98 protein-coding genes, 1 pseudogene and 1 riboswitch (1 of these 100 running past the window's edge) are annotated in these 115,343 nt (G+C 43.5%); of the genes and pseudogenes, 42 read left to right on the forward strand and 57 right to left on the reverse strand.

Features of this window, described 5'->3' with window-relative positions; genetic code table 11:
- Positions 1–163 precede the first annotated feature (163 nt).
- Positions 164–589, forward strand: a complete 426-nt coding sequence (locus D5I41_RS03410) for a LysR family transcriptional regulator (protein WP_268978200.1) — start codon at positions 164–166, stop codon at positions 587–589.
- A gap of 198 nt (positions 590–787) precedes the next feature.
- On the opposite strand, the gene D5I41_RS03415 is transcribed toward D5I41_RS03410, so the two are convergent.
- Complete coding sequence (locus tag D5I41_RS03415) at positions 788–1,213, reverse strand: bactofilin family protein (RefSeq protein WP_119008511.1); 426 nt, start codon at positions 1,211–1,213, stop codon at positions 788–790.
- Positions 1,214–1,679: 466 nt separating this feature from the next.
- Here D5I41_RS03415 and D5I41_RS03420 point away from each other — a divergent pair, with 466 nt between their 5' ends.
- Positions 1,680–1,928: a hypothetical protein gene (locus D5I41_RS03420; protein WP_119008512.1), complete on the forward strand. Its 249-nt coding sequence runs from the start codon at positions 1,680–1,682 to the stop codon at positions 1,926–1,928.
- A gap of 63 nt (positions 1,929–1,991) precedes the next feature.
- On the opposite strand, the gene D5I41_RS03425 is transcribed toward D5I41_RS03420, so the two are convergent.
- Positions 1,992–2,507, reverse strand: a complete 516-nt coding sequence (locus D5I41_RS03425; RefSeq protein WP_119008513.1) for a phosphoribosyltransferase — start codon at positions 2,505–2,507, stop codon at positions 1,992–1,994.
- 33 nt (positions 2,508–2,540) lie between these two features.
- Positions 2,541–2,726, reverse strand: a complete 186-nt coding sequence (locus D5I41_RS03430; RefSeq protein WP_119008514.1) for a hypothetical protein — start codon at positions 2,724–2,726, stop codon at positions 2,541–2,543.
- Positions 2,727–2,876: 150 nt separating this feature from the next.
- On the opposite strand from D5I41_RS03430, the gene D5I41_RS03435 reads away from it, so the two are divergent.
- A complete protein-coding gene (locus D5I41_RS03435) occupies positions 2,877–4,652 on the forward strand; it encodes an SgrR family transcriptional regulator (protein ID WP_119008515.1) in 1,776 nt (591 codons plus the stop codon).
- A 34-nt stretch (positions 4,653–4,686) separates the two neighbouring features.
- Here D5I41_RS03435 and D5I41_RS03440 read toward each other — a convergent pair whose 3' ends face one another.
- Positions 4,687–5,535, reverse strand: coding sequence for a hypothetical protein (locus D5I41_RS03440; protein ID WP_119008516.1), 849 nt, complete (start codon positions 5,533–5,535; stop codon positions 4,687–4,689).
- Between the two features lie 302 nt (positions 5,536–5,837).
- On the opposite strand from D5I41_RS03440, the gene D5I41_RS21180 reads away from it, so the two are divergent.
- Entirely contained in the window at positions 5,838–5,996 is a 159-nt protein-coding gene (locus D5I41_RS21180; protein WP_162892786.1) for a hypothetical protein, read from the forward strand.
- Between the two features lie 448 nt (positions 5,997–6,444).
- On the opposite strand, the gene D5I41_RS03445 is transcribed toward D5I41_RS21180, so the two are convergent.
- The 7 genes and pseudogenes from D5I41_RS03445 to D5I41_RS03475 form a co-directional block, all read right to left on the reverse strand.
- Complete coding sequence (locus D5I41_RS03445) at positions 6,445–7,431, reverse strand: HAD family hydrolase (RefSeq protein WP_119008517.1); 987 nt, start codon at positions 7,429–7,431, stop codon at positions 6,445–6,447.
- Positions 7,432–7,591: 160 nt separating this feature from the next.
- Complete coding sequence (locus D5I41_RS03450) at positions 7,592–8,605, reverse strand: hypothetical protein (protein ID WP_119008518.1); 1,014 nt, start codon at positions 8,603–8,605, stop codon at positions 7,592–7,594.
- 11 nt (positions 8,606–8,616) lie between these two features.
- On the reverse strand, positions 8,617–9,678 hold the full coding sequence (locus D5I41_RS03455) for an HlyD family secretion protein (RefSeq protein WP_119008519.1): 1,062 nt from the start codon (positions 9,676–9,678) through the stop codon (positions 8,617–8,619).
- Between the two features lie 150 nt (positions 9,679–9,828).
- On the reverse strand, positions 9,829–10,947 hold the full coding sequence (locus D5I41_RS03460) for an HlyD family secretion protein (RefSeq protein WP_119008520.1): 1,119 nt from the start codon (positions 10,945–10,947) through the stop codon (positions 9,829–9,831).
- Entirely contained in the window at positions 10,947–11,255 is a 309-nt protein-coding gene (locus D5I41_RS03465) for a DUF3302 domain-containing protein (RefSeq protein ID WP_119008521.1), read from the reverse strand. Before D5I41_RS03465 ends, D5I41_RS03460 begins: the two co-directional genes overlap by 1 nt.
- A gap of 117 nt (positions 11,256–11,372) precedes the next feature.
- Positions 11,373–12,275 (reverse strand): LysR family transcriptional regulator, encoded by a 903-nt coding sequence (locus tag D5I41_RS03470; protein WP_119008522.1) that lies wholly within the window; start codon positions 12,273–12,275, stop codon positions 11,373–11,375.
- 103 nt (positions 12,276–12,378) lie between these two features.
- Positions 12,379–13,029: pseudogene (locus tag D5I41_RS03475) on the reverse strand (HAD family hydrolase).
- 530 nt (positions 13,030–13,559) lie between these two features.
- Between D5I41_RS03475 and D5I41_RS03480 the strand changes: the two are divergent.
- From D5I41_RS03480 to D5I41_RS03495, 4 genes are all read left to right on the forward strand, one after another.
- Entirely contained in the window at positions 13,560–14,993 is a 1,434-nt protein-coding gene (locus tag D5I41_RS03480) for a hypothetical protein (protein ID WP_235868848.1), read from the forward strand.
- Positions 14,994–15,070: 77 nt separating this feature from the next.
- On the forward strand, positions 15,071–16,309 hold the full coding sequence (locus D5I41_RS03485) for a patatin-like phospholipase family protein (protein WP_119008523.1): 1,239 nt from the start codon (positions 15,071–15,073) through the stop codon (positions 16,307–16,309).
- 18 nt (positions 16,310–16,327) lie between these two features.
- Positions 16,328–16,732 (forward strand): glycine zipper family protein, encoded by a 405-nt coding sequence (locus tag D5I41_RS03490; protein ID WP_119008524.1) that lies wholly within the window; start codon positions 16,328–16,330, stop codon positions 16,730–16,732.
- Between the two features lie 320 nt (positions 16,733–17,052).
- A complete protein-coding gene (locus tag D5I41_RS03495; protein WP_162892787.1) occupies positions 17,053–18,015 on the forward strand; it encodes a DUF3187 family protein in 963 nt (320 codons plus the stop codon).
- A 479-nt stretch (positions 18,016–18,494) separates the two neighbouring features.
- Here the strand turns inward: D5I41_RS03495 and D5I41_RS03505 are convergent, their stop codons facing one another.
- The 5 genes from D5I41_RS03505 to D5I41_RS03530 form a co-directional block, all read right to left on the reverse strand.
- Positions 18,495–19,466 carry a M23 family metallopeptidase gene (locus D5I41_RS03505; protein ID WP_162892788.1) on the reverse strand — a complete coding sequence of 324 codons (972 nt, stop codon included), beginning with the start codon at positions 19,464–19,466 and terminating at the stop codon, positions 18,495–18,497.
- Positions 19,467–19,584: 118 nt separating this feature from the next.
- The gene (locus D5I41_RS03510) at positions 19,585–19,941 is read right to left on the reverse strand and encodes a YibL family ribosome-associated protein (RefSeq protein WP_119008527.1); all 357 of its coding nucleotides are present in this window, start codon (positions 19,939–19,941) and stop codon (positions 19,585–19,587) included.
- Between the two features lie 108 nt (positions 19,942–20,049).
- Positions 20,050–20,925 (reverse strand): NAD(P)-dependent oxidoreductase, encoded by an 876-nt coding sequence (locus D5I41_RS03515; RefSeq protein WP_119008528.1) that lies wholly within the window; start codon positions 20,923–20,925, stop codon positions 20,050–20,052.
- Positions 20,926–21,743: 818 nt separating this feature from the next.
- Complete coding sequence (locus tag D5I41_RS03525) at positions 21,744–22,724, reverse strand: porin (protein ID WP_119008530.1); 981 nt, start codon at positions 22,722–22,724, stop codon at positions 21,744–21,746.
- Between the two features lie 240 nt (positions 22,725–22,964).
- On the reverse strand, positions 22,965–24,542 hold the full coding sequence (locus D5I41_RS03530) for an arylsulfatase (RefSeq protein WP_119009226.1): 1,578 nt from the start codon (positions 24,540–24,542) through the stop codon (positions 22,965–22,967).
- 315 nt (positions 24,543–24,857) lie between these two features.
- On the opposite strand from D5I41_RS03530, the gene D5I41_RS03535 reads away from it, so the two are divergent.
- The 3 genes from D5I41_RS03535 to D5I41_RS03545 all read left to right on the forward strand — a co-directional run bounded on the left by D5I41_RS03535 (position 24,858) and on the right by D5I41_RS03545 (position 27,642).
- Positions 24,858–25,187 (forward strand): MFS transporter, encoded by a 330-nt coding sequence (locus D5I41_RS03535; RefSeq protein WP_119008531.1) that lies wholly within the window; start codon positions 24,858–24,860, stop codon positions 25,185–25,187.
- A complete protein-coding gene (locus D5I41_RS03540) occupies positions 25,181–26,404 on the forward strand; it encodes an HlyD family secretion protein (RefSeq protein ID WP_119008532.1) in 1,224 nt (407 codons plus the stop codon). Before D5I41_RS03535 ends, D5I41_RS03540 begins: the two co-directional genes overlap by 7 nt.
- Positions 26,405–26,484: 80 nt before the next feature.
- Positions 26,485–27,642 (forward strand): OmpP1/FadL family transporter, encoded by a 1,158-nt coding sequence (locus tag D5I41_RS03545; protein ID WP_119008533.1) that lies wholly within the window; start codon positions 26,485–26,487, stop codon positions 27,640–27,642.
- Between the two features lie 46 nt (positions 27,643–27,688).
- Here D5I41_RS03545 and D5I41_RS03550 read toward each other — a convergent pair whose 3' ends face one another.
- Positions 27,689–28,492: a hypothetical protein gene (locus tag D5I41_RS03550; protein ID WP_235868849.1), complete on the reverse strand. Its 804-nt coding sequence runs from the start codon at positions 28,490–28,492 to the stop codon at positions 27,689–27,691.
- Positions 28,493–28,617: 125 nt separating this feature from the next.
- On the opposite strand from D5I41_RS03550, the gene D5I41_RS03555 reads away from it, so the two are divergent.
- Entirely contained in the window at positions 28,618–29,580 is a 963-nt protein-coding gene (locus D5I41_RS03555) for a LysR family transcriptional regulator (protein WP_119008534.1), read from the forward strand.
- 277 nt (positions 29,581–29,857) lie between these two features.
- On the forward strand, positions 29,858–30,652 hold the full coding sequence (locus D5I41_RS03560; RefSeq protein WP_119008535.1) for a response regulator transcription factor: 795 nt from the start codon (positions 29,858–29,860) through the stop codon (positions 30,650–30,652).
- Between the two features lie 25 nt (positions 30,653–30,677).
- Here the strand turns inward: D5I41_RS03560 and D5I41_RS03565 are convergent, their stop codons facing one another.
- From D5I41_RS03565 to D5I41_RS03610, 10 genes are all read right to left on the reverse strand, one after another.
- Positions 30,678–31,376: a Crp/Fnr family transcriptional regulator gene (locus tag D5I41_RS03565; protein WP_371860096.1), complete on the reverse strand. Its 699-nt coding sequence runs from the start codon at positions 31,374–31,376 to the stop codon at positions 30,678–30,680.
- A gap of 87 nt (positions 31,377–31,463) precedes the next feature.
- A complete protein-coding gene (locus D5I41_RS03570; protein WP_119008536.1) occupies positions 31,464–32,702 on the reverse strand; it encodes a BatD family protein in 1,239 nt (412 codons plus the stop codon).
- On the reverse strand, positions 32,692–34,311 hold the full coding sequence (locus tag D5I41_RS03575; protein ID WP_119008537.1) for a VWA domain-containing protein: 1,620 nt from the start codon (positions 34,309–34,311) through the stop codon (positions 32,692–32,694). Before D5I41_RS03575 ends, D5I41_RS03570 begins: the two co-directional genes overlap by 11 nt.
- Positions 34,308–35,336, reverse strand: coding sequence for a VWA domain-containing protein (locus D5I41_RS03580; protein WP_119008538.1), 1,029 nt, complete (start codon positions 35,334–35,336; stop codon positions 34,308–34,310). The genes D5I41_RS03575 and D5I41_RS03580 overlap by 4 nt, the downstream gene beginning before the upstream one ends.
- Positions 35,333–35,809 carry a DUF4381 domain-containing protein gene (locus tag D5I41_RS03585; RefSeq protein WP_119008539.1) on the reverse strand — a complete coding sequence of 159 codons (477 nt, stop codon included), beginning with the start codon at positions 35,807–35,809 and terminating at the stop codon, positions 35,333–35,335. The genes D5I41_RS03580 and D5I41_RS03585 overlap by 4 nt, the downstream gene beginning before the upstream one ends.
- A gap of 2 nt (positions 35,810–35,811) precedes the next feature.
- Entirely contained in the window at positions 35,812–36,756 is a 945-nt protein-coding gene (locus D5I41_RS03590; protein ID WP_119008540.1) for a DUF58 domain-containing protein, read from the reverse strand.
- Between the two features lie 14 nt (positions 36,757–36,770).
- Positions 36,771–37,733, reverse strand: a complete 963-nt coding sequence (locus D5I41_RS03595) for an AAA family ATPase (RefSeq protein ID WP_119008541.1) — start codon at positions 37,731–37,733, stop codon at positions 36,771–36,773.
- 7 nt (positions 37,734–37,740) lie between these two features.
- Positions 37,741–38,676 (reverse strand): tetratricopeptide repeat protein, encoded by a 936-nt coding sequence (locus D5I41_RS03600; RefSeq protein ID WP_162892789.1) that lies wholly within the window; start codon positions 38,674–38,676, stop codon positions 37,741–37,743.
- Between the two features lie 55 nt (positions 38,677–38,731).
- Entirely contained in the window at positions 38,732–39,232 is a 501-nt protein-coding gene (locus D5I41_RS03605; RefSeq protein WP_119008543.1) for a hypothetical protein, read from the reverse strand.
- Positions 39,233–39,241: 9 nt separating this feature from the next.
- Positions 39,242–40,534 carry an anaerobic sulfatase maturase gene (locus D5I41_RS03610; protein ID WP_119008544.1) on the reverse strand — a complete coding sequence of 431 codons (1,293 nt, stop codon included), beginning with the start codon at positions 40,532–40,534 and terminating at the stop codon, positions 39,242–39,244.
- 429 nt (positions 40,535–40,963) lie between these two features.
- Here D5I41_RS03610 and D5I41_RS03615 point away from each other — a divergent pair, with 429 nt between their 5' ends.
- A complete protein-coding gene (locus D5I41_RS03615; protein ID WP_119008545.1) occupies positions 40,964–41,161 on the forward strand; it encodes a hypothetical protein in 198 nt (65 codons plus the stop codon).
- Between the two features lie 282 nt (positions 41,162–41,443).
- Here D5I41_RS03615 and D5I41_RS03625 read toward each other — a convergent pair whose 3' ends face one another.
- Positions 41,444–42,361 (reverse strand): alpha/beta fold hydrolase, encoded by a 918-nt coding sequence (locus tag D5I41_RS03625; RefSeq protein WP_119008546.1) that lies wholly within the window; start codon positions 42,359–42,361, stop codon positions 41,444–41,446.
- Between the two features lie 206 nt (positions 42,362–42,567).
- Positions 42,568–43,512 carry a glutathione S-transferase family protein gene (locus tag D5I41_RS03630; RefSeq protein WP_119008547.1) on the reverse strand — a complete coding sequence of 315 codons (945 nt, stop codon included), beginning with the start codon at positions 43,510–43,512 and terminating at the stop codon, positions 42,568–42,570.
- A gap of 228 nt (positions 43,513–43,740) precedes the next feature.
- On the opposite strand from D5I41_RS03630, the gene D5I41_RS03635 reads away from it, so the two are divergent.
- On the forward strand, positions 43,741–44,370 hold the full coding sequence (locus D5I41_RS03635; RefSeq protein ID WP_119008548.1) for a nitroreductase family protein: 630 nt from the start codon (positions 43,741–43,743) through the stop codon (positions 44,368–44,370).
- 193 nt (positions 44,371–44,563) lie between these two features.
- Here D5I41_RS03635 and D5I41_RS03640 read toward each other — a convergent pair whose 3' ends face one another.
- Entirely contained in the window at positions 44,564–45,733 is a 1,170-nt protein-coding gene (locus D5I41_RS03640; RefSeq protein ID WP_119008549.1) for an MFS transporter, read from the reverse strand.
- 290 nt (positions 45,734–46,023) lie between these two features.
- Between D5I41_RS03640 and D5I41_RS03645 the strand changes: the two genes are divergently transcribed.
- Positions 46,024–46,911 carry a LysR family transcriptional regulator gene (locus D5I41_RS03645; RefSeq protein WP_119008550.1) on the forward strand — a complete coding sequence of 296 codons (888 nt, stop codon included), beginning with the start codon at positions 46,024–46,026 and terminating at the stop codon, positions 46,909–46,911.
- Between the two features lie 14 nt (positions 46,912–46,925).
- Positions 46,926–47,828 carry a LysR family transcriptional regulator gene (locus D5I41_RS03650; protein ID WP_119008551.1) on the forward strand — a complete coding sequence of 301 codons (903 nt, stop codon included), beginning with the start codon at positions 46,926–46,928 and terminating at the stop codon, positions 47,826–47,828.
- A 215-nt stretch (positions 47,829–48,043) separates the two neighbouring features.
- Here the strand turns inward: D5I41_RS03650 and D5I41_RS03655 are convergent, their stop codons facing one another.
- A complete protein-coding gene (locus D5I41_RS03655) occupies positions 48,044–48,739 on the reverse strand; it encodes a pirin family protein (RefSeq protein ID WP_119008552.1) in 696 nt (231 codons plus the stop codon).
- A 60-nt stretch (positions 48,740–48,799) separates the two neighbouring features.
- Positions 48,800–49,717 (reverse strand): alpha/beta fold hydrolase, encoded by a 918-nt coding sequence (locus D5I41_RS03660; RefSeq protein WP_119008553.1) that lies wholly within the window; start codon positions 49,715–49,717, stop codon positions 48,800–48,802.
- A 508-nt stretch (positions 49,718–50,225) separates the two neighbouring features.
- Between D5I41_RS03660 and D5I41_RS03665 the strand changes: the two genes are divergently transcribed.
- Together D5I41_RS03665 and D5I41_RS03670 are read left to right on the forward strand one after the other, a co-directional pair.
- A complete protein-coding gene (locus D5I41_RS03665; protein ID WP_119008554.1) occupies positions 50,226–51,077 on the forward strand; it encodes a pirin family protein in 852 nt (283 codons plus the stop codon).
- Between the two features lie 66 nt (positions 51,078–51,143).
- Positions 51,144–53,447, forward strand: a complete 2,304-nt coding sequence (locus tag D5I41_RS03670) for a patatin-like phospholipase family protein (RefSeq protein WP_119008555.1) — start codon at positions 51,144–51,146, stop codon at positions 53,445–53,447.
- Between the two features lie 386 nt (positions 53,448–53,833).
- Here D5I41_RS03670 and D5I41_RS03680 read toward each other — a convergent pair whose 3' ends face one another.
- The 4 genes from D5I41_RS03680 to D5I41_RS03695 all read right to left on the reverse strand — a co-directional run bounded on the left by D5I41_RS03680 (position 53,834) and on the right by D5I41_RS03695 (position 56,635).
- A complete protein-coding gene (locus D5I41_RS03680) occupies positions 53,834–54,550 on the reverse strand; it encodes a YebC/PmpR family DNA-binding transcriptional regulator (protein WP_119008556.1) in 717 nt (238 codons plus the stop codon).
- Positions 54,551–54,622: 72 nt separating this feature from the next.
- Positions 54,623–54,832, reverse strand: coding sequence for a DUF3283 family protein (locus D5I41_RS03685; protein WP_119008557.1), 210 nt, complete (start codon positions 54,830–54,832; stop codon positions 54,623–54,625).
- A 97-nt stretch (positions 54,833–54,929) separates the two neighbouring features.
- The gene (locus D5I41_RS03690) at positions 54,930–56,219 is read right to left on the reverse strand and encodes an MgtC/SapB family protein (protein WP_119008558.1); all 1,290 of its coding nucleotides are present in this window, start codon (positions 56,217–56,219) and stop codon (positions 54,930–54,932) included.
- Positions 56,220–56,437: 218 nt separating this feature from the next.
- Complete coding sequence (locus D5I41_RS03695) at positions 56,438–56,635, reverse strand: PA3496 family putative envelope integrity protein (protein ID WP_017028433.1); 198 nt, start codon at positions 56,633–56,635, stop codon at positions 56,438–56,440.
- Between the two features lie 127 nt (positions 56,636–56,762).
- On the opposite strand from D5I41_RS03695, the gene D5I41_RS03700 reads away from it, so the two are divergent.
- Positions 56,763–57,392 (forward strand): hypothetical protein, encoded by a 630-nt coding sequence (locus D5I41_RS03700; RefSeq protein WP_235868850.1) that lies wholly within the window; start codon positions 56,763–56,765, stop codon positions 57,390–57,392.
- Positions 57,393–57,426: 34 nt separating this feature from the next.
- Here the strand turns inward: D5I41_RS03700 and D5I41_RS03705 are convergent, their stop codons facing one another.
- Positions 57,427–59,403 carry a replication initiator protein RctB domain-containing protein gene (locus tag D5I41_RS03705; protein ID WP_119008560.1) on the reverse strand — a complete coding sequence of 659 codons (1,977 nt, stop codon included), beginning with the start codon at positions 59,401–59,403 and terminating at the stop codon, positions 57,427–57,429.
- A 1,455-nt stretch (positions 59,404–60,858) separates the two neighbouring features.
- Between D5I41_RS03705 and D5I41_RS03710 the strand changes: the two genes are divergently transcribed.
- Both D5I41_RS03710 and D5I41_RS03715 read left to right on the forward strand, forming a co-directional pair.
- Positions 60,859–62,079: an AAA family ATPase gene (locus D5I41_RS03710; protein ID WP_119008561.1), complete on the forward strand. Its 1,221-nt coding sequence runs from the start codon at positions 60,859–60,861 to the stop codon at positions 62,077–62,079.
- A 4-nt stretch (positions 62,080–62,083) separates the two neighbouring features.
- The gene (locus tag D5I41_RS03715; protein ID WP_119008562.1) at positions 62,084–63,058 is read left to right on the forward strand and encodes a ParB/RepB/Spo0J family partition protein; all 975 of its coding nucleotides are present in this window, start codon (positions 62,084–62,086) and stop codon (positions 63,056–63,058) included.
- A gap of 71 nt (positions 63,059–63,129) precedes the next feature.
- On the opposite strand, the gene D5I41_RS03720 is transcribed toward D5I41_RS03715, so the two are convergent.
- Positions 63,130–64,407, reverse strand: coding sequence for a mechanosensitive ion channel family protein (locus D5I41_RS03720; protein ID WP_119008563.1), 1,278 nt, complete (start codon positions 64,405–64,407; stop codon positions 63,130–63,132).
- 361 nt (positions 64,408–64,768) lie between these two features.
- On the opposite strand from D5I41_RS03720, the gene D5I41_RS03725 reads away from it, so the two are divergent.
- Positions 64,769–66,805 carry a tRNA(Met) cytidine acetyltransferase TmcA gene (locus tag D5I41_RS03725; protein WP_119008564.1) on the forward strand — a complete coding sequence of 679 codons (2,037 nt, stop codon included), beginning with the start codon at positions 64,769–64,771 and terminating at the stop codon, positions 66,803–66,805.
- A gap of 191 nt (positions 66,806–66,996) precedes the next feature.
- Complete coding sequence (locus D5I41_RS03730) at positions 66,997–67,206, forward strand: hypothetical protein (protein WP_119008565.1); 210 nt, start codon at positions 66,997–66,999, stop codon at positions 67,204–67,206.
- Positions 67,207–67,258: 52 nt separating this feature from the next.
- On the opposite strand, the gene D5I41_RS03735 is transcribed toward D5I41_RS03730, so the two are convergent.
- Genes D5I41_RS03735 through D5I41_RS03750 form a run of 4 tightly spaced genes read right to left on the reverse strand, consistent with a single transcriptional unit; the run spans position 67,259 to position 73,341 of the window.
- Positions 67,259–69,376, reverse strand: a complete 2,118-nt coding sequence (locus tag D5I41_RS03735; RefSeq protein WP_119008566.1) for a type I secretion system permease/ATPase — start codon at positions 69,374–69,376, stop codon at positions 67,259–67,261.
- A complete protein-coding gene (locus tag D5I41_RS03740) occupies positions 69,373–71,271 on the reverse strand; it encodes a bifunctional diguanylate cyclase/phosphodiesterase (protein ID WP_119008567.1) in 1,899 nt (632 codons plus the stop codon). Before D5I41_RS03740 ends, D5I41_RS03735 begins: the two co-directional genes overlap by 4 nt.
- Before the next feature lie 4 nt (positions 71,272–71,275).
- A complete protein-coding gene (locus D5I41_RS03745; RefSeq protein WP_119008568.1) occupies positions 71,276–71,944 on the reverse strand; it encodes a transglutaminase-like cysteine peptidase in 669 nt (222 codons plus the stop codon).
- Between the two features lie 5 nt (positions 71,945–71,949).
- A complete protein-coding gene (locus D5I41_RS03750) occupies positions 71,950–73,341 on the reverse strand; it encodes an HlyD family type I secretion periplasmic adaptor subunit (RefSeq protein ID WP_119008569.1) in 1,392 nt (463 codons plus the stop codon).
- Positions 73,342–73,691: 350 nt separating this feature from the next.
- Here D5I41_RS03750 and pdxH point away from each other — a divergent pair, with 350 nt between their 5' ends.
- Both pdxH and D5I41_RS03760 read left to right on the forward strand, forming a co-directional pair.
- Positions 73,692–74,330 carry a pyridoxamine 5'-phosphate oxidase gene (gene pdxH, locus D5I41_RS03755; protein ID WP_119008570.1) on the forward strand — a complete coding sequence of 213 codons (639 nt, stop codon included), beginning with the start codon at positions 73,692–73,694 and terminating at the stop codon, positions 74,328–74,330.
- A gap of 50 nt (positions 74,331–74,380) precedes the next feature.
- Entirely contained in the window at positions 74,381–74,776 is a 396-nt protein-coding gene (locus tag D5I41_RS03760) for an ACT domain-containing protein (RefSeq protein ID WP_119008571.1), read from the forward strand.
- Positions 74,777–74,855: 79 nt separating this feature from the next.
- Here the strand turns inward: D5I41_RS03760 and D5I41_RS03765 are convergent, their stop codons facing one another.
- Complete coding sequence (locus D5I41_RS03765) at positions 74,856–76,721, reverse strand: TonB-dependent receptor domain-containing protein (protein WP_119008572.1); 1,866 nt, start codon at positions 76,719–76,721, stop codon at positions 74,856–74,858.
- Positions 76,722–76,760: 39 nt separating this feature from the next.
- Positions 76,761–76,982, reverse strand: a riboswitch (cobalamin riboswitch).
- A 179-nt stretch (positions 76,983–77,161) separates the two neighbouring features.
- On the opposite strand from D5I41_RS03765, the gene putA reads away from it, so the two are divergent.
- The 4 genes from putA to D5I41_RS03785 all read left to right on the forward strand — a co-directional run bounded on the left by putA (position 77,162) and on the right by D5I41_RS03785 (position 83,060).
- Positions 77,162–80,332: a bifunctional proline dehydrogenase/L-glutamate gamma-semialdehyde dehydrogenase PutA gene (gene putA, locus D5I41_RS03770; RefSeq protein WP_119008573.1), complete on the forward strand. Its 3,171-nt coding sequence runs from the start codon at positions 77,162–77,164 to the stop codon at positions 80,330–80,332.
- Between the two features lie 2 nt (positions 80,333–80,334).
- Positions 80,335–81,030 (forward strand): hypothetical protein, encoded by a 696-nt coding sequence (locus D5I41_RS03775; protein ID WP_119008574.1) that lies wholly within the window; start codon positions 80,335–80,337, stop codon positions 81,028–81,030.
- A gap of 121 nt (positions 81,031–81,151) precedes the next feature.
- Complete coding sequence (locus tag D5I41_RS03780; protein ID WP_119008575.1) at positions 81,152–82,246, forward strand: patatin-like phospholipase family protein; 1,095 nt, start codon at positions 81,152–81,154, stop codon at positions 82,244–82,246.
- 25 nt (positions 82,247–82,271) lie between these two features.
- Positions 82,272–83,060, forward strand: coding sequence for an ABC transporter permease (locus tag D5I41_RS03785; RefSeq protein WP_119008576.1), 789 nt, complete (start codon positions 82,272–82,274; stop codon positions 83,058–83,060).
- A gap of 32 nt (positions 83,061–83,092) precedes the next feature.
- On the opposite strand, the gene D5I41_RS03790 is transcribed toward D5I41_RS03785, so the two are convergent.
- Both D5I41_RS03790 and D5I41_RS03795 read right to left on the reverse strand, forming a co-directional pair.
- Positions 83,093–84,181: a mechanosensitive ion channel family protein gene (locus D5I41_RS03790; RefSeq protein ID WP_119008577.1), complete on the reverse strand. Its 1,089-nt coding sequence runs from the start codon at positions 84,179–84,181 to the stop codon at positions 83,093–83,095.
- Complete coding sequence (locus D5I41_RS03795) at positions 84,181–85,116, reverse strand: LysR family transcriptional regulator (RefSeq protein WP_119008578.1); 936 nt, start codon at positions 85,114–85,116, stop codon at positions 84,181–84,183. Before D5I41_RS03795 ends, D5I41_RS03790 begins: the two co-directional genes overlap by 1 nt.
- 127 nt (positions 85,117–85,243) lie before the next feature.
- Between D5I41_RS03795 and chrA the strand changes: the two genes are divergently transcribed.
- On the forward strand, positions 85,244–86,392 hold the full coding sequence (gene chrA, locus D5I41_RS03800; protein ID WP_119008579.1) for a chromate efflux transporter: 1,149 nt from the start codon (positions 85,244–85,246) through the stop codon (positions 86,390–86,392).
- A gap of 3 nt (positions 86,393–86,395) precedes the next feature.
- On the opposite strand, the gene D5I41_RS03805 is transcribed toward chrA, so the two are convergent.
- Together D5I41_RS03805 and D5I41_RS03810 are read right to left on the reverse strand one after the other, a co-directional pair.
- Positions 86,396–87,451: a helix-turn-helix domain-containing protein gene (locus tag D5I41_RS03805; protein WP_119008580.1), complete on the reverse strand. Its 1,056-nt coding sequence runs from the start codon at positions 87,449–87,451 to the stop codon at positions 86,396–86,398.
- A 209-nt stretch (positions 87,452–87,660) separates the two neighbouring features.
- Positions 87,661–88,518 (reverse strand): hypothetical protein, encoded by an 858-nt coding sequence (locus D5I41_RS03810; RefSeq protein WP_119008581.1) that lies wholly within the window; start codon positions 88,516–88,518, stop codon positions 87,661–87,663.
- Positions 88,519–88,719: 201 nt separating this feature from the next.
- Between D5I41_RS03810 and D5I41_RS03815 the strand changes: the two genes are divergently transcribed.
- On the forward strand, positions 88,720–89,580 hold the full coding sequence (locus tag D5I41_RS03815; protein WP_119008582.1) for an SMP-30/gluconolactonase/LRE family protein: 861 nt from the start codon (positions 88,720–88,722) through the stop codon (positions 89,578–89,580).
- 61 nt (positions 89,581–89,641) lie between these two features.
- On the opposite strand, the gene D5I41_RS03820 is transcribed toward D5I41_RS03815, so the two are convergent.
- Positions 89,642–90,088, reverse strand: coding sequence for a carboxymuconolactone decarboxylase family protein (locus D5I41_RS03820; protein ID WP_119008583.1), 447 nt, complete (start codon positions 90,086–90,088; stop codon positions 89,642–89,644).
- Positions 90,089–90,246: 158 nt separating this feature from the next.
- Here D5I41_RS03820 and D5I41_RS03825 point away from each other — a divergent pair, with 158 nt between their 5' ends.
- Positions 90,247–91,815 (forward strand): diguanylate cyclase domain-containing protein, encoded by a 1,569-nt coding sequence (locus D5I41_RS03825; RefSeq protein ID WP_119008584.1) that lies wholly within the window; start codon positions 90,247–90,249, stop codon positions 91,813–91,815.
- A gap of 5 nt (positions 91,816–91,820) precedes the next feature.
- On the opposite strand, the gene D5I41_RS03830 is transcribed toward D5I41_RS03825, so the two are convergent.
- Positions 91,821–93,035 carry a multidrug effflux MFS transporter gene (locus D5I41_RS03830; protein WP_371860095.1) on the reverse strand — a complete coding sequence of 405 codons (1,215 nt, stop codon included), beginning with the start codon at positions 93,033–93,035 and terminating at the stop codon, positions 91,821–91,823.
- A gap of 78 nt (positions 93,036–93,113) precedes the next feature.
- On the opposite strand from D5I41_RS03830, the gene D5I41_RS03835 reads away from it, so the two are divergent.
- Positions 93,114–94,004 carry a LysR family transcriptional regulator gene (locus tag D5I41_RS03835; protein WP_119008586.1) on the forward strand — a complete coding sequence of 297 codons (891 nt, stop codon included), beginning with the start codon at positions 93,114–93,116 and terminating at the stop codon, positions 94,002–94,004.
- 20 nt (positions 94,005–94,024) lie between these two features.
- Here the strand turns inward: D5I41_RS03835 and D5I41_RS03840 are convergent, their stop codons facing one another.
- Positions 94,025–95,116, reverse strand: coding sequence for an MBL fold metallo-hydrolase (locus D5I41_RS03840; protein ID WP_186811081.1), 1,092 nt, complete (start codon positions 95,114–95,116; stop codon positions 94,025–94,027).
- 122 nt (positions 95,117–95,238) lie between these two features.
- On the opposite strand from D5I41_RS03840, the gene D5I41_RS03845 reads away from it, so the two are divergent.
- Both D5I41_RS03845 and aroG read left to right on the forward strand, forming a co-directional pair.
- A complete protein-coding gene (locus tag D5I41_RS03845; RefSeq protein ID WP_119008587.1) occupies positions 95,239–95,847 on the forward strand; it encodes a TetR/AcrR family transcriptional regulator in 609 nt (202 codons plus the stop codon).
- Between the two features lie 239 nt (positions 95,848–96,086).
- Positions 96,087–97,139: a 3-deoxy-7-phosphoheptulonate synthase AroG gene (gene aroG, locus D5I41_RS03850; protein ID WP_119008588.1), complete on the forward strand. Its 1,053-nt coding sequence runs from the start codon at positions 96,087–96,089 to the stop codon at positions 97,137–97,139.
- Positions 97,140–97,219: 80 nt separating this feature from the next.
- Here the strand turns inward: aroG and D5I41_RS03855 are convergent, their stop codons facing one another.
- From D5I41_RS03855 to astA, 3 genes are all read right to left on the reverse strand, one after another.
- Positions 97,220–97,411, reverse strand: coding sequence for a hypothetical protein (locus D5I41_RS03855; protein WP_017029021.1), 192 nt, complete (start codon positions 97,409–97,411; stop codon positions 97,220–97,222).
- 980 nt (positions 97,412–98,391) lie between these two features.
- A complete protein-coding gene (astB, locus tag D5I41_RS03860) occupies positions 98,392–99,747 on the reverse strand; it encodes an N-succinylarginine dihydrolase (RefSeq protein ID WP_119008589.1) in 1,356 nt (451 codons plus the stop codon).
- 20 nt (positions 99,748–99,767) lie between these two features.
- Positions 99,768–100,805 (reverse strand): arginine N-succinyltransferase, encoded by a 1,038-nt coding sequence (astA, locus tag D5I41_RS03865; RefSeq protein ID WP_119008590.1) that lies wholly within the window; start codon positions 100,803–100,805, stop codon positions 99,768–99,770.
- 381 nt (positions 100,806–101,186) lie between these two features.
- Here astA and D5I41_RS03870 point away from each other — a divergent pair, with 381 nt between their 5' ends.
- Positions 101,187–101,927, forward strand: a complete 741-nt coding sequence (locus D5I41_RS03870; RefSeq protein WP_119008591.1) for a glutamine amidotransferase-related protein — start codon at positions 101,187–101,189, stop codon at positions 101,925–101,927.
- A 68-nt stretch (positions 101,928–101,995) separates the two neighbouring features.
- Here D5I41_RS03870 and D5I41_RS03875 read toward each other — a convergent pair whose 3' ends face one another.
- From D5I41_RS03875 to glgX, 3 genes are all read right to left on the reverse strand, one after another.
- Positions 101,996–103,822 carry an ABC transporter ATP-binding protein gene (locus tag D5I41_RS03875; protein ID WP_119008592.1) on the reverse strand — a complete coding sequence of 609 codons (1,827 nt, stop codon included), beginning with the start codon at positions 103,820–103,822 and terminating at the stop codon, positions 101,996–101,998.
- A 952-nt stretch (positions 103,823–104,774) separates the two neighbouring features.
- Complete coding sequence (locus tag D5I41_RS03880; RefSeq protein ID WP_235868851.1) at positions 104,775–106,544, reverse strand: sensor domain-containing diguanylate cyclase; 1,770 nt, start codon at positions 106,542–106,544, stop codon at positions 104,775–104,777.
- 450 nt (positions 106,545–106,994) lie between these two features.
- The gene (gene glgX, locus D5I41_RS03885) at positions 106,995–108,995 is read right to left on the reverse strand and encodes a glycogen debranching protein GlgX (RefSeq protein ID WP_119008594.1); all 2,001 of its coding nucleotides are present in this window, start codon (positions 108,993–108,995) and stop codon (positions 106,995–106,997) included.
- Positions 108,996–109,606: 611 nt separating this feature from the next.
- On the opposite strand from glgX, the gene lamB reads away from it, so the two are divergent.
- Positions 109,607–110,836, forward strand: coding sequence for a maltoporin LamB (lamB, locus tag D5I41_RS03890; RefSeq protein WP_119008595.1), 1,230 nt, complete (start codon positions 109,607–109,609; stop codon positions 110,834–110,836).
- Between the two features lie 142 nt (positions 110,837–110,978).
- A complete protein-coding gene (locus tag D5I41_RS03895; RefSeq protein WP_119008596.1) occupies positions 110,979–111,809 on the forward strand; it encodes a MalM family protein in 831 nt (276 codons plus the stop codon).
- A gap of 243 nt (positions 111,810–112,052) precedes the next feature.
- On the opposite strand, the gene D5I41_RS03900 is transcribed toward D5I41_RS03895, so the two are convergent.
- Entirely contained in the window at positions 112,053–113,846 is a 1,794-nt protein-coding gene (locus D5I41_RS03900) for an alpha-amylase family protein (protein WP_119008597.1), read from the reverse strand.
- Positions 113,847–114,094: 248 nt separating this feature from the next.
- Here D5I41_RS03900 and D5I41_RS03905 point away from each other — a divergent pair, with 248 nt between their 5' ends.
- The 3 genes from D5I41_RS03905 to D5I41_RS03915 form a co-directional block, all read left to right on the forward strand.
- Positions 114,095–114,736 (forward strand): tetratricopeptide repeat protein, encoded by a 642-nt coding sequence (locus D5I41_RS03905; protein ID WP_119008598.1) that lies wholly within the window; start codon positions 114,095–114,097, stop codon positions 114,734–114,736.
- A 31-nt stretch (positions 114,737–114,767) separates the two neighbouring features.
- On the forward strand, positions 114,768–115,061 hold the full coding sequence (locus tag D5I41_RS03910) for a hypothetical protein (protein ID WP_119008599.1): 294 nt from the start codon (positions 114,768–114,770) through the stop codon (positions 115,059–115,061).
- 102 nt (positions 115,062–115,163) lie between these two features.
- On the forward strand, positions 115,164–115,343 hold the 5' portion of the coding sequence (locus D5I41_RS03915; RefSeq protein WP_119008600.1) for a YjbF family lipoprotein. It continues 471 nt past the right edge of the window; the window shows 180 of its 651 coding nt (coding positions 1–180); its start codon is at positions 115,164–115,166; its stop codon lies beyond the right edge, outside the window.

Genomic DNA, 115,343 nt, shown 5'->3' on the forward strand with positions numbered 1-115,343 from the left:
CTAGGGGGTTGGTTCAGCTTTGTGCGAACAGAAATTGACAGATGATCAATAACTAACACAGCTTAGTTGCAACGATTCAGTTTGAGTGTCTATAGAGTAATAAGATAGCTAGCGAATACGGCATTGCCGATTTCGGAGAGGCATTCAGGACTATGCAATCAATATTAACGAACTAGACCTCAATCTATTAAAAGTATTACGCACTGTGGTTGAGACAAAGAGCTTAAGTTCCGCGGCAATGCTTCTTAGCATTTCGCAAACGAGTGTACGGCGTGGGGTGGTCAAACTTAAGGAACACTTCGGTCCTCAATTTTTTGTCAGAAAGCCACATGGAATTGAGTCATCAGAACTGGCTATCAAACTAGCTCAAGCATCTTCCGAAATGCTGACACCAATAGAGAAAGTGCTGGATGCTTGTTTAGACTTTGAACCTAAAAACTATACCGGAAAAATCAGCATTCTAGTTAACACCTTTTTGCTTGAGCTTTTTGGTCCAAAGTTAATACTTCAGTTGAGGGATTCTTTCTCGAATGCGACGTTCAGTGATGGTCAAGTTTGTATTGATCTAAAAAGCCACTTTACAGTGTAATACCAATCACAGTAAGTAAGTGGTCAGAAATAGCGTAGGAAAAACGCTGGATAACAAGGCAGAACTTTTTGATAAGTAGTTATTCTACAATCAAAAATTCTAACGCCGTTATCGAGTGTTTTAACAAGCTAGGATGACCAGCTATTTACTACGATTGGTATAAAGTGGCTTTCGTTATTACGAATAAAGTTTCAAAGATTATGCGTTTGCTTGTTTCGCTTTATTATTTTTTGGGCTTTCTTCTTTTGAGGCCAATTCTACGATTTGTTCTTTAACCGCGGGCTTTGTATCGCCGTTGAATTTACCACCACGCTCAATACTTAGGTCATCAGTGTAGATAGTGCCTTTCACTTGACCATTTTCTAATATTTCAATGGAATTGGCATGACATGAACCATCGATGATACCGTTAACAATAACCTTTCCAGCGAAGATATCACCAGTCACTCGTCCTGACTGACTTACAATTAATGTCTGTTCAACGCTCACTTGCCCAACGACAGTTCCATCGACATGCATATCGCTCTCTAGTTTGAACTGACCTTCAACATGACAACCCTTTGCGATCAAAGTCGTTGCTGATTGTTTGCTTGGCTTACTGTTGTTTGAACCAAAGAGTCCCATCGAATACCTCGTTTATGAATATTTATCAAAAATGTGCAGACTCGTCATCTTGGCTACTAAGAAGCATTAAGTACTTAATCATAAGAGTGGTGCATAGAAGGTGAAGATATGATGTTGGGTACGAGTCTTTATGAATTAGCCGCCAGAAACACTTAATACTAATGCTCTGTTCCGATGACAAGAAAGCGCACATTTTCTCGTAATTAAAGCGGTTACACAATCTAAGATCAGGGTCTAACACTCAAAAAGAAAAGGAATGTTGCAATTTATTCACTGTACCTATCAAACGAAGTGGCCCACAAAGAAAACAATTGTAAGCATATGAAACCATGAGCTTATTGTCACAATTCCGATAGAAAGACAATGCCTAGGCATCGCTAGATGACGCTTTTGTCTTCACGTTCAAAAAACACTCAAGTGGTTAACGGTACTATGAGGTGACGCAATGGAATGAGGGCTTACCGTTATGACAGTAATACACCCAATTTACAAAACTGTACTCAAATCGACTCTTGCACTTCTTGTCGGCACCTTGTTGCTTCAGTTTAAAATCATGTTCTTAGTGCCTATTCTCTTGATTATCGCTTCGCTAACCATACTCATCGCGCAAACCTATCTATATCTCTCTGGCCAAAAAGATCGCGATGTATTTGAGTTCTATGCGCAAGCGGTGGGATCAAAGGACTCTAGCCAAGATTCACCGGCAGATAAATAGACAGACATCGAGTCGTGTCTTAATTTTTGGGGGCGCCGCCGTCCCCAATCAGCCTAGCTGTTTTTATCTCGCCAACTTGGAAATGTATGGGACATTTCTCAATTGATCTTTCCATGGCAAACCGTACCCAACCAATAGATCATCATTCGTCATTTCAAAGGCGTAATACTGCTTAACAGGGATCTCTACTCGGCTAGGTTTAACAAACAATGTTGCCGTTGAGATTGTTTTGGGAGAGAATTGTTCAAGATGCTTAACCAGGCGCTTCATTGTGCCACCCGACTCAATAGCATCGTCAATGACAATCACATCTTTACCCTCGATACTCACATTTTGATGATAAACAATCTCAGAAGCGTTAGTGCTATCTCCAGGGGTATGCGGACAACTCATGTAATCCATACTCACATCGAAATCTAACTGGCGTACTAAGTCGGCGGTATAAATAATACCTCCAGGTACAACAGTAATGACCACTGCCTCATCAAAGGCTTGATTGAGCATGTTAGCAACGATAGAAACGCCTTCGGCTATTTGCTCTGTGCTCAGTACCAATTCGCCAATGTATTGTTTTTGCATTTTATTTCTCCATTTAATTCAAATTCGAACGATTTAAATTGAAGTCTTATTCTTCTTTTGATCACCCTTCTCTAGCTCATACATGGACAGCAAGAACTGAGTATGAATCATAAGCTCTAGTTCAAACGGTGTCTTTGACGAGAGTAGGCGTTGTGCGTAATAAGATCTTAAAGGGTTGTGGTTTTTTGCAAACAAGGCTTGTTTTATCGCTTTAATCATTCTGATATCTCCCAATTAATTGACGAGATAATTTTGTAGCTAAACGATGAAATCAAAAACAGAGAACATTTGTTATTTTTGTTCCTATTAAATGCTTTTTCTGCCTAGAATTAGCCACAAGCGAGATAAAAACACAAATTTAGGAAATAAATGAGCCAGTCAAAGCCCTCTTTTAGTGATAAAAAGCAGATCACCTATTATTCTCGGCTAACTCAATTGGGTATTGGTGAAGAGATACTTATCACCTTGCCAGAATTATCCGGTTTGATGTTTACTAGCACTCGCCATTGTCGAACATTACTTGGACAGATGCACGAGTATGGCTTGATCAAGTGGGAGCCCAAAGTAGGTCGAAATCAACGTTCTACCTTAACCCTTTTGTACACATTAGCTGAGCTCAAAGCTGAACTGGCACAAAACATGATTACCGCAGGTGATTACGAAAAAGCCCTGAGTCTTATCGACAACGACAAAGCACTATTTGAAAAGTTGTTGGTCCATACTTCGGGGACTCAGATGAGAGAGGGGCAGCTGCATATTCAGCTAACCTACGACCGCCCTTTTTCTAGCTTACTACCCCATCAGCCACAGCGAAACAGCGAACGATTTTTGCTCAGACAGATATACAGTTGCTTAACTCGTTGTAATCGAGATGGCGCTGTCAGTGATGCCTTAGCCCATCATTGGATTTATGATGAGACCAACCTAGTTTGGAAGTTTTTTTTACGCCCAGGATTGAGCTTCCACGATGGTAGCGAAATTAATGCAGAAGTTATTGTTAGCCTTTTCAAAGAGCTTCAAACACGGCCTCCTTATATCAAAGAGCTCGCGCACATACAGTCTATCTCCGCCTCTGGTGCTTTGTGTATTCAGTTTGAGTTACGCAGGCCCGACCCCGGATTAGCGGGTCTTTTTGCAGATGTACGCTATTCAATTCAACCAATAAGCCAATTGCTTTCAACAACTAAAGCGATTGGTTGTGGCGTATTTCAGATCCAAGAACATTCTGATGAAAAGTTAAAGTTGATAACGAACAATCAGTACCATGGATATCGCGCATTTACTGATAGCGTTACTATTTGGCAGGTATCACGATCAAAAGATTACAATCCAGGTGAAATTGAAATTCGTACCGGCGGACTAGTCTCCAATCAGAGCTCAAGCTGTTCAAGCTACTTATCCGCAGGTAAGACTAACTCTGGACTTTCAGAGCAAGTACATAATCGAATTGAGGATGGGTGCCTACTCGGTATCCTCAATCATCGAAGTCACTTTACCGACTCGCAACTCAAGAAGATTCGTTACTTGTTATTTTCCAATGAATCACTAAAAAATAAACTAGATCAGAGCCTTGATTACAATATAGAGGGGGTTCTTGCATACAATCTCTTGCCTAACTGGGTAAAGCTGTCTGCTATTACGGACAATGATACTCAATTACCAAAAAAAATTAGTGTCGCTCTTTTTAATCACAAGGGATTGGAAGGCTGCGCAAAGGCGATTTCTTCCATTCTGGCTGACAACGGCATTGAATGTGATATCAATTGCTACTCTTTTGATGAATTTTATAGGCGGGCATTTGCTAGTACCTTATCGGAAGATCTACTCCTTACCAGCGTCAACTTTGATGATAATCGTCCAACCTCGGTATACTGCTGGTTGCTCTCGGATCCAGTATTACACCAAAGTTTACCGCAACAACAACGCAGATGGCTGTACCAAGAGTTAGAGGCTCTCAGTAGTATCACTACTCCTCAAAACTATCTAACTCAACTAGAGCCAATAGCGACAACACTTGTGGCTTCACATCTGTTGCTACCTATGTTCCACCACAAGCAAACCCTTCATTTTGAAGGCCTATTGCAAGGCGTAAAAATGAGTCCTTGGGGTTGGCCTGAACTCAGAGATGTCTGGTTTGAGCAATAGGTGAGGAAAAACAGAAAACATCCATGTTTACTTATTAAAATTGATAATTGAATTCAATACGCTGGTCACCCTCAAAGTAAGCTTGATCTTGAGTCCAGTTAGCAAAATATCGAGCATTAAAACGCGGGGTAAACTGATAAGAAACCGACAGTTCATTGGTAAACACGCTACTATCACCAGCAAAACCTTGCTCAGTAAAATGGTCAGAACCCGCTATGGCGGTCAACCACATCGGGTTGTAGTTAATCCAAATCTTATCCGTTACTGTGATTCGGCTGTACATCCCGACCACGCCGTACACACCAGGAAGGGTATAGCCTATTGAGGTATCTAATTCATAAGTCCCAGAATCCGTGTCGATCGACTCTTCAAATTGACCATTTTGTACTCTTAAGCCCGCTCCAGCTAAAGGGTAAAGCTGCAATGGTCCCCATTTTGGTAAAGCTTGGATAAAGCTGTATGAGGCATTAAGTTGTTCAGCTTCTACGTTGTAGTTAAGGTCAATTTGTTTACCACGACCATTGGTCTTATTTACACTAAAGTTACGAAAACGTACGCTATCTATTGAGTCATCTCGCTGACTAGAGCCAGACCAACCCACTAACTCCCCCGCTACACCTTTGATTTCAATAAGGTTCATTCCCATGACATCTGAGTTGCCAGTGTCATAGGTCTGCCCTACCTTAAAGTTAAGACCTTTATCTGAAATACCAAAACCCGCCTGGGTGTAAACAGCTAATGGATCTGACATATCTTGAATCTGCTCATGAGATTGTGATGTTTCTTTATCAGAAGGGGCAGCAGTGGCTTCTTGCTGTTGTGCAAACGCACTTGATGCAACGCAAAAAAGCGCAACCGACGTTGCCAGTAGTTTAATTTTCATATCGACTCTCTAGAATTTCAGGAACGACAGTTCGCCGCCATTAATGCGAGAGAGTGTATGGTTTACGAGATGTTACATCGATAGCCTAAGAGTTAATTGACTATTAAACCCTGCTTAATATTAACTCCATGAACTCTTTGTTATTATCCTAACCAGAAACTACTCTTCATAATTCTTCCACTTTTGCAGCAATGCAAAAGACATTCTCACTTTAGAGTGTTTATTAAAAAGAAGTTCGAAGTTAGCATACTGCAAAATCTAAAACTTATATAAAAACCAAACCGAATACAGGGTGCTTAGTTATGTTAAAAATATTAAAGATCATTCCACTACTATTACAAATAATGGCTTTTGGTGTTGTTTATGGCTTGCTTGCCATAGCTCACTTCATCACTGTCATTTTCGGACTAAAGAGTTCAAACGCTCAGATTAAAGAAGCTGAGGGAGAGTCTCATGCCTGAACTTACTTTTATTGATGCCATAATTTTAATGGTTCCACAAATGGTTATCATTGGATTATTCTTCTCTATTTGCTATATCGTTAACTCCGCGATATCCTGGGTGATTAACTCATTAAAACACAGTAACAACAAAAATTTTATACGCCATAGTTTAGATATTTCAGAAACCCATAGATGAAAAAATATCAATTGTGCATTACGTCGATAAGGATATCGTCGCATCTAAAACCTTCCCTAAATAAGCAATCATTCTAAATAGATCCACGTTAACTCCTACAGCGTCAACACTTGAATCTAGCTCTGCAATACTCCACTACTTTAACTATACCAAATTAATAAAAATGCAGGCTAACCTAGCATTAATGGCACTGACCAATATAAAAAACTAGCCATTATTAAGAAATAATGACTAGGGTCTGCTGATTTTCTCCATTGATCGTGGACTGCTTTAGAACACGGTTTTCCATTCACCACTCATGTTAATTGGTGTAATAAGGCCTTGCTGTGTGAGTTTTTGCAGTTCATCTGTATGCTTGTCATATTTATCCTCACGCTTTTCATCATCGTGATGTAACCACAAAGCGAGACCGCCATAACTTGCCGTATAATGGAGCATTTGTTGATCGCCATTGGAGTTACCAACTGCGATTAGTGGAACGTTGTCTCCAAATGTTCGTTGAATAAGTTGTGACTTATGAGCCCAGTTATTAATCCATTCCGGTTGCGAAGTTCGAGTAAGTACACCCACACCGTTTTCAAAGGTTAGGTCATGCTTCATTGAGGTACCAAAGACTCTTTCCGGCGGTATGTTGTACAGTTCCTGGCTAAGTGGTCTTAAGAAATCAACTTCATCGGCAGTAAAGATAAACACCTTGAATTGATTTTGGTGCAAATAATCGATCAGCTCTTTCATAGGTTGATAGGTCAACCCTTGATAACCAACTTTGTACTTAGGGTGTTTCCAAGTTTTTAGGAACTGCTCGTTCTGCTTCTTGAAGACACTACTTGTCATTCCAGAATAGGGAACCCCTAATACTTGCTCTACGATAGAGTCTAGGCCGAAGCTCTCTATATCTAACAATTGACCATAGTGAGAAAGATCGGGTTTACCTTTTGCAACCATAGCCCATGGTTGACGATCTTTAAGGCTAGGATCTTTCTTGAGTTGCTCTCCTAAGGTATGAAAGACCGCTTGAAAATGAATATAGGTCGGTTTTTCATTCCACAAAGTACCATCATTATCAAATACGGCTATCCGCTGCTCCGGGGGCCTATATTGTTCGTTTGATTTATCTACTGTGTTGGCAATAAAGGTGACTATTTGCTGTTTCAGTGCGGTGTCATTCCAGCTTGATAATGCCTGCTGTGCGAATGCCAAAGGCGTAGAAAGTACCATGATAATGGTAAAGCCAAGTGCTTTTTTCATTAGCGCCATAATTAACTCCTTTCAAGTGATATTAAAAAATGCGGATGAGCTATTTATATGGCAAAAAAATGACTACTAGCTTACGTAACTTTCTCTATTTATTAATGGGTTTTTATTGTATTTTGTTTTACTAAAACTAAAGAATAGGTTTAAACATTTTCCCACACATTTATGCTTGCTGTTCTAAACACTGATAATTTACCTTCTTTTTATGATAATAAACGACTAATAACACGACGAGTTGTAATATTCCCCATACCATGACCATATCAAAAGCTCGAATCACAAAGGGTTCGATATTAAAGCCACTAGAGCGAGTATAAAGCGTGAGAGGTACTAGCACTGCCGACATAAACCCCACCTCAAAATTTGGGATATCCTTATGGCGCAACTCTTTGGTGTAAGAGTAGAAATAGACTGTGCTTGTAAATACAAATAAGAGCACCGCAAAAAACACAATATTATTAGGTTGACCCAACAATAAAACATGAAATAATAATGCGATTAAGCAACCTGTGATTTGGACTGGAACAACAGACCTGATTACGATGCGCCCTTGTTTGATGGTAGAACGAAGGCTTGCATTGATAACAACAGAAAGACAAAAGATGCCTCCACCAATATCCATCGTCAGAAAAGCGGCTAGAGCAATAGTAATCAAACTAACAATACCCAGTTTGTGCAAGCTGGTAATAGGCTCTTCTTTCTGTGCTTCTTGCTTAGGCATGCTAACTAATTTTGAAGGAAAAAGTTGGAAACACAACCAACCTAACGGGAGCATATAGGCCGTCCCTTTTAATAAGGTCATTATCGTATCTTCAACATAAATGCCATTTGTCATGTTAATAAAACCATAGCAATATAGAAATATAGGCGAGGTATATGCCAATATCTTAGAGGGATATTTGATTAGAGTGAGCATTACCCAAAGCAAGGCACAGCTCAACATCAAGCCAAACAACTGATTGGAGTAAAACATTTCACCTACTAGGGTACCCGCCACCAGAAAACAAAATATCCGAGCGATAAATATGCTTGAGACCTTAAGATTGAACTTAAGACCTGTGATAATAGCTGGTCCTAAGAAAACACATAGAACCACCTGTTGCAGGTTGATCAATTCTCCAATCACAATGGATGCGGTAAAGAAGACGCTGGCTCGAAGGATTGCATTTGTTTTCATTTACTGTTGCCCTAGTAGATATAGCGGAACAGAGATATAAATTTCATGATGACGGCAGAGAAACCACTCCAGAAACCATACCCTTCTGGTTTGATCATCACTGTTGCCTTCGAGCCTGAGATTAGCTCTTTTGGTATACCTTTCACCTCTATAGTGGTGCGAACTTGTTGGCTCTTTCTTATCCAACGCTCATCACGCTGAACATAGGCTTCTTTACCAAGGTCATTGTCGGTATGTTGGCTAAATTGCACCGCAGAGTCCTTCGAAATCACTCGCCCTGAGAATACTTTTCCAGGTATCGCATCAAAGACAATAGAAACGGTCGAATTCTCTAAACTACCTAGCGCTTTTTCATTAAAATTAGCAACGACATTGGTATCCGCATCAGAGGTGATGGCCATTTGCGCGCCCTTGCTAGAGATAGCTTCGCCAACATCTAATTGCAGATTCGTCAGCCAACCAGAAACCGGTGCATAAGTCATAGCTTTCGCTATCTTTCTGTCAGATCTATCAAGAAGTGCTTCGGCCAATAACAAACCACCATTTTCTCCATCCGCACCCAGTTTGATTTCTTTGGCATTCAATTCCAGCTTGTTTTGCTCAAGCTCACGAACTGAATCTAAGTAGTCTAGGTGTGCATCATCATATTGCTCTCGGCCAATAGCGCGTTTTTTCAATAATGTTTTATATCGCAGATAATGCTTACGCTTGTTATCGACAATTTCCGTTTGTTTTTCGATCTTTTTGTTAGCTTGTTCAATCTCAACCTCTAGGTTGGCTAGGTGCTGTTGAATGATCACCATGTTGGCATAGGCAATGTCTTTATCTTCAACCAGTTCACGTTTATCGATAGCGAAAACGGGTTCCCCTTTCTCTATGTACTGGCCGTTTTTAACGTAGATTTCACTCACATTGCCATCAATCTGCGTGGTTACTGACACAACGTTCTTCTGTACGTAGGCGTTGGTAGTGAAAGGAGCATGAATATCGCTTAACACCATACTAATACCAAAACCAAGTAGGCTAATTAGGACAAACTTACCCAACTTATTTGTGCTGCTATGCAGTGTCATACGCTTTGTTACCTTTTAATTCTTTCAAACAGCTCACTAACTTCGGGATACAACAACACGGGTTATCGATAAGTCTATTTTGAGCAATAAAAAGCAACTCATCTGAATAGTGAGTTGCTTCCATTCGTGACCAATATTTAGAGTCTAGGGTTAGCCTTCAAAAACCCAGTTTTGCCAGCTTTGCATTCGTAAAATCACTTTACGGACGATAGAGAACATCTCCCATTTTGGTGAGTACACTGCAACGTGGGCATCAGTGCCGGCAGGAATTGGCTGTCCATCTAATAATTCAGGTTGAGTCAGTTCAACTTTCACCAATACTCGGCCTCCAACTCTGTCTTTAAGCTCATTTAGGTTGCCCGAGGGTAAAACAGCACCTTGTTTAAAGATATCTAGCACCTCGACGACCTTGGCTTTGTATGCGTGGCCAGGAATCGTTTTGAAGGTCACCTCTGCTTCATAGCCAGGTTTAATATATCGAGCCGGATTCTGTTTAAATGCGGCCATAATGGTTTTCTTCTCTGCATGTACGAAGGTTAAGTTACCTTGAAATGGTACCACTCGACTCTTCATACCTGGTCGTAAAGCAACCTGCGTGACATAACCATCAGTCGGCGCAACAACGAGCGTTTTGCTTAGGTCATATTTAGCTTTGTCCAGCTCTGCCAAGTGCATGTCTTTTATCGCTGCTTGTTGAATGACTTTAGAATCGATTACATCCAGTTGAATGTGATTTTGTGCCTGCTCTGCCTTTAATTCCGCAATAGTATCTGTGAATTGGTCAACCTTGCGCTGAGAACTAAAGTCATCTTTAGCTAGGAAGCTAAAACGATCGAGTTCTTTTTGGTTATACACAATACTCGCTTGGGTTTTATCGATGGCTTCATAGGTCTGTTTCTTAGAAAGCTGAAGCTGCTCTATTGTCGCTTCAGTACTCACTACTTCGGCTTTGACCTTATCCACATCAGCTTGAAATGGTACAGGGTCAATTTGATAAAGAGGATCACCCTTCTTCAGTGCAATGTTTCCTTTTGCATACACATCAGTTATCTCTCCAGACACTTCCGATGTAATTGGAGTTGTCACACTGTACACGCCTGCAACCCTTGCTACCGGCTGGTACATTGCCATATACAAGAAGATCCACCCGACTAAAAACATACCGATAACTGCTGCTGTGGTAAGAGTCCATTTGTTTCTTGGAACCTTAAACACACGAAAGACAATCACACAAAGCGCGGCATAACTTAGGATTATTAACGTTTCCATTATTTTTCCCCTTCTTTATTTTTAGACAGAGCATCTATGCGTTTTGATAAGTCATCCAGTTGAGACTGTTGAGATGTATTGGCAGCAAAAGGGTCACTCAGCATTGCCCACACCCAAAGTATGGGCCACATAACGTGCATGAAAAATAGGCTGATCCAGCCTGCAACATGTATCGCATCTTTATGGGGATGATTGCGCTTAACAGCGATCTCATAAGGGATGTCATGAATAATAATCAGTCCGTACACTAAGATAAGTAGTACGAGGAATAAGATACCCAAAGACGCATAATCTAAAATAAGGTTCATAGCATTTTCTCTCTGTCTCTGATGGATTCGACCAATAAATCCATCAGTTGCAGAGAGAATAAAAGTTGAGCCTTAATTGATCGATAGTGTGAAGCTTAAACCTCATTTAAGTTTTACTTAATTGAGGTTTTTAGTCGCATCGATAAGTGCATCGCGAAACCATTTGTGTCCACGATCACTGCGTTGGGAGTGGTGCCAAGTCATATAAATAGGCACAGCTTTTGCTTCAAAGGGTAATTCACAGATCTGGAACCTATCACTTCTCGAAACCTTTTCAGCAATAGATCGAGCGTTAACACACAACCAGTCAGTGCCTCCGGCAAGTACGATCCCGGTAAGCGCAGAGCTCGTCTTGTAGGCAATTCTTCGCTTTGGCAAAACAGTATCTGTAACGGAATCGAGGGTATCGCTATCCATCCTCTGTGTATTCCACAAGATATGCTGCTCAGAGAAGAATTGCTCTGCTGTAATGCTATTTCCTGAAATGCGCGGATGGCTAGTACTGAATACCACTACGAGATCTTGTTCAAACAGCTTGTAATTATGATAACCATGTTCTTCTAGAGGCACAGTGGACAAAATGATATCCACTTTTCTTTGCCTAAGATCTGCATGCCGAGACTGTTCGTCAACATGCTCAATGTCGGCTTCAATTGTGGTATTTGGCGCATGTTCAGCACGATATTTGGTCAATGCAGGCACCACTAATAGGTCTATGTCTTTGTGGCTTGAGATGCGAAAGGTGCGATTGCTGTTTGGCGCGTCAAAGTGCTGGCGAGATTTAGCACCATTAAGCAGCATGCTTAATGGCTCCTGAACCTCAGCATGGAGCTCAACAGCGAAGTTGGTTGGCGCAATACCTCTACCATCACGAATAAACAAGGGGTCGTTGTATTGCTCTCTCAAGCGGTTGAGCGCTTGGCTTACCGCGGGCGCAGATATGTCCAAGGCCTCAGCAGCCACATTGACACTGCGAGCCTTCATTACGGCATCAAAGGTTTTTAAGAGATTGAGATCCATATCATCGACCAAGTCATTACTATAATGTTAAGTAATACTTAGCAGTTAACTCAAAATAAAGACAGCCTGACTTTATTATAGATCGCAATAAGCTGTCGTCGTTCTATTTACTGAGGTGGCCGACAACCGCTTTAAGTGATGGCAGGATTGTATGACCGAGAGCTTTAATCTCGTCAGTTGGCTCAACTAGGTCTGGAATCTGAATCATTTGCAGATGAGCAACAATGCCTGCTCTAACCCCATTATTGGAGTCCTCAAAACCAAGACAATACTGGGGTTCAACATTTAGTCGACTTGCCGCTAGCACATATATCTCAGGGTCAGGTTTGCCATGCGTAACCTCACAGCCGCAGGTCACATTATCGAAATACCTCTCTAGACCAGCCAGTTGTAATTTCACCTTAGCCAGACGAAGATCCGTTGAAGTCGCCACTGCCATTGGGATTTGATTCGCCTTTAACCATTCAAGAAGCTCAATCACGCCCTCTTTAATTGGGATCGCTTGATGCTCTGTAACCTCATGGTAATAGTTCATCCACAATTCGCGAAGTTTTGGATAGTCCAAATCATCAGGGTAACCACTGCGAATAGTGCGCTCTACACCTTGCGCGTTCTGGCCAATGATAGCTAGATACTCGGGTTATAAGAACTTGATTCCCAAGGTTTGACAGGCTTTGGCAAACGCATTTAGACACACTCGCTCTGTATCTAAAAGCAGTCCATCCATATCAAAAATAGCGGCTGTAAATGTCATCTCAGGTTCCCGGTCAAAAAAGCGAAGCCAATACTAACACAAAGAGCTAGACGAATAGAAAAAGCCTCCCGCCGAAAAAAAAACACTCAATCTATGCTTCAATCTAGTTTTTATATTTTCACTATCTCAGGAAATAAAGAGTACTTAGGAATCCATTGCACAAGTCAATGGCACATGCCCGCGGCTGACCAATATTACGCAGTCTTTCGATACACCCAAGCAAATTTCAACACATTCTTGCATGTAAGCAATAATCAAATGCAATCTGAGATATTTATCAAATTTCGCTCACAAAATAGACTCTCCATCCAAACTCATAGTCCGATTAACTGCTGGGACAGAGATACAAAGATGAGAGAGCAAATGACGAGCCTTCTTAAGCGAACCTTTTGTGTGATTGCAACATCTTCTTTGAGACTCACCCAAAATCCGGCATTTGGGGTTTAAAGCGAATGATTGCCACCTAGGCGCCATTCTCAATGCCTATTGCAACTCTTCAATTAGCCATGAGAGAAATAATGAGAAACTTAGTGATTATAGTATTGATTCTATTCATGTTTGGATGCAGTTCCCCTGATTCTCAAGAGGAACGAGATTTAGCGAGACAAGAAGTCAATAAGGTATCAAGTAGCGTAGTGAATCGATTGAGTGAACACTATATTGAGTTACCAGAACAGATTGAATACGCATACGGGTACGCTACGGTTCGAATGTCTGAGGTTCAACTTCCTGTTATAGGTAAATCTTCTGGCATTGGTTCTATTTACAATAATACCGATGGCACTATCACTTACATTGATATCGATAAATATGATATCGGCGCAGGTTTAGCATTCCACAAGTATGATGGTGTCGCCATATTCAATACTAAAGAACAACTAGAAGCCTATGAAGAAGGAGACTTGCGTCTTTCGTTAGCTGCAAACGCCAACATCGGTGATAGCGGTGGCAGTTCTAAGGCAACTATCTTGGGTGATGATCTGGATATTCCTATGTATGTACTGGATTACTCCGGTGCTTCTGCAGGAACCAGCGCACAGATCATTTCAACGTCAATCAATTACGACCTGACTGATACCGGCTTAGGCGATCGTCAGGTTGCAAACAAAGAAAACAGTAATGCAACAGCGACTACTGTTGCTAAAAATTGGGATAGAGCCCTTCCTTTCTATGCGCAAAACGTTATAGATAAGGGCTACTCCTTACCCAAGCCTTATGGGATAAGCGTTGTCTACACCAGTACCTATCAATATATGGACATCACGGGCTTAAACGTGGGTATCAATGGCTCCAAAAAGTACCCTATTGATTTTGTATCCTTCCATAACAGCAGTAACGACACTCAATCGCCACAGCTCAAACTGGATGCTTGGGTATTCCCATTCATGAATGTATTTGGCTCCATAGGAAAAATCAGTGGTACGGCTGATCTAGGGATTCAATTTAGCGGTAATGACCTCATTGGACAACTCGGGGCGGACTGTAGTGGTAGAATTCAGCCGCTAGTGTGTCGTTTGCAGGGCAAAGACCCTTTGTATAAGGTCACAGCAGACCTGAGCGGCAACAATTACACGGTAGGGACTATTCTCGCTACGGGTTGGCATGATTACTTTTTCACTTTGCCCATGTCATTAACCTATGCAGACATGAGTAAAAACGATGCTGAAGGCCTCATTGTTAATATAACTCCTCGTATTGGTAAAGTATTTCCAATTACAGCCTCTCAATCTGTCGCGCTGTATGGTGGTGCTACATATATCGACAGTACTCTGACCTTAACTGGTACTTATACCTATCAAGGTGTAGGGATAGATTACACGGTAGACCAAAGCAACGTTGATAAATGGTCTGGCCTTATTGGTGTTAATTATACCTTTAATAGAAACTGGTCTATCTCATCAGAATATGGATGGGTAAAAGACCGGAAGCACCAATTTGTATCCTCTTTAAACCGACGATTCTAAAAATAAACCTAACAAGAAAATAAGTTTGATAACTCAATTATTAGTGATGTCATCATCGAGATTATAAAATGAACAAAATGAATAGTTTAACCATAACATTACTATCTGTATTGTTAGTCGCATGCTCTAGTACACACTCTATAGATAAAAGGGTTACTGAAAGTAATTATGAGAGCGTCTCAATTGTTACCCCCCCTAAAATAGATAGTATCTACGATGAACCCTATCGATTTTTTGGAGATGAGACACCTAAATTCCTTCAAGACGTAAAAGATAACCATAATATTAATGACCTTGTAAAAAATGAAAATGTCGCACATATTATTGGCGATCAATATAATGTCTTAGTTTTATCTGGTGGCGGAGAGCGAGGCTCTTACGGCGCTGGAGTTCTCAATGGATTGTATGACAACGGTAAGCTACCTGAATTTTCTTTAGTTACAGGTGTAAGCACCGGTGCTTTAACCGCGCCGTTTGCATTTATTGGCGGCGAATACATTCATAAGTTAAAAGATGCCATGCTAGCCTTGAATGACCACGATATGCTGGATAAAAGAGGCTTCCTATGGCCGGCCTACAGCAACTCTATGGTTGAAGGCGATAAGTTCTATCAGTTTATCGTTGAAACTTATGACGACGAAATGATTGAGGCTATCGCTCAGGAATACAGAAAAGGTAAGAGATTACAAATAGGGACTACGCATTTTGATTCCGGGCGACAAATGGTTTGGAACATAGGTCGTATTGCTGATAGTGATATACCAAACAAAAGTGAAATTATTCATAAGGTATTAATGGCCAGTTCTTCGATACCAGGATTCTTCCCACCTCAATATTTCACTGTGTATTCCAATGGAAAGAAATATGAAGAAATGCATGTTGATGGAGGGTTATCTCATCAATTATTTTTCAACTCCTATGGTTTTGATCTAAAAGAAATATCGGCTATTTACGGGGTAACAGAAACACCTAATATTTATGTTATCAGAAATGGATATTTGAAAAATAACTTCAAACAAGTAGATGATGGGATTCTATCTTTGAGTGAAAGAAGTGTCGATAACCTTATTTTCTCTCAAACTAGAGGAGACCTATATAAAGAGGCATATATTACAAGAAAATCAAATGCAAACACATATGCAAGCTATATAGAGGAAGACTTTGAATATAAACCAAGTGATGAATTATTCTTTGACCAAGTTTACATGAAAAAATTATACGAATATGGATATCAAAAAGCCAAAAATAATCAGTTGTGGTCCGCATCTTTAGAGAACGGAAATCTGATTAAAGTAAAGAGTAAGAAAATCCCTTAAACAATAAGAGAGAATATCATGAAAAGAAATAAAGCAATATTGTTGTTGTCATTATCCGTATTTTCATCGTTAAGCTTTGCAAGTGTGATTGTAGATACCAAAGGGGTCGATATGAATCAATACAATATCGATTTACTAGAATGTCAGCAAATATCGACACAAGTACAAGAAGAACAGACAACAGGAGTAGGACGTTCCGTAGCAGGCACTGCAGCTAGAGGTGCCGCGCTTGGAGCTGCCGGTACCGCGATTGCAGGTGGTAGCGGTAGCGATGGCGCAAAAGTTGGTGCGGGTGTCGGTGTTGTTGGTGGGCTTATGCATCATAGACGTGACGTTGCCTATAATCAGGCCAAACATGATGAAGACGTCGATAACGTTCAAAAGCAATGCATGGTTGGCAGGGGCTACAAGGTATTAAACTAAAGGGGCTAGATTCTGGTAATTAAATATCATTCAAAGGCCTAAAACATTCTGTGTGATTCTTGCCTATCAACTCGATAAGGCAAGGTTCACACCTGCGTATGACCATCAGCACCATCAAGCCGTGATCTTGTCGCCCTGAAGCGATTCAATTAATTGTTGCTTGTATGCAAGGCTTAACCTTGATTTGAGGCATTTATCCCGCCTTACTCCGAAAATATACTTCCCAGTAAATAAATTCTATTAGCAGAATGATCTGCCTGAATATCAGTACAAGTCCATCGGATGGGCCCCTTATCACGCTCAATAATATCGGGAACATCATGTCGTTACCAAAGCTTAATGTGTCATACCTATTCGGTTTGATCATCATGTGTATTCATAGCTACGCCTTTGCCCAGGTTGAATCCACACCACTACGAACCTACGCAGCCTCGCCCTATCAATCCACTTCTCTGTCCACGCAATTGAGGAGTGCCTTTAGCGCCAGCAAAACAGAGATCTTCATGACATCGGCAATAGCCAGTGTGTGGGCACAAAGCAATGACTACCAACTTGATTACTATCAAAATCAGGTGTTCAGTGGCGTTCAAATTCCAATAAATAAAAAGTTTTCCGCTGAGGTAATGCTTCAGTATTCTTGGGCGGGTAACAATCACCTCGATTCATTAGTAGCAGGCTTTCACAATGCGTTTGGTCTAGAACAAAACGGACGAGACGAAGCAGGAGATGATCAGTTCAATATAAGCTCATCTTCAGGTAGTTCGGTCCACGATTTTGAAGGGCAAACAATGGCGGCAGCCTTGCACTCTTATCTCAGCTATCAATTTTTTGAAACCGACGAAAACGCCCTATCCATAGGTGGTTCACTTTATTACAACCATACCGACAATTCGGATTTCTCAAACATTAGCTTTGAACAAGGATTGCAGTTGAACTATTCACATCATTCGGGAAGAAACACCTTCTTTGGTACTCTCGGGGCGACCCATAGGAAGGACGACGTCGTACTTGATTCAATACCCGTGCGCGACACAACCGTATCTATAGCTGGGGGCTATTCTCTTGCTTTTCTAGAGCGATACGAAGCCATAGTCGAGTATCATTATTATCAGGGCATGCTAGACGATGGAAGTGCGTTTTCTGAGCCATCTAAAGAGTTTATATTGGGCTTTAGAGGGACCTTTGATTGGGCTGCTGTGGAAATTTCTGCTACTGAAAACATGGGCAACAAAGACAACTCAACGGACATCTACTTTACCGCAGGTCTTAGATTCTATATTTAATCTGTACTGACTCCCACTGTCTCAAAATAAGCATGAGTAAAGCGACTCATTCAACTCTGTACCTATTACCTTTGGATATGGCAGGACTAGGGTAACTAGGGTCTGTTGATCTTTTGAGTTTATTTTTGTAGCGATTTGTTGGGTATTTAAACAAGGCAGTCACTTTTAGGTGTGGTGGTTCCACATGAAAAGGGACTAACGCCGTAGAAATGCCCAACAAACGCTACCCGAAGGGCTCGGCTAGAAACCATTTACTCGTCGTTGAGCGTCTTTTGCTTAGATGACTAGGCGGCAAGCCCCTCGCCTTGATTAAATGGTTTCTAGTCGAGCAAAATTTAATCGCAAAAGGTCAACAGACCCTAGTCCTCTCAACAGACCTGAACCACTCAGACATTCTATTGGCATTAGGTAACCTTCGTGCATAAAAAAGGCCTTACAGATTCTTCTGTAAGGCCTCATTCAATCAATTAGCTTGTCCGTTAACCCTCAGGCTCTTCTATAACCTTTTCTGGATTCACTTCGTTTCCATAAGTCTTGTTTGACGACAGCTTAAGCTGATCACTAGCTCGGTTTTCTATCTTCGCCACCAAAGAATCCCAGCGGATACCGCGTTCGTTTTCAAACAAAGACTCGAAGTTTTTTGCGCTCCATTCGTGGAAGGCTAAAGGGTCCAGCGCGCGCCCTACAAAACGGATCTCATAGTGAAGGTGCGGTCCAGTGGAAAAGCCGGTATTACCAGAGTAAGCAACCAGTTGTCCCTTCTCTACAAAATCTCCTGATTTCACCTCAAACTTTTGCAAATGAGAGTACGACGTAGAGAAACCATGGGAGTGTTGCAGACGCAAGAAGTTACCTGAGCCCGTCTTACTTGGTCTAACGACTTCGACAACTCCGTCTGCAGTCGCATAGATAGGCGCACCTGTATTCACGGCATAGTCTATGCCTCGGTGCAGGGTTTTTCTGCCCGTCTTAGGGTGAATACGATAGCCGTAATGTGAGGAAACTCGCACATCCCCTACTGGGGAGCCATTCGGTATATTGTTCAGCATGTAGAGGCGTACAGATGATGTCACTGCCGCAGCATCAAGACGGCTTTCTAGTTCGCCATCTTTTTCAGAAACGCCAAGTACCACTTCCAAGTCACCTAACCTATCGGAAACCTGCTGCAATCGTTCTTCGCGTGCACCAAGGTCCCCTTCAAGTTCTACCTTCAAGTTTTGCAGTTGTTCAACTTCTTCGCTTAACTCTAAAGAACGGTTTTGCAATTCGGTCTGCTTCAAAAGCGCAAAGTCGACCTCATTGTTCAGATAGTAAATAGCAGCGCCACCCGCAATAATTGCAGCAACAAAAAAATAGCCAAAGCCCTTGAGGCATTGTTGTAATAATTTCCCCATCTGGAAATGACGAGTTCCATCGACAGTGGAAACTGTGACTATTACATGCTCTTTCATTCGCACCTTACTAACTGTTTAATTTTTAACCGGACGCGTATTCTACTAAAAACGATAAGATCAGCAAGTTTAACCTGCATTTATGGCGGGTTAAGGTAATTTCAACGAATTTTATGAATTAAAACTCTTTATCAGCAAAGCCTGTCACTTCATCGATACGCAGTGTTTTACCCAGTTTAGTCAGTGGGTGAACAACAACAATCCCCTTAACACGGCGCTTCAGTTGACCCATGTCAGCTTGTTCTTGCTTAGTGATTGGACGTGAAAATGGCTTATCAGATAGCTCTTTACGCTCTTTGTTTAGATCGTAGTTTTCTTTGTGCTTAAGCTGTGCAACCTGCTTTTCTAGCTTAGTGATCTCTTGTTCAAACTGAGTAATGATGGTTTGATCGCGACGAGAGATCGCAGCCGCTAGTTTGTGTTTGCACTTATCAATGCGGTTGTTCAGGTTTTGAATTTCTTTCTTTGCAGACATTTGCCGCTCCTAGTAAAAAAACGTGCCGTCATAGGACGGCACGTTAAATGGAATACGTGAAGTATATAGTGTGTTTGCCACGGAGACGACAATTTGATTAAGAAAAGCTTAGGATTCCGCTTGTTTGCGTATCGCTTTAAGTAATACTGAGGTATCCATGCGACCTAATCCTTCAGCAGAAAGCGCTTTGTAAGCTTCAGTGCTTGCTTCTGTTAATGGAAGTTTGAGATCGTGTTGTTTCGCTTCTTCTAAACAAAAGCCAAGATCCTTGATCATCCAGTCGATGGCAAAGCCAAAGTCGAATTTATCTTGCGCCATAGTGTTAGCACGGTTTTCCATCTGCCAAGATCCTGCCGCTCCGTTCTTCAGACAATCCACCAAGGTATGAACATCCAAGCCGGACTTCTCGGCCAACAACAAGCCTTCAGACAGACCCGTTAAGACACCCGCTATACAGATTTGGTTGACCATCTTCGCTCTTTGTCCCTGCCCTGCATTGCCCATCAGAACCGAGGACTTTGCATAAGCATCAAACACAATCTGCATTGCATCAAAATCGGATTGGTTGCCGCCACACATTACAGTGAGCACTCCGTTCTCAGCCCCTGCTTGACCACCCGACACTGGTGCATCCATAAACCTCAAACCAGCTTGAGAAGCTGCTTCTAGTAACTCTTCAGCGAGATTGGCTGACGTTGTTGTATGGTCAACTAAAATAGCGCCTGCCTTCATGTTAGCAATAGCACCAGAGGTTGAGGTAGTGACACTGCGAACATCATCGTCATTGCCTACACACACTAATACCACATCAGCACCTTTAACACAGTCAGCCACAGTAGCGAATGCTTGCCCGGCATACTCCTTTGCCCACTGCTCTGCTTTACTTGTAGTGCGGTTATATACGCGAACCTCAATACCAGCTTTAACTAAATGCCCAGCCATTGGGTAGCCCATCACACCTAAGCCAAGAAAACTCACCCGCATTGCTCACTCCTGTTTGTGTACTGTAGTTAAGCCCAGACTAGCATGTATAGGGTTGAATCAGTGTAACAAACATGAATTCTTTGATTCACAAAAATGACAAAAGGCCTGAGTACTCAGAACTATTGTCATCTATGTTTTTACGCTGGTTTGTTCTTCTTTCGATGTATTGTTTTTCGAGCATCGTTGTTTCAGGCGATGTGGTATCTTATCTTTGAGAATGGGATTCCCAATACTCAATCTGAGCTATTACAGCTTACTATTACTCTTGCTATCAGATATGCAAAGAAAATCCAAAATAAGATCAAGTAAAGGCTAATGAGTTCATAAGCAAGCCAGTCATCATATAAGCAACAAATCCTAGCAATTACTGCAAGAACAACAACTGCGCTAATTTCTATTATCCTTAAAAAGATTATCAATAGTATCAGTGTTATTTTTATATTTTTAATACCCTGATTAGCCGTCACTTCAGCTGCCTTTAAAGAAAGTAACATTCATATTGTCTGCTCAATTTATAGAGGTTGACTGCAAATCGACACCGTAGAATTACTGCATCACCAATATGAAATTCAAAATCAAGATTAGACCACGATCTATTTATTAAGTTATTAATATAAAAAATCCGCATCAACGGATATTGATGCGGATAAAAATAATAAACTTTCATTCTGTTGATCTATTAAAATTAGCAACAAAGCTATAGAAACAACCAAGATTCAAGTTAAAAAAAAAAGCGTTTTAGTGCCTATATTTATTTAAGGTCATAGGCAACCTTTGAGATTCCTTTCTCAGAACAAGATTATTACAGACGGAACGAATTAGAAGCTGTAGTAGACGCCTGCAACGATCGTTTGAGAGTCGTCGATTGCCCAATCAGCATCAGCAAATTGGTATTCTACAAAGGCTAAAATGTTATCCGCAACTGCGTAGTCAACACCAATGACTACGTTGTACGTATCACCTTCATCTACCCCCTCAATAGCATCCATGTCTGCAAATGCATAGGTAGTATAAAGGCGAGCTTCATTAATCTGGTAAGAGGCAGCAAGGCCCATAGTGTAGCCTTCAACAACAGAATCTGTTGGGTAGAATCCAAAGCTATCAAAACCTTCAAAATCCGCTAGAGTAGCAGCTAGATACAGGTTGCTGAAAGAGGTCGAAACTGAAGCACCATAAAGCTGAACATCTTCATCTAGAACGGTTTCACCTTGTAGGTAAGATGCACCAATAGTGAAGTATTCATGCTGGTAATCAGCTGAGAAACCGAAAGTATTGTCTATGTTAGTATCTGTATCTGTGTACACATCTGCAACTAGGGTTACAGGGCCAACAGTGCCTTTAACAACAATACCTTCACCACCAGATTCACGAGTGTTTCCACTGGTTGAACCCATGTAGTTACCTTCGTTAGTGATATCGTCTTTCTGGATTGCATCTAAAGATTCAGCAAGATCACCAACCTCACCAACTGCCGCGCCCCAGTTTTCCGTTTTGATGCCCACTAGGATGTCATCAAATGAAGCATCGTTGTCTGTGCCACGGTAATCAGAGCCCGCTTCAATTTCAAAAGAGGCAAACGCAGTTATTTTATCAGTGATCTTTTGCTCCGCATCCATTTGAACTTTAGCCCAAACCGCTACGCCGGCATCCGAGTCATCACCATTGATATCGGCCTTGGCAAAGTAAGCATCTACCTCACCGCTAATGCCCACAGTTGTTGTGTCGTTTGAATAGATTTCTGTAGCCATAGTTGAGGTTGCACATGATGCGATTAACGCCGCTAGAATTGACTTTTTCATTACCACTACCTTGTTTATTTTAATTTGATGCGAGCTAAGAAGCCCCAGTCAGTGGCGACAATTCTGCTGATCTAGATGTTCTCTTTGTACCGTAGATTTACCGCAATTGACGTAATAAAAAGGGATCTGTGATCCAGAGAGGTTGGCCCCATTTATAGGAATTAAATAAAGAAGAAATGAGAAAAGCCCAACCGGAGATACCCCGATTGAGCTTTGTTTCACTGAATACTCAGTAAAAAATTACTTGTATTGAGCGCGTTGCCAAATTTGCATTTTCTCAACGATTTGGTCGATTGAGAATGAACCCGGAACTTGGCGTGGCGGGAACTCTTGGAACGTTTGTAGGAACTGAGCTGTCGTTGCCGCACCTAGGTACATGTAAGGTAGATGTTCAACGTACCAGCGCTTGTACATACCCTCGTGATCTGCGATCTCGTAAGGGTCTTGACGAAGGTTAAACATCAATGGAGCTCGCAGTGGCTGGAAGTCACACTGCCAAGTTTCTAGGCTATGACATTCGTTACGAGAGAACATGATCTTGTAGTCACCCACTCGCACCGCTGAGATATCCCCGGCATCCGTCGCATAGATAAAGTACTTACGAGGCCAAGAAGCTAGGTTGTGGTGCGTTGTAGCCTTACCTGTTTCAAGTGCAGGAAGTAGATTGTAGCCATCTAGATGAACCTTGTACTTCTTACCGTTAAGGGTTTGACCCTTTTTAAGGTCAGCAACTAGGGTGTCGTTACCTGCTGCTGCAAGGAATGTCGGTGCCCAATCTAGGTGTGAAGCGATTTCATTGGCATAAGATCCCGCAGGAATCTTACCAGGGAAGCGCATCATTGCAGGTACGCGGAAGCCGCCTTCCCAAGTGGAGTTTTTCTCACCACGGAAACGAGCAGTACCGCCATCTGGCCAGCCCCACTTCTCTACGCCATTATCTGTGGTATAGGAAACAATGGTGTTGTCAGCAATCTTTAGATCGTCAAGCTTATCAAGAAGTTGGCCAACCATATTGTCGTGCTCAACCATACCGTCACCGTATAGACCGCCACGCTTAGAGATGCCTTTAGACTCTTCTTTTAAGTGCGTCCAGACGTGCATACGTGTCGAGTTGTACCAGACGAAAAATGGCTTCTTCTCTTTATGGGCACGATCAATGAAGTCTAATGCCGCAGCTAGGAACTCTTCATCAACAGTTTCCATACGCTTTTTCGTAAGCGGGCCTGTATCTTCGATTTTTCCATCGGCAAAAGAATGAATCACACCACGAGGGCCAAAACGCTTCTTGAACTCAGGATTTTGAGGGTAGTCCGGATGCTCTGGCTCTTCTTCAGCATTTAAGTGGTACAAGTTGCCAAAGAATTCATCAAAGCCATGCTCCGTCGGGAGCTGCTCATCAAGATCACCAAGGTGATTCTTACCGAACTGACCTGTCATGTAACCCTTGTCTTTAAGCATTGTCGCGATTGAAGGGTCTTCAGGTTTCATGCCTTGTTTAGCACCCGGCATGCCAACTTTAGTCAGACCTGTACGGATAGGGTGCTGACCAGTAATGAAGGATGAACGGCCCGCTGTACATGACTGATCACCGTAAAAATCAGTGAATAAGACGCCTTCGTTGGCGATACGGTCGATGTTCGGTGTCCAGTGCCCTGCTTGTCCCTTGGTGTAAGCAGAGATGTTATCTATACCAATATCATCACCCCAAATTGCAAGGACGTTTGGGCGAGAGGTATCGGTTGTTGCGTAACTTGCCATTGCGGTTGATGCAAGGGCTGCACCCATCGCCAACTGCAGAAATGTTTTTCTATTAAACATATATTCAAACCTAATTTTGTTGGTATTGATATTTGACCGAGACTGATTATTTGTAATTTTTAATTTTTGGTAACCAGTATTTTTACGGCTTTGAAAAATCAAAGGCGCCATATATTGAGCTGAATCAAGGTTAAAAATACAAAAAACCATAAACACAGAGCTAAATTATTGAAATAATTAATATTTATTTACAAACACCACCAAGTTCAACTTAATAATAAACAGTAAATCTATACCGTATTATTACTGCATAAACCTTCAAATTTCTGACTTAATATCAGCAAAAATATCTAATGAGTTAATTAAGGACCATCTATGAGTTTAATTAGCATGCCTTTTGTCGATACGAGCTTCGACACGGGATTACATGTTGTCGGTGCCGTGGTACTGATCGGAACAATTGTTGGCGCTTTATATGCGTTCTGGAAGTGTCATGAGCTACCTATTCACCATGCAGACAAAAAAAAGCATGGTCAGATGGGCCTGGTCACCATTCTTACTTGGATCGGATTTATATGGCACTGGGTTTGGGTATTGGCTGTGATCGTGGCCTACGTCGATTCTGAAACAACCATTCGCAATTTTAGAAAAATTTGGAATGACGCTACACCAAGCAACCAAAAAGAGGAGAGTGAAACATGTTAGAAGGTTTAGCCGTCTGGGCCATTTTTATTTATTTGCTTCGCTTAATCGGTATCCCTTGGACAGCCCCCTTTAAAGGCTTTGCTTATGGTGGTGGAACCATCTGGTTACTGTTTGTTTGGGTTGGTTTAATTACTTGGGCACCGATGGACCTTTCTGGCGGGTCGGTCGTGCAAGCTCCGCATATCCAACTTCGTCCAGGCTCAACTCAAGTGACTGGCGAGATTACAAAGCTACACATTAAGCCCAACCAAACTATCGAAAAAGGTCAGCTAATCTATGAGCTCGATCCTGCCCGGTATGAGGTTGCAGTAGCACAAACAGAGGCACAGTTTAAGGTTGCACAAGCGTCTTACGAATCGAGTCAACAGGACGTCAAAATCGCAATGACAAACTATAAGTCTTCTTTAGAAGATGTTGTGATCATCGAAAATCAAATTACGGCAACCAAACAAAACCTACAGCTCAAGCAACGCACCTTTAAACGATTTCTTGACCAAAATGCCAAGGTAAGTAACTCAGTAACCGAGTTGAACCTTGATCAAAAGAAGACAGAAATTGACATTCTATTGAGCGAGATTGAGATCCTTAAGAGTCAGCATGATAAAGCAGTTATCACGACTCAGAAGAACAAAAATCAAATAGGAAAATCAAACCTAATTGTAGAGAGCAAATTAGCCGACCTTAGCAACAAGCAACAAGCCCTAAAGCAGGCAGTGTGGAATCTGGACCAGACAAAAGTACATGCTCCAACCAATGGCTATGTCACGAACTTCATGGCTCGTGAAGGACAGTTTGTCGGCGCAGTGCCTAGATTAAGCATGTACAGCGAAGAGAAGTTTGTTCTTATGCGTATCAACCACCAAGCCTTCCGTAACGTAAAGGTAGGTCAGCAGGCTGAGTTTGCTTCTGCTATTTATCCGGGCAAGGTATTTAGCGCTACTGTTGAAGGCATTGTAGAAGCAACAGGTGAGTCACAAGGTTCGTTGCTTGCCAAAGAAACCAACGTACGCGCCACAACCGGTAAGAACGTCATGAACAAACATCACTTTGTTCGCTTGAAAATCCATGAGCCAGAAGGCTACGACATACCTGTTGGTGCTGTTGGTCTAGCATGGGTGAACGCAGAAAAACCTATTCCATTCCTAAATTTTCTTAACGTCATTCGCGGCATCATTATCCGAATGAAAACGCAGATCTATTACTTGTATAGCATGTAATTCCGTCATTTCTCGTAACGCCCCCGATACGCAATAAAGCGCGCACTCGGGGGAGTTCTTACTACTTAAACAGACTAATTATGAAAAAAATACTGATTACACTTAGCTTGTTTGCCAATGCAGCCAGCGCTAGTGGTTTACTGATGCAAGAAGCAGTAACGGCCAATGCTGGTACAGCAGGCGCAGGCGATGGCGTATACACAGAATCTGTCGCTTCTGCTTGGACAAACCCCGCAACAATGTCACATATGGGTAAGAGAAAAACCTCCATAAATCTGATGGCTCTTGACCTCAAAATGGATTATATCGATGCAACCAACCCACAGGGAAACGGCAATGCTCATACCCAGATGCCCTCTCTAGGTATTTTCCACACAGTGCAACTCAATGAAGACGTTCACTTGGGCCTAATATTTGGCTCCGTTGGTGGCACCATAGTTGAGTATGGCGATGAATGGCAGGCTGCACCATACCTTGATAAAGCCTTGGCATCGGCAATTCAGCTCAACCCAAGCCTTAGTTTTAAAGTCACAGAAAAGGTGTCGGTCGGCATAGGGGCACAGCTTAACTATGGCTTTCTCGAGGTAAAAACCTCAACCTTTGAAACAGATAGAGATGGCGACTTCGCGTTTGGTTTTAATGCGGGAGCTCTGTACAAAGAAGAACACTGGTCTATTGGCCTGAGTTATCGCTCGAAGCTAGAACATGAATTTAATGTTAATGCTAAAACAACGAATCAAGAAAACATTCAGATTGGCACAGAGTTAATGTTCCCGGCCATTGTTGATGTAAGTGGTAGCTACGACATCACAAACAGCTTCATTTTGCTCAGCAGCGTTCAATGGCATAAGTGGAGTGACTATGCCAGCACTCCTATCTACAACGACACCATCAATAGCCGCCCATACTTACCACAAGGTATCACCCGTGGTTGGGACGATGCATGGAAGTTCGCAATCGGTGCCGATTACCAAATCACTCGTCAATGGGCTGTAAAAGCGGGCTTCTCTTATGAGACATCTTTGCAAGATGACCCTACTCAACAGTGGGTTGATATGCCCGTTGGTGAACAGTTCCGCTACTCTCTTGGCCTAACTACCCATTGGGATACTACTCGTATAGACCTATTCTATGAATATGCAGACCTAGGTTCCGTTGAGATTCAACGTGATACAGTCGGTATCGTTGGAGCCTTTGAGGGACAAATTCACTTTGTTGGTGCCAACGTGACTTTCTAATCTGTCCTGATTGAGATGCCACTTAACAGTGGCATCTCTTTTTAACTTAGAAACGATAATCCACACCAAAGGACGCAGTGACTTCTTCAGAAGTCTCGTCGATTGATAGTGACTCGTTTTGCACAGAAATTACGTCATATTTAAGCTCAAAAAGTATGTTGAAATCCTTGTCGGCTACCTTAGTTTTAATGCCTTGCACCCACATAAGGTTGGCGACCTGCATATCAACACCGCTGTATGAAGAACCTAGGTTCACGTTGAATACAGAAAAGTGAGTATCATTCCAAGGGTGTAGAGCGTATAGGTTTACTGAACCCAAATGGGAAGTGTCACCATCCAGTAATGTCACTACATGATTTGGCGTAAGGGAAGGATAGCCTCCGGTTGGCGTAAGTTGTGAGTTAAGTACTTCAGCTAAATCATCGGTTTGGAAGTCCACATAGGTGTAATTCAAGGATGGGAAAAACAGCGTTCCATCCCCGCTAGAGAGTGGAAGCATATAGCCACCGGTATACATGTTGGCGACATCTTCCAGGTGGTAAATATCAACATAAACACCACCAAAACGGTCAAAGTGAGCACCACGTAGGCGAGCATTATGAGATTGAGTGTAGTATTCGGCAAAACCAACGGTTTGAGATATATCACTGGTTAAACCGCTTGCACCGCCACCAGCGAGAAGCTTTATTTCGCCTTCGTCATCAGCAAGCACAGCCGCTCTTAATGATGAATTTCGAGGGTCAGCATCGTGATATTCATCCGAGTTATTGCCATCACTAGCGAAAGAATGGTTCGTTGTTAAAAATAAACTGATGGCAATAGCCGTTAGCTTTTTATATTTGAAAAGCATGGGAAACCTTTAATTATTTATATCTCTGTAATGAGATAAATAATATCAACGTTAGTTTTCCAGGCTACTTATTCGGCATATAAGCAATGCTTAAAACAGTGTAATAAATTAAAGGTTAGACATATATGCACACTAAATATCAAGACTCTTTAAATCTTAACTATCTACGTGTATTCAACGCTTTATATTTAACTAAGAGCACAAAAAAGGCCGCAAAAATGTTGGGTATATCGCAATCTGCAATCAGCCAAACACTGTCCAAGCTGCGTGAATACACACAAGATAAACTGTTTTATGTTGTCGGCACCGAACTTCAAACAACACCCAGAGCGGATATCATTGGGCAAGGGCTGAACAATCAGATACAACAGCTTGATGCCAAGTTTACCCAGCATCTATTCGATAGTCCGGAAACCTTCAACGGCGAATTGACTATCGCTGTATCCAGTATTTTCCTTGAGGCTATTGCTTCAGAATTAACTCATCTAGCCTCAGAAGAGGCCTTTCCAAATGCCAAGATAAACATTGTAAACTGGGACGATGAGACCGGAAGTTCTATGGTCAATGGCACAGTGCATATGGGCCTAAACTTTTTCCCAATAGAGCACCCCAAGACCATTCGAGCAGTTCGTCTGACCTCAACAACACCCGTAGTCATTGCACAAAAAAACCACCCATGGTTGCAGACGGATCTCAGTGCGAATGAGTTTATTCAGTACCCGACGGGGGGCATCTTGATGCCAGGATTAAGTGACTTCAATGCGGTATTAGAACGAAATAACCTAGAGTGGTTCAAATTTAAGTATCGCTCAGCAAGCATGTCTGTTCTTGCAAGCCTAACCAAATCCTCACCTTTGTTAACGGTAACGGAAGGGCTCTCTGCATCAATGTGCAATGATGGTTTCTCGTGTGTACAGCCCAAGTGGTTGGAAGATCTAACCAAAGAATCCTTTAATCATGCGATTTATTACCTCGACAAAAATCACTCAAATCCACTCTATAAGTATGCCACTGATATTATTCATGAGCTGTTAATTAATAGAATGAACGATTTAAAAAGTAGAATGATTACCACACCAATATTATGAACCTATGTATTACGGTATATTTACGGTTTCTTTATTTTCAATTTACATTAAAGTGTTATTCATACTTAAACGTCTATTAATATGCTTGCTTGGTTTAACTAAGCTGGCAGAGTTTGCATGCGTATAAAAATCTTAATGTTATGTTCCCAAAAGAACATACAAAGTATCTGCCGATGATTATTATGCGTCTCAACGAATTTGGTAACAAACCCTTACAGATTTTAGTGCAATAAGACGCGCTAGGTTTGCTAATAATCAACAGCAGAGACTACAGACAATGCATGCAGAGAAGTTGGAAAGTTTTGAGGCGTTCTTATTTAGGCAGAGTGAAGTTCTAACCCAAACTTCGATCGACAATTTTACTGAAACCCTGCATACACTCATTATCAACACACTAGAGTGGTTCGAGATTGATCGTTTAACGATCTTTCCTGGCTCAAATATCCTTTTTAGCGAAGGCAAAACGCTCTCTGTATCACGCGATCACGTCGCCCCCCTTAACGTTTCACAGTTCCAAGACCCAATTTATGCGGACTACTTTAAGCTGTTGAAGTCAAAATCCCTTTATCAATTATTTGATCATAAAGAGCTAGAAACCCATAAATTTGATGTACTCAGTGCACTTGCCAAAAGTGGCGCTAGAGAACATGGAATGATAAAACTGGAGCTTTATGGGGCAAATTGGGGCGGTCTTTGCTTCACTCGATTCAAGGATCAGCCGGATATCGAGATGAACGAAAGTCAGATGCAACGCTTAAAAATGTTGGGCAATATGTGGCTTTGTTTCTGGCAGCACCTGAAGGTATCCAAAAGCCTCAACAGTGTTGGTGATTCTTGTAGCGTGCTAAGTTCTACAACTGACGATGAGAAAATATTACTTTTGAGCGATAAGCAGCTCAATGTACTTAGCTTGCTGGCTAAAGGGTATACCGCCAAAGAGTGTGGAGAAAGGCTGTTCTTAAGCTCAAGAACCATTGAGTCTCATAAGTATCGAATGATTGAATTGCTCGATTTGTCCAACAATACCGAGTTAGTGCAGTTTGCTCTGCGCAATGATCTGGCTGTGGCCTAAACCATTAGACAGGGAACGTCTAATTTTAACTTTTAGTGGGGTTTTTCATCATTAAATTCATTGGTGATAAAAGCTTTGAAAGAGCCTCAATATCCTTAATCAGTACCTTATTCCTTTGCACCTCTATCAATCCTTGTTTTTCAAACCCTTTCAATACTTCATTTAATCTTGGGCGTGAAAGCCCTGTAATCGAGCTCAACTGTGCTTGTGAAGCATTGATAGTCGTTCCGCTCTGACTCTGCCTGCTGTGTAGTTCCAAGAGAACATACATCACCTTTTGCTCTTTTTGATGAATAGCAGATATCATTGCTTGCATGATAAACGACTGTGCATGAACGCCAGCATTAAACAGCCACTTGTAGACTAGAGGTTCTCTCTCAGCCAATTTCAATACCTTAGCCTCGGGAAACATAAGGAAATGTATATCCTCTAGCTCCTCTGCAACCCCAAAAATCTTGCGTCCAGTTCCCATGTTCAATGCCCCAAACCAATCTTTGGCACCCACAACAGCTCCTAATACGCTTTTAGTGTCATTGGTCGTAAAACACAGTCCACAAGAGCCTTTCACCACATAGTAAACCCCGGGCACCGAACAATAGGACAGCGTGAATGGCAATGCTTTGATTCCTTGGCAAGGAACCGCGATATTGAGCAATTGTTCTTTAAGCTCATTGGGCAGGTCACAAGGCCATACGATATCTTCGATTGTCATATTCTCAAACAAGCACTACCTCCTAAATGATGCTAACTGTCTAAAAGACATAGAGTTACATATGCCACTTTAACCTAGAGTGTAGATAAACTTTGAGCTCTACTTCTTATTTTTTGCCAACCACAGCCAAAGATAAAAGCACGTGGAGAACTCGACATTCTTGGTGTCTCGCCCATATCGCGCGTGTTGCAACTGATGAATACGACGTCCCCAGTCACTTGAAGGGCTTATAGCCTGAAGCGCAACCCACCCTCTTTGTTCTAATCGAGAACGGTAAAGCAAACTTTCACACATAGCGGGATCTTTTTGATTCAATGCGGAAAGGTAATACCAACTCAAGGGCAGGGCATTTTGAGCCTTGAGTGTTTGAATTCGCTTGTAACCCAGAAGTATTAGAAAACTAATAACACTAAGGATTATAAGCACCACCACTAAGGTGAGCCAGTGATTCACCAGCCAAGAACTTAAGGTATGCTTAACTCTAAAATCGAGCCCCTCGAGATTCGTGGTTGTCATCTCTTGAGTCATTGGATTCCATGTCAGCAACGCAATATCCGGTATGGTAATTTGACCAGCATTTGTCACACGATAAGTCTGTCTTTGAACTCGTTGAGCGATATGAACGCCCCTATGGTTACTGTCTTTAGAGGTTAAAACCTGCTGATAGACTTCATGGGATTCACTATAGAAGGGCTCTAGTTCGGGCAATAGCATGACTGTCGTATCTATCGCTTCAATACTAACGGTTCTCTGGATAACATCACCAATATTCAGAGGTTCTTGGTCACTGACAGCCTCTTTTTGTTCATCGATCTGACTGCGAATAACCTCCCAATCTTGCGTCATATTCATTTTGGGGCTAACTAACCAAGGTTGGCTATCATGCATTTTAGGAGAGGGTTGATGCACGGATAAGCTGAGCTCCTTGGTCACAAATAACTGTGCTTGATGCGTGTTAGCGCCTTTGACTTCATATTCTATGGTCATGCTGGGGATCACATACTCACCCGTTGTCAGGGGATACAAGACGATTTCCCAAGTTTGGGTGGTGTAAGTTTTACCCTTCTCTCTCGTTGTCGAATTCTGGGCGAATGGACTACGCCCTAGAACTAGAGCATTCGGCACCTCGATATCATGTATCTTGGTCCCCTTGGTAAACCAAGTCTCTGTCATGATCTGAACCATCACAGAGACTTTTTGCCTGACGGATACGGGTTGATCTTGAGCAATCCATGTTTTCACAATGACGTCAGGAGTTTCATCATTAGCAATGGCGACATTGGTGAAGCTCATCGCAAGCGAAAGCAAGATAACAAAAATGAAAGACCTACTGCGCATCTTTGATCCCGTCCAGTTGAGTTGCTGCACCACGCTGTAACTGCACAGCAAACTTAGATGCCATAAAGTCCGATAGTTCTCCTTGTACTCTTCTCATCCAGCGATCATGAACTTGAGCGTCCGCTAACAGATCCTCTGCGAGTAGTTTTTCTTCTACCAATTGATCCTGTTCGACCTCTTGTGTCACCCCTTCACTCGTTTTGGGTTGGTGTTGTAACTCTCTGCTTTTCTGGCGTTCAGTATTATCACTCTGACTTTGAGTAAATTGGTCTATTTGAGCGATTATGCCTTCGATCACTTTGAGGTTATTCTTAGCATCTAGGTTGTCAGGGTAGCGCTGTAAGATCTCCTTGTACTGATGACGAGCAGCGACATATTCTCTTTGATGAGCCAATGAAGCAGCAAGGCCAAGATGACCCGACAAGGAATCATCCAGCAAATAATAGTGCTGAGCCTTTTTATACTCTCCTGCTACATAGAAGCTGTATGCTTTCCATTGATTATCATCGAAAGCAAACCCCGCTTGATCTGGTTTGTCGTGTTCCAATAACCAACGCCCTTGCTGATCCTTTGTAAGCCATGCATCCATCATGTTCCAAGTGCTGGCTTCTGCTGTTTGTGGCATAGCAAGAGGCAATATCACTATTCCACCAGCCCAGAGCCACTGCACCAGCCAGCCTTTTCTAAACCACATCAAATAAGCCAGCAATACAGGCCAAATCAAATAGTACCCAGCATCAACCCAAGGCTGGGTTGAGTCCGCGTTCAAAGACTGATGTCTTTCAACAAAATGATTAATGTTTTGAAGATCAGTATCATCAAGGGTCATTGTCACGTACCGGCCATTCACAGATGAAGCAGTGTCTTTCAATGCATCTTCGTTAAGAGGAAAGGCGCTATCATTGCTCGCTTTTCCCACGCCATAAACAATAAGTTGATGTGGAGAAGATTGAAAATAGCGCTCATAGGCCTCTTCTGCCTCTAGGTTCAAGGCATCAGTAACAAGCAAGACAGTGCCATTTTGTGACTGATCTTTTAGCATGCGAGCCAATACAGAGAGTGCATATTGAGCAAACTTTCCTTCTCGTGGCATCACACTTACCGATATGGAGTCAAGAATAGGGCCGTACACCGAGCGATCTTGAGTTAATGGTGAGGCAACATGTGCACTGCCAGCGTAGACAATCAGCCCACTTGCCCCTGTCACCCTATGCTCTTCTAGCAACTGGCGAATTTTCTGTTTTGCGATAAAGAGTCGATTCGGTGCGATATCTTTCTCCATCATGGTTTCAGATACATCCAACACCACCACCAAGGGAGAGGCATCCTCTCCAAACGGCGACGCCTGCCGATACCAACTAGGACCACTGATAATGATCACAGCCAAAACGCCTATTATCCCTAAAAGCTTTAACGGCAATTGATTAGTCCAGCGCTTGTGCTTGAGTAAAAGCGAGCTGGCTAAGTGTGGTGGTAAACTCTTTATCCAGGTATTTTTTTTGCCTTCACTGCGGCTCTTAGAAGCAAGGATAAAAATGAAAGGGAAGATGAAAAGCAGTGCCCAAGGACGCAAAAAATGCAGCTGCATTACGCTATCGACTAAGCTCATGCTACCCCCTTACTAAACCGCTTCATTCGAAGCTGTCGAATGTGGTAGACGCTCATCATAAGAATATGATGCATCAACACCATGAGTACTAAGTAATAGTGCAACGAGGTTTTGGGCTGATAGCTAAAACTGTCAAACAATTGCGGTTCAAGCATGGATATCTGAGCATAAACTTGATTCAGTTCCTGTTTAGACATTGCAAGAAAAGCCCTCCCCCCCGAGATTTGCGCCATGTCTCGAATGATATCCATATCCATGGCATCATCCCCTTCTGTATTGGGGTTACCCATAGCGACGATATGAATGCGCACACCTTTGTGCTTAGCCACTTTAGCCGCTTCTAATGGTGGTACTAAGCTATCCGTGTCATTTCCATCCGTGAGAACAATCATGACGCGCTGCTGATCAGACTTCTGTTGATTAGAATGAGCTTCAGAGTCGAACACCTTGATGCCTAAACCTATGGCATCTCCTAGATGTGTCCCCTGCCCTGCTTGTCCAATTTCAAGTTCCTTTAATAAAGATAACCACACCTCATGGTCTGACGTAAACGGTGCTTGCAGGTACGCAAACTCGCCAAACACGACCAGACCTAACCGATCTCCCTTTCGATTCATCGAGAACTCTTCAAGCACTTCAATCGCTGCTTGCCAACGACTGATTCTTTCACCTTCAGCGTCTGTAAAATCCAAAGTAGACATCGAGCCTGATATATCGGTAACAACCAATAAATTTCGCCCTTCTAGCTCTCTTGTTTGAGGCTCATCAAGCATCACAGGTTTAGCAGCAGCTAAAACCAGTAAAACCCAACTAATAGAGATGGATACTCTTTGCCAGCGTGTAGGCTGAATTCGCGCAGCTCCAGAACCCACCTCTAGGCCAAGATGGCGAACGAGCTCAGTATAAAAGGGGACACGTAACGCGGGTAGATAGGTGTTGTGAGCCGGGGCAAACCTGAGTACCAATAAAGGAAGCGGTAACATGAGAAGTGCCCAGATTGAATCAAAGCTTAGTCCTGACATCATCGGTGGGTTTCCAGCCAGGTGCGTACCTCTTGATACAACGCCATGAATTCTTGTTTCGACCATTGGCACCGATCCATAGGTTCATACAAGGTCTTAATCCACTTATTGCCCAACTCAGAAGTAAAGCGCGTTTGTTGGCTTTTGCTGTCCAAGAACTCTAACCATGATGCTCCCATAACATTTGCTGAGCTCAAGCCGGCATAATGTGTAAACACTACTTGGCGTAAGATGCTATTTAATGTCTTAGTCGCCCGAATCACGTCAGATTGTTCAACGCGAGCAATGGCCTTTAGTGCATCACGCCTGTATTTGTTATTTCTGTAATGAATCCAGCTCTTCCACAAAGCCACTGAACAGAAAAAGCACACAATAAGCAGTAGCAATTTCCAAGCACTTGTTTGTGGCAACCAAGAGATCGCCTCCGGTGCTATCGGGTCAATCAGATCAGCTAACAAGATGTTATTTTTAGACATACCTACTTCCTATGAGCGAACTGCACAAACAGCTCATCTAAGTGGTTCCCAGAAGTGGTTAACTGAGCGATAGGTAGGTTCAATTGCTGCAATGCTTTAGTCAGCGATTGCTTGTCTGATTTTTTCTGCTCATGATAAAGCGATAGGGCGCGGCGATGCTGTCGGCCCACTGAAACCTGCATTTCTCCACTTCCCAAAACCAGATCTTGTTCTACCGTGAAGGAGTGTTCCATTGGGTCATGAATTGAAATACCGAGTACATCATTTCTGCGACTGAGTCGCCTAATGCAGCTTTTCCACTGCTCTATATCACCAGAGAAGTCGCTGATCAGGATAATTGTCGCACCTTTAACGTCTTGTTGTTCAAGCTTGGAAAGAGACGAAAACACGTCTGTTTCATTTGGCATTGAAGAGGCAGGAGACAGTGCTAGGTTATTGTTGATCTGCGCTAGATCTTTCAAAATCGAGCTTACATTGCGAGAGCTTCTTTTTGGCGTAAACCAACGGCTATCATGGCTTAAAAGCAAAGCACCAACACGTTCACCGTGCTTTACGCCACTCCACATTAGAGCCGCAGCCACTTCAGCGGCCACTACCGACTTCATTGTCTCCAACGTCGCAAAAAACATCGATTGACGCTGATCGATACAAATGAATACAGGCTTTTCTTTTTCTTCTGAGTAAAGCCTGACATGAGGCTCTCCCGTTCTCTGCGATACGTTCCAGTCGATAGCTCGAACATCATCACCAAGTTGATATTCACGAAACTCCTCGAAGGTCATACCGCGGCCACGAAATGCTGAGACGTTTTTCCCACTCAATCGGCTAAGTGGTTTACGCATCGAGGGAATACACAAACGCCGACCCTGCTCTCGAAGCCCCATTAGGCGTTGATATGATGTCCCGATACGACTATCGAGTTTTTGAACAGACATCAAATTCGTCATGATCTACCTAACCTCTAGGTCAAATGAATATCACACAAGAGGCGAGTTACTACATCATGTTGTGAAATCTCCTCTGAGATAGCGTCATAGCTCAACATGATGCGATGACCAAGCACAGGCAATGCCACCAATCGAACATCATCGGGGGTGACATAATCCCGCCCCTCTAACCAAGCATTTGCCCGAGCACATTTATCTAATGCTATGGATGCTCGAGGGCTAGCTCCTACTGCAATCCACGCAGAGCATGAACTGCCGTAGCGCGTTGCTGTAACAAGATCGGCAATGTATTGCTCTACCGCCTCAGAAACGTGTATTTGTCTCACCAATGTCTTGGCCTCCGATATCATCGAAGCATCTAAAGACAAAGGCGAACCCGAAGCCTGTTCATCCAACGCCGTACCTATGGCTTCCTCTCGAACTAAACGAATGATCGCCTTTTCTGCCTCAATATCGGGATAATCAACATTGACCTTCATTAAGAAGCGATCCAATTGAGCCTCGGGTAGAGGGTAAGTCCCCTCTTGCTCTACAGGGTTCTGAGTGGCCAAGACCATAAACGGTTCTGGCAATAGCATGGATTCACCACCAGCAGAAACCGTACCCTCGGCCATAGCCTCAAGTAATGCCGCTTGCACCTTGGCTGGAGCTCGATTGATCTCATCCGCTAGCACCATGCAGTTGAAGATGGGGCCGGTTTGAAAAACCAAATCACCGCTATGTTTATCAAAGTTTTGTGAGCCCGTAATATCCGAAGGCAACATATCCGGCGTAAATTGGATTCGGCTAAAAGCAAGACCTAGGGCATTGGCAAGAGACTTCACTGCACGTGTCTTTGCTGTTCCAGGTAGGCCCTCTAACAGCACATGCCCATCAGTGAGCAATGCGATGATCATGGCCTTAACGACATGCTCTTGACCAATAACCACTTTGTTTAACTGCTCAATGAGCATCTGGATTTTCTGATGATTCTGCATAATTAACTCAGTCTTTGGGGAGCTGTTGCTGGTTTTTTTCTCGAAGTAAAAGCGCCACCTCTTGTGAGGTAGCCTGTGTTAGGTCAGCTAAGCAGTCTTCTGCAAAAATGCCCTGAACGAGCATGACCTCACATTTTGCGTAGAGATACTGGGGGCTAAGCGACTGAGCATAAAGGCTTTCGATGATGTGTAATGATGCTTGAGGATCGTCATCTTGCAGCGCAAGGGCATAGTCAAAGGCATATTGCTCAAGCGTAGTATCTATTTGATAAGCCTTTTGATAGGCATTGCGAGATGCGGCGCTTTCACCTTTTGCCAACAACACACGACCCAACTCATGATAAAGAGCGGCTGATTTGGGGAAATGAGTGAGGCTCTCTTCCAGCAAATCCTGAGCCTGCTGCGGTTTATTATTCGCAACCAACACCTTGCTGTATCCCAGCGCCACTCTAGCATCAGGATTGTGTTGATAAGTGGCTTGTAATCGTTGTTCAGCACCATCAAGGTTCCCCATCGCTTGATCTCCCCACGCGGCAATTAACTGCCCTTCCAGATCATTGGGAAGGTTAGATAGATAGCTTTTTGCATAAGGGCTCAGTTTGTCTCGATACACCTTGGTCATTTGTGACCAGTGAGGGAGCAGGGTCATCACAGCCGCTGTACTTACCTGCCTATTAGCATCATCAAGCAGAGGTGAAACCAAATCCCAGCGTGCCGGTCCGTTCCATTGAGCTGCTGCTTGAATAGCGGCAATTCGCATTTGTGGCTTCAAGGAGCGCGAAGCACGTCCAATGGCAATAAGAGCATTGGGACCAGAAAACTGCCCCAATATTCGAGTGGCTTCAGCCCGAGTTACCAAATCTAGGGACTCATCTTGAGACAATTGAGCAAGGTGCATTTCTTGTTCATCGAATGAAGACGCTATCGCATCCCGAATCGGCAAAAGGAGAGTCACCCCCAAAAGGCATAGACGTAAAAAGGTACGGATACACATCTTGTTATTGCGCCTGTTTCTGGTGGGCACTATCCACTTTAACCATCAAGCTATGCAGGAAATAAACCTTATCGGTTTGTGGCATTTGGTTGTCTTCCAACCAAAGGTTTAGTGCGTTAACCAATGCTGATGTGTGAGCTACCTCTTCATCGACATAATCTTGTTCGGCTAACAATGAGGTTAGTTCTTGCTCACCCGCCACCGGCATCTCTAAAGACTTCATATCGGTATTTGCAACCATCAATAAAACCTTGTGATTGGCTTCAGCTACTTTGTAGCGGCTTTCTGCTTCTTCAAACGGCTTTTTGCAGTCGGCGTGCTCTGCTCTTTGTTGGCAGAAGTTAAATAGCACAGCGTACTCAGTATAAGTGGATGATTTCTGAGAAAAGGCAAGCTCAATGAAGTGGTCAACCTTAGCCTGAGGAATCAGCTCATCAACCTCCGAAGCCATTGAGTTGAATGCTAAAAAAAGACAGATGAACGTGATTTTGTATAAATATTTCATTAGGTGCCCTTACTTAAATTTGATCTGCATAGCGTCTGAATTAACCCCTTTATGTACTGGGTAGCCCATAGTGGCGACAATCATTGAGATATAAGGGTCAATGTGAGAGAAAAACTGTTTCCAACCTGCGCACAGATAATTAAGTCCAACCTCACCCTCTAGGGTCTTAGTAAAGCGATTCTTCGGGCACTCACCAAAACAGGCAAATTGATAGGTACATTGTCGACATTGATTTGGTAATGACGATTCTTTTGCGCGACCGAACTCTTCTTGTCCCGCCGAGAATTGCATATCCTCAAGCGCCTCATCATTAATATTGCCCAGCTTGTACTCTGGATACACATAGTGGTCGCACGCAAATACGTCACCATTGTGCTCTATGGCTAATCCCTTGCCACACATAGGGGCTAGCGTGCACAAAGGGTTCACTCTTCCCATCCAAGTTTCGACACAGGCTTCAAAATAAGGCACATTAATTTTGCCAATATCATTTTCCAACCATTCATCGAACACTGTGCATAGGAACCTTCCCCATTGTGAAGGGGAAACACACCAGGCCTCGACGATGGAATTAGCATGGCTAGGTTCAGTTTCGGGCATTCCCTGGAATATCACTTCGCTATCAGGCCAGCGCTGAGGCGCGGTATCGCGAAAGGATTTAGGTTCAACAATTGGAATAAACTGCATTTGCGGTGAGCGTACCTCATCACGAAGAAAACGATACACCTCAAGCGGGTTTGCGCCACTGATGTTATTCACACAAGTTAAGGTCGCAAAATTCACCTTATGTTTGTGCAAGAACTCAACGCCCTTCATTGTTTGTCTAAAGGTGCCACGACCGGCACGGTTGGTTCGATAGGTATTGTGAATCATCTCAGGCCCGTCGATGCTAAGACCTACCATGAAATTATTTTTGCTTAGAAACTTTCCCCATTCATCATTGAGCAAGGTACCGTTGGTCTGCAGATTGTTTTCTATTGTGACGCCGTTTGGTCGATACTTTTTTTGTAGACGAACAACATCACGAAAGAAGTTAACACCGAGAAGCGTTGGTTCTCCGCCTTGCCAATGAAAAACAATTTCCGAATGATTTTGTTGCTCAATATAGGACTTGATGTAGGTTTCTAGCATCTCTTCGGACATTTGTGTCCCGCAACCAGTCTGATGTCCAAGCAACTCGTCCTTACTTAAGTAGTAGCAATACGTGCAGTCTATGTTGCAAGCCGAACCTATGGGTTTCGTCATGATATTCATGCGCTTACTAGGCTCATTAGGTTGATACGAAGACAATAATCTAGACATGGGGAGTACTCACTCTTTCGACCACGTTCAATGTGAATTGGCTATCCATAAAACTAATTCAGCTCTTGAATAAGGCTTCAGAGCTCACAACGTCGAATTGAAGATTCCGGGTCCGAGGAATTTTCAATTCGCTAGAAGTATTCAATATGTGCATGCAAGAGTAATCAGTATTAATACTGCAAGCGAAGGAATGAAGATGATGAGGAAGAGCTAAGCCAGAACGTCAGCAAATACGTACAAAGGTATTTATACCAATCGTAGTAAATAACGGGTCATCCTAGCTTGTTAAAACATTCGATAACGGCGTTATATTTTTTGATTGTAGAATAACGACTTATCAAAAAGTTCTGCCTTGTTATCCAGCGTTGTTCTACGCTATTTCTGACCACTTACTTACTGTGATTGATATTAGATTCGAAGAGGTTTGATATGAAGTGGGTATTGATTGCAGTCGCTTTATTGCTGACTAGTACAGCGCAAGCAGGATACGGGACAGGAGGGGTACCATCAGTGCCCTGTTACCTAGATGGTGAATATCAAGGCACACTGCCTATTAATGAGTGTAAAAGAATTGGTGGCACTATCCCTGGTGAAAAAGTTCCAGACAAAAAAAAGAGCAAGCCATAGGCGAGACTGCCCTAAATTCTGTGTAATTGCCTAAACTAAGCCGTAAAGGCTAAGAATAGGCAATATGAATAAGAAAGAACTTGAAGCTTTCGTTAAGGAAGCAGCTAAAGGAATTAAAACTCCTGAGGACTTAACTGAGTTCAGGCAAATGCTACAGAAAATCACGGTTAAGGCTTTACTATTAATTTGCAGAGGGGGAAATTATATTTGTCTATGCTTGGGCCGGTTTATTAAATTTCAAAAAACAAAAATGGCGACTCATAGGCCGCCATTCTTAATCAGTTACTCAGTTTCGATAGTATCTAGGAAGTTTTCTAGTACTTCGTTGAATTGCTCAGGACGCTCCCAGAACATTGCGTGTTTGCCAAAATAAGCCGTTGATGCGTTTGGTGTGTTTTTCTCAATCCACTGCTCTGCTACTGGTTTCCACTCTTCACGCACTACCCATGCCATTGGTTTCTCGGCATCAAATGTTTGTGCTTCGGCTGTGTAATCAAGATAGAAACCCGTTGCGTTCAATGTTGCGCCTGCTGATGCAGAAGATTGATGCGCCATGTCTTTCCAGAACTTCATTGCCGCTTTGTTTTCTGTGTCTTCTAGCATCCATGGAACAAATACGTCAATCAGTGCATTTTTGTCCTCTAAGATAGTCGTTGTTGACCAATTTGAACGGCCATCTGAATCATCACGTAGGTACCAAGTAAAGTCTGCATAGCTTTTGCTCGCAATCTTTGGAGAAGCATCTATGAGCATCAGACCATTTAGGTTGTCATTCCCAAATTGATGAACGTAAGACAGGGTTTCTGCTACACCGTAAGACCAACCAACCAAGGTCACGTCATCCAACTCTAGCTTTTCCATGAATGCGGCTAAATCACGGCCGTGTTGTTGGTAAGTGTTACCTTCAATGGTCTTAGTTGTTAGACCTTGGCTACGAGGTGAATAAGCGATAGCTGTGTACTCATCTGAACCCTCAAAGTGTTCTAATTGCTTTTCAAATGCGTTTGCTGACATCAGCCAACCTGGAGTGAATACGATAACCTTGTCACCGTGGCCTGCTGTCTCGTAGTGCATGGTTAGCTCTGGGCTGATTTTTACGTATTCTGCTTGCGCTGCTGTTGCACTTAATGCGATAGCACCGAACAGAAGGCCTTTTCCGAAAGTAGTCATTGCTTTAGAAGAAAGTGTTGTCATGTTCATAATAAACCTCAAAATGTATTTAATTAGATAGAAGAGAATTTGTTGTCTCTTGGGAACGGGGTGTATTAAAACTCATCTTTAATGGTTTGATTAGATACTGATATTCAAAATAACTTTTCCATATTTGAGAATATATATATTTGGCATAAAAAAAGCCCACCAAATAATGGAGGGCTTTCTTCACTTAAAAATAGAGTGCATTTATACTAGATTAGCTCTCTACCATGTGGTCCTATTAACTCTAAATCTGGACCCGCAGGAATGATTTGACTTGGGTTGATCATAGTGTGGCTAAAGTAATAGTGACGCTTAATATGAAAAAAATCGGTCACATCTGCAATATCTTTTAATTGATATAATTCTTTCAAGTAGCCTTGCAGGTTGGGGTAATCGGAAATTCTTTTTTTATTACATTTAAAATGACCTACGTACACCGCATCAAAGCGAACCAAGGTAACAAATAATCGCCAATCGGCTTCGGTTAATCGTTCTCCAACTAGATATCGATGTGTACTTAAATGCGCCTCTATTGTATCAAGTGCATCAAACAAATTGTCAAAGGCCTCTTCATAGGCCTCTTGAGTAGTTGCAATCCCGCAGCGATAAACTCCATTATTGATGTTGGGGTAGATATAGTTATTCCATTCATCTATTTTTTCTTTTAAATCAGCGGGGTAGTAGTCATCATCATTTCCCGTAATATGATTAAATTCAGTGTTAAACATACGAATAATTTCAGAAGACTCATTGCTAACAATCGTTTGAGTCTGCTTGTCCCAAAGTACAGGGACAGTAACTCTACCTGTATAATCAGGCTTAGCATGAGTATAGATTTGATGTAGATGTGTATACCCATATAACGGTTCAGGGGTACACATAGTCCAACCCTCTGATAGCATGTCTGGAGATACAACCGTCACACTAATGTGCTCGTCCAACCCTTTTAGTTTCATAAATACTAGTGTCCTATGCGCCCAAGGACATGCATAGCTAACATAAAGATGATACCGACCACTCTCCGCGGTATATTTGGCTTGGCGTTTATTCTCAATCCAACCTCTAAATCCCGCATCTTCACGAACAAATTGACCCTGATTTGAACGAGTGTCATACCCAATATCAAACCATTTACCCTGTATAAGTTTTCCCATGATTTTTCCCTATTAATGTCTTCCATTTTATTAGAAAGCATTTTCTTCTTTATTTTTAGCGGTATTAATAGGAATGATTTTTTCACTTATGGGAAAGTGCACTTTCCTATATTTGAGAAAGTTATTTCAACTTTCACTATCTAATCAATATTATTTTTAAGTTTAAACTTCACTCCATCGAATACCAGGCTGAACAGATCAGCACTGTAAACCAACCGGAGATAAACAATGAATATCACAAACAGCACAGGCATACTGGACACCATTAATTCACGTCGTTCTATTAACAACTTCAATTCAACCAAAACGATTACTGAAGCAAAAATCAATGAATTAATACGCTACACAACCAAAGCACCTACTGCCTTTAACGTACAAAACTGGCATTTTGTTGCTGTCCATACTTCTGAACAAAAAACGAAACTTAAAAACTTGGCTTATGGTCAACAAAAGGTAGAGGATGCTGCTGTTACCTTTATTGTTTCAGGGCTTCTAGAACCACAAAACTTGATTAAACATTCACTCGATTCTTCTTTGAAAGACAATGTGCTGTCTCAAGAAATGGTAGATGGTTGGATCAACGCTGTGAGTAATATGTACAGTGATAACCCTATTTTACAGCGTGATGAAGCGATTCGTTCTGCGTCATTAGCTGCAATGACGATGATGCTTTCTGCAGAGGCTATGGGAATGGTCTCTTGTCCTCTGATTGGATTTGACCCTAATGGCGTGAAAGAAGCATTTTCTTTACCGGAGTTGGCTGTACCTGCAATGCTAATTACGGTCGGTTTTGAAGCGGATGGCAACTGGCCTCAAAAACCACGCATAGACAATACTGAAGTCTTAACTATTGTGTAACGCTACAAGAGTCAGATACTTCCTAAAACGCTTATAATCTTGCAACACTGTATTGCCATCAATGAGTAAGTAATACAGTGTTGCCACTGACATTAAAGTCTAAATTTTTAGGGCTAGATATGTTTAGTAAAAACGACTAGGTAAGGATATCGAGGGCTACTCAAGGCTAGACCTGATTTGAATAGTAACGGGGTTACGCAGGTGTGGAAGCTGTTTTAAAATTGAGCTTAAAGAATATAACGGCTCCTAGATTTAGTGCTGCTAGCGCGAATAGTGTCAGGGTATAGTCGCCATAAAGTTGTTGAGATATATCAACCATAAAATGTGCAAGGTAGCTTGCTATGGCCGCAGCAATGCTCGTCACTCCCCAATTTATCCCAAAGTGTTTTAGTCCAAATCTATTTGCAACTAACGCGGGAAGCAAACCAAACGCACCTCCGAAACAATATCCAGCGACTAAGACCCCAAGTGTAATGGAAGCATACGACTGATAATTGGAGAAAAATATTAGGTTCAGTATTTGAACGAGAAGCAATGTAAGCACGGTTGCTGAGTCCCCCATTTTACCGACTAAAAATCCACTTGATAGTCTGCCACAGAAGTTTGCAACGGCGAGTAGAGAGGTAAGATAAAAAAGGTTGGGGAATGACGTCAATGAGTGTGCAATATTGATGACATTGCCAATGAACATAAAAGCAGTCGCCATGACAGCGAGTTTCGCTATGCAGATCGCATAAAAGGCTCTACTTTTCAGGGTTTTAAACAAAGGGCTATCAGCTTCACTGTTATTGATAACAGTTGTGTTACTTCTTTTTGCATTACCTGTTAACTTCCAGGCGATAGGAAATATGATGATAAAAGTAAACACACCAAGCCACTCCAAAGAAGGATAGAGCCCGAAGTTATTAAATAGAAAGTTTAATAGAGGTGCAAAGAATAAAGGACTAAGTGCAAATCCAGATACAATAAGCCCACTAGCTTTGGACCTTTTTATCGGCTTTGTTGAAAGTAAGACTGTAGGCAGGATGCTGGATAAACATAAGCTAGTTCCAATTCCAGAAATCAAACTAAATGTAATAATTAATTCAAAACTGGTTGAAGTGAAACCTGATAAAAAGACACCTAGAGAAAACAAAGCTACGCCAGAACACAATGTTAACCTACCACCCAATTTATCACGCATTCCGCCAGTGACAACCGAGAGTATAGATGTCAACGACGCATGTGCTGCAAATGGGGCATTTGCTTCTGTGATAGTCCATCCCCAATTAGAAATCAGCTGATGTGAAATGACACTCCACGCATAAACGACACCGATAAAAAAATTGACGACAAAACCATACATTACCAAGCGGTTTGGCATTGAAACTCCCTAGTAAAGAACCCTAGTCTTCTAACTAGAATCTTTTGTTAAGATAATCAGCTTGTTACCAAAAAGCAACTCACCGATAACATTTCAACATTACCCTACACCCACTGCTCGAGATAGCACCGTGATCTATAGGCCCTCCTTAGCAAGCACTTTAGCTTCAATATTTGTTATTTGAGCAAGATACTCGGTCTAAAAAGGTCTTAACAATACCTTGAATTACCTTTATTTTCGGGAAAGTAGACCTATTCTTAAGTTTATTAAGTACAAATTTAGGAGTAAAAGTGGACCTCAATAGCCTAAAAACATTCACTGAAGTTGTCGTTCAAGGCAGTTTTTCTGCTGCATCCAAAAGTCTAGCGATGCCTGTTTCAACTGTAAGTCGAAAGATCAGTGAACTTGAGGAAGCCTTAGGGCAACGCTTAATGGAGCGCTCTACTCGCAGCCTAAGATTGACTGAGGCCGGTGAAACTTTATACCAATATGCACAGCGCAGTGTTGAAGAAATGGAAGCTGGAATTTCGGCACTACAGAAACAGCAGGATCAAGTAGAAGGTACTCTAAGGGTTGCATTGCCGCCTAATTTTGAGGTCACTTGGGAAGCCATTAAGGCTTTCACAGATAAGTATCCAAAGGTAAAGTTGCAATTGCTCGGGATAACGCGGGATATAGACCCAATCAGTGACAATATAGATATCGTCATTCAATACAACGCCAGCCAAAACCCTTCATTGATCAGCCGTAAACTGGCGACTATAAGTCCAATTCTTGTGGCTTCGCGTCGTTATGTTGAGCTACACGGTAAACCCAATGCAATCGCCGATCTTAACAACTTCCAATGTTTAGCACGCGGAAATCCGGGTGATGAGTCATTTTGGACAATGGATAATGAAAAGGTTTATTTTGAGGCAGCAATTTCATCCAACGAGTTTAGATTTCTCCGTTTTCTTGTTGGACAAGATTGCGGTATAGCGCAGCTTCCCCCCTTCTTTTGCAAAAGAGAAATAGACAATGACGAGTTTGTAGAAATCCTACCAGAGTGCTCTTCACCGATTGTTGATATCCATCTTATTTATACCAGTAGGAAGCATCTATCCAGAGTAGTAAGAGCCTTTATCGATCATAGTATTGAGTTTAGCCAAAATGAACAATCTGAATATTGGCAATCATAATAGGTACTTTTTTAATGGATTATAATGCAGCAAGAATATACGTAAGTGTTGTAGAGCAAGGCAGCTTTTCCGGAGCTGCCAAAGTGCTGAATACCCCTGTATCTACAGTTAGCCGAAAAGTCAGTGAATTAGAAGCACAGCTAGAATTGCGTTTGTTGGAACGCTCAACCCGACAACTCAGACTAACAGAGGCTGGGCAGGTGTTTTACGAACATGCTCAACGCAGTATCGTAGAGGCTGAAGCTGGTATTTTAGCCTTAGACAGCCAACAACAAAATTTGAAAGGAACATTGCGCTTGTCCATCATGCACAATTTTGAGTCCATGTGGCCAATTTTGAAAAGCTTTCAAGAGCAGTATCCTAAGGTTAATATAGAAGTTCGCGACCACCATGGTTTTATCGATTTTGTTGCTGATGGCGTTGATGTTGCGATCGTTACCGTCCCTATCCAAAACCCCAATTACGTTGTAAGAGAAATAGCAGTAGCAGATCGAGTATTGGTCGCAACCAAAGAGTATTTAAGTCACCACGGAACACCAACACACCCAGATGAACTGGTTGATCACTCTTGTTTGTCTATTGGTAGCGTGAATCAAGATGTTACCTGGACATTTGACGGTAAGTCTTACCCAATAAGGCCTAAGTTGAAAGCCAGCAATATTCGAATGGTTAAATACTTTGCTTTGCAAGGAATAGGCATAGCCAATATCCCGCCAGCACTATGCAAAACTGAGTTAGAGAGTGGTCAACTTATTGAGCTCTTTAAACCTGAAGATGGTAGGGGCATAACATTCAAGCTTGTTTACCCAAGTCGCAGGCTCCTTTCTAGCATCACTAGGACTTTTATCGACCATTTCCTAGCCGAAATTGAAAACAAAGAGGGTAAAGATTGGTTTAGATCAGTAGATATGCCGTAGGTGCTCTTCAACGAGGAAGCCGCATTTTTTCTAGTTTAGTCGAAGCTAAGCGTGAAAATATTCGAGATTTAGGTGCAGGTAACCTTGATTGGTTAAAGTAATACAGGGAATTCAGCAATGAGATCCCCCTAGTTCAGATCATAAGTAGAATATCAGCCAAGTAATTATGAAGGTACTTGGCCTGATGAATGCAGAGATTTTAACCACAGTGCTCATTAAGTTAAGCTAAATATCAATGCCTTAATATTACTATCGCTATTATTCTGGAAATCTAATTTTGATTCAGATGTAATCTTGGCACCATCTCCATTTTGAAGAAGCAAACCATTCAGTGTTACGGGGCCTTCTATGATCTGAAGATACGCTCGACGATTAGGATCAAGGCTCATCGATAACGAACCCTGCCCGTTGAGAATCAGCTGAGATAATGTCATATCTTGTTTAATCTTAAGAGTTTCATTGGCACCATCAGGCGTCACAATTGCAGTGATCCCTTGTTTCGGCCTAAACGCCCTCTGTTGATAGGATGGTGTGCCACCCGTTGTATTTGGCTCGATCCAGATTTGGATGAATCGTAGATCATCGTCCGAAGAGCCATTGTATTCACTATGGACAATCCCTTTCCCAGCAGACATCAATTGAAATTCACCTGGTGAAAGAGAACGAACATTCCCTTGATTATCCTTATGCTCTATTTTTCCAGCAATAACCATGCTGATGATTTCCATATCTTTATGGGGATGAGAGGGAAAGCCAGTCCCAGCTGAGACAAGGTCGTCATTCAGAACTCTCAAGCTGGAATACCCCATATGATTTGGGTCGTAGTAATTACCAACAGAAAATGTATTTCGGCTAGTTAACCAACCCCAATCATTCAGACCACGATCGTCTGATTTTCTCACTTCAATCATTAGTTTTCTCCACAGAAATAAGGGTGGATGACCCAAAGGTCATCCACATCTCAATTATGTTTATTTCGCGTCTACTTCTTCTAGGAAGTCTTCTAGCACTTCATTGAATTGCTCAGGACGCTCCCAGAACATCGCGTGTTTGCCAAAGTAAGCCGTTGATGCGTTTGGAGTGTTTTTCTCAATCCACTGCTCTGCTACTGGTTTCCACTCTTCACGCACTACCCATGCCATTGGTTTTTCGGCATCAAATGTTTGTGCTTCGACTGTGTAATCAAGATAGAAACCCGTTGCGTTCAATGTTGCGCCTGCTGATGCAGAAGATTGATGCGCCAAGTCTTTCCAGAACTTCATTGCCGCTTTGTTTTCTGTGTCTTCTAGCATCCATGGAACAAATACGTCAATCAGTGCATTTTTGTCCTCTAAGATAGTCGTTGTTGACCAATTTGAACGGCCATCTGAATCATCACGTAGGTACCAAGTAAAGTCTGCATAGCTTTTGCTCGCAATCTTTGGAGAAGCATCTATGAGCATCAGACCATTTAGGTTGTCATTCCCAAATTGATGAACGTAAGACAGGGTTTCTGCTACACCGTAAGACCAACCAACCAAGGTCACGTCATCCAACTCTAGCTTTTCCATGAATGCGGCTAAATCACGGCCGTGTTGTTGGTAAGTGTTACCTTCAATGGTCTTAGTTGTTAGACCTTGGCTACGAGGTGAATAAGCGATAGCTGTGTACTCATCTGAACCCTCAAAGTGTTCTAATTGCTTTTCAAATGCGTTTGCTGACATCAGCCAACCTGGAGTGAATACGATAACCTTGTCACCGTGGCCTGCTGTCTCGTAGTGCATGGTTAGCTCTGGGCTGATTTTTACGTATTCTGCTTGCGCTGCTGTTGCACTTAATGCGATAGCACCGAACAGAAGGCCTTTTCCGAAAGTAGTCATTGCTTTAGAAGAAAGTGTTGTCATGTTCATAATAAACCTCAAAATGTATTTAATTAGATAGAAGAGAATTTGTTGTCTCTTGGGAACGGGGTGTATTAAAACTCATCTTGAGTGCTTTGATTAGATGCCAATATTCAAAATGACTTTCTCATATCTGGGAAGATAATATTTATATTAACCTTCGGTTTTATTCACTATGGGTTAATAGATACCTTGCTTCATTCATTGGCTAAATGACATTTAAGACTATAATCAATAAAAACAATAGGTTAGATAGCATTATTATTATTCCAATTCCGAGAAAATAGTATTTGTCTGAGTAAGCTTATAAATCCCTCTATATAACGCTACCTAATAATCAAAGATTAACTTCTATTTCTAGCTTGAATTTCAGTAATCAAAATCTCTCTTTTCTATATATGGGAAAGTTATTTTCAAATAGAGTAACTAGTTTCAATTTTTAATCAGAATATAATTCGCTCCGTTATCAATACCTACACATGAAAAATCAGACAAAACTGATTTCTGGAGCAGCAAAATGAACAAGACAAGAACACTTATTCGCACACTAAACGCACAGAAAACCTCTGATGGTGCCGGCGTAAATATTCAACGTATCCCTGGGTTTAATATTAAGGAGTTTTCACCATTTCTAATGATCGATGAGCTTCGTTCTGACGACAGCCAGGACTACGTTGGGGGATTCCCATCGCACCCACACCGAGGTATAGAAACCTTTTCCTACATGCTTAAAGGCCATTTTCAGCATAAAGATAGCCTTGGCAATTCTGGTGAACTGCGCAGTGGTGGGGTTCAATGGATGGCTTCCGGTAAAGGCATTATTCATAGTGAGATGCCGATGATGGAAGAAGGTGAGCTTCATGGTTTTCAGATCTGGATTAACCAACCATCAGCTGATAAGAAATCACGTGCACAATACGCTGATTTCCAACCTGAAATGGTCGTAACTCATACAAGTAATGAAATGGGAGTTGCACGTGTTCTTGCTGGTGAAAGCCAAATAAATGGAACAAATATAAAGAGCAATCTAGATAAAACAGGGGCTCCAGTCAGTGTGATTGATTGGCAAAGTCATAAGGGGCAATTCATCTCAGTAGCCCACGACCCTAATTTCAACGTCATGGTTTATGTCTATCAAGGATCTATCCAGATTGATGGTAAAACTCTCACTCAGGGTCAACTTGGATTTCTAAGTGCAGGTGATATCACTACTTTAGGTTCAACTGAGAGCTCTGGCGCCTTAATTCTTGCGGGTCAACCGATTAACGAACCTGTTGTTCACTACGGTCCATTTGTGATGAATAGCATGGAAGAGATCAACCAAGCTGTTGAAGATTACAACAAGGGTCTTTTCGAAACCTACCGATAAAGCTAGCACTGCCGGACGACCAGTAGCATTCACCGCTGCCGGTTTTTTATAGCTTGGAGAATACTTATGCCACTGCCCTTTGTTTACCGACTTCTTATTTTGTTGTTCCTAACTGTCTTGCCATTGACGTGTTTATCAATGGATTCTCGCGACATCCAGCAGCGAACAGCATCACCAAAAATTGCGTTGGTACTTGCTGGAGGAGGGGCAAAAGGAGCTGCGCATATCGGTGTTCTCAAGGCGTTGAAGGAAATGCAAATTCCGATACACCTGATTACAGGTACAAGCATGGGCGCCTACGTAGGTGGGTTGTACGCATCAGGGCTAAGTGTTGATGAAATTGAGAACATAATTGAAACGACTGACTGGAATCGAGGCTATATCGATCGCGCTGCTCGTTCAGATAAACGAGTGAAAGACAAAATAGCGGATGACCGTTATCAAGTTGCCACCGATCTAGGCCTGAATTCATCCTCTCTAACCACACCAAGTGGTTTAATCCAGGGACAATCAATGTTGCGCCTGCTGCGTGAAACGAGTGGTAATGTTCCAACACAAAGCAGCTTTGATGATCTTCCTACTCAATTTAGGGCTATTGCAACTGATGTGAGCACCATGGAAGCGAAAGCACTAGGCGAGGGCAATTTAGTTGATGCCATGATGGCGAGCATGTCCATTCCTGCTTTGTTGCCACCGTACGAGATAGATGGGCATCGATATATAGATGGAGGGGTTTCAAATAACTTACCCATAGTTGTGGCTAGAGAACTAGGTGCAGACATCATTATCTCTGTCGACGTAAGTAGTGAATACGAATCGCAGCAAGAGATTACTGACGTGGTTTCTATGCTGGATCAATTGTCTGTTCATATGGTTAAGCGAAGCACCCAGCAACAAATTAACGCGCTTAGTATTCGTGATATCTATTTGAAACCAAATGTTGGAAGTATTGGTACTACAGAGTTTTCTGCAATGCCTGATGCGATCAACAAGGGGTATCAATTGACGATTCAGAACCAAGAGAGACTTTCTTGTCTGTCTGTATCCACGAACGCGTATCAAGGTTTTCTAGAACAAAGAAAGTATAAGCGAACTCAACTTCAGCTGAGTTCTATTCGCCAAATAGACAGTGTTGTGTTTAAGAACCGCAGTCACTACAGCGATGAGATGCTACTTAGTCTCTTAAATATTAGAGCCGGTCACACCTACACGACATCACAGATAGAAATGAAGGTGAGCCAATTATATGCATTGGATTACTTTGAGCTAGTTCGATACCACTTCGAGATGCGTAGCAATAAGACTCAACTGCATGTGGATGTAAAAGAGAAATCATGGGGACCCAACTATCTCGACTTTCGATTTCATGTGGAAGAGGATTTCAACGCGAATAGTGTGTACTCCATCGGTGCAAGCACCCACTTTACTGGCTTGGATAGTAAAGGCAGTGAGTTTCGTTTGAATGTTGAACTTGGCACAAGCAATCGTTTGGAGGCTGAATACTATTCTCCGATTACTGCCAATCAAACCTTGTTCTATTCAGTTTACGCGGGCGCTCTTTCGGAAAGGGGAAATATCTTGCAAGGCAACTTAGATTCTTCGCCAGCCTTAGAAGGTGAAAGTGATTTTTATCCATACACCCAAAATTCGCTGTCAGCCGAGATTGCTGTTGGATTACAAGCTTCATTTTGGCAAGAGCTTAGGTTGGGGTTGAATGCCCAGTCAGGAAAAACCACACTCACACCTGTCAACTCGATGGAAGGGTTTGACTATGAAAGAGCTGGAGTATTTGCACGGTATGAGTCGGACACACAAGACAGCAAAACCTTTCCCACGCGAGGGTCTAGGATAAAACTGAATTATTTATTCTCGAATGATGAGTACATTGCACCGCAAGGACGAACAAGCGACGATTCCTCACATACGCAAGAATGGACTGCTGAATTTTATACGGCGCATACTTATGGACGCCACACTTTGAGTGGTACAGCTCAATATTCTCTGATTGATACTGGATCGAGCAAACTAGCTATTAATCCAGTGCGATTAGGGGGATTCTTGAACTTTTCCGGTATTCCAAAAGATAGCCTTGTCGGTAAAGAAAAAGCTTACAGTGGTCTTACCTACCGCTATCGGTGGGTAGATAATGATTTTGGGCTATTTCATTCACCAGTCTATTTGGGATTATCGGCTGAATATGGTGGTACTTGGCAAGATACAAAACTCGATTTGAACGAAGCACCACTATATCGAAGTGGAGCCCTGTACGCGGGTGTAGACTCACCAATAGGTCCAATAATAGTTTCATACAGTCGAGTAGAGACGGGGATGGATGCATTCTATCTCATCATAGGCTCTTCATTTCCCTAGTTGAGGCTCTACACACCTCGACTATCGAGTTTGAAAATGTAACGACTCTCATGCGTACCACTATATAAACCAGAAGGTTTGTGGTTGCGCAGAAGAAACTAAACAGTAAAGGAAGCCTAAAGTGCAGTGGAAAGCATTTTTAATAGCTTTGTTGTTAGCCAGTACAGCACAAGCAGGATATGGGACAGGCGGTGTACCTTCCGTGCCTTGCTACCTAAATGGGGAGTAGAAGGGGACGATTTCGCTTAATGAGTGCAAAAGAATCGGTAGCACTATCCCTGGTGAAAAAGTTCCTGACAAAAAAAAGAGCAAGCCATAGGCTTGCTCTTCACTGTGTTTTCTAAGCTAGTGTTTACTTTTCAAAAGCAAACCACAACACCCAGCAATTACAGTTCAGCGTTGTGATACACCTGCTGAACATCATCACAGTCGTCAAGAAGATCTTGGAACTTCTGGAATTTCTCAACGTCATCACCTGAAACTGGAGTGTGAGTTTGAGGTACAAAAGTGATCTCTTCCACATCCATAGTGAGCTCAGGGAATGCAGCGTTTAAGGCTGTTTTGGTTTTGAAAAACTCAGTGTGCGGAGCGAATACAGTGACAACACCATCTTCTAGCTCAACGTCAGTCACATCTACGTCTTCCATCATAAGCGCTTCAAGAATCACTTCATCGTCGTCGCCCTTGAACTGGAATACAGCTTGGTGATCGAACATGTGTGAAACTGAACCTTCAACACCAATTTTCGCACCCACTTTAACAAAGCATTGACGAACGTCTTGGAAAGTACGGTTGCCGTTGTCAGTAAGACAGTCAACGATCACGCTTGTGCCACCAGGACCAAAGCCCTCGTAACGTGCAGGTTGGTAATCTTCACCACCGCCGCCAGTTGCTTTATCGATCGCTTTGTCGATAACGTGTGCAGGAACTTGGTCTTTCTTCGCTTTTGCGATCAGGTGTTTAAGAGACAAGTTCATGTCTGGATCTGAACCACCGTTCTTTGCACACATGTAAATTTCTTTACCGTACTTAGAATAAACCTTAATTTTTGCGCCAGCTGTTTTGGCCATTGAGGCCTTGCGCACTTCAAAACTTCTTCCCATCGGGATCTACTCTCTAATTCTATGTGTCTCAGAAAAGTCACACTCATCGGCCTCGCCAATGAGTGATAAAAACTACCCTAAATTCATCATCTGTCGATACTTCGAAACAGACTCGTCAAACCAAAGCACGTGTTGTTCGGTCTTAAGCTTGCTGCGTTGATCTGAAATATCTAATTCAGTGCCCTGCGAGTGTTTGACCTTCCACACCAAATAAGATGCTTGTTTGTCCAACTCTACGCGGTATTTGTCTTCAGCAGGAAGATTAGAAAGATTTATCGACATGTGAGGTTTTTTACTACGAATTCGTGACGCGTAATATAGCACAAATCTGAGATGAGAAAAAATGCGTTAATTTACACTGTAAATAGAAAGTTTGAAGTTAGGCGCCAGTGATACCAAAGACAATAACAGAAACTCCCCCACCAACAGCAACGCATGCGATCATAACAGGTGCCACTCGATACCATAGTTTCTTGTCCCCTATCGTCACCACCATTCCCATTTTGACTAGGGTATTAACAGAGGCGGCGATAATAACGCCAATAGAAGCAATCGTAATACTCAACGATTCTGTGCTCTGCCGCCCTAGGGCAAGGGAAATAGCATCAACATCAGTAATACCTGATAGTGCTGACAGCATAAGCACACCCGCATCACCAAACCAATTGGATAGTACATGGGAAAGCAGGATAATCACCGCCAATACTGCACCAAAAAACAGCGCCGAACGCAAAGCGAGTGGATTGGTCTGCTTATTATTCTGCTCCACATTATCAACCTCACAATTGCGCCATATCCACCAAGCAGGCACATACAGTACGGCCATCATGAGCAAGATTATGGGCCAAATCAGCATTACCAGATCTGGATTTATTACCGACAATACAACCAATAAGCGTGGGAACATAGTGCCGCAGCAAAGCAAAATACCACTGGCGAGTAATGGGCTAATATTGGCTTGCTCTCGAGAGAGCTGAGAAAACTGCAGGGTGAGAGCGGTAGAGGAGCTTAAACCTGCAAACACGGAAGTGAATAAGATCCCTCGCTTAGCGCCACCAATTTTTATCGCAAAATAACCAACAAAGGAAATGCTGGCGATGAGCACCACCATCCACCAAATCTCATAAGGGTTGAGGGCATTCCATGGGCCGAAAGATTGGTTTGGCAGAAGAGGTAGCATCACAATGGAAATAAGGAGTAAGCGCAGCGCTGCATCCAGTTCGTACTCTTGTAGCTTCTGCAGGGCTTGGTGAAGTTCTTTTTTATTGTCCAATACCACAGCGGTAAGGACTGCCGCCACCGCGGCTAAAACCGCTTCACCAGAAACAGCAAGGCAGCCAATGATAAAGGTGATTAGCAGACTCACCACACCGGTGATACTAATGTCTTCACTGCGCTTTTGCTTCATCACAAAGGCAATACAGGCCAATAAGACCAGCGCAATCAAACCAAAGCCGATAAGTACGGGCGAGTAAATACTGGCTAACGTCGCTATCAAGGCGCCTAGCAAGCTCACCAGGGAGTAAGTACGAATACCGGCAACTCGACTGCCTTCAACCCTATGTCGCATCACCCAGCCTCTCTGGGTGCCGATTATTACACCCAATAACAGAGCGATGAACAGGTTCCAGATGAGGTGTTCATTCGTTACAAGCTCACTAATGTTCATAGTTCACCTTTGTACTACGCACTTTAGGTATGATTATTTTATGCCAAGGGAGAGAATTTTCTTTGACCTAGGTGAAAAGAAACACATAAAAAAGCGCACATACCCTTGTCACGAGTACATGCGTTCTTGTGTCGTATTTTAAGTTGAAAATAAAAACAATACGACAGAGTAATTTTTGTCATATGCCCATTACTGAGCGTACTAGTCTCGGTGTGGAATTAGTGTAGCAATCCCAACTCGCGAGCCTCTTCCAGTGTCAATCCGCTTTCCCTGATTTCGCGCATTTGTTCTATTCGGCGTCTTGCCTCTGCTGATTTTAGCTGTTTATTCGAAGTGGCTTCGGGGGTGGCGTTCAATTCATCCCACGAACCCGCGAGACCTTGCATCTCTTCTCGGCTGATAGAATTAATAGACATCACTTTGCTCCTGAAATAACAATAAAATATAAGGCGTTTTTGCCTTGTGATATACAGAAGAGCGGACGCTGGTCATGTATGCGTTAAGCTCCTCTGACCTCTGTATTGATAGCAATCTAGCAATCTTGTGTTAAGAAAATTTGAATCGATCTGTGATGGGGTTATCACCGCCTTTTTTGTTTTGTGGACAGCGTCTGTATTTGGTCACATTTTAGTCAATATTGATTTACACTTACAAATAATAATGCTTAAAAAAGGAACGATTCTTGTGACTCGGCTAGATCAATGGCAACAACAATTTTCGCTGTGCCACAAAACGCGGAAGCATGATCAAGTGAAGGTTTTGGCTCAATTGATCAATGATCCTCCTGAAGAATTATGGGGGCCGGAATTATCGATCGAACAGAGTCAAGGGCTTGGTTGTTGGCTTGATGGTTGCGCTCGTATGTATCAGCATCATTTGGAGCAGGCAGAGCTTGAGGCGGCCTACTCTTATCTATGCTTGGCACAAGGTCGATTGGAGCAGGTGATCAGCCGGGCTGAAGTGGATCAAAACATTCGTTTATGCTGCTGTCGTAGACTTGAACAAGTCATGGTTTTGATCGTTGAGTTTTGCAAGAAGCAACATGGAAAGGCCTGGCGCGCTGAGTTAAGCAATCAAATTGAATCACACGTTAAGTTCTTAACGCTTTACCCACTCAATGAAGCGCCGATCCCGGTATTGAAGCCTTCACGAGGGGCGAATAAATCCGCATAGATCTTTGGTTTACAAAAACTATGCGGAAGCATGATCAAGAGCCTGATACGATCTCTCTCAGCACTCGCATAACGGTTTCATCATAATGACCCTCAAGGATCTGGCGACACACTTTACGCCTAACCGCTAATCCCAAAATCAATCGCTCGATCGTTAGATGTGCGCCCGAAGAATCTTGATTATACAACTCGATGGTACGACTTAGCGCCTCATAGCTGACAACCTTGTCCCCTACCCTCAGCCAATCAAGCTTCTCTAAGAGCTCCTGACACTCTTCTCTGATAGAAGTAGGTGAGTGTCCAGTCATTGCTGATAAAGCCGTTATGCTGCGTTCTAGAGCTTCTGGAGAGGTATATTTTGTTAAGCTGATGGTGATCTCTTCAGCATTGATCTCAACCAGATGCTTACGCAGCTTCACGCGACGACCCAAATTCCCTCTTGGTGACGACTTTTTACGTTGAATAGGTTCAAACTCGCCATCGATGATCTCCGCCAATTCCTCGAGTTTTTGTTTAGACACCATTTCATGCCTAAGTGGATTGGGTAGCGTTGGCGCCATGTTGCGTTTACCCGCGTTGGTAGTACGCGCCCTTGCGTAGCGCACCACTTCTTCTGCGTTGCACTTGATATCCACTTGGTAATCTTTGACCTTACCTTTTGGCTCTAATGCGCTTAACGTCAGGTGATAACCCCATAAGTTAACGACAAACAGTTCGTCATTACCCTTGTCTTTAGAGAGTTTCTTCAGCTCTCTAAGCAGATCCATTGAGAAGCGTCGCCATTCGATATTACGTGCAAGCTTTTGATTTAACTCACTAAGTAGCATCATATCAGAAGAGCGACGTGACATACGGCTCCTGAAATAGGAATACAACTGGAACACCAAGGTATGCTGGCGAAGGATCTCTGGTGGGAACAAGAAGAAGTAATCTTTAGTCAGCAACTCCTCATAAAACGATGGCTCCCATACCAAGATATACAGGTTTGGTTTTATTTTTATCTCGCCGGCTTCATTTTCGGTAGGTGCCTCTTCAGACGCGGTAATGGTTCGCGCTAGAAAACGAAAGCGATCACTCTTAAAGCCTTCAGGCATGTTCTCACTTAACCACTGCCCTGTAAGTTCGTGCAGTTGAAAGTCCGTGTATTCGATTCGATCAATGCTATCGCGAATAGAATCGCGTGCTGGTCCGCTGTCCTTTTTGCCCCTCAAAGAGAGGATATCAGTGATATACAATGGGGTTTTATTCGGCGCTACTTGTGCATTGATGTGGTAGTTATCTTGGTGATGATCATGGTACTGCACGGTTAGCGTAAATAAGGCAAATAGCGTCATAAGATCATCAACTGTCATGATGTTCTTTGACGATCGTGTTTCGATAACGGCACGAGTACCAGAGATCGAAACCATTGATTTCTGATAGTTTTTACGTGTTCGTGGTGGTGCTAATGCTTGATCAATGATGCCTGCCCAGTTAGTCGGTGAGACTACAAACTGATCGGCTTCGTCCAGCATTGCTGGTGGATTGTTCAATCCATGCTCGCTCAAGAGCTGCTTATTCACGTGTGTTTGCGCAAGCGCCTGGGTCTTTTTCTTCTTGGCCGTCGTCTTGGTTGATTCGGTTTGTAAGCTTCCGGTACCTAGTGCAGTGATAAGCAGCGATGGGTTAACGAAGTGATGCAGCATAGTTTTACCCGCTAGACCCGTTTCGAACCTAACTGGTGTTTGCTTGAATAAACCAATGTTGACAGCAGCTCTAAGGCGTTGCTGGATTGCGGCCCTGGTGATTTGTCCGTCTGTGGCATCAATTAACTCTGTTGTTGAAACAAGACCGTCTTTGCTGGTCATGCCACGCAGAGAAACCAGATTAAGTAATTCGACTATGCTTTTGGTGACACCCTTAAAGTGTTGATATTGTTCTATCCATTCAACGGCGTTGTTATTAATTTCAAATAAATGTCCATCTTTATGACTTCGAGGTTGTTTTATCAGGATCTTGTCTTCGTTGGTCATTTAGTATCCGTCTACACTTTATCGTAACTTAATCATTGTTCCGTATAGCTTAAGAAAAATTCTTTTAAAAAGAAAGAAAAAAATATTGTTGTTCTTAAGACTGATCTTTATGTTTAAAACTGATCTTATTGATATAGTGATCTAATGATCCGGGCGTTGAATTACATGTAAGGTTATGTTTTTTAAGTTGTTTATTTTTGATTGGATCGGAACGATGATCATAGGTAAGACGTAAGCATGATCAAACAAACCCAGTAAACATGATCAAAGAATGTTGGAAGTGTGATCAACGTAATTATTGATAGATGATCAAGAGAGTCTTGAAAGCATGATCATTGAATACAAACAACTTATCCACATCCGAATTGTTTGTTAAGTGTTCAAATAACACTGTTCGTACTCTCTCTTAGTATGATCGTTTCTCTAGTCCCCTGCCCTATCGCTCATTTTTCGTGATTTTCATTGTCTTTTCACTTCGGAAAAATGATCAAGTAGCTTGTTGATCTATCGTTTCGACGATTGCTGTGTTTTTCAATCACTCCGTTTATGAAGTAACTGGCGTACGATTGTTACAAGCGATTTTCTTCTTGGTCTGAATAGATGCGGTAATAGTGACTCAAATGTTGGAAGCATGATCAAGAGTTCTTCGGATAAATGAGTTTCCATGCCCAATGCAGTTGAATTAGTGGTGATTTTGTCTGGATTTCGCTTCATTGCCCATTCTGCCTAATGTTGACCGTAATCTAGCTGAACATTTACATGCTTCCGAGGATTAAAAACGCTTGATCATCGATCCGTAAAGGATCCTTCATATTCATGAAATACCTCGTTAAAGTAGATCACGTTTTTTACAGTGCGAGTTCCTTGATCATTGATCCAAGATCTCTGGTTTCTGTGGATAAATAAAAATTTTGCTCAAGGAACGATGATCAAGATATTACCTTGATCATCGTTCCATAAACCCGAATGAGATTAACAATTAACCGATACTCGTAGTAATCCGCTGCTGGTTGTTTTTATTCAGTTTAGTTTCAGGCTGATTTGGGCGAATATCGAGCCACTAGCTAACAAAGGAGTATTGATTTGCAAATGACCGTAATTCATACAGTTCTTAGCATCGTTCCGAAAACGTCCCGAAAACGTTCTGAAAGTATCCTGAGAGCGTTATTAATGTAATCGATGTTATTGAATGGATTCATACGATGTTTTGCCTTTTCCCCCTACACAATGCTTGTTTCACTAGAAATGGGTTCTTTACAATGTAAATACGTGACACATGTAACTTTTTAAATCTATGGTACTTTACCTGTCGTTATTCGACTAAAAACGTGCGTTGCTATGCTCAATTAGCAGGCTATTTATGTGATTCAACTCATTAATAATTGTTCAGCACTTTATTGTAATTATATCTATTCGCTGTACAATTATCTAAGTCATACATTTATGGGAAGAATGATGAAAAGAGAATCAACGATAGATAATCTTTACCAGCTAGCTGAACAGACTAAACAAGTTCAAGCTGATCGTATTGAAATAGTGTTGGAAGAGCGAAATGACGAGCACTTCCCGCCTATGTCAAAAGCATTGATGGAAACTCGCTCTGGCTTGACTCGAAGAAAACTAGACGACGCTATTAGCAAGATGGAAGCCAAGGGCCACCAGTTTACTAAAAACAACGCCAATCACTACTCAATCTCACTTGATGAGGCTCATCTATTGATGGAGTCTGCAGGCGTTGAGAAGTTTCACCAGCGTAAGCGCAATCAAAACAATAAACCTTGGGTGGTAAACGTTCAGAACCAGAAAGGGGGTACAGGTAAATCAATGACTGTAGTTCACCTTGCTGCTTGTTTGGCTTTGAATTTGGATAAACGCTACCGTATATGTCTTATTGACTTGGATCCCCAAGGCTCTTTGCGTTTGTTTTTAAACCCACAAATTAGTATCAGCGAGCATGACAATATCTACTCTGCGGTTGATATCATGCTGGATAATGTGCCAGATGAAGACGAAGTAGACTTAGAGTTCTTGCGCAAGAATGTAATGCTTCCTACTCAGTATCCAAACTTGAAGACCATTTCAGCGTTCCCTGAAGATGCAATGTTTAACGCGGAAGCGTGGCAGTCTCTTTCTCAAGACCAGTCTTTAGATATCGTTAAACTGCTTAAAGAAAAGCTGATTGATAAGATCGCAGATGACTTTGACGTGATTATGATTGACACTGGCCCTCACGTAGACCCGTTGGTATGGAATGCAATGTACGCATCAAATGCGTTATTAATTCCTTGTGCGGCTAAGCGTCTTGACTGGGCATCGACTGTTAACTTCTTCCAGCATCTACCTACCGTGTATGAGATGTTCCCTGAAGATTGGCATGGCTTGGAGTTTGTTCGCATGGTACCAACCATGTTTGAAGACGATAACAAGAAGCAGGTTTCAGTTCTTACTGAGATGAACTATCTTCTGCAAGATCAGGTTATGATGGCAACGATTCCAAGAAGTCGTGCGTTTGAAACCTGTGCAGATACTTACAGCACTGTATTTGACCTCACTCCAGGTGACTTTGAGGGGGGTAAAAAGACGCTTGCGGTTGCTCAAGATGCCGTGCAAAAAAGTGCACTAGAGCTAGAGCGAGTGTTACATAGTAACTGGGCGTCATTGAGCAAGGAGGATTAAAAGTATGGCGATAAAAACTTCCGACTTGAACGCCAAACTATTTGGTAAAGCGAATAAGCGCAGGGCAACAACACCTGCTGAGGCTCAAACTGCGGCTAAAGATAATGCTCAAGTTATTGAGTTGGCAGTGGCAGGGCAGGACATGGTTTCTTTTGAGTTGCAGCGTATTCCTGCAACGGAAATTGAGCAAAAGACCATTGTTTTTTCTGATAACTCCCGTGAGCAGTCGTTTTTAAACGAACACGCATTGTCTGATATTTTGGTTACGCTTAAAGAGCGCGGTCAACAATATCCAGCAGTGGGTAGAAAAAACAGTGAAGGCAAGATTGAAGTTCTCGATGGTAGTCGTCGTAGAATGTCTTGTATCTTGGCTGAGAAAGACTTTCTTATCTATGTGGCCGAAGACATTAACGGCGAGCACGCCAAGTTCTTGTCTGACGTCGCTAACGCACATAAACCTCTCTCTTTGTACGAAAGAGGCCGTGAGATGCAAGCGAAGCTTGATTCTGGCGAGGTGACAGATCAGAAGGGACTTGCTGCTCTGTTCCAATGCAGTGAGGCACTTGTGAGTGGTGCGCTTAAGGCGGCGTCTTTACCTTTGCCTTTGCTTCAAGCTTACCCTAATGTCACTGAGCTCGGTCGACCAACTATCGTTAAGCTACACAAACAGTTTAACGAGCTAGATGAAAGCGCTCAGAAAGGCATCCTAGATAAGTGCCAGAAAGACGGCGCGTATGTTTGGCAACGCTTTGGCGACATGAGCGAGGCTAAAATTACTAAGCAAGTTTCGGTGCTACTTGAAGGCTGGATTTCTGAGGTTAATCAAACTGTCGAAAAACCCGCTAAGAAGCCAGTCGAACTTGTGAAAGGTAAGGCAAGTTACGTAAGAAAGGGGCAATCTTTGGCGTTGAACTTGAAGAAAGTGGACGACGCATTAGCACAAGAGATTATTCAGTTTATCGAGGGCAAGCTTAAGTAAGTTTTTGCTTAATATTATGCTAAGTAGATAGAGTAGGGCGGGTACCATTTGTTTGGTACCCGCTTTTTTTGTTAGTGAATAGCTGAAATGGGCTTAACCGTTTTTAGATTAAACTCCTTCATGATTGAGTAAATGTGGTCGAACAAATCGGCCTGCGCACGCTCGTAGTCTTTGATATTGGTTTTGTTAACGTAACAGTAAACCTCTATAGGTAATCCAAAGCGGTTACTTTCCAATTGCCTTACCACGATAGTCAGATCTTTAATTACAGCGGGGTGGGTAGCGAGATAACTTGCGATGTACTCTCGAAAACAGCCTAGATTGGTGAGTCGTCTAAAGTTAATTGGGTCGGCATCATGCGGAAGAGTGTGGTTGTACTCTTCGATTTCTTGTTGTTTACGATCAATGTAAGACTTAAGCAATCTGAACTTACCCATGTGTTCGAGCATATCGGCATCGACAAAGTTTATCGTCTCAGCATCAATGAATATGGCCCTTTTTATGCGCCTTGCGCCAGTTTCATCTACCCCATACCAGTTGATGAATGGTTCAGAAACGAGTGTTTGAGAAGGGATCATTGCAATGGTGTTGTCCCAGTTTTTTACTTTTACCGTGGTTAACGTTACTTCTTGTACGGTGCCATCTACTTTGTGGTTGTCTAATTGAATCCATTCCCCCGTTGATATCATCTTATTAGCGGCCAACTGAATGCCAGCAATAAACCCTAGAATGGTGTCCTTCATAATAAAGGCCAACATACCGGCCATTACGCTGACACCAGAAATAAGATAAATAGGGGTTCTGTCTAGAATATGTGACGTCGTAATGAGTGCTGCCAGTGCTACAAAACTGAGTTTAAAGAATTGGACAATGCCGTGCAGTGGCAAACGATGCGCGAAATGCTTGTTGGCAACCACAATGAGCAATAGATCAAACACCGCAAACAGAGTGCGTAGCACCAACACCGCAGCGCCAATCTCGAGTACACCATCGATCAGTTGCCCCGGGATAGTGGTTCTGGGGACGATAAGCTCAATTGTGGACATGAACAGATAATAGGGGAGTAGAACCGATACCTTTTCAGGCAGATGCTTACGCTTGATTGTGAGCTTTGTTTTAGCGTTATAGCTCTGGCTACTTGTATGAATGAATTTACGAATGAATTTTCGCATGAAGTGACGCACAACCAGATAGGTGAACGTAGCAACTAACGAGGTAACGACGAATAGCCCTATGTCTGCAATGAAGCTACTTCTATCAAATGTGATAGAAAATAATGAAAGCACATCAATTAAAAAGTGTCCCAGATGCTCGACAACGGGCTCTGTCACAACTTGCTCATTTTCCATAAATTAAAACCTCCGTGTTCTCAGTCTATCGTATATCAAGCTAGGTTGAAGTAACTTGTTAAGTTGCCAATTCTTAGCCCTAGATAGGTATTTTTGATGGTTATACCAATCGTAGTAAATAACTGATCATCCTAGCTTGCTAAAACACTCGATAACGGCGTTAGATTTTTTGATTGTAGAATAACGACTTATCAAAGAGTTCTGCCTTGTTATCCCGAGTTTTTCCTACGCTATTTCTGACCACTTACTTACTGTGATTGCTATTACAGGTATTTGAGGAAGAGGGGCGTAGTAATCGTCACTCTGATCTTGATTCTGCTATTCTAAGCACAATGAATATTCAGTCACTTAGGCGATTACCTTGTCACACCATTCTCATCTTCAAACCTTGGTCTCATTAAAATTGAATGCCTCTAAATCTATGCATCGCTGCGGCGTAGTGCTTGATGGAAGTAGAGGGTGGCAATTGGAGCTATTGGAAGCGTTTGGAGCGACTGTAGAGCACCATAGGGCGTTAATTATTGATACCGATGGCTTGAGCTATGGAGAAAGCCTTACGTTTAAGCAGGCTCGTCAGAAGCTGGGACAAGAGTCAGACCTGATAGTGGCTGATTTAAGTTCACCTTTTGATGCTAATGGCTTTACCGCTGTAAGTGGCACATTAAAGGGTGGTGGGATGTTGATTGTGTTGCCTTCGAGCAAACATGAGGGGGATGGCTATTCAACGTTATGGCTTGAACGAGCATTTGAGGCCTTTCATCGGATCAGACAGAACGAAGACACTTTCTCTGATATCAAAGAAGTAGAGCCCCTTTCAACCTTTAACCGGTATGAGCAACAGCAACAAGCCATTCAGGCTATCTCGCGTGTGCTTAGTGGGCATAGGAAGCGCCCGTTGGTGATTACTGCAGACAGAGGCAGGGGAAAATCTGCTGCTTTAGGAATAGCGGCGGGACAAATCATTCATGATTCAACAAAGAAGATATTGGTAACCGCCCCTAATACTCAAGCGGTTAAAACATTATTTGAACACGCGAAGTCTGCATCTGGTTGTAGTAATCAAAGGCCTAATGTTGCGTGTTCGATTGAGGGGGGGAGCGTTGAGTTTATTGCACCTGATGAATTGCTACGTGAGCAACAAGTTTGTGATTTGCTGCTAGTTGATGAGGCTGCTGCGATACCACTGCCAATCCTTAAGTCTATCGTCGAGCGTTATCATAGAGTGTGTTTTGCCACTACTGTGCACGGCTATGAAGGATGCGGGCGAGGATTTGGTATCAAGTTTGAAGCATGGTTAAGCAAGCATCGACCTGGCTGGAACTCAATTAAGCTTACCCAACCTATACGTTGGAACCCAGACGATCCAATGGAAGCATGGTTATTTGATACCTTCTTACTTGATGCGGAGATTGAATCTGCGCCATTAGATGCTGATCTCACCATACATCTACAAAAAATAGAGGCAGATAGTTACGCTCGTTCTCCTGAGATATTGAGAAAAGGATTTGGCTTGTTGGTCAATGCCCATTATCAAACGACGCCTAACGATCTGTTCCAGTTATTAGATGACCCCAATATTGTGTTTTACCAAGCTCTGCAGGGAGAGCATGTAGTCGGGGTTATTGTTGGGTATCTGGAAGGGGGCTTGGATGAATCGACACTGGCTGATGTACAGCTAGGTCGAAGACGTCCTGCTGGGCATATGGTGCCGGTCTCTTTGGTTTCTCAACTTGCCGATAACGCACCTGCACTGGTTAAAAGCCTTCGAATTATGCGAATAGCGGTCCACCCTGACCTTCAAGGACAAGGCATTGGTGGCTGGATGTTATCTCAGTTATCTAAGAAGCAAACAGACGTTGAGTATTTATCAACGAGCTTTGGTGTGACAGCGGAGCTGGCAAGTTTTTGGGCAAGCAATCACTTTCAATCCGTGCGCTTAGGTAGCAAGCAAGACCAAGCCAGTGGCTGTTTTTCTGTCACTATGGTCAAGCCCTTGAACCGTTCTCTTTCATGGTTGGACGGTGCTAGACATCAATTAAGAGAGGGCTTGCTTGATACTGCATCCGATATTCACCGCAATCTATCTAGCGACGTCCTTATCGAACTGCTTAGTGAAGGTAGCGTAAGTCTGTCTCATCAAAAAGATTTCCATTTACGAGTGGTGGAGAATTACGTTCAGGGCGGTGCAAGTTTTGAAGGTACCCGCGCCAAAGTTACAGAATTATTGCTCGCAAATTTGCATGGAGTTGAAGTTGAAAGAGTCAGCCTTATCTCTGACTTGGTCATCAAAAAGTTGAGTTGGTCTGAAGTTTGCCAGAATCATGGCTTCACAGGACGAAAGCAAGCGGAAGCGAATTACCGCCAAGCCATCCAAGAGCATCTGCTTAGCACTCTATAAACCCGTGATTTACAGTGTAAATTCAATGATTTCTGTCTCGCAGGTCAATTTACACTGTAAATTTCATTTCTCATCAAATCATCCTCCTAAAAAACATGAACGCTGCCAACAGCACTGTTCATGCTTTTCGGTCTTCCAGTTCGTTAGTCTGTTGCTATCCGCATTTGCTTTTATTGAGGTCAAAGAAAACAATGCTGACAACAACTCAGGAAATCTTTAACAAGCTTACAAAACTGGTGTTTGTCTTGTTGGGAGTGGTTGTTTTATTTGTAGTGCTTTGCTTAGGGCTACTTCATAAAAACCAGCACATATCATCAGAAGAGTTTCTAGCAATTTCTGGCTTTGGTGTTTTAATCGAAGGCGTGCTATTTGCTATTTATCAAGGTGTGAAGTTCAAATAAAAAGGGCAGTAACTTTTCAAAGTTACTGCCCTCAATTTACACTGTAAATCATCTACTTATTGACTGATTTAAGGTTTCCTTTTTGTAATTCAGCCAGTACCTTTTCTTTCGGGCCGTCCCCGACAACAGAGCCTGCACTCATTACAATTAATCGGTCGACTACTTCTAACATTGAGGTTTTATGAGTGATTAGAATTAGAGTTTCTTCATTGGACAAATTCTTCAGCTCATTTTTAAATAAAGCTTCAGCACGATTGTCCATCGCACTGGTTGGTTCATCTAACAGCAGGATAGGGGGTCTTCCCAAAAGTGCGCGGGCCACTGCTACAGCCTGGCGTTGACCGCCAGATAGTAACAGACCTCCTTCACCGACTTGCCTTTCCAATCCCGCAGGGTCTTTCATCGTAAATTCTGTCACACCTGCGCGTTTGGCAGCCAGCATCACTTCGTTGTCTTCAGCCAGGTGTTTACCTAGCGTGATGTTATCGCGTATGGAACCGTAAAAGAGTGTAATGTCTTGAGGAACGCAACCGATATTGCTTCTCACATCGGTATGGTGCAATTGTTGAATATCGGTGTCATCAATGCGTACGTGCCCTTCTGTGGGTTTGTACAGCCCCATAATCAAACGTTCTAAGGTTGTTTTACCAGAACCTATGCGTCCTATGATGGCAACTTTCTCTCCCGGTCGAATAGTTAAGCTAACGTCACGAATTGAAGAGACCGGAGCGTCTGGGTAGTTGAACGTTACTTTATCCAGCTCAATTTTGCCTTGAAGCACTGGACGGTGAATATAACGCTTATCTTCTTCTTGCTCATCCGGCATGCTCATCACTTGCTCGATGATGGTCATTGAAGACTTTGCTTGGTTATATCGAGTCGATAGCAAAGCGACTTGAACCAAAGGACCAATCGCGCGACCGCTCAACATAGTGGCGGCAATCAAGCCCCCCATGGTCAACTCTCCCTCTGAAATCAGGTACACACCCATAATCAACATGCCGACGTTTGACGATTGCTGAAGGAAACCCGCAGAGTTTTGTACGCTATCGGTAATGCGACGACTCTTAATATTCCAGTTTGCCATATGCGCTACCGCTTCTTCCCAGCGATACTGGAACTGGCTCTGAGCCCCAAACATCTTCAATGACTCTAAACCAGAAAGTGCTTCGATCAGATTTGCGTATTTTTGCGAGGCTAGACGTGAGCCCTCTTCGATACTGTTTCTAAGGGGGCGTTGAATCAGTAGAGAATGGAGAATCAGCAAAGTGACACAGACGATAGGTACTAGTACGACGTTGCCTGCGATTAGCCAAATCACTACTAGGAAAAGTATGGCGAAGGGTAAATCTATGAGAGCGGCGATGGTGGCAGAGGTGAAAAATTCTCTAATCGATTCAAACTCTTGTAGATGTCTTGCAAAAGCACCCACCGATGGAGGGCGAGCCTCCATTCTGATTCCCATTACTTTGCTAAACAGCTTTGATGAGATAATGATGTCTGATTTTTTTCCTGCTACATCGATAAAGTAACTGCGAAGAGATTTAAGCAATAAATCAAAAATAAAGATAACGACAATACCGCTGGCCAGTACCCATAGTGACTCAAAGGCGAGGTTGGGCACGACTTTGTCATACACGATTCGAGTAAAGAGTGGGGTGGCAATGGCGAATATATTGATCAAGATAGAGGCGATGAGTACATCTCGATATATGGAACGAGATTCTTTCAAGGTTCCCCAAAACCAGTGCCCTTTACGCGTTTTCAGTATCTCAGGGGAGCGCTGATCAAAGCGAAATTGTTTTTTGATTAGAAAATAACGTCCACTGTAATCTTCTTCTAGGTCTTTTAGTGTTGTGGTTGTGGCGACGAACCCGGTTTCTCGTCCAACAATCTCTGCTTGCCCTTTTTCAATGTCGACACTGAGCAATACACAGGCTTCGTTTTCTCCAGTAAGGAGAATCGCGGGAAGAACCAGGTCGGATACTTTTTTCAACGGGGCAGATTGCTCTTTGGCTACTAGGCCGGCCCTTTCTGCTGCTCTAGGAAAGAGAATCGGAGTGAGTTTGCCCTCGGGTAGTGGCAAACCGTTGAGCAGTGCTTCTGGCGAGTTTGAAAGGCCGTAGTAGCGGCTGACGTAAATCAGAGAGTGAAGTAATGAGTCTTTCATTCATTGTCATCCTTGGTATCAATAGCGAAGCCTTGCAGCCCATTAACATTGTGCATGGCTAATTTATTAATTTGTGTTTGGTTTTCTACTCTTGTGGCTATGACAAATGCGCCAATTTCATGAGCGAGCTTAGCGACTGAAGATAAGGTTTCTGTGGTTTTTTCATCGTTTAGGTTCAGAGTAAATAAGTAGTCTAGTTTGACGTAATCAGGTGAAAATTCTTGTAAGTAATCAAGAGATTTTAGGTGGTGCGCATAGTTGTCTACCCCAAACTTAGCGCCATTGCGACGAAGGGTTGACACCAATAGTCGAGTCATCTCTTTGTGATAAATGAATACGGCTTCATGCAGTTCGAAGTGCAGATATGCAGCAAGCTGAGGGTGTTTCTGAAGTCTATCCTCTAGCCATGTAATGAATTCTGGTGACGTTACCGTGGCGGGTGCTAGATTGATTGCAACAGGCACCGGTAAACTGTCATTGCTAAGTTCCTTGATCATGCTTTCGATAATGTATTGATCGTAGAGGTGTGCTTTGTTCATTTTTTCCATAGGTGCAAGGAACATAATCGCAGGAGTGTAGTTTCCTTCATGCTCAATACCCGAGAAAATTTCTCGGTGATACGCATCACTGGCTATGCCTTTGACCAGTTGTGATTTTGTCATTACTGCATTGCGAGACATTGCCCCTTCTACTAACTCTACCCATTGTGTGGCTGAAATTGCTAACCCTTTGTTTTCATGTTGAATATATTGGTTGTTCGGCTCCAGCTTAGCCTTAGTTAAAGAGATATCGACGGAGCTTAGAATAGATTTAGAATCAGCGAAGCCATCAGTAATGACAGCGCCAATCTCAAACTTTGTTTCTTTAGCCGATTTGGAGAGGCTGGATAGTTGCGCGATAAGCTCTCTCAATTGCTGCTCGTCCTCATAAGGGGCAATGACACCGACTTCATCATCTAGCAGGCGAGCACAGACAATGGAACTGTCGTTGGTCAACGTCTTAAGTTCAGGGCCAACTCGCTGCATGAGTTCGGCTACGGCTTCAAAGTCATGTCTTGTCTTGGCTTGGGTCGCTTCTTCATAACGGATAATCGCTATTACCAGCGTTTGTCCTTCAGACTTTTTCGACTCAAGTTGACTGGTAAAGTAATTGCGATTACCCAGTGTGGAGGGTTTATCGATAAAGGCTTGTATGCGCAGAATATCGGCTTGTCTGGTTTGTTCTTCAACAAAGGCTTTGATACGAATGACCATTGACTCAAATGCATTAAATACCGGCACTAGATCTTGTGTATCAGGCTTACTCAATGAAATGTTGAAATCCCTATTAGCGATTTGAGTTGCCGCGCCTGAAAGTTGATTCAAGGGCTCAAGAGATCGTTTGACGAAGAAGCTAGTTAGCAGTAGAGCAAACAGAAAGGCTGCGATACCCACTCCCAAGGTAAACTCCATGTTCCTCCAAAGAGCCGCATAAGCGACGCCTGGGTGACTTATTATTTCAATCTCTGCCAGTTGTAACCATCCACTGGTAACGACACGTTTCTCATGAATGGTTTGAAAAATATCCAACTCAACCAGCCAGTTCGGCGCATTCTCACCTCTAATTGGATAACTTCTTACTATCTCATCACCCGTTTGCAGCATCACCACTCTGACAGAAGAAAAAGAACTCCCGTCAAATAGGGCATTCACCGCTGTTTCTACAGCGACCGGATCATTGTCTTCTAGGTAGGGAGAGAGGGCGAGGCCGACAGTATTGATCGCATTCTTCACCTCTGAAAATTGCTTCTGTGCAATGAATTGACGAGATTGGTGATAATCGACATAGAACAAACCCACAAACAATAAACTGAAGGTAAGTGAGATACTGATAAGCAGTTTTGTATATAAAGTCATAATATTATTCGTCCAAATTGACCAAAGGCTGGTTTAACACGAGCTTTTTTTGTCGATCTCGAACTTGGTTCCACAAGCTTAATCGAGAAGACTTTCCAGCCACTTTTCCTTGGATACTTTCTTTTGCGAGCCATAAGTGGTCGCCGTTAAAACTGTAAATAGGCACAATGTCGGGGCGTTGCGATGCGGGTAAAATACGAAAATCCAAATTATCTAGAACGAGAGGAACTGAATTTGGAGTAGGGTAGTAGGCAACCACCATATGAAACTGATTCAGTTCAACAGCTTTGGCATAGATAAGCCTGAGTTTGTTTTCATCAATACCAAGCTCTAGGAGGCTGAAGTATTTAGCAATGGTGAAGTCTTCGCAGTCTCCCGCGCCCACCCCAACAAACTCCATCGGTGTCGCCCAATAGTCCTTTTTTCCCCATAAATGGATATCATCAACAAACATGAATTGATTGAAGAAGTCGTTGATGAGCTTTAACTGTTTTAATTCGGGCTTACCCGCCGCATCCGATACGGCATTGCGCCATGCGACGACTCGTTTTCCCGCTCGTTCTCCATAGGCCGCCTCTACCTTGGACTTCCAAAGTTGTTCTTCCTTGTTGAGTGCGGACACACTTAATGTCAGTGTCCCTGCGAGTAGTGAAATGATTAAGGGTCTAATCATTTCTTCTATTCACGCAAGGCGCGCCCTTTGGCGCTTAAAACTGGCTTGAGCAAATAGTCGAGCACTGTTCGCTTACCTGTAATGATGTCCACAGAAGCGGTCATGCCAGGGATAATGGGCAACTCCCCATTACTACCAAACCCCGTTTGATCGGTATGAACTCGAACTAGATAAAAACTGTTTCCCTCTTCATCTTGAATGGTATCGGCACTGATATGTTCTAAGCGACCCACAAGACCACCGTACTTGGTAAAGTCATAGGCGCTAAATTTGACGATAGCCAACAGGCCGGGACGCAGGAAAGCGATGTCTTGAGGGGCGATCTCTGCTTCAACCACCAGCATATCTTCAGTAGGAACAATCTCTACAAGGTCCATACCTGGCTGTATAACCCCGCCTACGGTATTGGTGTGAAGCTTCTTAATGGTTCCGGTTACCGGCGAAGTGACGATTGTGCGACTTACTCTATCTTCCAAGCCCACAGTACTTTGAGTGATCGCAGAAAGCTCATCTTGGCTGAGGTTGAGCTTTTCTTGTTGTTCTGAGCGAAAGCCTAAAGCAACATCAACTCGACTGAGCAATGCCTCTCTGATTTCCGCGTTAAGTACGGGAACACGTCCTCGAGCAGAGTCTAACTCGCGTTTGGTGTCGTTGACTTGTCGTTTCAGCTTGATGAATTCTATCTGCGGTACGATGCCTTCTTCGGCAAGTGGGGCCATTAGCTCATACTCTTTTTGAGCAAAGTCATAGCCCTGCCTAAGGTTAGACACCCGGCTTCTTACCTCATTAAGGTCTTGAATTTTCTGATCAACTTGTTGATCTAGCACCCTTAATTGGTTTCTAAGATTATTGAGGTCTTGTCGATACTCCGAACGTTGCCTAGCGGCCAATCTGGGTTGGGTTTCTTCAAAATTGGCAGGGTAGATAAGTTTGTCTGTGCTAATAGTGACGCTGTTGCGCCAATTTCGTAGAGTTACGTTTTCTTCTACCTCAATGCTGGCTACCGAGGCGGAGAGTTGCAGAACCTTAGCGGTTAGGTTGTAGATCTGCTGTTCACGCTCACGAAAATCAGAACGAAATCGAGTATCGTCGATGAGTAGAAGTTGCTGACCTTTAGTGACCTGCTGGCCTTCTCTTACCAGAAGTTCTTTAACCAGACCGCCCTCTAGGTTTTGTACCACTTGCAGTTGACTGGAAGGGATTACCTTACCGCTTCCTATGGTGACCTTGTCTAACTCAGCCCAACTTGCCCAACCGATAGCGCAACTGAAGAATAGAAGAACGAACCAGAGCAGTAATCTGGCATTTGAAGGGGTGTTTAACAGCAGAGCTGCGGTTTTATCATCCACATACTCTAACTCGGTGCGACCGAGATTTTTTAGCTTCTCTTGACTCATAGGCCATCCATTTGCGCATTGAGTGAACGAGGAAAATTGAATCTATAACTAGTCTGATATTATCGCGCTGAGATATAGAGAATGTTTTCTCTATAGTATTCTTATTCGTTGTTAATGTTAAGTATACGCTCAATTCATTTACTCAGCGTTTACAACTTGTGATGTGTAGTAGGTTGTTGAATTTTCGAAGTAATATTTTTGAGTCAATTGGCTGTTAATTGCGCTAATGCATGTACAAAGTGACTCAAACTAGGGGGGATACGCGTATCATGCGAGCTTCAACGTAAAACGCCCTTGAGTTCTTTGGCATTGGCGCGCAAAATTTAACAAAATCGATTTGAGGATGTGAAATGAAGTTAACGGATATTCGTCGAGACTATACCTTAGGGGGTCTTCGCAGAAAGGATTTGAAAGCAAACCCTGTTGATCAGTTCAATTTATGGTTAGAGCAAGCGGTTGAAGCAAAGCTGACGGATCCCACCGCAATGACCGTGGCGACGGTTGATGAGCGCGGTCAGCCTTATCAGAGAATCGTTTTGCTTAAGAGTTTGGATGATCGTGGCTTTGTGTTTTACACCAATCTTGGAAGCCGCAAAGCGATTCAGCTGAAAGAGAACAATCGAATTAGCCTACATTTCCCTTGGCACCCACTAGAGCGTCAGGTTCATGTTACGGGTGTGGCGGAAAAACTTACTGCAGCCGAAAACTTCAAATACTTCACGTCTCGTCCAAAAGAGAGTCAGCTTGCCGCTATTGCGAGTAAACAAAGCTCTCGTATCTCAGCGCGAGGTATTCTGGAAGGTAAGTTCCTTGAACTTAAGAAGAAATTTGCAGATGGTGAGATCCCTATGCCGTCTTTCTGGGGTGGATACCGAATAAAGATCGAATCTATCGAGTTTTGGCAAGGCGGTGCGAATCGCTTGCATGACAGATTCATTTACACCGCTGACGATAAAGCTGAGTGGGAAATTGAACGCCTAGCGCCCTGATTTACAGTGTAAAGCTGCAATCTTTAAAACGAGTTAGTTAAGGATAGATAATGTCAGGAATAAAAGAGTTAGATCTGCTTCTTAAGTCAATGGAGCCACTTTTACAGGAAGATGAGTTTGTCTTTTGTACTGTGGAAGGAAAGCTAAGTGATTATGTTGAGCTTAATCCTGTTGGCACCTTTATAGAACCAGAAGGGTTAACTTTGGTGTTGGAAAGGCGCATTGCTGAGCAGAAGCAACTCTCGTTTGATGGTGCCTTTCGAATGATTACACTGACCGTGCATTCAAGCCTTGAGGCTGTAGGTCTAACTGCCGCTGTATCAACGAAACTGGCTGAAAAGGGCATCAGTGCGAATGTGATAGCCGCCTATTACCATGACCATATCTTTGTTCCTGCTGCCAAGGCTGAGCGAGCACTTCAAGCTCTTAACGAGTTTAGTGAGTAAGATTCTTAGATATAAAAATCCCGACTTTACGGAGTCACTTCACCTTCGCGTCGGGATTTTTATATTTCGTTAACCAGTACTAGAAACGGTAATCGATGCCCGCGTAGTAACTTCTCTCTGCACCAACCCAATAAAACTGGTTGAAGGAGTCGTAACTGGTTTCGTAGTCTTCATCAAATAAGTTATCGACTTTAAACTTAACGTCCAAATTGTCTGTTACTTGATAAGAGCCCGCAAAGTCTACGGTGATGTAAGAGTCTAGCTCTACAGTGCCTTTAGCATCAGGGCGTTCACCTGTGTAGTTTGTGGCTAGAGATAGACCGAGTGCTTCGTAGTTATACCCAGCAATCCATTTGTAGTTTTGTTTTGCTCTGCGGTCTAGTTGACGGTCGTTGGTGCGATCTTGTGGATCTTTCCAATCACCTACTAGAGTATGACGAATCGGACCAGTATCGAAATCGAGGCTTAACTCGATACCCTGAATACGTGCTTCTTCTACATTGGAAGGAACGAAAGTTAGTGGGTCAGCAACGATAAGATTTTCAATATCATTTTGGTAAGCGACTAACTGCCAAGTGAATAAGTCGTAGTAACCGTTCAATCCAACTTCAAAGGATTCGGATTTCTCAGGCTCCAAATCTGGATTACCTGAACCACCAAAGGCATCAGAGTAAAATAGGTCAAAGAATGTTGGTGCACGGAAGGCAGTACCATAATTACTGGTTAGCTGTATTGAATCAGTAATAAACCAGCCTGCTCCAATACCCCATGTCGTGTTGCCACCATAGGCACTATTCTCATCATGACGAACACTTGCCTCTACCAGCACAGGGGATAAATCTATGGCCGTAGTAACAAACACACCTGTGTTATTGCGTGTGTTTTCTGTGAAATCTTGTACTGGTGTACCGTAGATCTCACCAGAATTATTCGCCTCATCATAGGAGTAATCTACGCCACCGTTTAACGTCACGGCATCAATACCTGTATAGGTATTTACCCAAAGTACTGAGGTACGTTTTGAATCAATAAAGCTTCTAGGTGCATTGGTGACGTCATCTCCGTCACTTTGCTCTTCAGCAGAAAAGTTGATTTGCAGTGACGAGTTAAAGTCATCAACCAGGTAGTTCACATTACCAGAAACAATATAGCTTTCTGTTTCTTGACGCTTTGCAGTACCAGCAGGACCAAAGTCTCCGACATACTGGTTCTCATAGCGTTGCCAAACGCCGTTGAAACCCGCACTCCAATTGTTATTGATCTGTTTAGTCACGCCACCTGTTGCAAACTGAGATTTGTAACCAAAGTCTTGATCAATGTCTTGGTCGGTAATGTTGTAGCCTTTACTGCCCTCATTGCTTACTACGATATGACCTTGAGCGGAATCGGAGAGATCGCCAGCTGAACGCCAACCTTCTTGATGGTAATTGTTTGAACCGCCATTCAGGGTCAGTTCATGCACTGATTCATTGCTTGGTTTAGTGATAATGGCAATAACACCGCCGATAGCATCTGCGCCATAAACAGCCGCTCGTGGACCTCGTACCACTTCAATGCGTTCGATAGCAAAAGCAGGAATTAATCCTAGCGTGTTGTATGTGCCACCCGCAGCAGTGTTTAGACGTACACCGTCTAGCAATATGAGGGTTTGGTTGCTGTTAGAGCCACGAAGAAAAACACTGTTGTTGCTAGCTTTGGTTCCCTGTCCGCGAACTTCAACGCCAGGTAGTGTTTTTAACACATCATAGGCGCTATCCGCTTGCAGTTGTTTTATTTGTTCACGTTCAACGACGCTAACAGAGGCTAATGCAGAGGTTTGAGTTTGTTCAAAACGGTTTGCTGTGACGACAATGGTTTCATCAACTTTTGTTGAATCAGTATCTTGGGCAAAAAGTGCAGGGGCATACAGCGAAACAATAGCTGTTGCCAGAATGGATTTATTCATTTTGAGTCCTAATACGCGTAGTTGTAAAAACGCTTATGGTTGCGTTTTTTCTTACTGGCAGGTATTCGGACTAATGAGCACTGTAGAGGAATCCCTACAACCTAGCGTCTCACTTCCCGCAATAGGCTATTGCAGTGTGCAGGGTTACCCCTTAAGACGTTCGTTCTCAAATACCGCTGCGCGTCAGTTTTGGATTCACACCAAATTCCCTTTTAAGCCTGAAATCTCCGATTTCATGACACCAGCGGGGGGAGAGTTTATAGAGTGTTAAAGGGAGTGTCTAGTTCCCTGAAAGACTTGTTAAGTGTGACGAAATGTAATGTTAAGTGGCTGTAATCACATTTCTCTTGATCAGTGTTCCGTATTCTTTGCTATGGCTAGTGCTGCTCTGTAGGATTGTCGCCAAATTCATGGTGGTTTTATAGAGCTGAGGAAAAGCAATGTTTACAGCATCTAGTGTTTTAAATCCCGATTTCATTAACCAACCCAAAGAGGCACTTTGGTCTCTTATTTCACCTATGTATATGGTGGATGAATCGGCTTGGTTGAATGAACTACTCAAGTTAGCAGCACCGCTTGAAGAAGAAAAGCAGCGTACAAAACGTCAAACTACGTCTCTAATTGAGGCGATTCGCGCCGATAAACGTTCAATTCAGATGATTGATGCCCTTTTGTTGGAATACAGCCTAGATACGCAAGAAGGTATCTTGTTGATGTGTCTTGCCGAAGCATTGATGCGTATTCCTGACTCTGAAACCGCCGATGCCCTAATCAAAGACAAGCTCACAGTAGCCGATTGGAAGTCTCATCTGAGCCAGTCTGACTCTGTATTTGTTAATGCTTCGACTTGGGGGTTAATGCTGACTGGTAAGGTGGTTGGCGTTAACAACCAAGAAACAACTAGCCCAAGCTTTGCGCTGTCTAAGCTAGTGAACAAAATGTCTGAGCCAGTGATTCGTAAGGCAATGCACCAAGCGATGAAGGTCATGGGACACCAGTTTGTACTGGGTCGTGATATTAAAGAAGCACAGAAAAACGGAGCGCCACTGCGTAAGAAGGGCTTTACTCACTCTTTCGATATGTTAGGTGAAGCCGCTTTAACCTCTGAGGATGCACAAAAGTACTTCAATGATTACTTGATGGCGATCGAGTCTGTTGGTCGAAACAAACAAAATGATGACTCAAGCCCAGCGCCCTCTATTTCGATCAAACTGTCCGCATTGCACCCTCGTTATGAGGTGGCAAACAAAGAGCGCGTTCTTAACGAGCTTCATGATACTTTGATCAAGCTATTAACTCGCGCTATCGAGTTGGATGTCGCCATCACCATAGATGCAGAAGAAGCGGATCGTCTTGAATTGTCTCTACAGCTGTTTGAGAAGGTTTACACCAATGATCTTGTTAAAGGTTGGGGTAAGTTTGGTCTGGTGATCCAAGCGTATTCTAAGCGCTGCTTACCTGTTCTGGTATGGGTGAATGCCTTAGCTAAAGAACAGGGCGATCTTATTCCTTTGCGCCTGGTTAAAGGGGCGTATTGGGACAGTGAGATCAAATGGTCGCAGCAGGCAGGTTACGCAAACTACCCTGTCTACACCCGCAAAGAAGCCACTGATATGTCTTATCTAGCGTGCGCTCGCTTCTTATTGAGTGAAGGTGTACGTGGTAATATTTTCCCGCAATTTGCGAGCCATAATGCTCATACCGTTACTGCTATTGCAGAGATGGCTGAGCATACTGACTATGAGTTCCAGCGCCTGCATGGCATGGGCGACTCACTCTACTACCATGTGATGGAGAAGTATGGCCAGCCTGTGCGTATCTACGCACCAGTGGGAAGCCATAAAGACTTGCTGCCTTACTTAGTGCGCCGTCTACTGGAAAATGGTGCTAACAGCTCGTTTGTACATCGATTGGTTGATGCCCGTTGTCCGGTTGAAGACCTAACGCATCATCCCGTTGATACCTTGCTAGCCAATGAAACCCTGCATAATGACCAGATCCCGCTTCCGCCGCAAATCTTCGGTGAGCGTGTGAATTCTATAGGGATCAATGTGGATGTTGAGAGTGAAGCGCTACCTTTTGAACAGCAAGTCGCAACCTTCCTTGATAAGCAATGGCAAGGTGCTCCTATCATTAATGGATCCATGATCTCCGGAAGTATGATCAAGGAAGAAAGCGTGGTTGCACCTTTTGATCGTAGCCTAACGGTAGGTAAGATCGGTTTTGCGAACCTTGATCATGTTTCCGATGCGATTACTACAGCCCAGTCAGGCCTTGAGCACTGGAGATATACATCGGTTGCTCGCCGTGCAGAGTGCCTGAGAAATCTAGCGGATAAGCTAGAAGACAATCTTGCTGAGCTAGTAGCCCTGTGTCATATGGAAGCGGGCAAAACAATTCATGACAGCATCGATGAGGTGCGTGAAGCGGTCGATTTCTGTCGTTATTATGCAGACAACGCGATTCATCTTGGTCCTGAATCCATTCAAGGCTTTGACGGTAATCTGCAATGGTGTGAGAGACATGGTCGTGGCGTATTTGTCTGTATTAGCCCATGGAACTTCCCGTTGGCGATCTTCTTAGGTCAAATATCGGCAGCACTTGTCGCGGGTAATACCGTTGTGGCGAAACCTGCTGAACAAACCAGCTTGATTGCTGCTCGAACCATTGAGTTAATGCTGGAATCTGGTTTCCCTGGCGATGTCATTCAGTTCCTTCCGGGGCGTGGCGCTGAGATTGGCTCCGCTTTGACATCTCACCCTTCAATTGCGGGTGTGGCGTTTACCGGCTCTACCGCAACGGCTAAGCGAATTAATCTATCCCTTGCTGAGCGTGACAGCCAGCCGGTTCCGTTCATTGCTGAAACGGGCGGTCAGAATGCAATGATTGTCGACTCAACGGCACTTCCTGAGCAAGTGGTTCGTGATGTAGTGCGCAGTGCGTTTGCTTCTGCAGGCCAGCGCTGCTCGGCGTTACGTGTATTGTTTGTACAAAAAGACATAGCGCCAAGAATTACTAAGTTGATTCAAGGTGCAATGAAAGAGCTCAGTGTGGGCCTACCTTATTTGCACAGCACTGATGTTGGTCCTGTGATTGATGAGTTGGCTCAGCAGAAATTGCTCGCACATATCGAGACTATGCGCAAAACCCAGAAAGTGGTTGCTGAAGTTGAATTAGACGAGCAGTGCAGTGCCGGAATGTATGTGCCACCTACGGCAATCGAGATCAGTGATATCTCTGTATTGGAAGAAGAGCAATTTGGTCCAATCTTACATATCGTGCAATTTGAGGCGAGCCAGATCGCAGACATCGTAGACAAGATTAATAATACGGGCTTTGGTCTAACCATGGGTATTCATTCTCGCAATGAAACCACTTATCGTTGGATTGAGGAGAATGCTCGAGTGGGCAACTGTTATATCAACCGTGATCAGGTGGGTGCTGTGGTGGGTGTTCAACCCTTTGGTGGACAAGGGCTATCCGGCACAGGTCCAAAAGCGGGTGGACCAAACTATTTGTATCGCTTTACAGAGCATGTATGTCGAAATCGCCAAGTGCAGGATTCAACACAAGAACAGCAATCTTCGCAAACTGATGAGCAAGGAGTATAGCAATGAAAAAAGCATCTATTTGCTTCTCAGAAGCACAACACGCCTGGGCACTTTGGAATCAAACACCATACGCTGCTCGCTACGAGCTTCTTAGTTCGGTAGCCACTGAGCTTGCTTTGGAAAACTTTAAGGTTCCATTGGCATTTCATCATAAACACAGCGCTCAGTTACTAACTGAACCAGAATTGATGCCGGGGCCAACGGGTGAAACCAATGAGCTATATACCGCGGGTCGCGGCGTTGCGCTTATCATGGCTGATAAGTCTGTGGATCTAGGCTGCGCTAAAGCTCTCTATGCACAACTGGCGGTCGCACTTATGTCTGGAAATTGTGTGCTGCTATGTGTGCAAGACAGTGAACTGGCACAGCAAGTCTTGACGCTTATCGATAATCTACCGCTTCCATCAGGCGTACTTAGTTTGGTGGAATATGATCAATATGCTCAACTACTGGATAGCGATGTCCGCGTTGTCTGTGTGTTGGGGCAAGAAGTGCTAGTGCAATCAGTTAACCGTAACCTAGCGGGTAAGGCAGGAGCCATTGCGCCGCTAGTGGCTGAGATTGATTTATACCAAATGCCAGTCGCGCAAGATCCAAAATTGGCTCTTCGATACATTACTGAACGTACCCGCACGATAAATATTACAGCGGTTGGCGGCAATGCAACCCTGTTAGAGTTAGGTAGTGCTGAACACTAAGGTCGGTATGCCGGTCCTATGATGTAGAAGTATCTGCAACACTCAAATACCATAATACCGAGTTGAAACCTTTGGCTTCACTCGGTATTTTGTTATCTGACGTATTTGAGGGATGTGACACATGGAAATTGAGTGTACGAATAAGTATTCACTAGTGGTTCAAGGCGGGGGGCAAAAGGGCGCATTTGCGGCTGGCGTCTTAGACACCTTTATTGCCGCTAACTATGATCCATTTTCCTTATATTTAGGCACGTCTGCTGGGGCTCTGAATGTCTCTTCCTTTGTGACCAAGCAACCTGGTCTAGGTTTAGATTTCATCCTTAATTACACCACTCAAAACCGCTTTTTCGACTTTAATAGACTGGTTAATAAAGAGCGTGCGACGATGGATCTCGACTGGGCCTTTCAGTTTGTACACAGTGGTGAGTTCCCATTAGATTTGGAAAAGGGTGCTAAGAACCTTGGTTCTGACAAGCAAGCGTTAGCATGTGTTACCCATGTTGAAGAGATGAAGGATTATTACTTTCCGATATTTTCTGAAAATTGGTATGACGTGTTAAGAGCCACTTGCGCTATCCCTATGCTTTATCATCAAGAGATTAATATCGATGGGGCAAAATGGGTTGATGGAGGCGTCACCGCCACGATTCCTGTCCATGAGGCGTATCGACGCGGAGCGTGCAACATGGTGGTGATTACAACAGAGCCCATCATTGAAAAAGCAGCGGAAAGCCAATTAGCTATGAATGTTGAACCGCTAGAAAAGCTAAAATTAGAACTAGCTCGTGGTATAGAGTCTTATATCAACCGCCTTGCACCCTTGAGTAAGAATGAACGCATGAAACAACTGAGTGACGTGTTCTTGAATCGAGTCAGTCAGCTTAAGCAAAGCCATCAGTTTCCCGCGCTCAACTCCCTGCCTAAAAACTGGTTGCCGGATACAGAGAAGCTGACCGAAATGATTGCCCATCAATCACACAAGCAATTTAAAGCGCATGCACCCCGCTCGATGGAAATGTTATTTGCTCATTACATGAATCATTCAAGTATTTCTGAGTTTATGAACCAGCCTCCAGAGGGCGTTACCATCAGAGAGATCGCACCACATAAGCCTCTTAACTGCACAGGTTTGTTGAGCCACAAAGACGATATCTTTGCAGACTATGAGTCAGGTGTGTTGGCAGGCAAAGACTTTTTATCTAACCTACCAAGCTAATTTAGCTTCGATAACGGTCTCAACTATGCAGCCTTCTCACGATATTGACTGGTGGCACCTCGCCACCTTTTCTCTTCTTCTTGTTATCCCTTTTGCTATTAATCGCTTTTATAGGCTTGAGCTAGGAAAAGATATGGGGTTGTCTATCGCAAGAATGTTTGTGCAGTTGACCCTTGTAGGGGCGTACCTAGAGTTTGTATTTTCGACCAATAATCTGTGGCTCAACTTGGCTTGGATTGCAGTGATGCTTGGAGTGGGTGCCAGTGCAATTGTGGGTAAAGCAAAGCTCCCTCGCAAGGTATTGTTTATGCCTGTAGTGAGTGGCTTGGTTATTGGCCTCGCTCCTATACTTTTCATTTTGTGTTGGCTGGTGGTTCAACCCACCCCAATCTACAGTGCGCAATATGTGATTCCTTTGGCGGGGATGCTTCTCGGAAATAGCTTGAGTGGCAACATAGTCTCATTGCAGAATTTATATACTGCGTTCGACGAGAGAAATGAAGAGTATCAGGTCGCCATTGCGTTGGGCGCCCCGCCTCTATTTGCTACTTTGCCATTTGTAAGAGCCGCTATGCAAAAAGCGTTTGCTCCTATACTGGCGTCGATGGCGACAACGGGTTTAGTTACTCTACCTGGAATGATGACGGGACAGATATTGGGTGGCGCTTCACCTATGGTCGCGATTAAATATCAGATGATGATACTGATTGCTATCTTTGTGATGATGAGTATTTCGGTGACGCTGACTTTGCAATTTAGTCTGCGTAGATCGATTAATGAGAGCGGAAGAGTCGTGGTAGGTTTGATGAAGTGATATCCGAGGACATCACTTCAGTTTATTACGTATTACTTTTGAACAAAAGCCTGCTCAAGCGGATGATCCAGCTTTAAGGTCTGAGTAGGGAAGGCCACATCAGCGTCGTTGTCGTGAATGATTTGCATGATTTGCAGTAGCACATCTTGCTTCACCTCGTGGTATCGAACCCAGTTCACTGTCTTGGTAAAGGTGTAAACAAAGAAGTCTAAGGACGACGCACCAAAGGTATTGAAGTTCACAATCAATGTTTGGTTTGCATCGATATCTGGATGGTTCTTTAGCATGTGGTGCACATCCTCAATGACCTTATCCACCTTAGTTGAATCACTGTAGCGAAGCCCTATGGTTTCGTAGATTCGGCGGTTGGTCATGCGCGAAGGATTCTCTACTACTATGTTACTGAACACAGAGTTAGGTACGTAGAGTGGGCGCTTATCGAAGGTGATAATCTTGGTCATTCGCCAGCCGATACGGTCAACCGTACCTTCAATACTGCGATCTGGAGAGCGAATCCAGTCCCCTACCTTAAAGGGGCGGTCAAAGTAGATCATCATGCCGCCAAAGAAGTTAGAGAGCAGGTCTTTTGCAGCAAGACCTGCAATCAAGCCACCGACACCACCAAAGGTAAGTAGGCCGGAAAGGCTCAGTCCGAGGGTTTGCATTACCGTAAGCACACCGATAATGATGACCAGCAATCTCGCGAGTTTAGCGACCGCTTGTACCGTAGTGACGTCTCGGTTTTTTTTCTCAAGCAGCTGATTTTCAAAGTTTGTAATGATTCGAGATAGAGTCCAAATCGCAATACAAATAACCAGAATCAACTTAAGCGTAGAGAGCCAATTAAAGTCATGGGTAAAGTTTTCTTCAAGGAATAATCCCATAGAAACGGTACCAGGCCACAGCCAAATTAAGGTACTGACAGGAGCCTTAAGACCGTGAATAACGGCGTTATCCCAAGTGATCTTAGTTTTTTCAGCAATGCTTTCGAGTCTTCCAATTAATAACTTCCAAACCAGCCAGAAAACTAAGCTTAGGGTGGTGATCAGAAATATCTCATTGATGATTGCACTGTCGGTTAACTTAAAAAGATTAAGCCATTCAGCTTTGGTATGTTCCATTATTGCTTGTTTTCCTTGAGTTGATTATTTTGCACAGCCGTTGCTACTCGAGATTGTAGCCACTGTTGCTTATCATTGCTTGCCAGTCCGCTCTTCCAAACCATACTAATGGTAAAGTCACTCACCTCAATAGCGGGCTTTGCGCGAGTGAGCCCATCTGAAATGTAGGGGATCATCGACATCAGTTTTGGCACAATACAGATGAGATTTCGCCCTTTTATTAACTGACCAATGGTTAAGAAGTTTCGAGAAATCACCTGCACGTTTCGCTGGTGGTTTTGCTTTGCTAAGGCGTTATCAGTTGGGGTTACCCATCGACCATCTGGACTAACTAATGCATGGGGAAGACCACAGAACTCCTCCAAGCTCACTGGTGCACTTAGCCCTGTAGCGACTGGATCGAATAAGCAAACGTGGCTTTCTTTGTAGAGTTCTTGAGATTCAAAGCCTTCGCCGAGTTCAGGAAAGCTTCCGATAACCAAGTCTAAGCGTTCTTTTTCAATGATGTCGACAAAGTTGTGCCGATTTACATTGATAAAACTGACCTTAACATTAGGAGCTTGCTCGGTTAATGCGTCGAATATGAGTGGGGCAAAGACAAACTCGGCGTAATCGGTGAGCCCCAAGCGACAGGTGCCACTAAAAGTTTCAGCATCGAACTTTTCGGGTGATAGGATATTGTTTTTAATCACAGATAGAACTTGTTCGACGTCATTGCCCAAGTTGAGAGCCCTTTCTGTCGGCTCCATTTTGTGCCCACTACGATGAAATAGTGGATCGTCTAACAGAGAGCGGAGTCGAGATAGGCTATGACTCATAGCCGATTGACTAATGTGCAGCTCACTTGCTGCTGCAGACACACTGCGAGCCCTAAGAAGGGCTTGAAACGCGACCAACAAGTTCAAGTCAACGCCTTTCCAATTTATCTCTGCCATTGAACCTCCATGATGTGCTTTGTTTGTTTAATCCTATTTCATTCATGAAATATATCAATACTATTAATTTGAGTCATAGAGTTGCTTCGCTTAGGGTATGAACAAATTTCATCGCTGGTAATTGGTTATGTTTTCAATTTTTAAAATATTTTTTGCGTTGGGGTGGGTCAGCTTTGGTGGACCTGCGGCACATATTGGCTATTTCAGAAAAACCTTTGTAGAGCAGAAGCAATGGTTAACGGATGAGGAATATGCACAGCTGGTTGCGCTTAGTCAGTTTCTTCCCGGCCCAGGCTCTAGTCAAGTAGGGTTTGCTTTAGGCTATAAGCAAGGTGGTATAGGTGGCGCTTTTGCAGCCTTTTTCGGCTTTACCTTACCATCTGTGATCTTGATGTTAGCGCTGGCGCTACTAAGCAGTAGCTTGCTAGAAACGTCGCTATTTGTTGCCATTATTCACGCACTTAAATTGCTGGCTGTCGTTGTGGTTGTTGACGCTATTGTGGGGATGTACAAGAATTTTTGTCAGACCAAACAATCTATTGGCCTGTGCCTCTTTGTGGCGGTTGCCATGTTGCTGTTCAGTGGTATTGCGGCTCAAATTGTAGTGCTATTGATGTGCGCTGTGCTGGGTTCAGTGTGGTTCAAGCAACAGAATAAGCCTCAAACAAGTTCAATGAAAGGTAAGCTCTCAGTTGCGCCATTAGTCGTTTTTGTGGCAGTGCTGTTAATTGGTCCCTTTGTCGCAAGCCAAACACCGATACTGAAGATTTTCCATGACTTCTTTTATGCAGGATCTTTGGTATTTGGTGGTGGGCATGTTGTCCTTCCCTTATTACAAAACTTGATTGGTGATCAACTCACAACGGATAGCTTCTTAACTGGTTATGCGGCTGCGCAGGCAGTTCCTGGGCCTATGTTTACCTTCGCCACTTACCTAGGTTACGAATTATTGCCTCAGCAACCGATTGTCGGAGCATTAGTGGCCACAATGGCGGTGTTCTTGCCGGGGTTCTTATTGGTGCTGTGTGTGATTAACAACTGGCAGGCACTAGCCTCTATTCCAAGAGTTTCTGCTGCACTAAAAGGTGTGAACGCGGGCGTGGTAGGGCTATTGATTGCTGCGTTATATCAACCCATTTTTGTCAGTGCGGTAAGCGGCGCGCAAGATTTTGCTATCGTACTCATTGGCTACTTCTTGCTAAAACAGATGAAACTGCCGATTGTCGCTTTGGTAGCAAGCTTCATTGGTTATGGCGTTCTACTCTCTGTCTTTTAAGTTTTAGTTAGAGGCTTTGCTCGTGTCCATTGCTGGACGCGGGTTCAGCCCATTTTGCTGGGCGTATTGCATGGGCGGCAAACCGGTAATGCGCTTAAAGGCACGGATAAACTTTGAGGAGTTGGCATACCCAAGGTGTGAGGCAATGTCAGAAATGCTAAACCTGCCGTCCTCTAATACTCGGATGGCAAACTGCATGTGCAGTTGTTCAATGACCTTTCGAAATGTGGTGTGTTCATTATTTAGTTTTCGTTGAATGGTGCGTCTGGAGGTATTGAGGATCTCAGACGCGCTATCAAGGTCGAGTTTACGCTCACCAATGTAAGGCATTAAAGCGGATGCAAACTGCTCATGGTAGGTGGCGAGCACATCGTACTCTGGTAGAGAATACTGGTAAGGGTTCACATTGAGTTCTTTATAGGCATCTTCTTCTGACAAGACAATAAAAGTGCTCTCTCTATCAACAAACACGCCTTGTTTTGCTAACTTCAACTCACCGCCCAATCTATTGATGTCCACATGCTGTAAACCTACAGAAAGGGGAAGCCAATCCTTACCTAACAATCGTCGAATGTATTGAACCAAGAAGAATAAGCTCTTCATTTCCAGCCAAAATGCAGAGCCTTGGTAGCGATTTTCATAGTGGTTAGCCGTAGAGATGTGGATTTTAACTTGGTTTTGATAGCCCTCCAGTTCCAACTGGATCTCTGATTGACTAGAGCGAGTTTTAAATTGTTCTGTGACTTCGTTGAGAACAGAGACTAGAGTGCTGTGCTTAAGATCAATAGGGATAGGCCACATAAAGCTCAACTGCGCGGTGCAGTCGACCAAGTAATCAACAAACGTTTGAGATTCAGATTCTTGATACAAGGTTTGCATAAAGTGAATGAAGGCGTATTCAGGAATCGACTCTAGGTAGGGGCGCTCAAGGTTTGAAGGTAGCAGTTCTATTGCCTTCGTCATTAGAGGAGCTGGAAAGTAATGTTGAGCGCAGTTCAATACCAGTCTAATGGTTGCGACTCTTATTAGAGGGATATCGGTATGGGCTGTGCTGCTCACGGGTAAGTCCTACTATTCTTATGTTCAACAAAAGTGGGTGAGATCCCCGATAAAACATTTCGGGGATGACGTTACCTTAGCTTACTTAATTGAATATGCGTGAACAATGTTAAAAATAATGCTGACCGCTGACGCCTGACCGAGTATACCCTCTATCTTCGAATTTCGTCGTCCCCGAGTGCCTCTATCGGGGACCTACATATTCAACCCTAAAACAGTCCGGCAAGCTTGTTTTCTACGACAGGGGTGATGTTCAATCCAATCATAAAATCAGGACGTGTCTTCTCATCTTTCTCAATGTAGTAGTTCGCTTCTAGACCTATCTTCCAAGGCCTGCTACCCATGATCACAGTTTTACTGACCTGAAAGTTCAAAGGGATCTCAGCTTGATCAGTATTCCAGTCGTAGGTCATTGTCGGCGAGGATGCGATAGTCCAGCCATTGCCGAGCAATTCTACCCAGCCAATCTGCACAGAGGTGCGATTAATATCGTCAATGACATGCTCACCATTTATCTTGTCAGAACTATTAGAAACACCCCATAGGTGATTAGGGAAGAAGATAAAGATACGTTCTTTACTTACCTTACCTAACAGCATCTCAGGGCCCACAGCAAACTGCTCTGAACTAAAACCACTACTGCCTGTAGGTAATTGCGCGATAAGACCAAAGGCGGTGATGTTGCCTGGCGCAGCTTTTGGTGCATAGGCAAGATCGAATGAGATGTCACCAAAGCCTGAGTCGTCCCTGTTCAAGTTGCCCACATCGTTGTTGATGACATATGGCAGTGCAGGACGGAAGATGACCTTGTCGCCGTTATCCATAGGGAATGGCAGTGCGGGTTGGAACAAGATAGTTGAGCTATCTCCGCCACCCTCATAACCAGAATAATACTGAAACTTAAAATTCAGGCTCGCTAACGCAGTGTTTGGATTGGCTAACTCTTTAGCTGCCTTATCCGCTAATGCTTTTTTGTCGGTATCTTGTTCGCTACTCAATGCAGGAAGCGCAAACAGTGTTGAAAGTAGGGCGACTGAAGTGGCGGCTTTTTTGAAGGATATCGGCATAGTATGACTCACTTGCAAACGGGTTAGATTGTTCGAATTGCGCGCATTTTAACCTTTGAGGTTTATTATGATGTCCAATTTGCGCCACGCTTAAATCGAGTTAGTTTGTAAGAAAATAAATAACTGCGAGCCGTCTATCGGCATTTTTCACTTGTTTATGGTTTCCTCTATCCCACTATAAAAATGAAAAGCTAGGAAGTTATGAGCACGGTTTCTGCACTGCAGCATACCCCTTGTGGTTTAGGGGAGGGGATTCTTTGGCACCCTGAACGTCAACAAATGTTTTGGATCGATATTATTGAGCATCGATTGTTGTCACTTAAGGGTGAAGAAATTGTTGATACCCCACTAGAGCGAACCCCTTCAGCTCTTGGGTGGGTTGATAAAAACAGTTTGCTTCTAGCCGATGAGGTAGGTCTTCATTTGCTGGAAATTGAACAACAGTCGCTTAAGCTTGTTGTTGGTTTTGAACATGACCCATTGACGCACCGCAGCAACGATGGACGCGCAGATCCTTGGGGCGGCTTTTGGATAAGTACGATGCATCGCGATGCCATTGAGGGAGAAGCGGCGTTTTATCGCTACTTTCAGGGCAAGCTTACTAAGGTTATTTCAAATATCACGATACCTAATGGCTGCTGCTTCTCTGCGGATAAACAGTGGGTCTATTTTACGAATTCTCCTACGGCGCAGATAATGAGGATGAAGCTAGATAAAGACACAGGTTGGCCTATCGCTGAGCCGGAGCTGTTCATCGACCATTCAGATAACTTCAGAGAGCCTGATGGGGCAATTGTGGCTGATAATGGCGACATGATTAGTGCGCATTGGGGTGCTGGAGAGCTAGTACGTTATTCTGCAGAGGGTGAGATTGTTGAACGTTATCCTGTTCCCGTTAAACAACCCACTTGTCCTGCATTTGGTGGAGAGAACTTAGATACGCTATTTGTGACCTCAGCTAAAGTTGGTATTGAAGAGCGCTCTGTAAATGAAGGCCAAACACTGGTACTAACCGGAGTGGGTAAAGGCATTGCTGAGCCTGCAGTGAAGCTATCGCTATAGGGTTATAAAACCGATTTTCAGAGGCCTGAGAGTAGCACCAGGCCTCGATTTCCCTTCTCTACTATTTGTATACCGTCAACTCATTAGCATGCGTTGCAACACCTAAGCGATTCCAAGCATTCATCATGGTACAAAGAACGATGAGTTGAGCAACGTCGTCTTCTGAAAAGTATTGCTCTAACGCTTTATAGGTGTCATCGGTAATCCCCTGCGCATAGATATGAACCATCTCTTCAACCAAAGCTAATACGGCTCTTTCTTGATCGGTAAATAGCTTCGATTCCTTCCACACTGACAATGCAAAGATACGTTCTTGTGTCTCTCCATGTTGCAGAGCCCCTTTTGTGTGAACGTGTATGCAGTAGGCACAACCGTTGATCTGAGAGGTACGAACGCGCACTAATTCTTCAATTATCGGATCAATCCCACACTGTTTGAGGTAAGCCTCTATAGCAAAAAACGCTTTGTAGGCTGCAGGTTGAGTTTTATAGATATTTACTCTAGACATAACTTCCTTATTATTCTCGATCTCTAGAGGCTAGTAGCCTCCTCGTATGTTCAATTCTAGTCTATTATATGCAGTATCTAAGCTGTGCATAATTCATTGATACCAATAAGAAATATTATCTTTTCATTCACGTAATAAATAAGGGTACTCAGTTCTAAATGTCATTATCGAAGAAAATTCTTTGTATTTTATTACCTGTGTTGATTGCGATGGTCGTTGTCAGTTTTTTTGCGTTGTGGCGATATGTCCTTCCTGTTTTTGTGCAATTGGAACGTGAAGATGCGATAACAAACTTTGAGCGTGTTGCTGCTCGTTTTCAGGAAGATATCGAAGATTTGGACTTGCAAAATAAAGACTGGGGCGCTTGGGACGCTACTTATTCCTTCATTCAAGGAGAGAATCCCGACTATATCGCTGGTAATTTGGGTGTAAATTCATTTAGAAATGGTCAGTTTGATTTCTTGTTCTACTTTGATGAGGCTCAGCATCTGTATTGGCATGGCATTTATGATCAAAACGAGGATATGCTGGTTTATGACGCTGCCTTTGTTCAAGAGGTTGTTGACCGACTGGAGCACAAACTCGGTGAACAAAGGTTAAATCTATTTAGTCGTGATACCCATTACATGGGGTTTGTGCTTTTAGAAGGTAAGCCCATCGTTTACTCAATCCGTCCCATTTTAACCTCGAGAGAAGAGGGGCCTTCCAAAGGGTTTTTGTTGCGTGGACGCTATATTGATACCAATTTGATCGCTGATTTTATCCGGCAGACTCATGTGCGCTTTGAGATAAAACCTGTAGAGGGCTCCTTGGCGACAGGTCACACTGAGTTGATGGTGAAGGAATTGAATGAAGATACCTTGGTGGTTTCTCGTTATGTATACAGCTACGGTGTCCCTATTATGTTGGTGGAGTCCTACTTTCCTCGAAACATTAGCCTTCAGGGCAAGGTGGCTATTCAAACCGCTTTATTTACGAGTATCTTGCTCGGTTCTCTGATGCTGGTGGCGCTTTGGTTCACCCTGCGAAAGATCGTGCTAGAGCCGGTCAGTCGTCTGACTGATAATGCCTCTGCCATTACAGAAACGAAGGACTATAAGCAACGTACGGAGATCATGTCATCAGATGAGATTGGAGAGCTATCGCGGCAGTTGAACAACATGCTAGATGTAATTGAGAACCGAGAAGCGAGCTTGGAGCATGTGCTTGATAAGTTGAAAACCTTGTCAATGACGGATTCTTTGACCCAAATTCCTAATCGTCTAAAATTTGATTCTGTTTCTGAATTGGAATGGCGCAGGATGCTACGTGAAAATCAGCCTCTTTCAATCATCATGTGTGACGCCGATTACTTTAAACAATATAACGACCACTATGGACATGTAGAGGGTGATGAGTGCTTGGTAGCTATAGCCAAAGTGCTTTATGAGAGCGTGGCACGCCCTGCCGATTTGGTGGCCCGCTATGGCGGGGAAGAATTTGTGATTCTTTTGCCCAGCACTGATGTAGAGGGTGCGAGATATCTTGCTCAAACCATCCTCGAAAAAATATCTTCGCTACAAATCCCCCATGAGAAAAGTCAGGTGTCGCCCCATGTGACGGTAAGTGCTGGTATTGCGAGCGCTGTGCCAAGCTCAGAGAACTCACTTCGACAGTTGATTCTAGATGCGGACAAAGCCTTGTATCAGGCCAAGAAGAACGGTCGCAATACGTTAGCGACCAATTAATACCACTATTTTTCTTCCAATAGAGCCTTATCTTGCAGGCTTTTCTTCAGCACTGAACACAGCAATACAGCACCCATACTAGCTCCAATGCACAAGTAAAGAGCCCCAAGCTCCATCTGATTCGTCACCCAATTACCCACTAGGTAGCTTCCAAAAAAGCCTGCAATACACATCTGCACCGATCCAGAAAGTGCTGAAACTGAACCTGCATCTTTTTTGTGCGGCTGTAGCAGTAGCGTGATTGACAGTGGAAAAGAAAGACCTTGTGCCACGGTAAGCCAGGTAAATGCCCAGACTAGATTGAATACTGTAAACGGAGTAACGAGTAGCCAAAGCCCGGCAAAGAAGAATAATCCAATGCTCAGTGCGAGCAGCTGAAAGGTGCTGTATCGCTTATTAAGCATGTTGAGCAATAGACTGCCACCTAGCAGGCCAGCCGAGGGTATGATCATTAGGGTACCGTAGTCGGCTGTACTCATTCCCATTTCTTGCTGCATCAAATAAGGCATGATGGATAGCGACACCACAGCTGCCAGATAGCTGAACCAGTTATAGGATGCAGAGCCAATAACTTGCGGGTTCTTAATGAGTTGTAAGTACTTACTAAGAACTGACGATGGTTTAAACTTTTGCTTAGCATACGGCAAGGTTTCTGGCATCACAAACCAACCTATAACGAATGTAGCGCCGAGATAAACCAATACGAAAGCGAACACGGCATGCCAACTTAAATGGAAGGCCACCCATCCTCCAAGCACAGGAGAGAGGATAGGCATGATTGATGCTGTCACAGATAAATAAGCCAAGGCTTTTGTTAATTGTCCACCGTCATAGCTGTCTCTAAGAACGCTCCGACCCAGTACTGAAGCACTACCCGCTCCTAGTCCCTGCAATAATCGACCGGCCTCAAGAGTGGTGATGCTATCGGAGAAGGCAAGACAGATCACGGTGCCGATAAGATAGATAAATTGGCCTAATAGGAATACTGGTCTTCTACCAATGGCGTCTGATAAGGGACCATAAAAGAGTTGTGAGACACCAAAACCGACCAAGAATAGGGTAACGATCGACTGCAATTGAGATTTGTCCACCTGCAGGCTTTCGCTAATTAAAGGCAGTGACGGTAAGTAAATGCTCACCCCCATCTGTCCTGTAGCAATGATCATCATTGCCAAGACTAGTGGGCCCAGTTTCATCTTCGAAGAGTGTTTTAATTTCATGTCGAATAGTTTAGATTGAAATGTAGTGGATGATAATTACCCGATTAGGAATTAGATTGATTCCTGTAAGGATATAATTTGGATTGGATTCAGAGCCTGAAAAGCTATGTGCTGGTGGTTGAGGAGGGGAGCTTTAATGGGGCCGCCAGACGACTTTCGACCACAAGCTCTGCGGTTAGCAAGCGCATACAATGGCTAGAAGATAGAATAGGTGTGCAGTTATTGAAGCGCACCACCCGTTCGGTAACTCAGACAGAAGCGGGAGCATTGTTCTACGATAGAACCAAGCAGCTTCTCGACCAACTCCAGTCGGTAGTAGACGAAACTCGCTCAGTCAGCGAAAGCCCGAATGGGATGCTGAAGATTGGGGCGACCATTGCAGTAGGTTCGAAATTCTTAGTGCATTACCTTGATGGGTTCTTGAAGAAATACCCAGATATTCGAATTCAACTCATTACCACGTCGCCCGGACAGATGCCGGAAATGAGTCTAGATCTGTTTATCACCAGAGAGCTAGAACATCTGAATTCACTGAGCTTCAAATCCAAACCATTATTTGAAGATCGCTTGGGTTTTTATGCTTCGCCGAAATACTTGCTCGAGCATGGCGAGCCGCAAGATACCACTGAACTGCAACAGCATAATGTATTGATTTTTGGTGAGCAGCTTCATCGAGAGTTGAAATTAGCTGATGGGAAACGACTCTCTCTTAACGGAAATTTTGCTTCGACCAATCCGGAGGCGATGTTTCACGCGGCCAAGAGTGGGATGGGTATTTTGATTTCTAATGCCGTGATGATTCAACAAGAATTGATGCAGGGAAGCCTAGTTAAGATCCTCCCTGATGTTCAAGCAAAAGACACTATGGTGTACGCGTATTACCCTAAGCTTGATTATGAGCATACTCGTACCCGATTGTTTCTAGATTACTTGCAGCAACGTTTAGAAGAAGAGCAGAACGCTTCATAAGCTCTGCTCTTTGCTCAATATTAGTGGGTATTTGCAACCGCTGCCTTGAACTCTTCTTTGTACGGCTGCAATTCGCGCCACCATGCATACTGAGCATGACTATTTGGCGACTCTACATCGACCATTTGGCCAAATAGTGGAGTGACCATTTGAACCTGCTTACTGTTTGCATGGATAAGAGCGCGCTCAAGTGGCTCAAACCAATCATGTAAAGCAAGATCGAAGGTAGAGTTATGGATAGGCAGCATGGCCTTGCCTCTTAGGTCTATGTGCGCCTGAACGCTTTGCTCTGGGGTCATGTGAATATCACTCCAGGCATCGTTGTAGGCACCCGTTTCCATCATGGTCAGATCAAAGGGTCCATATTTTTCTCCGATAGCCTTAAATCCAGAGAAGTAACCCGAGTCGCCACTGAAGAATAGTTTCGCTTGCTCGCCCTTAATTACCCAACTGGCCCACAAGGTTTGGTCTCTATCAAACAGGCTGCGACCAGAGAAATGTTGAGTCGGTGTCGCTGCGAAGGTAATTGAGCCTATGGTCTTTTCCTGCCACCAATCTAATTCTGTGATTTTTTCTTGTGGAACGCCCCAGCTTTGCAAGATTTTGCCAATACGCAGCGGAACCAAAAAGTGTTGGACCTTGGTATGTATCGATTTGATGACGTTTTTGTCTAGGTGATCGTAGTGATCATGACTGATGACAACCATATCAATAGCAGGAAGCGCTTCAACAGAGATAGCCGCAGGTTGGAAACGCTTTGGGCCAGCCCACTGCACGGGTGATGCTCGATCACTAAATACGGGATCAGTGAGAATAGTTTTACCATCTAAACGAATGAGCATACTGCTATGACCTAGACGTGCAACTGCAGGGTTAGTGGTATTCTCAATCTCCTCTCGGGATAGGGGAACACTTGGTAAAGCCTGTTGCGGAGTTGGGTGTTCACGATCTGCAGTAACATAGGATTTAATGATGCCGTAAAGATCACCAAAACCGCTTTTGTATTCGATCTCGCTGTTTTGAAACTTACCGTTTTTCTCAACGGATGAAAATTCAGCTGCGTTGATGGTTGTTGCAGACATAAGCAGTGCTCCCAATACAAATCGTTTCATGTAAATGCCATAGCAATGTAAACTATACGGTGTAGTTTACATGCGGAGCTTTAAAAGTAAACTGCTTAGTGTAAAATAAAGTGATGGTTTTTCCTCCACTGTAAATAAGACTCTGACAAATAATGAAAAAAACACGTAGTGAATTAAAGCGTGAAGCGATCCTTACCGCGGCAAAGCAATCCTTTCTTGAGTTTGGCGTTAAGAACACCAGCATGGATAAGCTTGCTAGCCTTGCGAATGTGTCTAAGCGCACCGTATACAATCACTTCAGCTCTAAAGAAGCATTGGTGATAGAGCTGGTGGGCATTATGTGGCGAGAAGCGGTCCAAGAGATTAACCTGGATTATCAGCCAGATATGCCGTTGGAAGAGCAGTTAGAAAAAGTGTTACTGGCAGAAATTGAGGCGAGTTGCGCGCCTGATTACATAGAGTTGGCTCGTGTTGCTATCGGCCATTATTTTTATTCTCCTGCAGAGCTGCAATTGCAGGTGGCAAAGTTTTCCAAAGAAGATACCGCGATCGCTGTTTGGGCAAAGCAAGGGATGGCAGATGGTAAACTGAAGGAGTGTGAGGTTAGCTTATTTACTGAGCAAGCCTATGCATTGATAAAAGGATATTATTTCTGGCCGTTGTTAGTAGGAATGAGAGATTTCCCTACACAAGAAGAAAAGTGTTTACATGCGCAGCGTAGTGCTGAATTATTGTTAAGTCATTATAAATTAGTGTGTTAGAGAGTGTATTCAGCTTCTTAAATACTCCCTAGCAACGGGTGTAACTCATAGTGTACACCTTGCGTAAAATTTATATATTGTCGAAATATTGCTTTTTAATTAAAAAAGTGATTGAAACTCGTTTTCTTCTTAGTTAAGTTGCATGGACACAAGCAAAACAGATGCCGTTACTGCACTGCATAAATTTAGAATGCCAAGTGCTTATTCTGTAAGCGGTAAGAATTTAAGGATAATCTACTATGTACCAAACCGATGACGTTCGCATCACCAGAGTAAAAGAACTACTACCGCCAATTGCTATTTTGGAACGCTTTCCAGCAACGGAAACTGCAGCTGCGACCACATATAATTCACGAAAAGCGATTCACGACATTCTAAATGACCAAGATGACCGTTTATTGGTTATCGTCGGCCCTTGTTCGATTCACGATACAGAGGCGGCACTCGAGTATGGTAAGCGTCTTAAAGTTCTTCGTGATGAGTTAGGTGATCGTCTAGAAGTCGTTATGCGTGTTTACTTTGAAAAGCCTCGTACTACGGTTGGCTGGAAAGGCTTAATCAACGACCCGTACCTAGACGATACGTTCAAGCTTAACGATGGCCTAAGAATGGGCCGTAAGCTGCTTCTAGACCTAACTGATATGGGCCTACCGACGGCAGGTGAGTTTCTAGACATGATCACACCTCAATATGTGGGTGATTTGATCAGTTGGGGCGCGATCGGTGCTCGTACTACAGAATCTCAGGTTCACCGTGAGCTGGCGTCAGGCGTATCTTGCCCAGTTGGCTTCAAAAACGGTACTGATGGCAACATCAAGATTGCGTCAGATGCGATTCGTAGTGCTGAGGCATCTCATCACTTCCTATCGGTAACTAAATATGGCCATTCTGCAATTGTGGAAACAGGTGGTAACCCGGACTGTCATATCATTCTTCGTGGAGGCAAAGAGCCAAACTACAGCGCTGAGCACGTTGCTGATATTAAGCAACAGCTAGAAGCCTCTAAGCTACGTCAAAAGGTGATGATTGATTTCAGCCATGCGAACAGCAGTAAGCAATACCAGCGTCAAATCAACGTCTCTGAAGACGTTTCAGCGCAACTAGCGAACGGTGAGCAAGCTATCTTCGGTGTTATGATTGAGTCACACCTAGTTGAAGGCAGACAAGACCTAGTTGACGGCAAAGCACCAACATACGGACAGTCTATTACTGATGCTTGTATTGGTTGGGAAGACACAGAGAAGGTACTGCACCAACTTGCAGACGCTGTGACGGCACGCCGCAACGCATAAGCTTCCTAACAGATTTGAACTAAATAAAACGCCCTGATGTGAATCAGGGCGTTTTTTATTGGTATTAGTTGTAGTTTTAACTATTTAGCCTGGTCCAATGCTTTGATCATATCCACCAGCTCGTCCTCAGTTTTGGGCTCTTTATGGAAGTCCACCGAAGGTGAAGCCCCTCCTTTGAGTACATAAGCCTTTGTCCCGCAGTGATCATAGTGATACCAAAGTCCGTTTACGCATACGTCGGTGTAGCATCTTGGGTCTTGTTTTAGTTCCATGCGAATACTCCTTTGTTCACACTTTGTTAACAACCTCACCTTAATTCAGCGGAGCATTTCAGAAAATGATCTAGATCAATGTTGTTGCGGTTTTGTTATTGGTTTGTGTTTTTTGGTTGGAAGCTATCAGCCTTCAGCCTTCAGCGAAAAGACTGATATGACTCCGTCATTCCAGAGAGCCTTTCTGGCCCGGCATTCCGCTGGGCCGGCATTCCGGTCGGGAATCTAGAAGCGAAGGTGCATCGAGATCCTCGATAAAAGACCTCGAGGATGACGAGCTTATAGCGAGTGAGGTACTCAACGAGGTCATTCCCGAGGGCTTTTCTGGGCCGGCATTCCGCTGGGCCGGCATTCCGCTGGGCCGGCATTCCGGTTGGGAATCTGGGAACGCAAATGCAAAGAGATCCTCGATAAAAGACCTCGAGGATGACGAGCGTATAGTGAGTGACGTGCTCAACGAGGTCATTCCCGAGTGCTTCTATCGGGAATCTAGGAATGCAAATACATCGAGATCCTCGATAAGAGACCTCGAGGATGACGAGCTTGTAGTGAGTGACGTGCTCAACGAGGTCATTCCCGAGCGCTTCTATCGGGAATCTAGGAATGCAATTACATCGAGCTCCTCGATAAAAGACCTCGAGGATGACGAGCTTACAGTGAGTGACGCACTCAACGAAGTCATTCCCCCGCGATAAGAGAAGTCTCTTACAAACCACCAGACAAAGAAAAACCCAAGGTGGATAGCCTTGGGTATGGAGAGTGGGTCTGATATATGTAAGTTAGCCAACTGGTACAAATAAGACCATATTTATGAGGCTTTAAGCCAAGCCTTCTCATTTTGTAGTCGTTGAGAATGGTGACTACAAAATAATCCTATCTGGGTTTTAATCGCAAAGCTACTCAATTTGTAAATAAATTGTGGTGCATCAATAAAGTGCAACTAATTTCATACTTTATTGCACTCTATTTTGCGTTTCCGGTCATGCTCCTGTTTTCTGGAAATCGTATACAGAACCTAGTTTCAGTATTTGCGTTAGTTCATCCAGCGCCGACTGACTTTCAGTTAACAAGGCTGGATCGACTAAATATTGTGTAGAAATAGAGTCGCGATAATGTTTATCTACCCACTGATTTAGCGTGGTAAACAATGAATCATTCATAATAACAGACTGATTCATGGCCGCTTGCTCTTCAGGAGAAAGAACGACTCGTAAACGCAGACACGCTGGGCCACCGCCATTTTGCATACTCTGCTTCAAATCAAAACAAAGTAATTCATCGATACCCTGCTTGCTGGTAATTAAGGTTTGCAGGTAATCAGAGACTTGTGGGTTTTCTTCACACTCTCTTGGAACGACCAACGCCGTTTTGCCGTTTGGTAGGCTGAGCAATTGGCTGTTAAATAAGTAACTTCCTACTGCGTCGGCAACCGATACTGCAGAATCAGGAACTTCTATGACATTTAATGGCTTATCTAGCGCGGTACTTAGGCTGTTATAAACAGCGTCTTTGTTCAGAAAAGCGTGTTCGTGGCAGAACATGACGTCTCTGTTACCCACTGCAATTACGTCATTGTGAAATACACCCGCATCAATAACGTCTGGGTTTTGTTGAGCGAATACTACTTTGTCTTCCGCTAAGCCATGTATGCGAGCGATAGCAGAGCTTGCCTCTAACGTTTGGCGTGCAGGGAAGCGTTTTGGTTTTGGCATGACACCATTAAACGCACTTTCACCAAATACAAAGAACCCTACACCACGGTCTCCGTACTCATTACAGAAACGGGTATGGTTTGCTGCACCTTCATCACCAAAGTAATTGCTAGATGGAAGTGCATTATGGTGAGCAAAGTGGTTAGTATCGCTGAACATCCCCTTTAGGATTCGACCAGTTTGTGGGTGTTCAATAGAGCGATGAAATTTGTTAATTAGGTTTGCTGGCGTAAAGTGCAGCTTGCCATCGTGCGTATCGCTGCTTGGAGACACAGTAGCCGCGTTTGCTGTCCACATGCTTGATGCAGAGCAGCAAGCCGCCAAAAGCGCAGGTGAATGCTTAGCGGCTTGTTTTAACACTGAGGCGGTATCGCCGGTAAAGCCTAATTGACGTAGTGTGCCGATATCTGGGCGGGCAAGGGGTGCGATTACACCCTGAACCATTCCAAGGTCATGCAGCGCCTTCATTTTCTTTAGGCCTTCTTTGGCCGCTAGTTTAGGGCTAGACGCCTTGGTTTGATTGTTCTTCGAGGCAAGGTTTCCGTCAGAAAGACCAGCATAGTTGTGAGTAGGGCCCACAAGACCATCAAAATTGGCTTCAACATGTTGGGTTGAGTTGTTCATTTTCACTCCTTGAATGGATTCTACTCTTGCTCTGCTAGAGCATTAAACAGTGGGACAAACGGCGCAGAATCGCCTTCTTTTAGCTGCAATTTATCTGCAAGCTTGGTATCCATAATGATGGTATTACCGTCAAATTGAATCGCTTTGGTTGCGAGGGCTCTAAAGTGCTTCACTTTGCCATTGCTGACTAGATAAGGTATCTCGCTTGGGGTGATGTCTTCGGCAACTTTTACCGTCGCTAAGCGTTGTTCTCGAACCGCTCTGATATCCCTGACTTGTGATTCCAACATAGGGCCTGCATCGAAAATATCGACGTAGTGATTGAAACGGAATCCTTCTGACTCTAGAAGCTTGCGTGCTGGCAGAGTGTGTGGGTGTGTGTGACCAATCACTTCTTGAGCTTCTTCTGGAAGTAGGTTGGTGTAGATAGGGTTTTTTGGCATTAACTCAGCGATAAACACCTTGTCGTGCATTGATAGCTTATCTGCAATCGCAAAATCTAGGTTGAAAAAATGACGCCCTAGACCTTCCCAAAACGGTGAGCTACCTTCTTCATCGCTAAAGCCTCGCATTTCAGCAATAACAGTAGAATCAAAGCGTTCTTGGTTTTGTCCCATGAACAAAAAACGACTCTTAGAAAGCAAATGGCCGTTGTAGCCCTTTCTTGATTCAGGAAGCAAAAACAGAGTGCACAACTCAGTACATCCTGTATGGAAATTACTAAGGCTTAGGGTTTGCACCTTGCTGTATACATCAAGTTCACGAGAGGCATGGACAGTGGTATCTAGGTGATAGCTGTAGAAAGGGTCCTGCAGGCCGACACCGGCTTGAACTGCACACGTCCCTACCAATGTTTGCTGTTCTAGATCTTCAGCAACAAACAAATAGTATCCGTCTTCTAGAGGAGTATTGCTCTCAAACGCAGCGCAGCCATCTTCGATCATCTGGTCGATGCGCTTTGGATCATCCTGCATTGAGGTGAAGCCAGTACCTGTTTGTTTCGCTAATTCCGCCAGTCCTTGACGATCGCTTGCTGTAATTGGACGTATCAACAGCATAATAAATGCATCCCTTGCAATCTAAAATGAGAAGTCACAATACAGGCTTAGAAGTGCTTAGCAAGCCTCAAATATTCATTGTGATTGAATAACTCCTTTATTTATTCACTCTTTATGCAGGTTGGCTATCTAGGTATTCAGTTGTTGTCGATTTAAAGGGTTGACGTTATAGAAAGCGAGTGACTATTTATGAGATCTCATAATTAGAGCAATAATTTCAAGTTCCGTTCCGAAAGTGTGATCTATCGTCAAGTTTGTGCTTTGGTTTTGTGGTTGTTTTTTGAGCTTAATTCTTTGCCAAATTGTCGTTGTGAAGAGAAATAAGCGCCTATACTCGTTAATGGCTAGGCGGATTTCTCTTAGGATAAGCGAGGGCGATGGATGAAAATAGGGATTCTAGTATGCGGGCATTTAGCACCAGCACTTTCTGAAAATTACGGTCAGTACTCAAATATGATCGCGTCGGTATTCAAAGCGGTCAACAATGAAATCACCTTCTACGAATATGATGCATTCAATCAGCAGTTGCCTGAACTAGAAGATTGCGACGGATACATACTCACTGGCAGTGTCTGTAATGCGTATGATAATGACCCGTGGATCTTAGGGTTAGTAGACTGGATTCAACGCTGTGAAGCAAGACGTAAACCCTTGGTAGGGATATGCTTTGGTCATCAACTTATCGCTCGTGCGCTGGGTGGAACGGTAGATAAATCATCGAAAGGTTGGGGACTAGGTAATTATGAAGTAAACATTATTGCCCAAAAGCGTTGGATGAACCTGTCTATCGATAAGCTTCGAATGCTGGTGAGCCATCAAGATCAGGTGATCACCGTTCCTCGAGGGATGCGCGTGATTGCCTCAAATGATTTTTGTCCAAACTTTATGTTGGCAAAAGACAACCATATTTTCACTGTTCAAGGGCACCCTGAATTTTCTATGGAATTTACCGCTGAACTCATAGAAATGCGCAAACATCTAATTAGTGAAGAGCATTATCGTTCCACGTTTGAACAGTTAAAAGAAGCGCCCGACTCAGCCATTGTTTTGCATTGGATTGATGCTTTTTTTGTGTTCAATACTCAGTCGATTCAAGAAGAAGGCTTTCAGCAGGCAGGTTAAAATAGAAAAGGCCTAGAAATTCTCTAGGCCTGATTTTCTGAAGAGTCGAATAACTTCCGCGTGTTCAGCTACTGTGCAATAAACCCGCCGGTTTGATGTGCCCACAACTGTGCGTAGATGCCCTTGCCCTGAATGAGCTCTTGATGGGTTCCTTCCTCCACTATGTGCCCCTTGTCTAGAACTATGAGTCTATCCATAGCGGCGATAGTTGATAGGCGGTGAGCAATGGCAATAACGGTTTTCCCTTCCATTAGTTCATTCAGACTCTCTTGAATAGCAGCTTCAACCTCTGAATCCAAAGCCGATGTTGCTTCATCAAGCACCAATATGGGCGCGTCTTTCAACAGCACGCGAGAGATGGCAATTCGCTGGCGCTGTCCACCTGAGAGCTTCACCCCTCGCTCTCCTACTTGAGCATCATAGCCAAGATTACCAAACGGGTCGGTGAGTGTTTCTATGAACTCATGGGCATGGGCTTGTTTGGTTGCAGCAATGAGTTGTTCTTCATTGGCCGTCGGGTTCCCATATAAGATATTTTCTCGAATGGAGCGGTGCAACAACGAGGTATCCTGCGTTACCATGCCGATATTGCTACGCAATGAGTCCTGAGTAATGGCAGAGATATCTTGTTGGTCAATACTGATCTTGCCTCCTTCTACATCGTGAAAACGCAATAGAAGGTTTACTAAGGTTGATTTGCCCGCGCCAGAGCGTCCAACTAAGCCTACCTTTTCTCCGGGTTTAATATTCAAGCTGAGATTGCTTATTACACCCTTATTTTCACCATAGTGAAAGCTAACGTCATCAAAATGTATTCCACCGTTTTCTACTTGAATCGGCTTCGCATCTTGTTTGTCTTTGATATCTATAGGCTTAGAGAGTGTCGCCATACCATCAACGGTGGTGCCCATGTTTTCAAACAATGCACCCACCTCCCACATGATCCACATCGACATACCGTTCAAGCGCAGAGCCAAGCTGATTGCGATGGCTATGGCGCCAATGCTGATGGCATTATCCATCCACAACATGATGGAGATGGCCGCAATGGCAAACACCAATACATAGTTCACCACTTCAACCATCACATTAAAGCCGGTAACAAGGCGCATCTGACGATGAACGGTATCCAGGAAGCCTTCCATGCCTTCTTCGGCATATTCGGTCTCACGTTTACTGTGAGAAAAGAGCTTAACCGTTGCGATATTGGTGTAGCTATCGACAATGCGTCCCGTCATGGTTGAGCGTGCATTTGCTTGCTCTGAAGAGACCTGTTTTAGTCGAGGTACAAAGTAGATCTGAATACCAATATACGCGAGTAACCAAGCTAGCATGGGCAGCATTAAGCGATAATCGGCTTGAGCGAGAAGCACTATGATAGAGGTAAAGTACACGCAGACGTACACAAACACGTCGAGCGTCTTCATCACGGTTTCCCTTACAGAAAGGGAGGTTTGCATCACCTTAGTGGCAATGCGCCCTGCAAAATCGTCTTGGTAAAACGACAAACTTTGCTTGAGCAAATAGCGGTGTGCCATCCAGCGTATAGACATTGGATAATTGCCTAGCAAGGTCTGGTGTTGCACCAGTGAATGCAAGGTGACCAAAATTGGCATCACGATTAATACCAACACACCGTAGGTGATGAGCGTATTGGCATTGTCTTGCATGAAGGTGTCAGGATTGCTAGACCCTAGCCAGTCAACAAGTTTACCCATCATGCCAAAGAGGGACACCTCAACAATGGCGACTATGGTACTGAATAATGCCATCAGTAGCAGAGGTTTTTCAAATCCCTTAGTGTAATAACGACAAAACGCGAAAACCGTATTCGGCGGCTGTTCAGGTTCGTTTTTTGGGAAGGCTTTGGTGAATCCTTCGAAGATTTTATACATACATCAATCCTAAAATGCACCTTGCTGAAAGACAGTAAGAAAAGAGTGAGCAAGGCTTAAATAGTGTTTTTTAAACAGACACTTAGATACATAGGATAGTCGATGATAAGGGAAAGAACATCTTAAGAATGATTCTTTTATTTGGCAGAGTATAGCTTTCAGCTTATAGCCGTCAGCAGTCAGTTCAGAGCTAAAATAGTCATCTCCGAGTTCTCTTATCGGAGACCTAGTTATGACGTTGCTAGCTAGGCAGCACAGCAGATGCTCGATAAAACACTTCGAGCATGACGACGTTGGGCTTTGTCAGTCATGAGTGCTTTTATCGGGGATCTAGTTATTAGATTGCTAGGTAGACAGTACAGCAGATGCTCGATAGAACACTTCGAGCATGACGGAGTTCGGCTTTGTCATTCCCGAGTGCTTTTATCGGGGATCTAGTTATTGCATTGCCAAATAGGCGGCGCAGCAGATGCTCGATAAAACACTTCGAGCATGACGGAGTTGAGTCCTGTCATCCCGAGAGCTTTTATCGGGGATCTAGTTATGACGTTGCTAGGTAGACAGCACAACAGATGCTCGATAGAACACTTCGAGCATGCCAAAGTTGGGCTCTGTCATCCCCGAGTGCTTTTATCGGGGATCTAGTTATTACGTTGCTAGGTAGACAGCAGAGCAGATGCTCGATAAAACACTTCGAGCATGACGACGTTGGGCGCTGTCATCCCCGAATGCTTTTATCGGGGATCTAGTTATTACGTTTCTAAGTAGACAGCACAGCAGATGCTCGATAAAACACTTCGAGCATGACGGAGTTGGGCTTTGTCATCCCCGAATGCTTTTATCGGGGATCTAGTTATGACGTTGCTAGCTAGACAGCGCAGCAGATGCTCGATAGAACACTTCGAGCATGACGAGGTTGGGTTCTGTCATCTCCCTACCTCGCAAGCAGTCATCAAGAAGCAGCACTCATAATGGCAAGGTTCTTACCATTTTGTTTGCCTCTATCCGTGGCTTGTAGCGATGACGAAAGTGTCTTATCTACTGAATCACGTAGGTGAGATACGCCTATGCTGACAGTAAAGTTAACGTTAACGTTATCAAAGGCAAACTTATGTCTTTCGATAGCCTCACGAAGGTTTTCAGCCAAGCTAAATGCATGTTGCTGATCAACGGCATGATAAAGCACGCAGAATTCATCTCCGCCGGTTCTGGCCGTAGATAGTGTCGACGATGCAGGGAAGTGCTTTGTGATCACTCTCGACATCTCTAGTATCAACTGGTCGCCACAGGTATAACCGTATTGATAGTTGATCAGCTTCAAGTCATCCACATCAATCGTGAGCAGATACACATCACGGTGACCCTTGTAGCGACTGATCTTATTGCGCAGTGTAAACAAATTATCTTGGTTTGTTGTAGCATCACGCAGTGAAATTTGTTGCTGGAACAGTACGTTAGACAGAGAAGTCTCGATATACGTTTGTAGTAGCTTCATCAAACTTGAGAATGTCTGAAATCTACTTTCAATGAATATCACCCCAGTAAGCCCATTGTGCCCATGTAAAGGAATACGGTAATACTTGGCACTAAACTGAATTTTATTTGCCAGAGGATCGTTACTCGCTGAGCGTTGATATTTCACTTTACTTGCCAGTACGTCGAGAGCGTACTCTTTATCAATGAGGATTAATTGCTCCTGTCCATGGTAATCAATGGTGTAAAACGTGTGACTGTCATGATTGTACAGACAAAGCTGCACACGACGGCGTGTACAGAACCTTCCCAATAGATACTGAGTTTGTTTTTTGAACTCTAGCAAGCTCGTTGCTTTTGCTAAGTCGGAAAGTGCTATTTGTAACTGCTTATTCAGGTAATGAAAGACAGATACAAATAACAATAAGCTCAGTGCCACAAAGGCGATAAGCAGCATTGAGTAGCTGTGAGCAAACAGTTCAGATCGAGATATTGACGAAAAGTAAATCCAATTCATGCTGTTTTTGGCGTTGTAGGACGCAAGTTTTGCCTCGCCATGGAACAAGTAATTGATTGAACCATAGAGTTGATTGTTTGGCAGTACAGTATTTGGATTAAACGTATAGCTTGGTGTATCAGAAAAATAATAACTAACGGGTTGAGCTCTTTCATCTTGTGAGACCTCACCTGCCATGGAATACTTGTAAACCACCGCCATTTCCCCAATCCTATTTGGGTTAGCGTGGAGTATGACCCTGCCTGAAGTCCTATCAACAATAAACACATTACCACTGTTTAGAGTACGCAGGTCGATGAAAGACTGGCTTGCATACATTAGATCAAATTCAATAATGTACTGTGGGATTCCTGCTGGATTTTTCTCACGTAAACCGACAACCCAACGGCGATTCTGACTGCGATAAAGACTGGATATCTGATATCGATTGTCCATGAAACTGATATCGGTCCAGCTCGCTTCTGGCATATCAAACTCAGTGGCTTCGGTGTTGTACATGCTGGCATTAAAAATCGCAGTTTCAGATACGGATGTGTTTGTGCTTGGGTCATAGCGCAAAATATCATTGTAATTCTCTGTATTACGTATGACATCGACAGCGTTTAGGTTTGAAGCACTAGAATCTTCCAGTTCAGCAGAACGATTTAGAGATGAGAAAATATTGACGCTATTTTTAAGTTGCGCCTGGATCAGCTTAGAAGCCGTTCTTAGATTAGCTTGTGTCTGTTTCAATGCATCATCTTTAACACTGGCATAGTGTTGATAAGCAACGAAAATTAATAATGTACTGAGCACGACCACATAGGGTCGCATAAGCCGAATAATAGTTCTTGGTAAAGCCATACTGAGTTCGTTGTTTCTTATATTAGTTGAGCGTTGAACGCTATTCAGTTTCGCGGTTACTTTTTGTCCGCTTTGAAACGAAGGGCGATTGTATATGATTTTAATGTGTGATCAAGTTCTCATTAATCTACTGGCATAGAATGACAAAAATGGTATTTAAGCGCGTTTTTATATTCATGGTATTGATATAAGACAGGGGGAATACGGTAAACGGATTCTTTTGGTTACAAATAGTTGGGCTTAAGGCGGGATAATATTGTTTATGTTACGGGAATATTCTGAACGCTGAATAAAGTAGCCCCAGCAAAAGCTGGAGCTATAAGTATTAAACAGTGAGAGCTAGGCTTCTAAGGTTTCTTGCTTAACCGGCAGTATTTTTGCTGGCCCTTTAGCTTTCAAAATAACCAAAGATTGAGGTTTGAGTAACATATCTCTACTGATGGTGCCTTTGCCGGTTTCTGATTCACCGGTATCGCAGATCAATGTCCAACGATCGGTTCCACCGTCTGGCAACTTAAAGCGAGCAGGTGTTTGAGATTGGTTAATGTAGTACAGAAGTTCTGCACCATCTTTACCGATACCTAGCTTCAACGAAACCGCGTTTAGTTGGTTCCAGTCATCCATCTCCATCAAATTACCGTCTGGACGATGCCAGCTTACTCGGTTGTCGTTGCGGGTTTCTCCGCTAAACGCTTCAATGAACGGAATCATGTGCTCGCGACGCGCTTCTAGCATGTTCGCAAGCCACAACTTGAAGTTCTCTTCATGTTCTTCAAGTTCCCAATCTAACCAACTGGTTTCATTGTCTTGGCAATAGGCGTTGTTATTGCCTTTTTGGGTGTGTGATACCACATCGGCGGTAAGAATGTGAGGAATACTGAAAGAGAACAGCAGGCTACTCATAAAGTTACGTTTGCGTTTTATTCGCAACTCGATGATATCAGTACTTGGTGTTTCACCCTCTACCCCCAGGTTATCCGAGCGGTTGTCACCATGACCATCATGGTTGTGTTCTCCGTTCTCTTCGTTGTGCTTCATCTTATAAGACACTAAGTCTTGCATGGTGAAGCCATCGTGGTAGGTGATGTAGTTGATGGTCATCTTGTGTGGCCAACGGCTAGCGCTGTATAAATCACGTGAACCCATAATGCGAGTGGCAAATTCTTTTAAGAAACCCTGATCGCCTCTCCAGAAGCTTCGAGTAATGTCTCGAAACTTATCATTACACTCATTCCAACCATCAGGGAAGTTACCCACTTGATAACCATTTGGGCCGATATCCCACGGCTCGGCAATCAGTTTCGTTTCTTTAAGCACAGGGTCTTGTGCTACCGCCTTAAAGAAGGCCGCCTCACGATTAAAATTATCACCGTTGCGACCAAGCGTTGCTGCAAGATCAAAGCGGAAACCATCAATCTTAAACTCTTGTACCCAGTAACGAAGGGTATCCATTACTAAGGTCAGCGCTGGTTGGTAATTCAGGTCGACGGTATTGCCACAGCCCGTGAAGTTGGCGTAATGGCAGCCGTGCTTAAGGTAGTATTGGTTGTCTAGTAGTTTTAGGTTGAAGACTGGACCGCCATCACCGCCTTCAGCTGTGTGGTTGTAAACCACATCTAAAATGACCTCGATGCCATTCTTGTGTAGTTCGCGAATTGTCGTTTTTAGCTCTTGAACTGCATCTGTGTCAGCGTAGCGTGGATCAGGAGCCATAAATACATACGGGTTGTAACCCCAGTAGTTGACCTTTTCCATATCCAGTAGGTGTGGCTCATGCATACAAGCAGCAACAGGTAGCAATTGCAGACAGTTGATGTTTTGTTCTTTATAAAAAGAAAGCATCTCATCACTGACAAGGCCTAGGTATTTACCCCTGTGCTGAGACGGTACCTTCTTATTGAGTTTGGTCAGGCCTTTGGTGTGAGTTTCAAACAACACGATCTCAGAGCGAGCTAAACGAGGGGGCTCTACTTCTTGCCAATCAAATTCTGAGGAAGTGACCACAGACTTAGCCATTGACCAGCTCTTTTCATTAGAAAACGGTGTCTTGTAGTGAAGAGGTTCGCTCAAGGCTTTGGCGTATGGGTCTGACAGCAGGATCTTTTCGCCATTTGGGTCAATGACGATGAAGCCGTATTCTTGGCCCGCAATAACACCCTCTATATAGATGTGTTTAATGCCAGCGTAGTTTTCGGTGATTGGGTAGGCTTTGAACTCACCTTTGGAGTCGAAAAGCGCTAGAGAAATCTCTTTGCAGCTGGGTGCATGAATAGAGAAGTTACATCCACTTTTATCTAATTCAGCGCCTAGCGGATAGGGGCGCGATTTCTTACTACTCATTCGTTATTTTTGTCTTTTGTTTATTTTGTGAATGGTTTGAGGGTTAAGTTAAAAGGTTTGGCCAGTTAACGCAAGAGTGATTGTGCCATGAAGCCTGCTCTGAGCAGGTTTTAACTCAATATATTGAACAGCGTACACTATCTATAGGGTTGCTGAACTAGGCGTTTTTATTGGGCTGGTGGATAGGATGCTCTCTAATAAATGTGTCAAACGTACTTTCGCAAAGGCTAGTTGAGATCTGCATCACGAAATATACTATTTAACGAAATTAGCCTGAAAATAAACGGAACTTTTAAATAGAGACATAGATCTAACTCTGCACACAATCAACTGTGACCTTTATCTCTAGCAATTAGGGATCTCCTCCTTAATTTTGTGATCAACTAGACAAGTAGCTAGATCTACGCCCCCTCACCCCCTCCCTACTTCCCCCGCTATTTAGACAAGGGAGGAGGACTCCGACCTTTATCGTTACAACTATTATCTCTCCTGTCGAATAAGAACAGTTTTCACACTTACATTCTTGGTTGGCTGTATTAACGGAATGGACTGTTAAGCAATTAAGAATGTATTAGAAAAATAAAAAAAATCGTTTCGGGAGTTAACGAATAATGAGAAAGGTAAACCTACTAACAGCTGCAGTTACAGCAGCCCTACTATCTACTTCTGCTATGGCAGTAGAATTCAACGGTTACATGCGTGCTGGTACAGGTATCTCTGGCAACAGTGGTTCTGATGTATCAGTAAACAAAAACGGTATTGGTCGTCTAGGTAACGAGAACGACAACTACTCAGAGTTTGGTCTAGCTCAAGACCTTCAAACTGGTGACACTAACTGGCGTATCGAGTCAATGATTGCTTCTGGTGCTCCAGGTGCAAACGGCTGGGAAGATGCGGACTTCAACGTTGCTCAGTTTGCGGTTAAAGCAGATGGCATCTTTGATTTTGACAAGGGCGCGAAGCTTTGGGCTGGTAAGACTTACTACCAACGTAAAGACATCCACATCACTGACTTCTACTACCTAAACACATCAGGTACTGGTGGTGGTATTGAGAACCTATCTGTAGGTAATCAAAAGCTATCTCTAGCTCTAATTCAAGACGGCGAGAATGGCGATGATTCTTCTGGCTTTATTGCAGATGCACGTCTAGCTAACATCGGCCTATGGTCTGACGCTAACCTAGAAATCGCTCTAGCATACAACTTTGCTAATGAAAAAGATGGCGGTTCAGAAGAAGCTGATGACGGCTTGCTAGCTACCTTCATCCTTCAACAAGGCCTAAGCAACGGCTTTAACCAAACTGTATTCCAGTACGGTACTAACGGTTACGGTGTTCAAGCTGCAAACTTCTGGGGTTCAGGCTCTTACTACGCTCGTGGCACAGATGCATTCAATGATTCAACTGGTTACCGCTTGCTGAACTGGGGTGTAATCTCAATGGGAGACTCTTGGGAAATGGGTCACCAGGCTGCATACCTAGCTGGTCAAGACATTGGTGGTCAAGGTCCTGTTGGCAACTACACTGGTCAACAGTTTGATATTGACCAATACTCTGTAGTTGTTCGTCCTATGTACAAGTGGGATGACACAATGCGTACCGTATTCGAAGCGGGTTACAACGCTGGTGAGAAAATCGCAGACGGCGGTATGGCAACAGAAGACTTCGGTAACGCTAAATTCACAGTTGCTCAAGCTTGGGCAATGGGAAGCAGCTTCTGGGCTCGTCCTGAGATCCGCGTATACGGTTCTTACATCCTAGATACTGAAAATGATGATGCATTTGGCACTGGTAACGACACTGAGTACGTTGTTGGTATCCAAGCTGAAGCATGGTGGTAATCAAACCGTTCTAGTTTGAATTAGGTTTATCAAATAGCCGACACTCAGTCGGCTATTTTTTTAAGGGCTTTACTCGTCTGTATTTGCTATAAAAGGCAATTCGATTTCAAAGTCATTAAAAAAATAACAAAGGAAACATCCAATGAAATTACGAGCCTTAGTGTTAATTTGTTGTGTGGCTCTTGCTGGTTGTGCAACCCAAGATACTATTCATCAAGTGGGGCAATCAGACACTGCTGCCACTTCAGTAGCATCGCTAGTTAAATCACCTTTTGCTCTCGATACTCAAGCGCTGGTGACTATTGATCAAAATACTCAAGTATTGAGCAACGATGTCGTCGATAGCCCTATTGTTGCTTTTGAAATCCCTTCAAACCGTGGTGCATTGGATATTTCAGTAACCAGTAACATGACTTCGGACAAGAAGTTCTTTTCTCCTGAAATTATGATCGTTACTAACGACGGTGAAGTGATCGAGAAATACGATTCATCGGCATTTGAATATCGCCGTCCGCGTTTAGCGTGGGGTGATCGTCTAGTAGCCGAAATCAGATTCACACCGCCGGTTGATCAAAAGACGGTCACTATGCTGATCTATACGACTCCGGAAGAACTGGCCAAAACAACCGATCGCGTTGACCCGTACCGCGCTATGGTAGAAGGTCAGGGCGGTTACATGCCTGAGTTGAAAGACATTCCAACCCCACACTCTAAAACGGGAAAGTTGGTTGTTGAAGTAGCGGGTGCAAGTGCTGGAATTTTTGCAACAGATGAAGCAAAGAAAGATACTCAAAACCTAGATGCAACCGTGGAGAAGTCAACACAAGATTACTACCACAACGCCATTCGCAAGGCTGTCGAAGAAGACAACATGCCAAAAGCCCTTGCTCTACTAGATGAAGCAAAAGAGCTTAACGTAGAAGGTGCGCAGCAAGTGTACATTGATGCTCTAGAGGCTCGCCAAGCCAACTAAATTTTAACCCGAAATACTTTGTGTATTTGTCCTGTTAGCCAGAGAAGGTGGAAACCTTACTCTGGCTTTTTTTTGCATTCATGATTGAAACAATGCATACATTGACGCTCGATCGAGCGGCTCATCATTCCATCCAGTAGCTCGTTACTTCATTGAGTTGGAATCTTAGGTAGTTTGGGTTTGTGCCCGCTAAGATACTGGCGCTCCCCAGTATGACGTTTGTTTTTGAGGCGGCAGGTGAGGCTATTTAGCCAATGTCAGCGCTACAGACCCACTCCGTGATAACTGCATGTCAATCTCACCTTCACCATTACGCACCCCCATTTTGTAGAGTGGACCCTCGCTCAAATTATCTCGAAGACGATAGATCCCATCATCAAGCCTCCACTTAGTTATGAGTTCTCGCGGTATTGAGATGGAAATATTAAAGGTATTTTCATCGTCGAAATTTGCCGCCACAATTAAAAATTCAACGGATTTCGTGGCTGCAGTTGTGCGAGTAAACAAGTAGACACTGTCTCTGCCTTCGGTCAATGGGTCTTCATTGACTTGTTGTAGGCTGTCAAAATCTCCAACTAGAGATTTACACTGTAAAGTGAAGTTCATTAGTTTTGAGTAGAAATCTCGCAACGATTTCTCTTGTTCTGTGAGTTGCCCGCCGTCGAATTTGCCATTGTTCATCCATCTTTGATGATGGGGTACGCCAATGTAGTCGAAGATGGAGGTTCTTGAAGGCTTTCCAAACCCAGCATCCTCAGCGGCAGGTTCACCGACTTCTTGCCCAAAATAGAGCATTGTGGGCGCTGAGCTCATTAACGCGCTGACTACCATAGCGGGCTTTGCCAACTCTGCTTTGCCTGCAAACTGTGGTGATGCAATTCGCTGTTCGTCGTGGTTTTCCAGAAAGTGCAGCATGTGCTGTTCTATATCAAACAACTCTTTTTGCACACTATCGATTGAAGATGTCGATTGCTCCCCTCGCATTATCGCTCTGAGGGAGTCATAGAGGCCGACTTTGTCATAAAGATAATCCATTTTTCCCAGCTCGATATACTCGCGATAAAGGCTAGGTTGATAGATTTCTGCCAGTAAAAAAGCATCAGGAGATTGTCTTTTGATGCTGGAATTCATGAAGCTCCAAAATTCAACAGGCACCATCTCTGCCATATCGTAGCGGAAACCATCTACACCAAGCTCTAACCAATACAGTGCGATATCTCGAAACTTATGCCAGGAATCAGGTACTTGCTTGTCTTGCCAAAATTCGTAATGTTTCTGATAGCTTAGGCGTCGGTAGTGACCTGGAAGCTCTTCGAAATCCTTACTGCCGTCTGGGCGGATTCCATAATTGATTTTTACCGTTTCATACCAATCATCAAAACTTGGCTGAGCAGTGCGTGCGCCATTGCCCGTCCATCTTGCTGGATATTCACAAAACTCTGAGTGTGAAGTTAAGTGGGGTTTTCCCCCTAGAGGTTCAAACTCTGAGGGTATGTCAGGAATCACGAAGCTTTGCTTTGGAATGTAGTAGAAGTTGTTATCTGGAGCGTATTCAACGCTTGTATCATCATTTACCCCAAAGTCAGTGACGTTTTTTGGGTTATTTAACCCTCTATACTGGCGCGCTACATGATTGGGGACGATATCAATGATAACTTTTAGGTTATGTTTGTGGCACCGCTGAATAAGTTGCTTGAACTCAGATAAGCCTGCTTTGGGATCATCCGCTAGATCTGGGGTAACTGAGTAATAGTCTTTAACTGCGTAAGGCGAACCTGCTCGCCCCTTGACTACAAGTGGATGATCGATGTGAACATTGATATTCGTATCATCAGCAATAACGGCGTGATGTGGAATTCCTGTAAACCAAACGTGTGTCATGCCAAGTTTTCGAATTTCTGAAAGTGCTAAATCAGAAAAATCACCGAGTTTCCCCAGCCCATTTTCTTCCTTTGTTCCCCAAGGTACATGCCCTGTCTTTTTGTTGCCAAACAATCGAGTAAGTACTTGATAAATATTGAGCTTATTGTGTGCCATAGCTCTGAATCCGAAGTGAAAGATCTGCGTTATTAGACAATGAAGAATAGCGAGTATTGGTGGCTTTGTGATTACAAAGGTTGATTTAAGTATGGTTAAGACTGAGAAAGTGAGATCTTGAACTATAATTTAATCGTATCTTAGCTGCTAGGTAACATTTGTTAGTCTAATGATACCCGCGCTTGGTATGTCTAAATCATCACAATGATGCAATGACAGACCGAGCTTTTGTTGCACGGAGGTACTGTATGGATACAGTTACTGAGATCATTGCTACCGTCGGCTCGATATTAGCCTTCATGATTGTGTTTTTAGGCGCTGCGAAATGGTTTTCAAGTCGCACACAACGAGCAGAAAGACGGCGTCAATATGCTGAACAGCAAGCTCATTTAGCTGAAGCGGAGCGAGTAATAATTCATAAAGAAAAGGTCGCTCTTGCTGATAATGGACATTTGGCTAAGCAACTTGAATTGGCCCGAGAAAGTGAACAGGTACACCCTAAAGAGGCGGTATATTGGTTTGAAAAAGCCGCTTTGCAAGATAGCAGAGACGGCATTGAAGGCATCGTAAGGGTCTGTGAATCAACGTCTGAAGATGTTGTACCCCAAGATAAATATCGTTACTGGAGAAATGCTCTCGATGCGTTGAATGGTGATGAGCAGGCCGAGTATGAGCAGGGTATCGCTTTGTTCGAAGGGTTCGGCATTCGCAGTAATATGGATAAAGGGTTACAGCTTATTGAGCACGCAGCAAGCAGGCGCTGTGTTAGAGCGCAGATGTTTTTAGCTGATTGGTATAAATCGCCGGAAAACCCGTTAGCTGATGCAGAAAAAGCCAAGATGTGGAGAAGCATGTCTGAACACGTTGATTTCAACGAACACTCTAAATAGAGTGCGCTTGCTCAAATATAAGGTAGGTACTGTGAAGAGTTTTTTAGCTCTATTGCTGGTTAGCTTTGCAAGTTTATCTTTTGCCGCTGAAGAGGTGGCAACGGGCACCGAAGGCGCGAGCACTTCAACTGGAACCGCAACCTCTGCTGCATCAACGACGGGTGCCACTACCGGAGGGGTTGCTGCAGGGACCGCCGCCACAACTCTCGCCTCGGGCACGGTTGTAGGGGCCGTTGTGGCTGTGAGTGCTGTTGTTATTGTCGCTGGTGTAGCGATAGCCGATGCCGGAGATGATTCTCCTTCAACAACAGTTCAAAATCGGTAGCGCCTAAAAAATCATATGAACTACTTCCTGCCAGGAAGTGGTTTTTTTGTCTGTAATCTATTGTTAATGATGATTTTCTTTGGGATTTGCAAGGATGGCAAGATGACACAAAGGATATTACAGCCCTTTGTCCTATGCACACTACTCGTAGGGTGTTCGCAGAAATTTAAAGATGTGGGAGTGACAGTTGAGCAGTCGGTGTGGGGAGCGGAAGATGTCGTTGTTGCGAATGAGCGATTACAAAAACTGCCTTATGCCAGCCTTTATGCGCGTGTTAATCAA

It is taken from the genome of Vibrio superstes (assembly GCF_003569005.1).
Lineage (GTDB): Bacteria > Pseudomonadota > Gammaproteobacteria > Enterobacterales > Vibrionaceae > Vibrio > Vibrio superstes.

Coding starts and splice junctions, on each gene's coding strand:
- D5I41_RS03415 (WP_119008511.1), bottom strand. CDS start 1,213: ATGGGACTCTTTGGTTCAAACAACAGTAAGCCAAGCAAACAATCAGCA.
- D5I41_RS03420 (WP_119008512.1), top strand. CDS start 1,680: ATGACAGTAATACACCCAATTTACAAAACTGTACTCAAATCGACTCTT.
- D5I41_RS03425 (WP_119008513.1), bottom strand. CDS start 2,507: ATGCAAAAACAATACATTGGCGAATTGGTACTGAGCACAGAGCAAATA.
- D5I41_RS03430 (WP_119008514.1), bottom strand. CDS start 2,726: ATGATTAAAGCGATAAAACAAGCCTTGTTTGCAAAAAACCACAACCCT.
- D5I41_RS03435 (WP_119008515.1), top strand. CDS start 2,877: ATGAGCCAGTCAAAGCCCTCTTTTAGTGATAAAAAGCAGATCACCTAT.
- D5I41_RS03440 (WP_119008516.1), bottom strand. CDS start 5,535: ATGAAAATTAAACTACTGGCAACGTCGGTTGCGCTTTTTTGCGTTGCA.
- D5I41_RS21180 (WP_162892786.1), top strand. CDS start 5,838: ATGTTAAAAATATTAAAGATCATTCCACTACTATTACAAATAATGGCT.
- D5I41_RS03445 (WP_119008517.1), bottom strand. CDS start 7,431: ATGGCGCTAATGAAAAAAGCACTTGGCTTTACCATTATCATGGTACTT.
- D5I41_RS03450 (WP_119008518.1), bottom strand. CDS start 8,605: ATGAAAACAAATGCAATCCTTCGAGCCAGCGTCTTCTTTACCGCATCC.
- D5I41_RS03455 (WP_119008519.1), bottom strand. CDS start 9,678: ATGACACTGCATAGCAGCACAAATAAGTTGGGTAAGTTTGTCCTAATT.
- D5I41_RS03460 (WP_119008520.1), bottom strand. CDS start 10,947: ATGGAAACGTTAATAATCCTAAGTTATGCCGCGCTTTGTGTGATTGTC.
- D5I41_RS03465 (WP_119008521.1), bottom strand. CDS start 11,255: ATGAACCTTATTTTAGATTATGCGTCTTTGGGTATCTTATTCCTCGTA.
- D5I41_RS03470 (WP_119008522.1), bottom strand. CDS start 12,275: ATGGATCTCAATCTCTTAAAAACCTTTGATGCCGTAATGAAGGCTCGC.
- D5I41_RS03485 (WP_119008523.1), top strand. CDS start 15,071: ATGAATAGTTTAACCATAACATTACTATCTGTATTGTTAGTCGCATGC.
- D5I41_RS03490 (WP_119008524.1), top strand. CDS start 16,328: ATGAAAAGAAATAAAGCAATATTGTTGTTGTCATTATCCGTATTTTCA.
- D5I41_RS03495 (WP_162892787.1), top strand. CDS start 17,053: ATGTCGTTACCAAAGCTTAATGTGTCATACCTATTCGGTTTGATCATC.
- D5I41_RS03505 (WP_162892788.1), bottom strand. CDS start 19,466: ATGAAAGAGCATGTAATAGTCACAGTTTCCACTGTCGATGGAACTCGT.
- D5I41_RS03510 (WP_119008527.1), bottom strand. CDS start 19,941: ATGTCTGCAAAGAAAGAAATTCAAAACCTGAACAACCGCATTGATAAG.
- D5I41_RS03515 (WP_119008528.1), bottom strand. CDS start 20,925: ATGCGGGTGAGTTTTCTTGGCTTAGGTGTGATGGGCTACCCAATGGCT.
- D5I41_RS03525 (WP_119008530.1), bottom strand. CDS start 22,724: ATGAAAAAGTCAATTCTAGCGGCGTTAATCGCATCATGTGCAACCTCA.
- D5I41_RS03530 (WP_119009226.1), bottom strand. CDS start 24,542: ATGTTTAATAGAAAAACATTTCTGCAGTTGGCGATGGGTGCAGCCCTT.
- D5I41_RS03535 (WP_119008531.1), top strand. CDS start 24,858: ATGAGTTTAATTAGCATGCCTTTTGTCGATACGAGCTTCGACACGGGA.
- D5I41_RS03540 (WP_119008532.1), top strand. CDS start 25,181: ATGTTAGAAGGTTTAGCCGTCTGGGCCATTTTTATTTATTTGCTTCGC.
- D5I41_RS03545 (WP_119008533.1), top strand. CDS start 26,485: ATGAAAAAAATACTGATTACACTTAGCTTGTTTGCCAATGCAGCCAGC.
- D5I41_RS03550 (WP_235868849.1), bottom strand. CDS start 28,492: ATGCTTTTCAAATATAAAAAGCTAACGGCTATTGCCATCAGTTTATTT.
- D5I41_RS03555 (WP_119008534.1), top strand. CDS start 28,618: ATGCACACTAAATATCAAGACTCTTTAAATCTTAACTATCTACGTGTA.
- D5I41_RS03560 (WP_119008535.1), top strand. CDS start 29,858: ATGCATGCAGAGAAGTTGGAAAGTTTTGAGGCGTTCTTATTTAGGCAG.
- D5I41_RS03570 (WP_119008536.1), bottom strand. CDS start 32,702: ATGCGCAGTAGGTCTTTCATTTTTGTTATCTTGCTTTCGCTTGCGATG.
- D5I41_RS03575 (WP_119008537.1), bottom strand. CDS start 34,311: ATGAGCTTAGTCGATAGCGTAATGCAGCTGCATTTTTTGCGTCCTTGG.
- D5I41_RS03580 (WP_119008538.1), bottom strand. CDS start 35,336: ATGATGTCAGGACTAAGCTTTGATTCAATCTGGGCACTTCTCATGTTA.
- D5I41_RS03585 (WP_119008539.1), bottom strand. CDS start 35,809: ATGTCTAAAAATAACATCTTGTTAGCTGATCTGATTGACCCGATAGCA.
- D5I41_RS03590 (WP_119008540.1), bottom strand. CDS start 36,756: ATGACGAATTTGATGTCTGTTCAAAAACTCGATAGTCGTATCGGGACA.
- D5I41_RS03595 (WP_119008541.1), bottom strand. CDS start 37,733: ATGCAGAATCATCAGAAAATCCAGATGCTCATTGAGCAGTTAAACAAA.
- D5I41_RS03605 (WP_119008543.1), bottom strand. CDS start 39,232: ATGAAATATTTATACAAAATCACGTTCATCTGTCTTTTTTTAGCATTC.
- D5I41_RS03610 (WP_119008544.1), bottom strand. CDS start 40,534: ATGTCTAGATTATTGTCTTCGTATCAACCTAATGAGCCTAGTAAGCGC.
- D5I41_RS03615 (WP_119008545.1), top strand. CDS start 40,964: ATGAAGTGGGTATTGATTGCAGTCGCTTTATTGCTGACTAGTACAGCG.
- D5I41_RS03625 (WP_119008546.1), bottom strand. CDS start 42,361: ATGAACATGACAACACTTTCTTCTAAAGCAATGACTACTTTCGGAAAA.
- D5I41_RS03630 (WP_119008547.1), bottom strand. CDS start 43,512: ATGGGAAAACTTATACAGGGTAAATGGTTTGATATTGGGTATGACACT.
- D5I41_RS03635 (WP_119008548.1), top strand. CDS start 43,741: ATGAATATCACAAACAGCACAGGCATACTGGACACCATTAATTCACGT.
- D5I41_RS03640 (WP_119008549.1), bottom strand. CDS start 45,733: ATGCCAAACCGCTTGGTAATGTATGGTTTTGTCGTCAATTTTTTTATC.
- D5I41_RS03650 (WP_119008551.1), top strand. CDS start 46,926: ATGGATTATAATGCAGCAAGAATATACGTAAGTGTTGTAGAGCAAGGC.
- D5I41_RS03655 (WP_119008552.1), bottom strand. CDS start 48,739: ATGATTGAAGTGAGAAAATCAGACGATCGTGGTCTGAATGATTGGGGT.
- D5I41_RS03660 (WP_119008553.1), bottom strand. CDS start 49,717: ATGAACATGACAACACTTTCTTCTAAAGCAATGACTACTTTCGGAAAA.
- D5I41_RS03665 (WP_119008554.1), top strand. CDS start 50,226: ATGAACAAGACAAGAACACTTATTCGCACACTAAACGCACAGAAAACC.
- D5I41_RS03670 (WP_119008555.1), top strand. CDS start 51,144: ATGCCACTGCCCTTTGTTTACCGACTTCTTATTTTGTTGTTCCTAACT.
- D5I41_RS03680 (WP_119008556.1), bottom strand. CDS start 54,550: ATGGGAAGAAGTTTTGAAGTGCGCAAGGCCTCAATGGCCAAAACAGCT.
- D5I41_RS03685 (WP_119008557.1), bottom strand. CDS start 54,832: ATGTCGATAAATCTTTCTAATCTTCCTGCTGAAGACAAATACCGCGTA.
- D5I41_RS03690 (WP_119008558.1), bottom strand. CDS start 56,219: ATGAACATTAGTGAGCTTGTAACGAATGAACACCTCATCTGGAACCTG.
- D5I41_RS03695 (WP_017028433.1), bottom strand. CDS start 56,635: ATGTCTATTAATTCTATCAGCCGAGAAGAGATGCAAGGTCTCGCGGGT.
- D5I41_RS03705 (WP_119008560.1), bottom strand. CDS start 59,403: ATGACCAACGAAGACAAGATCCTGATAAAACAACCTCGAAGTCATAAA.
- D5I41_RS03710 (WP_119008561.1), top strand. CDS start 60,859: ATGAAAAGAGAATCAACGATAGATAATCTTTACCAGCTAGCTGAACAG.
- D5I41_RS03715 (WP_119008562.1), top strand. CDS start 62,084: ATGGCGATAAAAACTTCCGACTTGAACGCCAAACTATTTGGTAAAGCG.
- D5I41_RS03720 (WP_119008563.1), bottom strand. CDS start 64,407: ATGGAAAATGAGCAAGTTGTGACAGAGCCCGTTGTCGAGCATCTGGGA.
- D5I41_RS03730 (WP_119008565.1), top strand. CDS start 66,997: ATGCTGACAACAACTCAGGAAATCTTTAACAAGCTTACAAAACTGGTG.
- D5I41_RS03735 (WP_119008566.1), bottom strand. CDS start 69,376: ATGAAAGACTCATTACTTCACTCTCTGATTTACGTCAGCCGCTACTAC.
- D5I41_RS03740 (WP_119008567.1), bottom strand. CDS start 71,271: ATGACTTTATATACAAAACTGCTTATCAGTATCTCACTTACCTTCAGT.
- D5I41_RS03745 (WP_119008568.1), bottom strand. CDS start 71,944: ATGATTAGACCCTTAATCATTTCACTACTCGCAGGGACACTGACATTA.
- D5I41_RS03750 (WP_119008569.1), bottom strand. CDS start 73,341: ATGAGTCAAGAGAAGCTAAAAAATCTCGGTCGCACCGAGTTAGAGTAT.
- pdxH (WP_119008570.1), top strand. CDS start 73,692: ATGAAGTTAACGGATATTCGTCGAGACTATACCTTAGGGGGTCTTCGC.
- D5I41_RS03760 (WP_119008571.1), top strand. CDS start 74,381: ATGTCAGGAATAAAAGAGTTAGATCTGCTTCTTAAGTCAATGGAGCCA.
- D5I41_RS03765 (WP_119008572.1), bottom strand. CDS start 76,721: ATGAATAAATCCATTCTGGCAACAGCTATTGTTTCGCTGTATGCCCCT.
- putA (WP_119008573.1), top strand. CDS start 77,162: ATGTTTACAGCATCTAGTGTTTTAAATCCCGATTTCATTAACCAACCC.
- D5I41_RS03775 (WP_119008574.1), top strand. CDS start 80,335: ATGAAAAAAGCATCTATTTGCTTCTCAGAAGCACAACACGCCTGGGCA.
- D5I41_RS03780 (WP_119008575.1), top strand. CDS start 81,152: ATGGAAATTGAGTGTACGAATAAGTATTCACTAGTGGTTCAAGGCGGG.
- D5I41_RS03785 (WP_119008576.1), top strand. CDS start 82,272: ATGCAGCCTTCTCACGATATTGACTGGTGGCACCTCGCCACCTTTTCT.
- D5I41_RS03790 (WP_119008577.1), bottom strand. CDS start 84,181: ATGGAACATACCAAAGCTGAATGGCTTAATCTTTTTAAGTTAACCGAC.
- D5I41_RS03795 (WP_119008578.1), bottom strand. CDS start 85,116: ATGGCAGAGATAAATTGGAAAGGCGTTGACTTGAACTTGTTGGTCGCG.
- chrA (WP_119008579.1), top strand. CDS start 85,244: ATGTTTTCAATTTTTAAAATATTTTTTGCGTTGGGGTGGGTCAGCTTT.
- D5I41_RS03810 (WP_119008581.1), bottom strand. CDS start 88,518: ATGCCGATATCCTTCAAAAAAGCCGCCACTTCAGTCGCCCTACTTTCA.
- D5I41_RS03815 (WP_119008582.1), top strand. CDS start 88,720: ATGAGCACGGTTTCTGCACTGCAGCATACCCCTTGTGGTTTAGGGGAG.
- D5I41_RS03820 (WP_119008583.1), bottom strand. CDS start 90,088: ATGTCTAGAGTAAATATCTATAAAACTCAACCTGCAGCCTACAAAGCG.
- D5I41_RS03825 (WP_119008584.1), top strand. CDS start 90,247: ATGTCATTATCGAAGAAAATTCTTTGTATTTTATTACCTGTGTTGATT.
- D5I41_RS03830 (WP_371860095.1), bottom strand. CDS start 93,035: ATGAAATTAAAACACTCTTCGAAGATGAAACTGGGCCCACTAGTCTTG.
- D5I41_RS03840 (WP_186811081.1), bottom strand. CDS start 95,116: ATGAAACGATTTGTATTGGGAGCACTGCTTATGTCTGCAACAACCATC.
- D5I41_RS03845 (WP_119008587.1), top strand. CDS start 95,239: ATGAAAAAAACACGTAGTGAATTAAAGCGTGAAGCGATCCTTACCGCG.
- aroG (WP_119008588.1), top strand. CDS start 96,087: ATGTACCAAACCGATGACGTTCGCATCACCAGAGTAAAAGAACTACTA.
- D5I41_RS03855 (WP_017029021.1), bottom strand. CDS start 97,411: ATGGAACTAAAACAAGACCCAAGATGCTACACCGACGTATGCGTAAAC.
- astB (WP_119008589.1), bottom strand. CDS start 99,747: ATGAACAACTCAACCCAACATGTTGAAGCCAATTTTGATGGTCTTGTG.
- astA (WP_119008590.1), bottom strand. CDS start 100,805: ATGCTGTTGATACGTCCAATTACAGCAAGCGATCGTCAAGGACTGGCG.
- D5I41_RS03870 (WP_119008591.1), top strand. CDS start 101,187: ATGAAAATAGGGATTCTAGTATGCGGGCATTTAGCACCAGCACTTTCT.
- D5I41_RS03875 (WP_119008592.1), bottom strand. CDS start 103,822: ATGTATAAAATCTTCGAAGGATTCACCAAAGCCTTCCCAAAAAACGAA.
- glgX (WP_119008594.1), bottom strand. CDS start 108,995: ATGAGTAGTAAGAAATCGCGCCCCTATCCGCTAGGCGCTGAATTAGAT.
- lamB (WP_119008595.1), top strand. CDS start 109,607: ATGAGAAAGGTAAACCTACTAACAGCTGCAGTTACAGCAGCCCTACTA.
- D5I41_RS03895 (WP_119008596.1), top strand. CDS start 110,979: ATGAAATTACGAGCCTTAGTGTTAATTTGTTGTGTGGCTCTTGCTGGT.
- D5I41_RS03900 (WP_119008597.1), bottom strand. CDS start 113,846: ATGGCACACAATAAGCTCAATATTTATCAAGTACTTACTCGATTGTTT.
- D5I41_RS03905 (WP_119008598.1), top strand. CDS start 114,095: ATGGATACAGTTACTGAGATCATTGCTACCGTCGGCTCGATATTAGCC.